Here is a 115,343-nt window from a genome sequence, read left to right on the forward strand (position 1 = left end):
AGAATTTAAAATAATATTCTTTTCCATCAGTGCTTTTATACAGGACATGGTACCTGTAAAAGTTGGGATGCAGATTTAACTTATTTATTTCAGATCGTATGCTTTGAGCTTTATCCTTTAAAGAAATTGTATCTGCATGACCGGGAATCCCATTAACAACAACAGTATAAGTTGTGGTATCTTTTGGATGCGTCATATTATATTTCGGTTCTCTCCACACATCCTTTGCCTGAGTATCTTTTTTAATCTTTTCGAATAATACTTTTTCATTGAGTGTCATCTCTCCATCACCAGGAGTTGTAAGCCATAAAACTATTAGAAATCCGTATCTGACCAGCAAAACAATAAAGATTACGAGGAATGTAAAAATGATCAATTTCTTTTTTTTCATCAGCTTGAGTTTAAGTTTTAATAATTTAAATTAAACAAAAATATACCCTTGATTATAATTCTGAATTGTTCGGAAAAAAATTTGAAATTAATTTTAGTAATATACTGTCACATTTTTATTCTTGGGGAATCTTTACGGTATGTCTTAATAATTTTACCATCACCACCATTTAAAACAAAGCCTTGGGTATATGGCTTTTCTACATTTTTTACTACCCATTCGATTGTATAAATATATATTTTCTGTTGATCGTCATAAGAACGTTTGAATGAACCAGACTTACTAAGATCACCATTATTTTTTTTACTGAAAAGAATTACATCATCAATAGAAAATGGGTAATTGATATCCTTATTTTCCTGACTTACTATCTTACCTTCAAGATATTTTTTCCAAATGCCTGTTTCGATATCATCAAAATATCTCTCATACTCTGTTAAAAAACCGTCCTTATTAAAAATATAAGAATCCGTAAATCCATCTGGGAATTTCTCACTATGTAAATATTCTATAACATATTTTGGATTATAATCTCCTCCAAAATGTTGATCATCCAACATGTAGTTTTGTTTTACTTCAACATTTTCTTTGGTTTTGTAACCTATATAATCAGGGTTTGCTTTTAGCTTCTTTTCGTACTCAGGAATATTAAATATTTTCACAGTCATCTTTTTTTCGTTAATTTTAGTAACTCCCTTTCCCGACTCTGTCAAATCTTGACTTTTTGAATTACAGGATAAAGTCAACATTATTATGCTGAAAAGATAGTAGTAAGCATTCATTATAATTGTTTTTTATTAAATCCCACTGCCATTTATTCGGTTCAGTTTTGTGAAGAAAAAATAAGATATTTTGTTGAGGTAGTGCCATTACTCTCTGTAATTTTTTCGGAAGATTACCAATGTTTGACAAATTTTGCTACTCCGCCTGATATTATTTAGAAAGTGATCAAATTGCCCTGAATTCAATTCCCTTTATTGAGAAAAATCTACTAACTTTTGAATATGCAAAAATACTTTGAAAAACAAATTTGGGAGTTATGTTTAACATAGTTTTTTAACATCACTAATTTATGACTAGAGATAACTGTGCAGTATCTTTTTATTAATTTTAATGAACTACAAAACTATTCTTGGTATCCCTTTTCGTTCCTGTTCTAAGATTTTACCATCAGCAGCGTCTAAAGTGTATATTTGTGTATGTGGATCTTTGTTATTACGGAGGTAGAGCTCCACGTTATAAACGTATTTTTTGTGCGTTTGACTGAAATTACGGGAAAACGTACCGCCACCTTTAATCGAATCCCTACCTTTTTTATTTGCAAATTCTATCACCTTCAGTAATGAAAAAGGATAATTTTCATCTTTATTAATCTCACTAATAATAAATCCATCTGTATCGTATTTTTTCCATACTCCATATTCAATTTCCGAGAAATGGAACTCAGTTTCTTTAATTTTTCCATCTTGATAAAAACTATAGAAAGTAATAAATCCATTTTTGTCTGTCTCTTTCTCTATATATGAATCTACGTACTTTTGTTCATAGGCTTTAAAATCGTACTCTTCTTTCAAAATATAATATTGTTCAACCTCTGTTTCATCACTCGCCCTGATAAAGCTTTGATAAGTAGGATTTTCAGATATTTGTTTTTCGTATTTCTTAATATCAAATTTTTTATCGCTGTAATTATCTCTCTTTTTCATTTGCTCTTTTTTTTCCAAACTGATAGTATTTGTTTGCCCATTTATGGTATTTTTCTCACACGACATTAATATGAAAATTACTGTAATCTTTATGGTAATATATTTTTTAAAATCTGCCATTGCCATCTGTATGTTTGTTTTGCTGTTATATTAGTCTCTAAGTCACTATAGTCCATTATATTATCTGTTTCAAATTGTTTGAAACCATATTTACTTTTTTCATCAAAAGTATGGTGAAGCCCCATAGCATGTAAAAGCTCATGCATTGCTGTGCTCTTGGCTAAATGAGCTGCTTCTGGTCTTTTTAAAGCAAATTTTTTCTGATCGAAGATGATAACGCTAGGTAAAACTGCAGATTTCAAAAATTTTTTGTCCGGAATATATTCTACCTGACCCAATAAAAATCCCTTTTCATTACATGAAAAATCTTCACAGATATCTGTGGAAAAAAATAGCCGAAATGAATCATCAAAAAATCCATTGTTTTTAGCACCATGCAAGTTTACTTTATCTCGTAGTTTTTTATTGAGTATATCATATGTATCAGTGTTTTGGAGAAAGTACTTTCCCAAATCAACTTTTGGATTAATGCTTATTGAACTATATTGAAAAGTTGGAATAATATAAGATTGTCGCAGAATTTTTTCTAAGAAATTCGTTTCTACAGATAAATTTGGTTTTTCCTTTCCTTTAATTATACTAACCAATGTAACTTTGATTTCCCGCTGATTGGATGTGCTATTTTTCACAACTATTAACTTTCCCACATCTTTTCCTTCTCCATTTTTATATGCTTTTATAATTATTTCCTGATCACTTATAAATTCATTCGTGCAGGTAATATCCAAACACTGATCTACCGTATGTTTACCTACAGATAAAGGAAGTGGCTTAAGTATTTTGACAGTAAAATAATCAGTATTATATTCTATCTCAAATTTTTCAGGCTCTTCTTCAATCTCTATTTTTAACTGTAACTTAGCTGTATAATTCGGCAGTAATGAAAGGTATGGAACAACGTAATAAAATGGATACCTCCCATTTTTCTTCCATGACACAATCATTTTCCTGAATTCTGATGTCACTAATCTGTCATATTCTGAAGTTTTATTATGAAAGGTGGGATTGCAGTAATCAAATCCATATTTCGTCTCTGGGTAGGTATAATTTCCCATGATATCTCGATACCATTTTTTATCACCAGCCTGCCCTGTATCACCTACCCTTATCCAATCAAAACCGTATTCGCCCTTCCAGTTGTTATGAGGTCTGAATTGTATCAGGCACTTAGCTGTGATTTCCCCTGCAGGGGGTTTGGATGGATTACCATCTTTCTTAATTAATGTTTCGCTTTTTTCAGAGTGATATTCATCAGAGTATTCGTTGATATCCGATTCGGAATAATAGGTAAAATCTTCTCCGATACTTTCGAATATCTTTCCCTGAACAATTCTTATTCTACTCATTAATTTTTCTTTAAAATTTGTGTTTTTTATTATATAATGCTTTTACCAGAAGGTAAATTGGAAATCCAAAAAAAATGATTTAAAAAGACTCGAAGAATAAGACAGTCAGTTTTTAAACTCCGTTTTTTTTGTCATTTTATTGTTTTTATAAATCAGAATATCCTGAAGTTTTTCAGTTCCGCTAATTCTATATCTTATTTTAGCTACCAAATCTTTTTCTGAACCTTCAATTCCGCCAAATTCATTTTCTTCTGCAGCCCTACGAATTTCATCAGCATATCCACCCACAGTTTTTTTCCTGTAGAAAAAACAGGTTACCTCTTTATTACCTGTACTTGATTGCTGTGAAAGATCAGCAAACGATTTCAACTGATTAGTAAGGTCTTCATCAGTTAGATTACTGTAATCTGAAATTTCAAAATATTTAAAATTAAATTCTGACCTCTGATTAAATTCAGAGTCTATAGATTGAATGTTGGCTTTTTCCATCGATGTCTTGCATTTAATAACTGTGAAAAATGTTATGATTAAAAAAAAATATTTCATTTTGATGTATTGAAATTAAACAAATCCCGAGATAGTACCTTTCATATCAATTTTTGTAATAAAAGGCTTGTAACCTTTAAAATGCTGAAGGACGAACCATGCAAAAAATATGTTGTTGTCGTACTTTTGAATATCAGGATAATCTAAACCAAAGTGATCCCAATAAATGTACTGAAGCTCCATCTGATAATGATTATTGGTTTTTGTATATTTTTTTATAAAAACCTGGTACGCCCACACATCATTAATTGTAATTCCTAAACCACTGAACTTATCACTAAATCTTGGACTGCTCACATTATCTTCCACCAGCATCTCATATAAAACACCTTTGCCGTCATCTTTGATCTCAAGACCGGAAATTTCACCTTGATTCTCCCGTAAATAATCGCGGATATTTGAGTGAATGGCAGCAATAAAATTTATAGAATTCTGGTGCGCAATAACTGCTTTTGTAAGATCTGTATGGGTAAAATCTGCCCCAGTGTTTTCCCGCATCCTTTCGACCATGAGTTCAGCAACGGTTTGAATTTTTCCCATTGAAAAATATCCTATATCTCCTTTAAATATGTTAAAAAGATCGCCTTCAGATTTTGCGTTATACTCTTTGATCTTATTGATTCTGAAATCGGCATCGCCGGATGCATTATCTTTTCTGGAGCTCCAGTCGAGCCATCCATCCTGTTTTTCCGTATTATATGTTTCATTGTACAGCTGTGTTCTGAGACGCTGATATCCTGCTTCATCACTCGTATAATCGTTAAAAAGCATATCAGTTGCTGTCCCGGAATTATCTCTGTTTCTGCCTTTTCTTCTCGATCCCTGTAAAATAAGAATAGGATAATTATACGTTTTTTCTTCCGGCTTCGGAGGAGTTTCAGGATTTCCTGCTTCGTGAATAGAAGCCGCAGAGTTTTCAGCATATTGCATCGCTGCATTTTCAGAAATACCCGACTTTGAAAAGTAGGAAAGTTCACCCGTGCTTTCGTGTATTTTCCCTTGCACAATCCTTGTACGGCTCATAATCTTTATATTTTAAACCTGCGATTTTTTATTAAATCCAAATGAGAATTAGGCTAAAAGCTCTTGCCTTTTTCTCCACTTCTGTTCTCAATACTGTTTTGAGCATGTTTCACAATTTTTCCATTACTGGAAGTTTCTATGCCACCTTCACTATTTACTACGGTTTTCCCTTTGGCAGTTTCGCTGTAAAGATCTCCCTGAATCATCTCCGTCAGTTTCCCTGTAATAAACATGCTTGTATCTCCCAACACAGAAGTCATTTTCATTGCCCCAACACTTTGGGTAGCATTCATTCCGATGCTTTGTGATCTGTTCATACCAATAGTATCAGACTGATCTCTACCAACAGTCGTAGTCATATTTTCTCCCACATTAATAAACATATTCTTACAGTTTAAAGTCATCGTTTCCGGAGCAGTAATGTTGATGTTGCTTCCGGTCGTATCCAGATGAATCTCATTGCCAGATTTATCGGTGATGATAATACTTTCGTCTTCTGTAAAAACTACTTTGTGACCACTTCTCGTCATAATAGATTTCACTCTGTTATCAGCAAATCCGCCTAAAGCTGTTCCGCCATGAAACATTCCACCCATCACAAAAGGCCGGTCTGGATGATTGTGAACGAAATTCACCATTACCTGATCGCCAACTTCCGGGATCGCAACGTAGCCCCGGTTTTGTGTAATCTGATCTGTACCTCCCGCATCAGGACTCATCATTCTTATGAAATTGGTAGTATCATTCATCTGCCAGTCAAATCTCACCTGCACTCTGCCCTGCCCTTCCGGATCGGTGTTTGAAATTACTGTAGCAATCTGTGGCTGAGCAATGGGAACTGTGAATTCGGGTTTTGGTAAGAAACCTGTATCTGCGGCAATACCCTGAAAACTTCCGCTGTAATGACCAATGGTATCAATATCGTGAGTCGTTTCAGTGATCATTATTTTGGTAAAATATGAGCTTTCGTTTGTATCAATTTTTCTCATCTGAATATCTGCAACACAGCCAGGATGAAGAAAAGGAACAGTGGTTTTCCCTGATACTGAAAAGACATTCACCGCCTCACTTCCTGACGTACTTCTTTGTGAATATTCCACATCAAGATTGGTGGATGCTTTAATTGGAGCTACCTGCAGCGAAGGTGTTTTAAAGATAGAATCGTTGTGCTGATATGCTGTTTTTGCCAAATCACCGACATGCTGAACGGGTGTTGCTCCCGAAGTTAATTTTTCGTTTTTACTGCTGTTGTAACCGTAGTATTGAGGTTTTGTATGCAGTGCTTTTAATTCTACTTCCACATCCTGAGCACTGCTTCCATAAATCAGTTTTACCGGAGCATTCTGCGGGGGAAGTTTACCGAAATGTAGGACTTCGCCATCGTAAAAAAACTGTTCGCCATACGCTTCTGCCATTCTTGCCAGATAGTTGTAATGACTCTCATTATATTGGCTGGTGTACACAATTTGTGAATAATCGTTGGTATCAATTCTTACATCAAATTTACTTTTGTCTAAACCCTGTTGAATGACTTCATCAGCTATAATCCCGATGCTTGCAGACTTTCCGCCTCCAAAACTTTGAATATGAGGTGCGCCATCCAGCAAAATCGTAGGGCTAAAACCTTTTAGTACAATATTTCCCAAACTCATTTGCTCCTGACTGAACGAAACTCCGGTAATTACGCCCACGAAAGTTCTTTCAGGACTGTTTTGAACATCTTTATAAGAAATAACGGCAGTTAATCTTTTTCCGAGAAACTCGTTGGCGTCTTCAAGAGTGTGGGTCTGTCTTCCTCCCAATGCGTCATGAGCTAAAGTAATTTTAAATTCATGATGACGGTTGGCACTTTGCTTCAGGCTGAAATGTTTGTAATATTTGATCACTTTACCCTCAATAACCAAAGAAAGTTTTACAAGACGGTTAATACCGGTATGTTGATGGGCAGCTATATTTTCAGCATTTTGGGACGGACGGAAACCGCTCCCGTTTCTGTTTTCCGGATTTGTAGTCATAATAATGTGATTGTGTGATAATAAAGATAATTATTTTTCAGCAACATTTAAAAATTATACACAGACAATTTTTAGTTTTTAAAAAATATTAACATAAATTTAAATCTTACAGACAAAAAAGACTGCCTTTTTTAAATATGACAGTCTTCGTTCCCTTAATAACTATAAAACTCTGATTTTTTTTTAAGCGGATGGCCAAAGACCTGTGTAAGCAGAATTACCATAATTGATTGACTCTGCACTCACTACGAAACTGATGTACATTGAGTTTTCATCTGTTCCGTCAAAATCTACTTCATGCTGAATAACGTAACCGTTTTCCCAGTTCAAAGTGATCAACGTACCTTCTTCGTGAGATTTGTTGAAAGTGATTTCACCCGTTGTCGGTTTATATTTACCGTTAAGTAATGACTCAAGGATGTCAGATTTTTCTGTAGCTTCTACAGTTACTCTGATTAATGCGTTGGAAGGGTCTGATGCTACTCTACCTGAAACATCAGTAGATCTTGATACGCTGTAATTCAGCTTTAATAATTTCTGTCCTTCGCCTCCATTGAATTTTAAGATTCCTCTTGAATTAAGTGCCATAATGTAAATTTTTTAAAAATTAATATTTTGTGATCTGTTGCTTTTGGTATTCCAAAGATAGAACCACATTTTTAAAAATTCATCCTAAAAATCAATTATCTCAGATTTTGTAGTAGTTCTACGATTTTGTGTAGTAGTTCTACGACTGGCGATTCAAAATTTAAAATTCAAGATTTAAGATTCGGGGTTCGGAGTTCGAGGTCCGGGATGCGGGATGCGGGACTCATAATTTATACTGTGGTAAAAAAATATATTTTTCAATTTTTATTGATTTGGATTAATTGAAAATAATTAACATCAAAAAAAGACTGTCAAATAAATTGACAGTCCTGCTTTTGTATACATTAATACTGAAAAGTTGGTTTGCTTAGCTTGACGGCCAAAGACCTTCGTAAGCTGAATTACCATAATTGATTTGCTCTGCGCTCACTACGAAACTGATGTACATCGAGTTTTCATCTGTAGCGTCAAAATCTACCTCATGTTGAATCACATAACCATTTTCCCAGTTTAAAGTAATTAAAGTTCCTTCTTCGTGAGATTTGTTGAAAGTAATTTCTCCGGTTGTCGGCTTGTACTTTCCGTTGAGCAGAGATTCCAGAATGTCGGATTTCTCTGTCGCTTCCACTGTAATTTTGATAATTGCGTTGGACGGATCTGAAGCTACTCTACCAGAAACATCCGTAGATCTGGAAACACTGTAGTTCAGTTTTAATAATTTCTGTCCCTCTCCTCCGTTGAATTTTAAGATTCCTCTTGAATTAAGTGCCATTTTGTAAATTTTTTTTAATTAAACTTTGTGGTTTTTTACATTTCGTATTTCAAAGATAGAATGTCTCAGAAAGATTTTCAAATAATTTGAAGGAAATCTGAAAAAGTGTAGTAATTCTACGATTTGATGTCGTAGAACTACGATTATTTTTGATGGTTGTTGGATGATTCTCTCACCGATCTGGCCAGAATCCTGTTCTTTTTCAAAAGATAATCAGGCATCAGATCTACAGGAAGTCTCAAAAAACCTTCACCATCTTCTTTCAACTGCTGTTCAAGTTCAGGATTCCATTCAATCAGTTGGGAGAATTCAATTTTTAATTCTTCTGCAATAATTTTAAGATTAAATCCTGCATTAATTTCAGTTTCTGTAAGTGAGGAAATTGTTTTTCCGCTTCCACTGCCATCCAGAAATACTTTTTTCATTCTGGAATTGTTGTAATCTGTGAGTACAGCATTCAGTTCTCCGGTTGCGAAACAGACATTCAGGTATTTTTTAACATGATTTACCGTTTCGGCCGGAAGGTATTTTGAAAAGACATGATACTGTGTAGATCCTGCATTTCGCATGGCTTTGGCGATATTTCCCTCACCACAGTTGTAGGCAGCAACCACCGTCACCCAATTATTGTACTTTCTGTACAGATCTGCGAGAGAAATGGCTGCTGTTTTTGTACTTCTGTAAAGATCCGTTCGTTGCTGCTCAGTAAGACCATATTGATTTGCATGAGCAGTCATAAACTGCCAAACACCGACCGCTCCGGCACTTGATGTAATATTTCGGTTAAAATTTGACTCAATGAGTGCAAGATTCCGCAAATGTTTGGGCAGACCTTTTTCCACCATAGAATATTCGATGAATTCTACAATTTCTTTATTGGAGCTGATGATATTCTGGTATTTTCTCACGCTGCTTTCGGAAGTATCCGAAGCATTTAAAAACTGTGAAAAACCCGGCTGTGAAAAGCCCGCAGTGAAAATTACAGTGAGCAAAATTTTAAATCCCGTCTTCATCGGATATGCTTTTTCAAAATAATTTAATTTACTGTCCAGACGGTTTGCTCTTCTTCAGGATTCCATTCTACATTGAGGGTTTGTCCTGCTTTAACTTCTTCTTTTACGATCATTTTTGAAATTGGCCTTGCCAGCTGTGACCTGATGATACCGGAAATCTGTCTTGCGCCGTATTTACTGCTGAAACCTCCTAAAGCCAGACCTTTCACAGCTTCGTCTGAAATTTTCAGGCTCATACCCAATCTGAATAAAGAATTGTGAAGTGATTTAAGCTGAATATTGAAAATTCTCTCCGCCATCGATTCTGTGATCGGCGCGAAAGGAATAATTTCTGTGATTCTTGCTAAAAATTCTGGTCTGAAGCGTCCTGAATTAGACATGATCTGCATGAGAGATTTTGATTCAGGAATTTTGCCTTCTTCAAACTGTTTCACGATTTCTTCACTGCCAATATTTGACGTAAATAAAATCAGGGCATTGCTGAAATCTCCTTCTTTTCCTAATTTATCATGCACTTTTCCTTCATCCATGATCTGCAGGAAAACATCAAAAACCGAGTGATGCGCTTTTTCAATTTCATCAAACAGAACTACGGTATAAGGTTGCTGTCTGATTTTATTCACTAACATTCCACCTTCTTCGTAACCAACGTAACCCGGAGGCGCACCGTAAAGTAATGCTGCAGAATGTTCTTCTTTAAATTCAGACATATCAAAACGGACCATTGCTTTTTCGTCGTTAAAAAGAAGTTCTGCCATAGACTTTGCCAACTCAGTTTTCCCCGTTCCTGTTGGACCTAAAAGGAAAAATGAACCAATTGGCTGCCCCGGTTTGTTTAATCCGCTTCGGTTTTCTACAATCGCATCCGAAAGAATTTTCAGTGCATGATCCTGACCAACAACTCTGTTCATCAGAAGACCTTCCATATTCAGAAGTTTTTCTTTTTCCTGCGCCTGAATTTTACCAATCGGAATACTGGTTTTTGCAGCCATTACCGCCGCGAGTTCAAGACGGCCAACTTTTTCTCTTTTTACCGCTGCATGTTCCAGAAGTTCTGCATACGTTTGCTCGATAATCTTCTGAATTTCTTCCACCGCCATAGAGTTGTCGATCTGAGGCTGTTCACTCAGAGAACCCCACAAAATCGGACTGATTTTATCTCTCAGTAAATTATAGTTCCAGATAAGTTCATCTGCTTTATCTTTATCATCAAGATATTCTTCGGTTAAAATCTCTTTATAAATCGTATTCCAGCTGTCGAGTTCTTTTTCTGAAAGTTCGTCAAGCATTTTGATGGCAGCCATCGTTCTGTCTAGAAGATCAATTGCAGCGTCGGGAAGTCTTTTTCCTTTTGAATAACGTTTTGCCAAACGCACGCACTCCGGAAGGGCCGTTTTTTCAACTTCAATCCCGTGGTGTTTTTTGTAGCCATCCAAGAGAACGTCAATCATTTTAACACAGGTTTTTTCATCCGGTTCCAAAACGGTTAAAACTTCAAACCTTCTGTTAAAGGCCTGTTCAGGCTCAATAATTTTTCTATATTCTTCCTGAGTGGTTGCTCCTATAACGGTAATTTCGCCTCTAGCAAGTTCAGGTTTCAGGATATTTCCGATATTTCCTATACTTCCTTTCGGATCGAGAAGTGAGTGGATTTCATCAATAAACAAAACTGCTTTTTCAATTTTCTTGCATTCGTTGATTACTTTTTTCAGACGGTCTTCAATTTCACCTTTATAGGACGTACCTGCCAGCAAAGCTCCGGTGTCCAGCTCCAAAAGTGTTGCATTTTTAAGCATTTCCGGAACATTTCCTTTGATAATTTCAGTTGCGAAACCTTCTACCAAAGCTGTTTTACCAACTCCGGGCTCACCAATGATGATTACATTAGGTTTGGTTCTTCTACAAAGAATTTCGACCAACATTCTGAGTTCTTTATCACGGCCGATAATGTTTTCAATTTCACCGTTTCTGGCCTGTGCAGTCCTGTCTACACAATAATTTTTAATGGATGGAAAATTACTATCTGAATGACTGCTGCCATTTAATAAAGAAGAAAAATCTCCGTTATCAATACTTTCGTAAGGCGTATCTTTTCTGTATAAATTAAAGATTTCATGCTCTCTCAAAGGAAGAGACTTTAATTGCTGAAGCGAAAATGATACTTCAGGTTTTACGATTGCTGTAAGTATGCAGATTGGAGAAATTTCATCAAGACCCAGTTTCAGTCTGATATCGTCGGCCTCATCCAAAAGACGGTCAACAGAATCACCTTCCTTTACTTCAGACGGGAGATGCGATGTTTTGGGATATTCTTCAAGACGCACGTCTGCCCATTCATAAAAATATCCGGGATCTTTATCAATGTTTTTTAAAAATTCATTCAGACCAATATCTTTGTGCATTAAAGCCTGCAGAATATGAGGCCCGTCGTAAGTTGCGTTGTAATTTTCTCTGGCGATAGACTGCGCAATATGAAACAATTGTTTTACAGTCTCGTTGGTAACAAGTACTCCCATTTATTTTCGAAATTAATATTTGTGACTTTAAAATTTGGTTGAACTAAAATAAGTTTTTTTCGCCAACCCATGAAATTTAATTGTAAATATTTCATTTAATTAATAATCCTACAATGCTGAAAATTTTTATATTTTTACTGTAACCAAAAAGCAAATTTTTATGCAGAACAATCAACAGCTTACCGAACTTCTTGCCCTGGATCTGGGAACTTCAATTATCAACAGACTTCCTTACGCGAAGGAGGTTTTTAAATGGCAGGACATTGATCTTCTTCCCCATTCTTCTGAAGATACGATGCTTTGCGAAATTTATGAAAGAAACGGAAGAAACTGGCGTACCACCAACAATAATCTGATCGGATATTTATTCTCTGGTGAACAGTTGGAAACGGTAAAAAATCAATTAAAAGAAGTGAAGAAATTTTCAGCGATGATCCCTGATTTTCAGTTTAATAAAGACAGTATGCTCGATTTCGGGCTTTCGCTGCCTTCCTTATTTAATATTGATGTAAAAGGTGATTTGAAAAACGCAAAAGATTTCACAATCAAAGTGAGTAATGTTACAAAATCCCGTATCACCAATATTGATGCTCCAGGAATAGAAATTTTAAAAAAATACTCTCAGTTTACACAGGATGAATCTAAAGCTTACCGAAAAAATGTGAAATTCAATTTCCTGAGCACCGCACTTTTCTATGCAGAAAGTGTAGAAATTAATCTGGAAAAGGAAAGTGGCGTACATCTTGACGTAAGCTTCAGCACCCAGAATGTGGAAGTTCAGACCAATGTAGATACCGAAACTAAAAAAAATTTTGTTTTAAGATACACAGGAAATCAGTCGCCTTTCGCTGCGAAATTTGTGAGAGGGAAAGATTTTGATATTTTATAAAGTAATTCTAAAAAACTGGACTTTACTGAACACAAAGCGCACAAAGTTTATCTTAATACATTCTGTTTTAAGGTTTACAAAGCCATTTCACTTGTAGAAGACCTCCAAGTTTTTAAATATAAAAAAACAGCAACCTAAATTTACGTTGCTGTTTTTTAGTTTATTTATTTAAAAGCATTGCTGCTTCTTTGGCAAAATAAGTAAAAATCATATCCGCGCCCGCTCTTTTGAAACAAGTAAGACTTTCGATGATGGTTTTATCATTATCCAGCCAGCCGTTTTGGGCAGCGGCTTTTACCATGGCGTATTCTCCGCTTACGTTGTAAACTGCGATGGGCAGATCAATGACCTCACGCACTTTTGCAACAATATCCAAATAAGGAAGTCCCGGTTTTATCATAATAATATCGGCACCTTCATCCACATCCTTGAAGACTTCGTTCATCGCTTCTCTGGAATTGTGGTAATCCATTTGATAGGTTTTTTTATCCTTTGGAATTTCGCCCATCTCTTTCGGAGCACTGTCTAACGCACTTCTGAACGGTCCGTAGAACGAACTGGCATATTTTGCAGCATAACTTAAAATTCCGACATCATGAAAGCCACTTTCTTCTAAAGCCTCTCTAATGGCGAGTACTCTGCCGTCCATCATATCACTCGGTGCAATAATATCTGCACCTGCTTCAGCATGTGAAACCGACATTCTCGCCAAAGCATCGTTGGTAGCATCGTTTACTATTTTTCCGTTTTCGATAATACCGTCGTGACCGTAGATGGAATAAGGATCCAAGGCTACATCAGGCATTACAATCATTTCGGGAACCGCATTTTTAATGGCTTTGATCGTGTTCTGCATCAAACCGTCTCTGTTCCATGCTTCTTTTCCGGTGTTGTCTTTCAGGTGATCGGAAACCTTCATATAAAGATTAACCGCTTTCACTCCAAGTGAATACAATTCTTTACATTCTTTCACCGTAAGATCTATGCTGCGTCTGAAAATCCCAGGCATTGAAGCGATCGGCTCCTCTCTGTTTTCTCCCTCCATTACAAAAACCGGCATTACAAAGTCATTTACCGAAAGATGGCTTTCCCTTACCAAACTGCGTACGGCTTCAGTAGATCTGAGTCTTCTGTTTCTTGAATATATCATTTTTTGGAATACTTTTTGAAATATTGATACAAATTTAATACTTCTGATGCAAAAAGATGTTGCACAGTAAAAAGTTATTTAATACTTTTGTTACTAGTTTATATGCAAAAATGCGTTTAATGAGAAAAATTTTACTTTTAATTATATTCACAGGCAGCTTTTTAGGGTTTTCAAATCAATTGAAAGCTCAGCTGAGAGAGCCTTCCTCCGTATCTCAAAAATCAGATGACGGGATATTAACCGCTTACCCAAATCCGGCAAAAGACTTTTTGATGGTGAAAGCAAAAGATGCTAACTTAAAGATCAAAAACGTTACATTTTATTCCATTATGGGAACGCAGGTGGCAAGTTATAACATTAACGCCAATAAAAGCGAAATTAATATAGGTAATCTAAGACCCGGTAAATACATGATCCGTTACATTCTGAGTGACAATACTCAAAAGGTCACGCAGATCGTGAAACAATAAATAACAGAATCCTGATAATCATCAGGATTTTTTTTTGCCCTTTATTCTGAGTTAATTATTCCGTAACTTTCGGGTTCAAATTTATTTATCTCTAAAAAATTCTCATGTTACAAGCTGAGCATATTATAAAGACCTACGATTCGGGAAAAAAAATTGCACTGGATGATTTCAGTATCTCGGTTCCGAAAGGCAGTATCTACGGACTACTCGGTCCCAACGGTGCAGGAAAAACATCATTTATCCGAATCATCAATCAGATTACCAAAGCAGATTCCGGCGACATTCATATTGATGGTGAGAAACTTAATCCTTCACACATCCGCAATATCGGATACATGCCTGAAGAACGCGGTCTGTATAAAAATATGAGCATCGGAGACCAGATTCTCTATTTTGGTGAACTGAAAGGGATGTCTAAAAACGATGCGCTTTCTGAAGCTAAAAAATGGTTTGAAAAACTTCACATTGACCAGTGGTGGAAGAAAAAACTGACAGAACTTTCAAAAGGGATGGCTCAGAAAATTCAGTTTGTGGTGACGGTTTTGCACAGACCCAATCTTTTGATTTTGGATGAACCATTTTCAGGTTTTGATCCTGTGAATGCAAATTTAATTAAAGATCAAATCATAGATTTAAAGAACAACGGAACCACTATAATTTTGTCAACGCACAGAATGGAAAGTGTTGAGGAAATGTGTGATTACGTGGCATTGATCAATAATTCAAAAAAAATTATTGACGGAAGAGTCTTTGAGGTTCGGGAAAAATTCAAGAAAAATATTTTTGCAGTAAAACTTTCTGAGGTGAATCAGAAAAATTTCAATTTATTTAAAGAAAAATTTGAAGTTTTAAACCTGAAAAATGAACACAGCCTCACAACCTTTGACATTAAAAATAACATTTCGCAAAACGAACTGATTAGCGAAGTTCTGAGAACGGGAAACATCAGGACTTTCGAGGAAAAAATTCCAAGTATGAATGAGGTATTTATCAGTGCAGTCTCGAATAATGGGTGATAATTGATAAATGATGATTGATAAACGATCAGAGATTAGACATCCAGCATCAAACTTCCAGCACCCAACCTTTTAATAAAAATCTATGAACAATATAATCTTAATAACCAAAAGAGAATTTCTGACTCAGGTGAAGAAAAAATCTTTTGTTGTACTTACACTTTTGGCTCCCATCCTACTTTTGGCATTTGGAGCAGTCATCGGGCTGATGTTTAAAGCCAATGAATCCCACACGAAAATTGAAGTGGTAGACAACAGCGGACTGTTTAAAAACGCATTAAAATCAGATGATAAAATTAATTACAATTTTATTACAGAAGCAGATCCGGCAAAGAAAGTTGAGTCTCTGAAGAAAAGTGAAGCAACTGACGGAATTTTGATTTTACCTCAGCTGAACGGTTCTGATTATGCCGGTTTCGAAAAAAACACCCAGCTGCTGCTCAACACAAAAATTGGTTTTGACACCAAAAAAATGATTGCTTCAGACATCAATGAAGTTCTCAAAAAAGAAAAAATAAAAAAACTCGGAATTCAGAATTCCCAACTGGAAGATTTGGATAAAAGATTTTCGCTTACCACCATCAATCTTACCAACGATGATAAAGAAGATTCTGACATGGCTTTCGGTGTAAAAAGCGTTCTCAGCATGCTTCTGATGTATGTTACATTCATGTTTATCATCATTTATGGCGTTCGCGTCATGCGAAGTGTTCTGGAAGAAAAAAACAACCGTGTGGTTGAAATTATTATTTCATCTGTAAAACCGTTTGAGCTGATGATGGGGAAAATTCTGGGTGTAACATTGGTTGCTCTTACCCAGTTTATCGTATGGATTACAATGTCTGTGATTGGAGCACTGGTTTTAAATACAGGCTTTTCATCCATTCAGAAAAATATTCCGGGAGCTGATGAGAAGATGGCTTCTAAATTTGATATCGTTGAGATGGGAACCCAAATTTCGCACAGTCTTCTGGAGCTGAATTTTCCTCTAATCATTTTCGTTTTTATTGTATTTTTTCTCTTAGGATATATGTTTTACAGTTCGATCTACGCAGCTGTTGGCTCAGCGGTAGATAATGAAACGGAAACACAGCAATTCACCATTTTTGCCATCCTTCCGTTGATGTTGGGGATGTACGGAAGCTTTTCGGTGATGAATAACCCTGACGGGCCTCTTGGTTTCTGGCTTTCGATTATACCGTTTACTTCGCCGGTTGCGATGATTGCGAGAATTCCGTTTGGAGTACCTGCTTGGCAGATTGCGCTTTCGATTTTCCTGCTTTTAGGGACCACTATTTTTATGATTTTTGTTGCCGGGAAGATTTACAGAGTCGGGATTTTGATGTACGGAAATAAGGCGAGTATGAAGGAAATCTGGAAGTGGATTAAAGAGTAATTTAGAGCAAAATTTCATTTATTTAAGATGAAAAACATTGATAAATTAAGTCTGGAAAATGCATATCGCCTGTTTGAAAGCGGTAACATTCTTTCTATTGAAGTTGGCTCTACAAAAGGGTTACAGCAGTTGCACCGGTAACTTTTTGAGAAGCTTTACCACTTTGCCGGAGAGATTCGTATTCATAATATTTCAAAGGGAGGTTTTCGTTTTGCGACAGCTTTGTATCTGAATGAAATTTTAGCTAAAATCGAATTGATGCCGGAAAATTCATTTGAAGAAATCATATCAAATATGTGGAAATGAACATTGCTCATCCTTTTATGGAAGGCAACGGAAGAACACTGCGCATTTGGCTGGATTTAATTTTAAAAAAGAATTTAAGAAAAGTGGTGAACTGGCAGTTCGTCGACAAAACTTTATATCTACAGGCAATGGAACGAAGCCCAATTAACGATTTGGAGTTGAGGACATTACTTTCTTTAAATTTAACTGAAGAAACTGAAAGTAAAGAAGTTTACTTTAAAGGAATTGAACAGTCATACTATTACGAGGGATACAGAAAAGAAGATGATGAATAGATTTCCATCAATAATTATATACAAACAAAACGCCCGGTTCTCAATGAAAACCGGGCGTTTTTTATTTTATTAAAAAAATACTATTTAAAGATATAACTTAAGCTGAGACTTAAAACCTGTTCAGATTTTTTCTTTGCAGAGTTTGGGTCGATCTTGCTCTCATCCAAATCCGGATAAGTGTTTGATAATCCGAAATCGTACTTCAGAGTAAGTTCTAACTGTCTTTTGTAGCTATAACCAATACCAGCACCCAATGCAAAATTAAAGGACTTTGCTCTCCCGAATCTGTCTGTACGGTAAATCTCTCTCGACTCGTCCGTTACTTTCTGATCGATCAAAAAGTTGAATCTAGGGCCAATTTGTCCGAAAAACTCAGATTCAGCTTCAGAAAAATATCCTTTAAATGAAACAGGTACGCTGATGTAATTGTTTGCATACATCGCGTTGTAGCCCTGCATACCTTTTGCATCCTTATCCTTCCCGGATTCTCCAGCACCGTAATAAACAACTTCCGGCTGAAGGAAAAACTGATTGGAGCTTCCCATCGGAATCAATGCCAAAACACCACCTTGGAAAGCAAATCTTCCACCTGAAGGATTGTGTGCATTTTTTACTCTGGAATTATTAACTCCTGCGGTGAGACCGAATCTTGTGTTTCTGAAATCGATCTGTGCGGAAGCCATAAGGGAAAAGGCTAAAGCTGATGCCAATAATATTTTTTTCATATGTAGTTTTAATTATTTTTAAAGGACATATGTTATCGCCATATCTTCACTGTGTTTGTATGCAATGTTTATCAATGGCGATTTCATATCAATTTGTTTTTATCCTAAAACTTTTGCGATGGTAACACCGATTTCGGCAGGAGAGTCTACAACGTTGATTCCGTTTTCTCTCATGATTTCCATTTTTGCCTGAGCTGTATCTTCTGCACCACCAACAATTGCACCTGCGTGACCCATTGTTCTTCCTTTAGGAGCAGTCTGACCAGCGATGAAACCTACAACCGGCTTAGTAGAACCACTTGCTTTGTACCATCTTGCAGCTTCAGCCTCAAGACCACCACCGATTTCTCCGATCATTACAACCGCTTCAGTTTCTGGGTCGTTGATGAATAATTCCAAAGCTTCTCTTGTAGTAGTACCGATAATTGGGTCACCACCGATTCCAATTGCTGTAGAAATTCCGTAACCAGCTTTTACAACCTGGTCAGCAGCTTCGTAAGTAAGTGTTCCTGATTTTGAAACGATCCCTACTTTACCCGCTTTGAAAACGAAACCTGGCATAATACCAATTTTAGCCTCATCAGAAGTGATGATACCAGGACAGTTTGGCCCGATCAATCTGCAGTCTTTGTCAGCGATATAAGATTTTACTTTCACCATATCAGCAACAGGAATACCTTCAGTAATACAAACGATTACTTTGATACCTGCTTCAGCAGCTTCCATGATTGCATCTGCAGCAAATGCAGGCGGTACGAAAATGATACTTACGTTTGCTCCAGCTTTCGCAACAGCATCAGCAACAGTATTGAAAACCGGTTTCCCTAAATGCTCGCTTCCTCCTTTCCCTGGAGTAACACCACCTACAACGTTGGTTCCATATTCAATCATTTGACCTGCGTGGAAAGTACCTTCGTTACCAGTAAATCCCTGTACAATTACTTTAGAATCTTTGTTTACTAAAATTGACATTTTATTGTTTTTTAAATTTATTTTCTTAATTTATTAATGCTCACAAATTTACTTATTTTTCTTTGATTTTAAAGAAAACCGAAGCATTTGTTTATTCAAGATTTCTCAATTTCACCTCTTTTTTCAGATAAGTTTTGTAATCTTCGGCAAACATTCCGATATAGGTACCTTTTTTGAGGTCACGGTTGACTCCTGTTTTGCCTAAAAGTACAGAGCCACTTTCGATATTATTTCCGGAAGCAATGCCTACCTGTCCCCACAGAGTTACCTCATCACCAATGATGCAGCAGCCAGCAATACCGACCTGAGAAGCAATCAGACATCTTTTTCCAATCACGGTATCGTGACCGATCTGGATTTGATTGTCTAAAACTGAACCTTCTCTAATAATCGTGGAATCTGTAACACCTCTGTCGATAGTGCATCCGTTTCCTATTTCTACATCGTTTTCAATTACAACATTTCCTACTGAGATTAAGCGGTCAAAATTTCCGTTGAGTTTTCTGTAATAAAATGCGTCACCACCCAAAACTGTGTTGGACTGGATGACAACATTATCACCAATCACCGTGCGGTCGCCAATGACTACATTTGGAAAAATAATTGTGTTTTTTCCAATGGTAATATTGTTTCCTAAAACTGCTGAAGGATGAATTTTTGTTCCGTCACCAATTTCCACATCATGCAGTGTTTCTGTGAAATTGTAGATTCTGGTAAAATGGGTGTTGATTTTATTAAAATCACCAAACGGATCGTCTGAGATTAACAGTGCTTTGCCTTCCGGACAGTCCACTTCTTTATCAATTAAAATAATGGTTGCGGCAGAATTTAAAGCTTTGTCGTAATATTTTGGATGGTTAACGAAAACAATTTCACCGGATTTTACTCTGTGGATTTCGTTGGTGCCAAAAACCTGGAAATCTTCGGAACCTACGAATTTTGCTCCAATAAGGTCAGCAATCGTTTTTAATTTTTGTGGCTGATGAAAGGTCATATTTTACTATTAATGATTTGCAAAGATATAAAGTTTTACATATTAAAAATTGAAGTCTTCCGGTTCACCACTAAGTTTTCTACCTAGTAAAATATCGTCAGCGTACATTTGACGTATATGGATGTCAAACGAAGAATCAGATTCTTCCTGATAGGTACTAATTCCTATTTCCTGAAGTTTTTTATTTGTATGATAAAGTTCTAAAGCTATTGGCAGATGTTCTGCTATTTTTTTAGCTCTATACTTATTTTCTGCAGAAATTAAGGCCATTCTAAAATCCTGATGAGCTTCTATCGGAATCAATTCATCTTTGATGTCACTGAGATAAGTAAAAGATTCCTGTGCTCTTTCATACTCCCATGAACCTTTGTGTTCGGTTGCTTCAACATATTCTCTTATCATGTTAAACATTTCCTTATTTTCAATCTGTCGGGCTAATTCCAGATGAACGGTTTTATCGTAATAATTCAAATACGGTTTATCAGCATCTGGCGGTGGCGTGTATGGTGGTGCCGGTGGACTGTTTTTGATCTTTTCAGCTCTTGCCAAATCACGGTACTGGCGCTCGAGCTGCCCCCGTAAATCCGGTAAAATGAGCAGAGCACCATTTCCGGTTCTGCTATTGTGAAATTCGTACCAACCTGGCAGATTCTTTCCTTCGTCCATTTGACCTACATCGACGCTTTGAACCCACTGTAATCCTGCCACTGACTTGAATAGTCGTTATAATACCATTCAAAGCTGCTGTCGTGTATGAGGTATTGACAGTACAAATCGATGTCATAAGAGCTGGGTTCTTCCAAGAAGTTGCAACTCATTACATTCTTCTCAAGTATTTTAAAATCATAGCAGATCTCTACTCCTTCAAATACCTCCTGTCCTGCTCTCCATCTGCATTGCGCGTCAAACAGTTTTTTCTGCTGAATCATAGCCAAATGCCTTGTTGCATAATAAATCCACTGATTTTGCCTGCTCTCGTTATGCTTTCTATAATAATCGGCATTTTGATAAGCCAACATTTTATTAAAAGCGTATTGCCTGTAAAGGTCTTTCCAGTCGGATTGTTTATAAGGCTCAAGAAAGGACTGAGTTTTGGGATTGTTTTCTACTTTTTCTTCCCAGAGTTTTCTCAAAGATTCGTAATCTTTTTTTTCGGTTTGATCTGACATTTGTGTATAAATTTTAAATTGAAACTATTTTTTTGATCTAACTCAAATGTAATTATATTTTGCAACGGAGAAAAATTTCAGCAACAGAACATGAAAAAAACGTAAACCAACTAAAAGAAATATAGAATTTATTAGACAGTAAAAGATTATGAATAGCAGACAGTTTTTTACTATGCTCTGTCGCAGCCCGACTTGAACGGAGCTCTTTTTGTAAGCGATGGAAAAATCTCAGGCACAAAAAAGCGGGAGTGGAAGGCGGAAATAGCTGCCCAATTCAAAAAAATGCTTTGAGACCAGCAAGTAAAAAAAAAGCTGAAAGTAATTGTACTTCCAGCTTTATAGTATTTTGAGATCGATTATTCTTTCACTCTTTCTAAGTAAGAACCGTCTTCTGTGCTTACTTTGATTTTGTCGCCAGCCTCGATGAACAGAGGAACCATTACTCTGGCACCCGTTTCAACGAATGCATTTTTCAGGGCGTTGGTCGCAGTGTTTCCTTTTACACCCGGATCTGCTTCCACTACTTCAAGATAAACTGACTGCGGTAATTCTGCAGAAAGTGGCGTTTCGTCTGCCTCCTTCAAAATGATGGTTACTTCTTCGCCTGCTTTCATCAGGTTTGAATTTTCAATCATTTCTTTGTTTAAGTATAACTGAGAAAAATCGTCGTTATTCATGAAGTGGAAACCATTCTCATCATCATAAAGATACTGGAATTTTCTTGTGATTACCTTTACTTCGTCGATTTTGTGACCTGCAGAAAAAGTGTTATCGATCACTTTGCCGTTGGTTACCGATTTTAGTTTTGTTCTTACGAAAGCAGGTCCTTTACCCGGTTTTACGTGAAGAAATTCGATTACTTTAAAAATATCATTGCTATATTCGATGCAAAGACCTTTTCTGATATCGTTACTTGTTGCCATTATAATTTTGTATGTAATTTTTTTTTATTTTGATTTGTAAACCGGAATACTTAAAACGGTTCGCCCTGCCCTGTCAATGGCATCAACCCTAGGTTTCGTTATCGTTCCTGAGGTCATCTGATCGATGTACTGACCATTCATCACTGTATTGAAATTGATGGTGTTTACATTGAGTTGATTTACGTTTTTCTTCATTTCGGATGAATTATGAAAATCCGTTTTTAAATTTGAATAAGATTTTTTTGAACTGACTAAAACTGAATTCACATTATTTACAGCAATTGAGTCTTTTGCCGACCAGTCTAAATTTCTTTTTTCCTGCCCGAAAGCAATTGCCGAAACACCTGTTAAAGTAAGAATTAAAGTTTTCATCATTGTCAAATTTAAATTATTCTTTTCCGGTTCCGTATCCTTTTACGATACCTCTCGGAGAATTCTGAATAAACTGTAGAATTTCATCTCGTTCAGCTGTAGGAAGCATTTCTTTTTCGATATGCGAAACTGCCTGTGAAACATTCATTTTCATCTGAAAAATGGCTCTGTAAATTTTCTGAATTTCGAAAATTTTGTCGTTGCTGAAACCTCTTCTTCTCAGTCCTACGGAATTGATTCCCGCGTAAGACATCGGCTCACGCGCTACTTTTACGTAAGGCGGAATATCTTTTCTTACCAAAGTACCTCCGGAAATCATCACATGTTTCCCGATTTTACCAAACTGATGTACCGCAGAAAGGCCGCCCATCACTGTATAATCACCAATTTCCACGTGGCCTGCGATTCCGCAGCCATTTACTATTATAACGTGATCACCGATTACGCAGTCGTGTGCGATATGCGAAGTTGCCATAATCAGACAGTTGGTTCCGATTTTTGTAAAACCTAAGGCTTTTGTTCCACGGTTTACCGTTACACATTCTCTGATGGTTGTTTCGTCACCGATAATGGTCTGAGTATCCTCACCGTCAAATTTCAGATCCTGAGGAATTGCTGAGATTACCGTACCGGGAAAAATTCTGCAGTTTTTTCCGATTCTTGCACCATCCATTATCGTAACGTTTGAACCGATCCAAGTGCCTTCACCGATTTCTACATCTCCGGCGATGGTGGTAAATGGTTCTATGGTTACATTTCTGCTGATTTTTGCACGTTTATCAACGGCTGCTAGCTGGTGAATCATTTAGTCAACTTTATTTTTAGCTACCTGAGCCATTAGTTCTGCTTCTACAGCTATCGTATCACCCACGTATCCGTAACCCTGCATATGTACGATACCTCTTCTTATCGGGGTTATCAATTCAATTTTGAAAACCAGAGTATCGCCAGGAATTACTTTTCTTTTGAATTTTACCTTATCTATTTTAATAAAATAAGTAGAATAATTTTCAGGATCCGGAACGCTTGCCAAGACAAGAATACCTCCGGTCTGCGCTAAAGCTTCCACCTGCAAAACGCCCGGCATTACCGGTTCTTTCGGGAAGTGACCTACGAAAAACGGCTCGTTGAAAGTTACGTTTTTCAATCCTACCACGTGCTTATCTGAAAGCTCAAGAACTTTGTCTATCAACAAAAACGGATAACGGTGAGGCATCAGTCTCATAATTCCGTTGATATCGAAAACCGGTGGTTTATTTAAGTCAAATTCGGGAACGTTTTTCTTTTTCTGAAGTTTCCACTGTCTGTTCAGCTTTTTTGCAAACTGAGTATTGACGTAGTGACCGGGTTTATTGGCAATAACTTTTCCTTTAATTTTAACACCCGTGAGAGCTAAGTCACCAATCACATCTAGTAATTTGTGTCTTGCAGCTTCGTTTGGATAGTTTAAAGTTAAATTATCTAAAATCCCGTTGGGTCTGATGGAAACGTTATCTTTTCCGAACGCTTTTTTCAGTTTTTCTGTAGTTTCAGGAGTAAGATCCTTGTCTACATATACGATAGCGTTTGAAATATCGCCACCTTTTATTAAACCGTGATCCAGAAGCATTTCTAATTCATGCAAAAAACTGAACGTTCTTGCAGATGAAATTTCTTCCTTAAATTCTGAAATATTTTTAAGCGTAGCATTTTGAGTTCCTAAAACTTTAGTACCAAAATCTACCATCGTTGTTACTTCGTAAGTATCTGAAGGAATAATCGTAATCTCAGAACCCGTCGCAGGATCGCTGTAGCTCAGAACTTCTTTTACCACAAGATATTCTCTGGCAACAGACTGTTCCACTACCCCAACACTTTCGACAGCTTCAACAAAAAACTTTGAAGAACCATCTAAAATTGGAGGCTCTGAAGCATTCATTTCCAGAATAGCATTGTCGACATCACAACCTACCAATGCGGCCAGAAGATGCTCGCAGGTGTTGATTTTTACGCCGAGTTTTTCAAGAGTAGTACCTCTTTCTGTTGCGATAACGTAATTTACGTCTGCTTCTACCTGCGGATGTCCCTCAAGATCTGTACGTACAAATACAAAACCAGTGTTTTCTTTTGCCGGTTTGATGGTAAGTTTTACTTCTTTACCAGTATGAAGACCTATTCCGGAAAGAGTAACCTCTTCCTGAAGGGTTTTTTGCATATCACTCATTAGTATGATCTTTTGAGTTATTCTCAAGATTATTTATTCGTTTTGCCAATTCGGGCAATTTTCTGAAATGTACGTAACTTCTTAGATAGTCGTTGTAGGCGATCGCCGGCGACCCGTAAATGGTTTCTTTGTCATTCACGCTTGAATTCACACCGCTTTGTGCCTGAATTTTCACCTGACTTCCAATTTTTATATGACCTACGATACCTACCTGGCCACCAATCTGATTCCAGTCACCGATTGTGGTAGAACCTGCAATCCCGGTTTGCGAAGCGATTACGTTGTTTGCACCGATTTTTACGTTGTGGGCAATCTGAATCAGATTATCGATTTTCGTTCCTCTGCCGATGGTTGTAGAACCAATTGTTGCTCTGTCTATACTGCAGTTTGAACCGATTTCTACGTTATCTTCAATAATCACATTTCCAAGCTGAGGAATTTTCTGGAAACCTTCAGGAGTGGGCTGAAAACCAAATCCATCACCGCCAATTACAGTATTGGAATGAATCACACAGTTATCGCCAATAATACAGTAATCGTAGATTCTTGCACCACTGTCGATTTTGCAGTTTTTACCTATTTTAACGCCCTTACCAATGTACACCTGAGGGTAAATCTGCGAACCTTCGCCTATTTTTGCCTTTTCAGAAACATAAGTGAATGCTCCGATATACACTTTCTCACCAATCACTGCAGTTTCGTGGATAGAAGAACCATCTTCAACGCCTTCTTTTCTGCCCTGCATTTCCTGATACAGATTCATTAAAACCTGAAAAGAAAGATAGGCATCTTTTACGGTAATAAGGGTTGGCTGGTAAGTTTTATCAGTAATAAGATGCTCAGAAACAATAATGACCGAACATTTTGAGTTGTCTAAGTAGGGAGAAAAACGGTCCTGAGCAATAAAAGATAAATGCCCGGATTCTCCGTTTTCAATAGGTGACACACCGGTAATAACCGCGCTCTCGTCACCGATGATTTTCCCGTCAATAAAACTTGCAATTTGCGAAGCTGTGAATTCCATATTCTGCAAAGATAAGAATTTCTGTAATTCACAAACAAAATTTGATTTTAGGATATTAAATTTTAATAATATTTAAGATAAACTCAGGAAATCTCCCTCGGAAAAGTAATAATGTAACGTGTTGTCTTTGTATTCAATAGCCCTGACAGCAACTGATCCTGCGACTGATCGAGACGAATTTTCTGTCCGTTTTTCTGAAGAAGATTAATCGGCTGTCTTTCAATATCATAAGACAAAAGTTTGCGCTTTATTTCATGTACCATTGCATCACCGTTATCAATTCCAAAAAAATCATTTGTCTTTTTTATTTTTTCATCAATAAAATCCGGATCAAACGGCTGAGTAGAAATAATCGTTTTAGGTAAGTTTCTCTGAATGATACATTTGCAGTAATAACTTAAAACAAAGTCTTCCGAATTCTGCCACAACTTCATCGCCTGAATCACATCATTATCATCAAGTTGTGTAAAGCGGAAAATATCTTCGTCGGTTGCCTCGCTTTTGCCTCTGTAAAGAAAATAGCTGAGATTTTCTGTCGCCGGAAGATTCATTCCCTGAGAAATCAGATGTTTTGCACGTTCCAGTACTTTCACAAGAAGAAATTCTGCCAGTGCTGAAGTTTTGTGGTAATACACCTGCCAGTACATAAACATCCTTGCAGTAAGAAAGTTTTCAATGGAGTAAATTCCTTTTGCATCGATCACCAGTTCGCCTTCTTCACAAACATTCATCATCGAAACAATTCTTTCTGCATTGATGTTACCTTCAGAAACTCCTGTGAAAAAGCTGTCTCTTTTGAGATAATCCAAACGGTCGACATCCAGTTGCGAGCTGATGAGCTGATTAAAAAACTTTCTGTGATACTTTCCCTGAAACATTTCCAAAGCAAGCGTTAATTCACCTTTAAACTCATCATTTAAACGGTTCATCAGCAGTAATGAAAGATTTTCGTGATGCCAGTCGTCCATCAGCATACTTTCCAAAGCGTGTGAAAACGGGCCGTGACCCACGTCATGCATTAAAATCGCCAGCATTGCGGCTTTTTCTTCTTCAACTGAAATAGAAATTCCTTTTTGCTTTAAAGTTTCCAAGGCAGTAAACATCAGATGCATTGCACCCAAAGCATGATGAAATCTTGTGTGTGTAGCTCCCGGAAATATTAAATTCAAAAGTCCGGTTTGCCCGATTCTTCTCAATCTCTGAAAATAAGGATGTTCTATAACATCAAAAAGAATTTCGTGGGGAATTTTTATAAAACCGTGAACGGGATCGTTGATGATTTTGAGCTTGTTGATGTTCATTTAGAAAGATGATTAATACTACAAAATTAGATAAATTTAGTTTAACAGATTTTTAATTTTTATTGGGAAAAACTTTTGAAAATGTAAATCTACTTTTGAGGAAATAAAAACTATTAATTGTAATGAAAAGATTTTTACTTCTTCTCGTGCTTGTTTTCGCAGGAACTCAAAAGAATTTTGCTCAGGAAAAACTCTCAGAAACTCAAAAACTGGAAGCTTTGGCGAAAGTCTGGGGATTTTTGAAATATTATCATCCGGAAGTGGCTAAAGGAAGTTTTGACTGGGATAATGAACTGATCGAAAAGATCAACGCAGCCGAAAAAGCAGGTGACAAAGCTCAATTCAGCAAAATGATTTCAGACTGGATTGACAGCCTGGGAAAAGTGGATGTCTGTAAAAAATGCAGCAAAAAAGATGATAAAAAATATTTCCTTAAAAATTTTGATTTAAGCTGGACAGATGACACCGGGGTTTTCGACCAAAAAGTTATAGAAAAGTTAAATTTTATCGAGGAAAACAGAAACCAGGGAGATAACCACTACATTACAGTTGGCAGAAGTTCGGTGGCAAATTATAAGAATGAAAATACTTCGAATCCAGAATTTATATCCAGGGGAAACACTTTGCTTGAACTTTTCAGATACTGGAATTTTGTAGAATATTTCTTTCCTTATAAATATCAAACCGACCAGAAATGGAGTGATGCTTTAACGGAAATGATTCCAAAATTTTCATCAGTAAAAAACACGCGGGAATTACACTTAAATGTTTTAGAACTTGTAACAAAAACAGATGACAGTCATTCTTATTTTTCAAGCAGGGAAACCAACTCTTTTTTCGGATTGAAAATGTTGCCGGTTCATTATAAATTTATTGACGGACAACTCATTATTGTTGAAATTGCCCGTGATTTTGATTCCCAAACACAGCTAAAGAAAAACGATATTATTTTAAAAATCAATAATAGGAAAGTTTCAGAGCTATTTGATCAGTCGAAAAAATATTTACCTGCATCCAACACATCTGTAAAGGAGCGGAATTTTGTTTATTATAAAATTCCTACCAGAAGCAATGATGAAAGTCTGAAAGTACAGATTTTAAGAGACGGTAAAACAATTGATCTTGATGAAAAAACATATCCTTTTAACGATATCCGTTTTTCTCAAAACAAAAATAAACAGGAGTGGAAAATGCTTTCTGACCAAACAGCCTATGTTGATATGGGAATTCTTGAAAAAGACAATGTAGACAAGATGTTTGCAGAAATTAAAGACAGCAAAGCCATTATTTTTGACATTAGAAATTATCCTAAGGGTACGATACCCAAAATATCATCCTATTTATTTCCTGAGAGATTAGATGCAGTATCATTTACCGCTGCCAACTTTAATTATCCGGGAAAATATGATTATATGCAGACTGAAAAGTATGGACATAACAATAATTCATATTATAAAGGAAAAATTGTCGTTTTAGTGAATGAAATCACACAAAGTCACGCAGAATACACAGCAATGATTCTAAACGCTTTAGAAAACACAACTATTGTAGGATCGCAGACATCCGGTGCAGACGGTAATGTAAATGAATTTGAAATTCTTGGAAACCCAACTCGTTTTTCCTGCCTGGGCACTTTTTATCCGGACGGAACAGAAACTCAGAGAATCGGTATTGTTCCTGATATAATCGCAAAACCCACAGTTGAAGGTATAAAAAATGATAAAGATGAAGTTATGGAACGGGCTTTAGAATTTATTGAGACCGGAAAATAAACTGAAAACTGGTATTTTCCGCTGTACTTATTTTATAAGAAATTGTGATAACTTTATGCAATTCTTAAGGATGTTTTGGCGTAATTTTGGGACTGATACCACAGTTCAAAAACTTTGAACTCTCAATTATAAACTTGAATTTTAAATATGTCAGATAAAATATTATGGATCGATGATGAAATAGATTTACTCAAACCTCATATCGTATTTTTAGAAAAAAAAGGCTACCAGGTGACGCCTGTAAACAATGTGAATGAGGCTTTGGAGCTGATGGATTCAGAGAAATTTGCACTAACGCTTATTGACGAAAATATGCCGGGAATTTCCGGTCTGGAAGCTATTCCTATGATCAAGCTGAAAGACAGCAGTCTGAAAATCGTAATGGTAACCAAAAGTGAGGAAGAACACATCATGGAAGAAGCCATCGGATCGCAGATTGCAGATTATATTCTGAAACCTGTGAATCCGAATCAGATTCTGCTTTCATTAAAGAAAAACCTTCAGGAAGATAATTTGGTTGAGCAAAAAACTATTCTTCAGTATCAGCAGGAATTCAGAAATCTTTCGCTTGAACTTTCTTACCTGAGAACGTATCAGGACTGGGCGGAATACTATAAGAAAATCGTGAACTGGGAACTTAAATTTGATAAAGTTGCCGACAACGAATTTGCTGATTTGCTACAGTCTCAAAAAGAAGAAGCCAATATTCAGTTCGCTAAATTTATCGAAAATAATTACGAAGACTGGTTGACCGACAACGAAAAACCGATGATGAGCCACACTTTATTTAAAGAAAAAGTGAAGCCTGAGGTTGAAAAAGAAAAAGTGCTTCTTCTGATGGTTGACAATTTGAGATATGACCAGTGGAAAGTAATTGAACCTTTGTTTACGAAGTTCTACAATAAAGTTTCAGAAGATTATTACTACAGCATTTTACCGACAGCGACTCAGTATGCGAGAAATTCTTTTTTTGCAGGTTTGATGCCTTCGGAAATTGAAAAAAGATTCCCTGATAAATGGTTTAATGATAATGAAGACGGTAATAAAAACGAGCACGAAAGAGAATTTCTGGAAGATCAGATGAAAAGAATTGGTTTGAGTTCAAAATCAATGAAATACCTGAAGATTTTGAATGCCGATTTTGAAAAGAAAATCTATGAAGATTTTAATCAGCATAAAAACAATGATCTTTTGGTGATTGTGTACAACTTTATTGATATTCTATCTCATGCAAAAACCGACAATCATATTGTGGATCAGTTAATCAGAGATGACAAAACTTTCAGATCTTTAACATACAACTGGTTTGAAAATTCATCTTTAATTAAAATAATCAAACTGGCTGCCGAAAGTGGGTTTAAACTGGTGATTACAACAGATCACGGAACGGTTTATGTGAAAAAACCAAGCAGAGTTGTAGGCGACAGGGAAACGTCAACCAACATCAGATACAAAACCGGAAAGAGCTTAACCTATGAAAACAGTGATGTCTGGGCAGTTACGAATCCTGAAAAACTGTTTTTACCTAAAGGAAATTTAAGTTCAAAATATATTTTCGCCAAGAATAATATCTTTTTAGCATATCCTAAAAATTACAATCACTTTGTGAACTATTACAAAGAAACCTATCAGCACGGAGGAATTTCTCTGGAAGAATGTATAATTCCAATCAGTATTCTGGAGCCGAAATAGCAGGTTGCAGATGGCTTTTGGCTGATTGCCTTTGGCTTGTATTCTTGCTCAGATTTTACTTAAGTTTAGAAAATTTAATAATTAAAAATATTCAGGTCGGGGTGGAAAATAAAATTTTTTCACCCCGACTTTTTTTTGTGGATGCTGAAAGGCAAAATCGTTTTCCTTTTGTATTTTTGGAAAAAGAAAAATTTTGAGATTAATTACATACAACGTCAACGGCATCAGAGCCGCATTTACAAAGGATTTTTTAGGCTGGCTGAAAACAGCTGATCCGGATATCGTCTGCATTCAGGAAAGCAAAGCCGGAAACGATCAGATTGATATTGAAAGCCTTGAGAAGATTGGCTATAAAAGCTTCTGGCATTCAGCGCAGAAAAAAGGTTACAGCGGCGTGGGAATCGCGTCTAAAACTCAACCGAAACACGTTGAATATGGTTGTGGAATTGAAAGTTATGACAATGAAGGCAGAGTGATAAGAGCCGATTTCGAAGATTTTTCTGTGATTTCAGTTTATGTTCCTTCCGCTTCAAATATTGAAAGGCTTGAATTTAAAATGCAGTTTTGCCACGATTTTCTAAGCTATATCAAAGAGCTTCGTAAAACTATTCCTAACCTCATTATTTCAGGTGATTTTAATATCTGTCATCACGCGATCGATATTCATAATCCGGTAGGTCTAAAGAACACTTCCGGCTTTCTGCCAATGGAAAGAGAATGGATGACGGATTTTATTAACGAGTGCGAACTGATTGACAGTTTCAGGCAATTTAACAGTGAGCCCGACAATTATACATGGTGGAGCTACCGACAGAACGCAAGAGCCAATAACAAAGGCTGGAGGCTGGATTATAATTTCGCTTCCTATCCTATGAAAGACAAACTTACCAGAGCCGTGATTTTAAAGGAAGCTGTGCATTCTGATCACTGCCCTGCGCTGTTAGAATTCAAGATTTAAAATTCAAGATTTAAGATTTAAGATTTAAGATTCAATATTTAAGGTTTAGATCTTAGATAATTAAACATGTCTCACAGACTATTTAATAAAAAAAGCCAGCTGAGTCAGCTGGCTTTACCATTTTTTTTATCAGTCTATTCTTCTTCGACTTCTACAACTTCATATTCAATTGGAATTCTGCCGCTGGCAAGATTTCCGATTTCATCAAAAGCTGCTTTAGAAAGGTCTAATGCTCTTGAAGAATGATAAGGACCTCTGTCGTTGATCTTTACAATTACTTCTTCTCCGTTGTTGAGATTGGTTACTTTTACCAAAGTTCCGAACGGAAGCGTTCTGTTTGCTGCGGTTAATTTGCTGTTATCAAATACTTCTCCGCTTGCTGTTTTTTTACCGTTAAATTTATCGTGGTAATACGACGCATAACTTGTTTTCTTTGCATCTGCAGTATTTTCCGTAAAAGAATAAACACCGAGAGCAGAAATCATCATTATGATTACAAGAATAAATCTTTTCATCATTTTGAAATTTTTTGGGTTAATGACTTGGCAAAAATAGAGTGCTGAAATAGAGTGACCTATTTTTTTTGTTAACGACTGTTAAAGAATATAAAATGAAAAGTTAAATTAGGTCAAAAATCAACTCTTGAGAACACCCGGAGCGAGATTGTTAAATTGAGTTAAAATTACGTTATAAATGTTAATTTAATTAACTAAGTATTGACAATAATATTGAATACTGGCGAATAATATCATTATTAATCAATGTTTTAAGCTTTTTTGACCGTAAAAAAAACCAACACTGAAAAGCATTGGTTTTGTATAATAAATTTTAATTTAATTCTAAACTAAATCTCCATAAAGGTCAAATTCTTCAGCTGAAGTAATCTTCACCTGAGCAAAATCCCCGATTGAAATGTATGTGTTTTCTGCAGAAACCAAAACGGTATTATCTACATCCGGTGAGTCAAATTCTGTTCTTCCCACGAAATAATTTCCTTCCTTACGGTCAAATACACATTTGAAAGTCATACCGATTTTCTCCTGATTTTTCTCCCATGAAATCTGCGACTGAAGTTCCATAATTTCTTCTACTCTCGCCTCCTTTACTTCCTGCGGAATATCATCTTCCAAAACATAAGCTCCTGTATTTTCTTCATGAGAATAAGTGAAACATCCTAAACGGTCGAATCTCTGCTCACGAACCCAGGATTTTAATTCCTGGAAAATTTCTTCTGTCTCACCAGGATAACCAACGATTAAAGTAGTTCTGATCGCCATATCCGGCACCTTTTCTCTGAATTTGTTTAAAAGTGCATTGGTTTTTTCGTGGCTTGTCCCTCTTTTCATCGATTTCAAAAGTTCTGAATTGATGTGCTGTAAAGGAATATCAATGTAATTACAAACCTTAGGTTCTTCTCTGATGATATCTAAAACATCTTCTGGGAAACCGCTTGGAAATGCATAGTGAAGTCTGATCCACTCAATTCCTTCTACTTTTACGAGCTCTTTTAGAAGTTCGCCTAAAGCTCTTTTTTTGTAAATATCTAAACCGTAGTAAGTAAGATCCTGAGCGATAAGGATTAATTCTTTCGTACCTTTTTTAGCTAATTTTGAAGCTTCCAAAACCAGTTTTTCAATAGGTGTTGAAACGTGCCCTCCTCTCATCAACGGAATTGCACAAAACGAACAAGGTCTGTCGCAACCTTCTGAAATTTTAAGATATGCGTAATGTTTTGGCGTTGTTGTTAATCTTTCTCCTACCAGTTCATGCTTGTAATCAGCTCCCAAATGCTTTAGTAAAATCGGAAGATCTCTTGTGCCGAAATACTGGTCAACATCAGGAATTTCTCTGATCAGATCCGGTTTATATCTTTCTGAAAGACAACCTGTAACAAAAACTTTTTCTACCTCACCACGGTTTTTCGCATCTACATATTCAAGAATAGTGTTGATGGATTCTTCTTTGGCGTTATCGATGAAACCACAGGTATTGATCACCACAATGTCTCCACGGTCTTCATGTACCACTTCCTTTCCGTTTGCCTTAAGCTGACTCATCAGAACCTCCGAATCGTAAACATTCTTGGAACACCCGAGAGTTACTACATTGATTTTTTTCTTACCTGTTGATTTTGTACGCATCTTTCTATTTTTCAGGGTGCAAAGATACAAAATTATAAAAAGCCTGAGCCATAAAAAGAAAACCACCTTAAAAAGATGGTTTTGAATATTTTATAAAAAATAATATTTAATAATTTTTTTCACTGAATAACGGTGCAGTTTTGTCTTTCTCAGAAAGCACAGCTTCTTCAGTAGAAATTTTCCAGTCGATATTCAGTTCCGGATCGTCAAATTTTACGGCTCCTTCCGATTCTTTACTGTAAAAATTATCACATTTATAAGAGAAAACTGCTGTTTCGCTTAAAACTGAAAATCCGTGACCAAAACCTCTCGGAACATATAACTGTAATTTATTTTCTGCCGTAAGCTCAATTCCGAACCATTTCCCAAATGTTGGAGAATCTTCTCTCAAATCCACTGCAACATCCCACACTTTTCCTTCAAGACAGGAAACCAGTTTTGCCTGTGCGTGCTCGCCTTTCTGCAGGTGCAGACCTCTCAAGACTCCGTATGAAGATTTAGAAATATTATCCTGTACAAAGTGCCCGTTCATTCCTGTAAGCTCTTCAAATTTAGCCTCATTATATTTTTCAAAAAAATAACCGCGGTCATCTTCAAAAATGGTGGGTTCAATGATGTAACAATCTTTAAGAGGCGTTTCTTTTATCTTCATTATGTTTATTTTAATGGCTGTTTAGTGTAAAAACAACTTTTATGGTTTTAAAAAATATTAAAAAATCTAATTTTAAATTGTAATTTTTGATGTAGTAGAGATCGTATTCAAGTTTTTTGAGATTTTCCTTTGGTGTTGCTTTTGGTAAATGCACCTGTGCCCAACCGCTGATTCCCGGTTTTACAAGATGTCTGAGATCAAAATAGGCATTATCTTTAACAGATTCTATCACAAATTTTTCCCTTTCCGGTCTTGGTCCGATGAGGCTCATGGATCCGTTGAGTACATTAAAGATCTGGGGAAGCTCATCAATTTTGGTTTTGCGGAGAAATTTTCCTACTCTTAAAAGACGATGGTCATTTTTTGTAGTAAAATTGCCGTCATGAAGTTTTGTCATCGTTCTCAGTTTAAAAATCTTGAACGGAACTGAATTTTTCCCGATGCGGACCTGTGAAAAAAACACATTTCCAGGGGAGGTTACAAAAATCAACAGTGCTCCAAAAGCAATAAGCGGTAAAGTGACCGGCAGTAAAAGAAGACTGACGATAATATCGAAAACGCGCTTAAAAAAAATATCTTCTTCATTAAGACCTATGCTGAAAACATTATCTGCAAGATATTCATTCGAAGAAAATTTAACCAATGGAATCCGTTTGCTGACGACTTCATAGAAATTCTGTGCATCATAAATCTTTACTCCTTTTATTTTTGATTCGATGATTTCGTTGGTCACTTTTTCGGAGATATGATTAACGTTGGTGGTGTCAATAATCACATTTTTGATTTTTAGTTTAACGATATAATCTGAAATGCTTCTGGTTTCAACACTGGTATCAAAAAAAATCACCTTATTGTCCTTCAGAAAATCTGTTTCTTTCATAATTTTGTAAGAAATATCGCTGACGTTTACTATAAGATATCTTTTTGGAAAGTTGGTTAACTTAGAAACTTTCATTTTTTTGCTATAACAGAATACAATTCTTTATATTTATTATACATTACATCTACATGGAACCGGTCTTCAAATAATCTCCTTGAGTGTTTTGCAAATTTGTCATAAATATTTTGATTATTCAGCATAAAAGTAATGGTTTTTTGCATTTTGTGCAAATCCTCATTTGCTGCGAGAGCTCCATTGCCGTCTATCAGTTCAGAAATTCCACCTACATCTGATGCAATGATTGGTTTTGAAAAGCATAATGCTTCAATAAGTGACATAGGAAGTCCCTCATAATTAGAAAATAACACCGCAACATCAGCATCTTTATAATATGTGAAAGCATCTTTTTTCTCCCCCAAAAGAATTACGTTTTTCGGAATATTTTTTTCTTCGGTTTTATTTCCAATCCACGCAAAGAGAAGATTTTCATTTAAAAATTGATTTGCCAATGAGCAGAAAACATCAAATCTTTTTGGCGGAGCAAGTCTTGATATAGATAATACGACTTTTGTATCCGCATTTTGTCTGTAATCTGCAAAAAGATCTTCAGCATCATCAAAATCTTTCCTGGCAAAATCCTGTATTCCGTTTTGAATGACGTGAATATTTTCAGTAATTCCTTCGGCTTTCAGGTTTTCAAGATCATAATTGCTGACCCCCACAATGGCTCTGCATCTCGCCTTTAAAATTTTTTCTAAAGGAAGAAACTTTCTGTAGCGGACTCTGATCGAATCGAAACCATGAATAGTATAGATAATTTTTGATGCAGGAAAAATAAGCCTTCCCAGAATACCGATTTTTGAGGAATGAAGATGAATAACATCCGGCCTGAACTTTTTGTAAACATTATTAAGTTCTTTTAAAACGATGAAATCTGCTAATCCTAATGAATGTCGTAAACTTTTAATTTTAATCTGATGAACCTTAGGATGAAGCACATCCCACATTTCACCATGTTCTGAAGAAGCAACAAAAACCTCATCGCCATCCTGCACAGATTTACCTGCAAGATTGATGACGACAGATTGCGCGCCTCCCAATTCGGCTAAAGTGATGACATGCAGAATTTTCATTCGGAAATCAATTTTACGTTTTCGATGTTTTTAACCTTCGTTTCAAAGTCTTTTTTCTTCTGCAAATGATCAATTACAATTCCTGAAAACTCGATTTTTATGCTGTGTCTGTTGGGTGTAAACCAATATGGTACTTGATTTTGCCTCCAGTCAGCATTTTTTATTTTAATTAAACCCTGAGCGTCGTGAGGTAAGTCCTCGGTATTTAACGAGGTAAGTAAACCGTGTCTTGACCCTTCGTCAGTATGCTTGTCGATAGTGATATCGACTTTTTTAATATTGGAAGCGTTCTGTCTGTTGAATTCGTTTAAATTAATGGCAATTCCGGCAACCTGATTGTGAAAAGTATATATGTTTTTAAGCAAGATATTATTCACAATATCTTTTTCCCAGCTTGGTTCAATATCGATTCCACACTGTGGATCGTGACCGTATGTATTCGAAATAAGAATATTTTTTAGGACAACGTTTTTTGCTGAAGTTACAGAAATCCCGTTTCGTCTCGCTTTATTAATCCAACCGCCGTCTACAACCACATTTTCAGAAAAGCCACCATCTTCTGAACCAATGAAAATACCGTCACCAAAAGTGTCTGAGATTTTGGCATTACTTATTGTTACATTTTTTGAATTGAGAACGGCAATTCCGGCAGACCATTGGCCTGTCTGAGATTTTGTTTTGGAATATCTGTTTCCGACAATTACAGCATTTACAATCTCTACATTTTGAGCATTGTAAATTTTCACCACATCAGAAAATCGTCCATTTGCAAATCCAACCGATTGTATTGACGAATTTTTCCTGAATATGATTTTTTTATCTGAACCGATTTTTAAACCTTTAGAATTAATAAAAATTTTAAAATCAGGAAGAAAAATTACTTTATTAGCGTCAATTATTTTCTGAACTACAGCAGTATGATCTTTAGAATTTTTGAACTTCCTGTCAGCAGGAAAAAGGTTTTTTATTTTGCTGATATTTGGATTTGAAGTTTTTAGATACTGACCAACAAGCGAAACCGGAATTTCTGTCACCTTGAATTCCTGTGCTTTTACATTTAAACTCAAGATAAATAATCCTGTAACAAAAACAAGGTTCAGACAAAATCTACTTTTCATTATTTATAAATTTAGTAAAATGCTCTCCGTTAAGTTTAATTTGATTCCTGTTTTGAATTAAAACATGTTCTTTTCCAACAATATAATATATCCAATAAATAAAGCTCGCAATAAAATAACGTAAACAAAACCTGACGTAACGGCTTGAAAATAAGTTTTTCTTTAAAAGATAAAAAACACCGCCAAAACCCTGAAAATATTTTTTATAATATTGGTTTCCAAGTTCTCTGTAAAAAAACAGGGGCTCCCCCATCGTTTTAAAAACCGAAAAATCCTTTGTGCGCATCCATAAATCTGCATCTTCAATCCTTAAAGCTTTTTCGTCATAAGGATTTGCTTTGAACCATGCCGTTTTCCCCATGATGGTGGGATGAATAAATGTTACATATTCTCCAAGAAAATCATTTGGAAGACTGTACCGCTTCCCTACCACTTCGTCATCTTCATTAATGGAATATAGATTAGTTCCTAAAACATCGATTTCCGGATGATTAATAAGCGTTGACAGCTGCTTTTCGATTCTTTGCGGATGCATGATATCATCACTGTCCATCCTGGCAAGATATTTTGTCTCTACATTCTGAGCAACAGTATTCAGTCTTGAAGATAAGGCTAAATTTTTACCGTCTGAAAATATTTTCACCCTTTTGTCGTCCGAAAACTGTTGGGCAATTTCCATGGATGAATCAGTAGATCCATCATCTACAATCCACAGTTCAAAATCCTGATAAGTTTGTGAAAGAACTGATGCTATTGCTTTTGCCAAAAATTTTTCAGCATTATAGACAGGTATTGCTACAGTAACTTCTGCCATTATTCTGCACTGTTATAAATTGAAAAAAACGTAAATATAAAAATCAAAAACGCAAGTGTTCCCAAGCTGTATTTCGCCGATTTATTAACGGTAAAAAGCGGAGAAAGTAAGAAAGGAATTGTAATCCACGACATCACTCCCCACCGGTCTGAAAACGGAATCTGAAACATAAGAAAAAATATCGCACTCATTACCATGTAATACTTTAACAGAATTTCATAGCTTTCATTCTCATATTGTAAAATTTTGGCATTGATGAAAGAAAATATTCCTAAAAATATGGTGTTGAAAATTGCAAATTGGGTTTTAAAACCCACTTCGTAGCCAAGGCCATTTTCATTGTTGATATAAAAATCTGCCCGTTGACTGTCTATTAAAAAGAAATAACTCAGCAACGGACCGAAGGATAGTACACTTCCACCCACAGCTGAAACTGTTAAAATCAGAAAATACAGAATATAATAGTATTTGATTTTAAGTTTTTTTAATAAAACAACCAATCCGAAAATCAGTAGAATTACGACGGTTGTAATATGAAAAAACACTCCCAATACCAAAGGGATTATCCAATTCCAGTGTTTAGAGGGATTTTTAAAATAGAGACTCACCGCCAAAAGGAAAAACGCCAGCGAAACCCCTTGTCTCACAATGTTGACTCCCAAACTTTCAAAGAAATAAAAACTTATAAAACTGAAACTGACCAAAAACACATTCAAAGTAATTTTTTTGGAAAGAATTAAAATTGACGCCAAAATTAAACCGTTAAACAGAAGACTGACGATTAAAAGAAAAATACGGTAATTATCTGTAAAGCTACTTACTAAAAGAATGAGAGAATCATACAGAATCTGAAAACCAAAATCTAATTTATTATGGTATTCAAACTGATATTTTACCAAAACCGTATCTGTTCCCACCTCATCATCTCTAAAACCAAAAAGAAAAGTGACAGCCAAAAACAGAGCGAAAGAAAGAAAAACTGAGTAAGAGTTATAATGCTTTTTCTTAAGATCAACGTACATGGAGAAGATGATTGCCACGACAGCAAAAATCACATAAATGGCATAAAAATTTAATTTGAATTCCTCCATTAGACATTAGGATCAGCGAACTCAGTAAAAATTAAGATTTACTGAACCATGATTTCATTTTACCAAAAAATCCTTGATCTACATCTTGATTGTAGCCATATCCTTTCTGATTTCCGTAGCCAAAATTCTGGGCTTTTACATCATTCAGAACGATATTTACTTTATTAAGTTTCTTTTCAGCAGCGGTATGATCTGCATATTCTATAAAACTCTTTTCAGTTTTTTCTGAACGCATAATGTATAAACTTACATCTGCCAGTTTTGCAATGATGTAGGTATCTGTTACCGGCATTAAAGGTGCAGAATCGATCAGTATATAATCGTACAGTTCTTTTGCATTTTCAAGCAACACTTTATATCGGCCATTATCTAATAACTCAACCGGATTTGGCGGAATAATTCCCGAATAAATAAAATCACAATACTCATTCATTTGGCTTGGATGAATGATATCCTTAATATCAGTTACCGTTCCGTAAAGGAATTCTGTGAGCCCTTTAGCAGATTTCATTTCAGGCCTGTATCTCTGAAGCTGTGGATTTCTGATATCTGAACCGATCAGCAGAACTTTTCTTCCTTTCTTCGCCAGACTTAAAGCCAGGTTCATAGAAACCAAAGTTTTCCCTTCGCCTTTCACACTGGAAGTGATCAGAATAACGTGATTTTTCTTTTCAAGTGGTAATTGCAGATTGATATTTGTTGCTAAAATTCTGAATGATTCAGCCAATGCGGAAACATCATTCTGCTGGATAAGATTATTCTTTTGAGATTTAAGATGTGGAATTTCTGCCACGACCGGTAGTGAAGTGTGTTTTTCGACACTTTTCTTATCTGAAATTCTTGTGTTAAAAAACAGCCTCAGGAAAATGATTAAAAAAGGAATTCCCAAACCTAAAAATACGGCTGCACCCAAAGCAATCAGTTTTTTAGGAGCCACTGGCTTTTTATTTTTGTAAGCAACATCTAAAACCCTGGCTTTATTGGATGACATCGCGAGCATGATGGCTGTTTCTTCCCTTTTTTTCAGCAAAACAAGATAAAGTTCTTCTTTAATCTGCTGTTGTCTTTCAATATTCCTGAACAAACGTTCCTGAGCAGGAACTTTTCTCATCCCCGTATTCGTTTTTCCCTCAAGCGAAGAAATACTGTTGATCATCGATTGAATGCTTGATCTGTTCTTATCCAGACTTTCTTTGATTGCAGTTCTCTGTTTTTTAATTTCGTCATTCAGAGTTTTTACCATCGGATGTTCTGAGGTTGAATTTTCTAAAAGTCTGTTTCGCTGTAAAACTAACTGATTGTATGCAGAGATATTGCTGGAAGATTCAGCATCCTTTTCACTTCCTAACTGTGTAGTCGGAAGAATTTCTGTAGAAGCTTTACTATTGATGTAACCTGAATACATATTATTGATTTCCAACTGAGTGTAGAGCTCCAGTTTCTTCTTTTCAGCTTCAGCATTGGTCTGCAATTCCAAGCCGGCCTGAGTACGGATATCAACAAGATCGTTGGCGGTTTTAAAATCCTGTTTCTGCTTTTCAACATCTCCCAACTCACGTGAAATAAGTGTAACACGATCGTCAATAAACTGTTTTGTTTTTTCGGATTCAGTATTTTTTTCGTCAATAGCTTCCAGATTATATTGCGCAACTAATGTGTTTAAAATGTCTTTAGCTTTAGCGATATTTGGGTATTTAACTGAAAGATCAATTACTGTTGCATCTTTATTACTCAGTTTTACTTTTAGAAGTTCCTGAAGATCATCAATCAAACTTACCTTGTCGGTATAAGTAAAAAAGAGCTCATTTGCATTAAGTTTTTTGGTGTGTAAAGGATTAAAACTGTCGTTTTTGAGAAACATGACATTCGCATACGGAAGGCTTACAGTTTTATTGAACTGAGTTTTGACGGGAGCTGAAAACTCTTCTGAATTAAGCGTAATTTCATTGCCTTTAATGCTGATATCAATTTTCTCTTTCGGAAGTTCAGAAAAAGGTTTTTCATTGATCACCTGAATTTTAATGGGCGATTCTGCTTTATATAATTCTACTTTATGAAATTCTCCTTTAGTATATACGGGACATTGCAATGGCAATTCGTCAACGAGCTGACCAAGCAGTTTTTTAGAAGCCAAAACTTCCATCTCATTTTCTACAGTATTTGAGTTGAAACCTGTTAAACCTGCCAAACCTTCCATTCCGGGAATAGCATCAGCCGGATTACCGGATTTCTTAGCATCTTTAATTAAGATTTTGGTGGTGACTTCATACTGAGGTGCCGTAGTTTTAATATACACTATTGCCAACAAAATCATCAAGACTACGCCAGTAACAAACCAATACCATTTTCTGCGGTAAGGCTTCAAAATTTCCTGCAGAGAGTCTTCTTTATTAAATTCAGTCTTCAAATTTTACCCTTTTATTTTCGGTCAACGAATATAGAGATTTTGGCACGAATATGAAAACCGGAGGCTCATCAAATGCCGAAATATTACAAAAACCACATTAGTTTTAATACTTTAATAAAAAATATTAAAATATTGACACAAAAACTCAATAGAATTATTTTATTTCTGATTAAGGATTGCTGTTAAACTGTAGTAAATTTTTAAGAAATCACTCTACGTAGAAAAATCATTTACCGAATACAGTCTTTCTGAATATTAAAATCATCACGAGAAAACTGAGAAGGTAAGTGATAAAAAAGGCTATTGAACTTCCTTTTAATCCAATTTTATGAATAAAAGCCAAACTTAAAAAAACATATAAAACCGGAAATAAAATTTCTATAATAATATAACCTTTAGTCATCACCTTCGAAATCATTAGATAAGAAAAAACCAACGACAGAACTTTAAAAAAATCTCCAGCCAGTTGCCAGAAAAATAAACTTTCCATGCTTGAAAAATCTTTGGTATAAAGAATTTCTATGATGTAGAATCTTGTGAAATAAATGCCAGCACACATTGCCAGAAACAATGGAGCCAGAAATTTTAATCCTTCTAAAATTTCTTTTCTAATATCACTTTTACCATTTAAAGATGAAAGTTTTGGGAGAAAATAAGTTCCTAAAGTTATATTAATCATCAGAAGATAACCATCGGAAATCCGGATTAAACCCTGCCATATTCCCGCACTGTTGAGATCAATTTCTTTGGTAATGAAATTTCTGATGATGATCTGAGCCAAAGGCATTGCTGATGAACTCACCACCGCCATTACTGTAAAATGACTCAGGTTTTTTATGGTTTTAAAATCTGGTTTAAAAATTGATCTGCTGATGTTTTTAAAAATCCTTTTCCAGACCAAAAGTACCGCAACAAAAAACACAGCAAACTGTGTGATGACCAAAGCATACAAAGCACCTGAAATGTTGTAATAATAAATAAGCAAAATCGTCAGAAGCAGAGTGATTACACTGCTGATTCCGTTGATGATGGTGAATTTTCTGATATAACCCAACCCGTTAAGAAAGGCTAAAAGGATCGTGTTTAATGAGTAAAAAACAATACCTCCACCCAAAAGATAAATCACCGAAACATATTCCGTGCTGTGAAAAATACTTCTGCTCCAGTGTTCAGCGAAAATAACAAGCCCTAAAAAAACCAATGCCGAACAAACCAAAGACACAAAAACTGAAGTATCATACAGAATTTTGGATTTCCTTCTGTCGTTTTTAAATTCTGCGGTGTATTTTACAATTCCTGAAGTGACAGATCCATTTGCCAGACTCAGTACAACTGCCATAAAATTGGTCAGTGAACCCACCAAAGCAACACCAGCCGGTCCGGAAAAAGAGGAAATGACTTTTGTTGCAACAAATCCTGCCGAAATTTTTACGAATGCCGTGATGCCCGAAAAAACTGTTGTACTCAGAAGTTTCATATGCAGATTCTATTGTTTGTAACGGTCATCCCGCATGGTCGGGACAGATTATAATATCGCCAGATCATCATTGGTATTTGCTGATTTTTTTGCCATGGCGATTTCATACTTATTTTCCGGATTTAAGATTAAAGAAAATTCCAAATGCTTTTAAAATAAGTTTGAGATCGTTTTTTAAAGAAAGATTTTTGTAATATTCCAGATTCATTTTCACTTTATCCGGAAAAAGAACTTTATCATTGTATTCCAATGGATTTTTCTGACGGGAGAGAATTTGATCTTCATTTTTATATTTAAATCCTGCTTCGCTGATGAGACCCGGTTTTAAATTTAAAACTTCACGGTCATCGCCTTCCAATGTATCGTAATATCCTTTGATATCTGGTCTTGGACCAATAAAAGACATTTCGCCTTTTAAAATATTAAACAATTGTGGAAGTTCATCCAGCTTGGTTCTCCGCATCCATTTTCCGAAAGAAGATTTCTGATGCGTGACAGAATGATAGGTTTTAAATTTAAACACCGTAAACATATTCCCGAATCTCCCTACTCTTTCCTGAGTGAAAATCCCCGGAAAACCGGTATCTGCTGATGCCAGAATAAAAAGTACGAAAAAAAGCGGAAGAAAAACTACTGCGGCTACGAAAGAGATTCCGTAATCCATCACCGACTTCCAGACCGGATATTTTTTCACAAAGATGTTCTTATCGGGCAAAGATAACAAATTCTGTCATTGCGAGGAACGAAGCAATCCGTTTAGATTATTTCGCTATTTCCAACAGATTGCTTCGCTTTGCTCGCAATAACTTTGACAGAAGCTTTGCATTCAGGTTTTTGCTCACTTAAAAAATTTTCAATACTTTAGCCCTATGAAAATAAACGCACAAAACTATTATTACTCTTCTGAAAAGGTTTTCGGATAAGGATTTTGTGCTTCAGAAATAAGTAAAAACCCCGTCCGAAAGACGGGGTCTTTTGTTTTAAATAAATAAAATATGAAGATCAGCATTATAGGCGTAGGATTGATTGGAGGATCGATTGCTTTAAAATTAAAACAGAAAAACACCGCCGATTTCATTTACGGAATCGACAGCAATATAGATAATCTTGAAGATGCTTTACAGTTAAACATCATCAACGAAAAAGCGGATTTCAAAACCGGAATTGAGTCTGCAGACCTCATCATAATTGCCGTTCCTGTGGATTCAGCAGTCAAAATTCTGCCTCAGGTTTTAGATTTGATTTCAGATCATCAGACGGTGATGGATGTGGGTTCCACAAAATCAGGCATTGCAAAATCGGTCGAGAATCATCCTAAAAGATCGCGGTTTGTGGCCTTTCACCCGATGTGGGGAACAGAAAATCACGGCCCGAAATCCGCAGTTGCCGCAAGTTTTTCAGGTAAAGCCGGTGTGATCTGTGACCGCGAAAAATCTGCAAAAGATGCACTTGAACTGGTAGAATCTGTTGTTCTGGACTTGGATATGCACATCATCCACATGTCTGCAGAAGATCACGACATTCATACGGCTTACATTTCTCATATTTCTCACATTACTTCTTATGCTTTGGCAAACACAGTTTTGGAAAAGGAAAAGGAGGAAGAAACTATTTTCCAGTTGGCGAGTTCAGGGTTCTCCAGCACGGTTCGTCTGGCAAAATCCCATCCCGAAATGTGGGTTCCCATTTTTAAACAAAATAAAGAAAACGTTTTGGATGCTTTGAATGAACATATTTCTCAACTCAGGAAATTCAAATCTGCTCTAGAGAAAGATAACTTTGAATTTTTGGAAGAACTGATTGTGAATGCAAACAAAATTCGCGGAATTCTTGATAAGTAAAAAGATGCATATGTATCACTCAAAACGTCCGTATCTTTTTACTAAAACGTCCGTATGTTTTGCGCAAAACATACGGACGTTTTTTTTAGAACTTCAGCTGATTTATGTTAACACTCAGGAACATTAACCGCAATCGCCAATCCACCTTCAGAAGTTTCCTTAAAACGGTCGTTCATCGACAACGCAGTTTCCCACATCGTTTGAATAACCTGATCTAAACTTACCTTGGCTTTTGTAGGATCACTTTCCAAAGCAATATTCGCTGCAGTGATGGCTTTTATAGCGCCCATCGTATTTCTTTCAATACATGGAATCTGCACCAAACCTCTGATTGGGTCACAGGTTAAACCTAAATGATGCTCCATCGCAATTTCTGCTGCCATCAGGACCTGACCGACGCTTCCACCAAGAATTTCCGTTAAACCAGCCGCAGCCATTGCTGAAGAAACTCCGACTTCTGCCTGACAACCGCCCATCGCCGCAGAAATGGTCGCATTCTTTTTAAACAAAGTTCCGATTTCACCTGCTACCAGAATAAATCTTGCAATATCATCTTCAGTTTTAGCTTCCGTGAAGGCTTGCGAGTACATCAAAACTGCAGGAATTACGCCACTCGCGCCATTCGTGGGTGCAGTGATGATTCTTCCGAAACTTGCATTTTCCTCATTGACAGCAAGCGCAAAACAGGAAATCCATTTGTTGATATTGGTAAAATTTTCTTCGGCGTCAACAACCTGCTGAAACCATTCGTCGATATTTCTGTATACCTTCTCGCCCAAAAGTTTGCGGTTGATTCCTGCTGCACGGCGCGTCACATTCAGACCTCCGGGAAGAATTCCTTCTTTGTTGACACCTTTGTAGACGCATTCCTTAATGTTTTTCCAGATATTTAAAGCTTCGGCACGGGTTTCTTCCTGACTCCTCCAGCTTTCTTCATTGATTAAAATTAAATCTGAAATTTTATCAAATCCTAAATGTTCACAATATTTTACAATATCCGAAGACTTGTGACAAGGATACAATGTGCGTACACACTGCTTCTCGATAGAATTTTTCTCCTGACTCATGATAAAACCACCACCCACAGAATAAAAATCCTGCATCAGTTCGGTGCCGTCTTCGAAAATTGCCCTGAAAATCATTCCGTTGGGATGATAATCGAGTGATTTAGACATATTTAAAACCAAATGATGTCCGTAAATGAAAGGAATTTCTTTTTCACCACCCAGATTAATGATTTGAGATTCTTTGATTCTGTTGACTATCTCATCAATCTTCGTAGTGTCTATGGTTTTAAAATCTTCACCATTTAAACCCAACATCCCGGCAATATCGGTTCCGTGGCCGATTCCTGTTTTGGCGAGTGATCCGAAAAATTCGAGAAAAACTTCTTTTACTTCGGCTACTGATCTTTCACGGTTTAAAATTCTGATAAACGCTGCAGCAGCATTCCAGGGACCCATTGTATGCGAGCTGGAAGGTCCGATTCCCACTTTAATTATTTCAAATACAGATATTGACTCCATATATTTTTTTCAGTTTCATGAAAAGCAAATATACATTGAAAATATTTTAGATGGGAAGGAATTTGAGGTTAAGGTTGAGGCTGAGATTGAGGCTAAGGTTAAGGTTAAGATAGAATCAAAAAAACAGCGGTCGGAAAAGACCACTGTTGAAGTTATATACCAAAAAAATTTACCATTTTAAACTCTCACCATGCTGAGAACGGTCAAGACCCATTTCTTCTGATTCTTCTTTCACCCGGAGTGTAATCATCCGGTTTGTGATTTTATACAAAAGCAAAGACCCGAAAAATGTGAAGACTGAAACTAAAAGCAAGGCGATCATGTGATGGGCAAAAACACCTATTCCACCATGCAGGAGGCTTGCATTTTCACCATGTGCAAAAATGGCGGTGAGAATCATTCCCATAATTCCGCCAACACCGTGGCAGGCAAAAACATCGAGTGTATCATCAATTCTCTTCAAAGCCTTCCAGTTGACCATGAGATTTGAAACGATTGCTGAAATAAAACCTATGAAAATACTTTCCTGAATAGATACAAATCCACATCCCGGAGTAATGGCTACCAAACCAACCACTGCACCGATACACGCTCCCAAAGCGGAAACTGGCCGACAGTTTAAACGGTCAAAGAAGATATACGTCATCATCGCAGAAGCTGATGCGATTGTAGTAGTTCCGAAAGCCACAGCCGCCGTTGCATTAGCAGATAAAGCCGAACCCGCATTAAAACCAAACCATCCAAACCACAACATTCCTGTTCCTAAGATCACATAAGGAATATTGGAAGGTTCATGATGAGGATTCTTACGGTTCCCCAAAACGATCGCTCCAGCAAGAGCAGCAAAACCGGCACTCATGTGAACGACTGTGCCGCCGGCAAAATCTTTAACTCCGAAGAATTTATTTAAAAGTCCTTCCGGATGCCAAACCATGTGACACAACGGAGTGTAAATCAAAAGACTGAACAGAATCATAAAAAGCAGATACGAAATAAACCGAACCCTTTCGGCAAACGAGCCGGTAATTAAAGCCGGTGTGATGACCGCAAATTTCATCTGAAACAGCGCAAAAAGAACAAATGGAATCGTGGAAGCCATATCCTTGTGCGGATAAAGACTTACGTTGTTGAAAAACATATACGTAAAAGGATTTCCGATGATGCCATAATGTTCACCGTCTATCTCAAAACCGATGGAGTCACCAAATGACAGCGAAAAACCAACGACTATCCAAAGAATTGAAATTACACCCAGAGAAATAAAACTCTGCAGCATCGTGGAAATCACATTTTTTTTGCCAACCATACCGCCGTAGAAAAAGGAAAGCCCAGGTGTCATTAAAAGTACCAGACCTGCAGCAGCGAGAATCCATGCAACATCAGAACCGACCACTGCGGATTCACCTAAAAAATCTCCGGTATTGGGAGCTGTGAAATCAGGACGCCAGAATAGTCCTCCGACTGCAATGAGTGAAATAATAATGAAGGAAACAATCCATTTCAAACCAACTTTCATATCTATTATAATTTTACCCCTACAAAAATATAGATAATAAAATTAAAATAATATTCTTTTTAAAGATAACCCCTAAAATTTTAGCATCGGATCTTAAATAAATATAATTTGTAAAAGTTGAGACACCTCTTTATGCCGTGTTGCAGGAAAAAGATGCGTTCCGCCTTTGATAACATAATCCGGTTTTGAATTTTTGATTGGAAAAACGATATCTCTGTCACCTAAAATCTGAACAACATTGCTCTCATGCTCAAATTTCCACTCTGTGATGCGCTGCATAGACCATTTAAGATAGTAGGGATCTGTAAATCTGAAATACTGTAGAACTTTTGGATTTTTAGGATCAAAGAACTTTCTGAAAACAGCATACGTTTCAAGGGTTTTCATATTAAAAAAACCTACAGGAAGATATTTCGGAATTCTGGTCAACTGTCCTATTTTTATCAGCCTTGATTTTTCCTTGTCTGATTTAATACTTCCCAGAATTACTGTTTTTAAAGCCGGCTTGAGTCTGTTGATTTCCTGTACCATAATTCCGCCGAAAGAATATCCCAGAAGATAAAACGGTTCGTTATCATCTACTTTTTCGGCCATCCGTTTTACATATTCACCAAAATCTTCATCTTGCTCAGGAACCAGCCAATCTATAAAAACAACTTTATGCTGTGCAGGAAAAACCAGTTTCTCCAACACCTTATAATCTGCTCCGAGACCACTTACAACATAGATTTTCATACGTGGATTGTATTTATCAGCTAAAATAAAAAAAGGACGGCTTAATCTAAGCTGTCCTTTTTAATTTATAAGAATTTTAACCTTTTATCTCGGTCTTTCATTGTCTACTTTCACTGTTGAAAGCTTAAACTGAATTTCCATCTCGTCCCTGATAAAATGATCTTTCAGAGAAGTCTGATAGAAAATTTTAAAATCTTTTCTGTTCAAAGCAAATTTTGAAGATTCAATTTCTACCGTAAACTGAGTAACGTGCGCATTTGCCGGGAAAGATATCGTTTTTCTGATTCCTTTGATGGTGATGTCGCCCACAATTGTAGAATTGAATTCTGCATTCGCAAGAGGAATAATTTTCTTCAAATGAAATTTCGCAGTGGGGAATTTTTTCACTTCAAAAAAGTTGGTTCCTTTAAGCTCATTTGTCAGTTTCACCTGATCCGGACCCGAAAGATCTGCCACTACGAGGCTTCTCATATCGATAACAAACTCACCGTCTACCAAAACTGTTTTATCGAAATTAAATTTTCCACTTTTCAGCTTCAGACTTCCAAAATGAGTTGTAGGTGCAGTTTTCACTACTTTGCTTCCCCACCATAAGATCTCAGAAGTGACAACTTTAGAAATTTTATCTCCTTTTTTCTGAGCAAAAACAAACGACATGCTGGCACACATCATAGCAAACAATAATAATCTTTTCATTCTTTTTTATTTACAATTCAACAAAAATAAAAAAAAGCACAGAACTTCTGCACTTTTCTCAATATTTTTTTAGATTAAATTACTTCGCACTTACTTTTACTGTCATATCAATTTCGTCATTGATAACGGAGTCTTTCATACCCGACTGATAAACGACATCAAATTTCTGTCTGTCGAAAGAAAATTTGTTTGATTCAATCGTAACTACACCATTTGCACTGGTAATTTTTGCAGGGAAAGAAATAGCATTGGTTTTACCTTTCACAGTAAGATTTCCGCCGACCACTGAAGGGTAAGCTGCGTCATTATTTTTCTTCACGGAAGTGATTTTAAAGCTCGCAGTCGGAAATTTTTCAACCTCAAAGAAGTCGCCGTTCTTTAAATGCCCGTTCAGTTTAGTCTGTCCTTCACCTGAAAGATCAGTTGCGTTGATGGATGTCATATCCAAAACGAAATTTCCTCCCACTACCTGATTTCCTTTCATCACGATGTCTCCTGATTTTACTTTAACCGTTCCGTCGTGCGAACTTGATTTAGATTTTACAACTTTATAGCCCCACCAGTGAACATCTGAAGATACCACTTTTTTAGACTGTCCGAAAGCAAGACCACTTGCCAAAACCGCAAGGAAGAATATTTTTTTCATGTTTAAATTTTAATAATTATTTAATGCTGCAAATGTAAACAAGAGGTTTGACTTTCAGACTTACCATACGGTAAGTTATTGCAGATTTTTAATATGAATATTATCATAAAAAACTCCGGCGCGATGCCGGAGTTTATATTTTAATCCTGATGATAAGCGGTGTAAAGCGCAACACCATTGATGCTCGTACTGTTTGACTTCACGAGATAAATCGGGATATTCCGAAGCATGGCTTCCATTTTATCACTGATTTTAAATTTCTCGTAGAATTTGTCTTTATCAATATAGTTGCTGATCACCTGAGGAATATCTCCTGCGATTATTAAACCTCCGGTAGCTTTTAATTTTAATGTTAAACTGTTTGATTCTCTCGCCAAAAATTCTAGGAAAGTATCCAAAGCGATCTTGCAGATCATTATATCTTCTTCTGTTGCAGCTTTATAAAGCACTTCAACGAAGTCGCCTTCATTTAACCTTTCGGAAAGTCCTTCCGGCTCCGGATGTCTTTTTACGTCTCTCAAAAATCTGTAGATATTGAACAGACCTGCTTTAGACAAAACGTTTTCCCAGCTAACGATTCCGTAAAGATTATTTAAAAACTGATAAAACTCCACTTCAATTGTGGTACGTGGAGAGAATTCTGAGTGACCTCCTTCTGTTGCGAAAGGTCTTAAATACTTTCCGTCGAAGAAATAACCAGCCTCACCCAATCCGTTTCCAGGAGCGATAACGGCTACGTTTCCATTTTCTAGATGACCGCCTGAACGGATATCTTCAAGCTCAGAATCTTCGAGTAGACCGATGCCATAAGCAGCTGCTTCCTGGTCATTAAGCATACAAACTTCCTTAAATCCGAATTCGTTTTTAAATTCTTCCACATCAAGACTCCAGCCTAATCTTTCGGGATTACTTTTCCCGTTCAGTACAGGTCCCGGCACAGAAATTCCGAAACGGTCTATTTCTGTCAACGAATTTTCTGTAAAAAAATCCTGTACAATCGCATTGAGTGCAGGATAGTCTTTTGTAATGTATTTTTTCTGAATTTTAATATCTAAGCCTTCATGTCCCGAAACGTAGTAAGCAAGTACCGTTTCATCCTCACGAAGATTGGCTCCCAATATAGTCAAATTCTCATTTCTGGTATTTTTTACTCCCGGCAGATAGAGGGGAAATTTCGGATTTAAGTTCATAATCACAAATTTTAGTAAATATAATAATTGTTTTGGTATTTCTAAAAGGATAAAAGAAAACCTTTTCAAAATTAAGAAAAGGCTTGTCTTTTAAATAGTTATTATCTGTAAATTAGTTCCCCAGTGGTATGTTGTAAGAAAATCCTGCTCCGATGCTTCCTACATTATAATCCTGTCCTGCAACATTTCCGTCGTTTCCGGTGAATACTTTCTGATATTGAAGGAAGAAATTCCAGTCTCTGTTGTGGTACCCGATTTCAGGTTTTAAATAGAAACCTCCGTCTGGTCTTACTGCCAAAGAATTGGTTGCAACATTATCATCACCTACCAAAAATCCGTAACCAAGGTCAGCTCCAAAGTAGAAACCAGTCTGTTTAGGATAAATTCTGATCAGTGCAGCCACAGGTACTACTCCAACATCGTTATTATTGTATCCGTTATTTTCTTTTCCGAAATAATGTGTATATCCAGTTGCGATACCCAGACCAAATCCAGGTGTAATTAAATTCTGGTAAGCAACATCTACTCCAACAGCCATAGAAGTATTGTCCTGTGGAACAGCAACACCTACAGTAGCTCCCACTTTAATCATGTTATTCATTGCCTTATCCTGTGCAGTTACCAATCCGGCAGTCAGTACAGTTGCAGCGATCAGTGTTTGTTTCAACGTTTTCATAATAATGAATTTTTAAATTTTACTGGTGGTAAACTGTAAAAACTGTGCCAAAGAGAATTTCTTAATGTGAGAAGGTCTGTTTAAGGCTGAAAAACGGATGACTATCAATTGTTTAAAAAATTAAAATTTCTTTGCTATCTCCTGATGAAATGTTGAATCTAAAATATTAAAATAAAAACTTTAACCTTCCCTAACACATTGATGGTACAAATTTTTCTGCTTAAATACAGTCTCTTTTAAATCCGTAAATACTTATGAGTGATTTAAATTTCATCAATAATAAACATCTTCTGTGGCGGGCAGGCTTCGGCATTGGAATTTCTCAGGTTGCCGAAATACGGAAACTGAAACGCAAAGATTTACTCAAGGAGCTTTTCACTGAAGATCATTCTGAGACTATTGAATATACCACAGCAGATATTGAGCCTGTGGATTACGAAGCTTCAAAAGCAACCGCCGAAATGAGAAATCAGATTCAGAAGGTTAATCAGAAGCAAAACCAGGAACTCAATTTGAATTTTCTTCAAAAAATGGTCAGTTCAAAGGCTCAGCTGCAGGAGAAAATGGCGTTTTTCTGGCATGGGCATTTCGCAACGAGAATCAACAATCCAAAATTTAATAAACATCAGCTGAACATTATCAGAAAAAATGCATTGGGTAATTTCAAAGATCTGCTTTTTGAGGTGAGCAAATCTCCGGCAATGCTGAACTTTCTGAACAATCAGCAAAACAAAAAAGGCCATCCCAACGAAAATTTCGCCCGCGAAGTCATGGAACTTTTCACCATGGGAATTGGAAATTACACCGAAACCGACATCCGTGAGGCCGCAAGAGCTTTTACAGGCTGGGGTTACGATAAACCTGGAAATTTTGTAGAAAGACCAAAACAGCATGACGACGGCACAAAAACTTTCCTCGGGAAAACAGGAAATTTTACCGGAGACGACGTTTTAAATATTATTTTAGAACAGAAAGCCACAGCCAGGTTTATCACCGCCAAAATCTACAAATTCTTCGTGAATGAAAAAGCAGATCAGAATATCATCACCGGCCTGAGCGAAAATTTTTATCTGTCCGGATACGACATCAAAAAGCTGATGACAGAAATTTTCAGCAGCGACTGGTTTTATGACCAAAAAAATATCGGCAACAGAATAAAATCTCCCACCGAACTGATGGTTGGAATGATGCGAATACTTCCGATGAGCATTCAGAATCCTGAAAATCTTGTGGTTTATCAAAAACTTTTGGGGCAAACGCTTTTATCACCACCAAATGTTTCAGGCTGGCCAAGCGGAAAATCATGGATTGACAGTTCGACCCTGATGCTGAGACTGCAGATTCCACAAATATGGTCCGGACTGAGGCCATTGGACTTGTCACCCAAAGAAGATGACGATGTAGAAATGGGTATGAAATCACGGGAAGCCTTGAAGAAATCCTTCAAAAACCCCAATATCACCATTGACTGGGAAAAAGTTGAAAAAGTTTTCAGTAAAAAAGACTGTGAAGATTTTCTACTGTCAAAACCGGATCAGATGAATATGAATGCTGTACAGAATTTTTCAGACAAAAGCATTAAAATAAATATCATCAACCTGATGTCAACTCCGGAATATCAATTAATGTAGGGTGTTGGATGATGGATGATGGGTGAAAGAAAAACCTCAACCTCAACCTCAACCTCAACCTCAACCTTAACCTTAACCTTAACCTAAATAAAAAAGTCATGATCATAAAAAGAAGAGAATTTTTAAAGATAAGTTCATTGGCAGCCGCTTCGCTGCTGATGCCTAGTTTTCTGAAATCGATGACTTTGGATCATGCTTTGAATCCGGGTCAGAAAATACTCATCGTACTTCAGTTCACGGGCGGAAACGATGGTTTAAATACGGTAATTCCTACAAGAAACGATATTTACTTTAAAGAAAGAGGTGACATTTCCATTAAAGATTCTCTGGCTTTAAATGACGAAACAGGCATCAATCCGGCACTTTCTTATTTCAAAGAACTTCATGACAACGGTGAACTTTCGGTGTTAAACAATGTCGGCTATCCGGATCCCAACAAATCGCATTTCAGAAGCATGGATATCTGGCATTCTGCAAGTAAAAGCGATGAATTTCTGGAAACCGGCTGGCTCGGCAGATTTCTGGATGAGGAATGTTACAGTTGCGATCACCCCACTCAGGCTCTGGAAGTGGATGACATGCTGAGTTTAGCCCTGAAAGGCGACAACAACAAGGCTTTTGCCTTCAAAGATCCAAAAAGATTATACCAGACGAGTCAGGAAAAATATTTTAAATCACTGTACGACGACCATCATCACGATGATGAAACAGTTTCGTATTTGTACCAGACTTTGGGCTCGACCATCAACAATGCAGAATATATTTTTGAGAAAAGCAAAGCCAAAAAGACTGACCAGACTTATCCCAATTCTCAGCTGGGCAAAGATTTCCGTACGGTGGCTTCTTTGATTAAATCCGACATCAATACTCAGGTGTATTACCTGTCGATAGGCAGTTTCGATACGCATGTGAATCAAAATGAAAGACAGCAGAAACTTTTCGGTGAAATTAACGAAGCCGTAAAATCTTTCGTTGCCGACATGAAAGCCAACGGAAAATTCAATGATATCTTATTGATGACTTTTTCAGAATTTGGACGCAGAGTTTCTCAGAATGCAAGCAAAGGCACCGATCACGGAACTGCAAATCAAATGTTTTTTATCAGCGGAGGATTAAAAAAGAAAGGAATTTTAAATCCGCTACCCGATCTTCAGAATCTGAACGAAGGCGATTTAATTTATACCGAAGACTTCAGGAAAGTTTACGCGACTGTTTTAAAAAACTGGCTGCAGGCAGATTCCTCAAAAGTTCTGGGCTGGAAAAATGGTATTTATGACTTTATTTAAAATGAAAAAAGACTGCGAAATGCAGTCTCTTAATTTTTAACTGTGCCCAATCGGCTCCGGTGTTTGCGGTCTTGGCTTAGAGGCAGTTTTCTGATCTATTTTCTCCGACACTTTTTTAATGATAAATTCTATTACGATCGGTACCACAAGGGCAAGAGCGGCTTTTAAGATTCTTGATTTCATATTGTTTGATTTTCTTTAGCATTACAATTTCTTTGCCACTATTCTTCTTACCGATGCAAATCTCGTGAATGCTGTTTACAATTTTCAATAGCTTATCTTTGCAGCAAATATCTATTTATGTCATTTGAATCTCTGGGATTATCACACAACATCATTAAATCTGTAAACAAACTTGGTTACCTCAAGCCGTTTCCAATTCAGGAACAGGCTATACCGGTCATTTTGCAGGGAAAAGATTTAATGGGAATTGCCCAGACCGGTTCAGGAAAAACCGCATGTTTTGTAATGCCTGTATTGGAAAAATTACAGAATGAAGACGTAAAAAAAGACAGAAATATTCAGGTTTTAATATTGGTTCCGACGCGTGAACTCGCCATTCAGATTGATGAAGTTTTCAGGGCATTTACAGAAAATCTGAAACGTGAAGTCCGCACCATGGCAGTTTACGGCGGTGTTTCCATCAATCCGCAAATGAAAGGTATGTTTGGAGTGGAAGTTCTTATCGCAACGCCGGGACGTTTGCTGGACTTAATTGACCACAATGCACTGAGCATTTCCAGTATTAAACATTTAATCATCGACGAAGCCGACAAAATGTTTCAGCTCGGATTTGGTGAGGAGATGAATAAACTTTTCGCCTTAATGCCTGTTGCAAAACAAACCACTCTGTTTTCAGCGACTTTAAATGATAAAGTTGAAGAAATGAAAGAGCGGTTATCTGCCAATCTGGTATTGATAGAAATTAAAAAAGAGGAAGTTGAAATTGAAAACATCGAGCAGCTCGCTTATCACGTTGCTCCCGAAAACAAAGGTCCTTTCCTGCGTTACTTAATTAAAGAAAAAAAGGTTGAAAAAGCTCTGATTTTCGTTTCTTCCACAAGATCTGCTGATAATCTGGTTGAGAAACTGAAGAAAAATAAAATAAAAGCCGTTGCCATCCACAGTCAGAAATCTCAGGGTGCCAGACGGAATAATCTTGAGGAATTTAAAGTGAACGGAGCTCAGATTCTTGTGGCCACAGATTTGATCGGACGTGGAATTCACATCGAATCACTTCCCTGCGTCATCAATTACGAATTACCAAGATCACCTCTGGATTACATTCACCGCATCGGAAGAACTGGTCGTGCCGGTGAAAAAGGAACAGCCATCAACATTCTTACGGATGATGAACTCCAGCACTTCAGAGTGATCCAGAAAAAAATGGGCAAAAAAGTAACGTTACAGAGAACAGAAGGTATCGACCTCCACGGATATTAAAAACTATTCCGCTGTTTCGTCTGGATTCGAATGGTAGTTTTTATAAGCTTTGCTGATGCTTTTGGAAATTCTCTGTTTTAGTTTTCGGGGTGCCAGCACAGTCAGAAACTCTCCCATTCCCAGAATCATTCTTTCCAGTTCAAAATTCAGCTGTACACAGATTTTAAAAGTTGTACCGTTTTCGTCTTCACTCACAATCTCCTGAGAATGATGAAACGGTTTGGTTTTTACGTAAGGTGCATGCTCTGAAGTCACCACAAAAATCACGTTCTGACCCCGCTGATTAGGAGAAACTGTTGCCCCGATAATTTCAGAAAAATACTGGTCTGCATCAAGATCAATGTCGTGGTACTCAATTTTGTCTTCAACTATAATTTCTTCCATCCTGTCGAGCGCGAGATTCATCAGTTTCTGTTTGTGCCAGCACACCAAAAACCAACGGTTGTTATATTCCTTCAGCAACTGTGGGTGAACAACATAATAATTGGATTCTCTGGCCCTGAAACTTTTATAACAGATTTTTAAAACCTTTTTATTTAAAATACTTTCATACAGAATGTCTATGTGCTCCAAACCCTTCAGATTTTCGTTTTTATCTAAATGAATAATCGATTTCTGACTGGTTGAATGAATAGAATCCTCAAGTTTCTGAATCACCCCATTCATCTCCTTAAACATCGAAAAATCCTTAAACTGCTTTAAAATCTGCACCGCGTTATTCATCGCCTTGAGATCATTTTCATTCACAGAAATCTGATGAATACTGTAATCCTGGTCGCTGTACCGGTAATATTTCCTCTCATAAACTTCGATCGGCGCTTCATACCCAAATTTTTCACTCCGCATATTCTGCAAATCGAGCTGCACCGTCCGTTTACTCACAAAAGATTCTTTCCCTTCAAACTCAAACAGAGCTTCAGAACATTCGTCCATGAGATCTTCTAACCTATATTTTTTATACTTATTCTTCAGACATTTATCTAAAGTTTTGTAACGGATAAGAGCGTTTTTATTGGATGACATGGTGTGAGGTTAAGGTTAAGGTTAAGGCTGAGGTTTAGGTTGAGGTTGAGGTTGGTTGAGGCTGAAAATAGATTTGAATTAAGGCTGAAATTAAAATGATAATCAAGTTTAAAATTTAGATTAAAATAAAAGGCGTGACAATTCCCCTCCACTGGAAATCGAGGAACGAGATTCGCCGAATCATTTTAAAAATAAAAAATATTGAGGCATTGGTGGCGAAAAATCTTTGATTTTTTGACGGGGTGGTTACACGCGAATCATTCCACAAAATTATTCCTACACCATCCACTATTCCCACTCTTCCCCCGTAATCGTCTTGAAAAAAACATCCGTAGGATACGTTTCACCTTCATACACAAAGCTTTTCAAAAATGGATTTATTTCTACGGCATAATATGTAGAGCCATCCGGATAAATTCTGAACCTGATTTTCAAAACTTCTCCGTCAATCTCTTCAATATCATCAAGATTAAAAATCGTAGTTACAGGAATAATTTCCTCACCTGTCAATGCGTTTTCCAGTCCGAAACCGTTAATCCATAATGACATTCTGAATTCATTTAAATCTGTAATGAGTTTAAAGTTCCCATTACAAACCATTTTTTCTTTTCTGTATTGCATTGATAAAGTTTTAACAGATTAAAGCATTTAGTTGATTGAAATTTATTGAAAGTTGGTGGTGACAAGAACAACTGCTACAAGCAAAAGGTGAATTAAAAAAACACAATATTTCGTGATATGACTTGTAAAACGATCCAATATAAAACCATAAAAAGGAAAATGTAAAATGCTTAAAATAAAAAATGGAAAAGTAATAGACTGTTGAAAAATTGTTCCAGCCATTCCAAAAGGAAATAAAACTATTGCAGGAGAATAATATCCATGTCCGCCACCCATTAAAAAAAATACAAGTAAAAGCAATATGGGGGTGAGAATACTTAAAATGATGGTCCATTTATATCTTTTCATTCTACTTTCTCTCCAACGCCTTCCCTTCAAAAGAAATCCCATCCCAGCCGTACTCAATAAAGTTCCTGATGTTCTGATGATCCGTTCCTTCAGGGTTTTTCAAAACATCTTCCCGGTAAAAAGCGCCGAAAAGCGAAAGCGTATCTTCCTTCGGCAAATCATTCAGCTTTGCAAAACTGAATACTTTACACGAACCATTATTCTGCCCTGCCTCATTCACCGTATTTCCATTCGTAAATTTTGTCGGCGTAAAATCATAATGCTCATCAATAAAAGCAATCACATCATTAAACTGAATCTCCTCCGCTGATTTTTCTAACTGTTCGAATAACATATTTTTTATTTTTTAATATTATAATTAGTGAAACTTACAAATTTATTTTTAACACATTAGAATCCTGAAGTTAAATACTTTGAAAATATTTTAGACCACATCAGAAAAAAAATCAAAGATTTTTTTAAAACTGAAATGGTCTTATATAGTTATCATAGTAAATTAACAATTTCAACCAAAAAAATTTATGACTGAACTTCTTCACATTCTTCGAAGCAAAAACACTTTTCCAATCTTTTTGCTCTTATCAACATTTCTAATTACACCTTATAAAAACACACCGCAAAACTTTTGTGACTTTTGTGGTAATAAAATTATCAAAAAATCTTCGATTTTTAAAAACTCATGTGCTCTAAAAATATCCTCAATCATTTAAACTAAAAACTCATGTGACTGATGTGTTAAAACTTTCGTGGTTAGAACATTTCAAAAATAATCAAAATAAATTTCACCTACGCAAAAACATTGCGCAATAACCCAATTACTTTGCACTATCAAATAACAAACACATGAACACATTCAACATCATCAACGGAAACCACCTAATCGAATTAGGTTTCAGACCATCAAAATGGTTCAACGAAGCCATCCAACATATTAATGAAAACCAACTCGCTGAAGACGAGATGAAAATATATCTTGAACAGTTCAGAGCTCCGGATCCGATTCCTCTGCATGCTGAGCCGAAAGATTTTATCATCAACATCCGTCCGGAACATGAGAATGAAACCGACAATGTAGAAAAAGTCATCAACACGATGAAAGTGCTGATGAAAACGCCTACCCTAATTAGCGGAGCCATTATGCCCGATGCCTGCCCGACAGGTCCTGAAGGACATATTCCCGTTGGCGGAGTGGTCGTAGCAAAAAATGCCATTCATCCCGGATTTCACTCTGCAGATATCTGTTGTTCGGTGATGCTGACCGACTTTGGAAAGGCTGATCCCAAAGAAGTTTTAGACGCCGCCCATTCAATAACGCATTTCGGATACGGCGGAAGACCACGAGGCGAACAGATGCCTATGTCTCAGGAACTGATGGATGCTTTCAGAGAAAACTTCTTCTTAAATGACGAAAGACTCATCAGCATTGCCCGTTCGCACATGGGAACTCAGGGCGACGGAAACCATTTCCTTTTTGTAGGAACGTCCAAAAACACCGGAAACACAATGATGGTCACCCATCACGGTTCAAGAGCTCCCGGCGCCGCGCTGTACGATAAAGGGATGAAAGTAGCCAACCGTTTCAGAATGGAAATCTCCCCTGAAACCTTGAAAGAAAACGCATGGATTCCCTACGAAACCGAAGAAGGACAATCCTACTGGGAAGCATTGCAGCTGATCAGAGCATGGACGAAAGAAAACCACGAAGCCATTCACAATGCCGTGTTGGAGAAACTGAATACCGAAAAACAAAACAGATACTGGAACGAACATAACTTCGTATTCAAAGACGGAGATTTATTTTACCACGCAAAAGGAGCGACGCCTCTGGACGATAAATTTATGCCCGACATCACAGGACCAAGACTGATCCCGCTGAATATGGCAGAGCCTGTTTTGATCGTTCAGGGAAAAACCAATGAGAGAAACTTAGGTTTTGCACCCCACGGCGCCGGAAGAAATTTCAGCAGAACCCAGCATAAAAAATCACTGGCCCACAAAACCATTGAAGAAGTTTTCGCTGAAGAAACCGCAGGTTTAGACATTCGTTTCTTCACCAACGACATCGACATCTCCGAGTTGCCAACCGCCTACAAAAGTGCCAAAAACGTAAGAGCCCAGATTGAAGAATACGGCCTGTGCGAAGTGCTGGATGAAGTGATGCCTTACGGATGTATTATGGCAGGTGATGTGCAGAAGAATGCGCCATGGAAGAGAAAGAAGAAGTTTAGAAAAGCTTAGGTTTTTGCTCAATATCTTATTTTAAAAATCTTCACAAAGTTTGTCATTCCGTAGGAATCTAAGCAAATATTTAATTTTTTGTGCGGCAATTCCTACGGAACGATAATTATAAAATTTAAATTAAAACACAGCAAAGAGAAAAACTTATCATTGATATTTTAATTCGTGTTAAAAATAAATTTCTAAATTTACTTTCAAACAAAAAAACACGGATATGAATTTTGACGATAAGTTTACCAAAGATTTCGAAGAAAAATTCCAGAAAAACCTTCAGACCATAAGAGGGACTTCTCCTGAATCTTTTGAAATGATAAAACAAAACCTGCAGGTTGTTTTTGAATTTTTAGAAGATTTTAAAAACAAGCCAGATAAAACACCCGAAGATTTTGAACAGTTGGCTGCTATAACTTCCAGACTAAAACCTCTCCTTCAGAATTTTGTAGATATGGAGCTTATTTTAGGAGAAAGTTTAAACAGGCAATCCATCGCTTATTATGAGCATATAAAAAAACTGGCGAAAGAAGGAGATAAAGAAGCTGAGAAAATTTATCTTGATCTGAAAACTTATATTGAGAAATTTGATTGTAATTGATCGTAAAAGTAAATTTACCCGCAAAAAATTCTCTCTGTCCAGATTCCAATACAAAGAAAATCAGAAAAACTTTAGTTAAAATCAGGAACAAACTTTAATCTTAGCTCCAGCAAAATTTGTTGAAGCTTTTTTTTAATTTTCTCAAAATAAATTATCGATGCTGAGACTTTTAGTTAAATTGTTTTATTAGTATTGCATGAAGTGAATTAAATTATTACTAAACGAGAACTATATCGTTAGTTACAGAATTAATAAGTACAAATTAATATATTTGAGCAAAGAAAAATATAATGGTCATATCTTTAGAATCAAAAAAAGAAATTTTCAATCTAATTGTAAATAGTGAAACTGATTTTCTTGGAGATTCGCACGAAGATTTTCAGTTTCTAAAAGAAATTTGGGACATTAGAAATATGCCATCAGAGGATAATAGATTTACAAATGCAGAACGAGATATATGGCAACACATTATAAATAACTCTGATTGGGATTTAGATTATTTATTTACCGAAAGGTTGAAACTTTACGAGAACGATAATGTATTTATAAAGTTTATAGAAACTGCTATTTCACCGACTTTTAGAACAGACGAAGATGATATTTTTTTATACGTTTTACAAATCAATGAGATTTTAATTAGGGATAAATTACAATTATCAATTTCTGACTATAACAAAATAGGAGTTCCAATTTATAAAGTTTTTAATAAGGAAGATGTTGAAAATATACCAATTGATATAAAAAAAAATAATATATTATTTTTTGTATTTAAAAGTAATGAAGATGGTAGATATTTGATGGAAACACATGGTGAATATTTTTTTCTGAGAGAATACAAATGGGATGACTTTGGTAATAGAACTTCATTTTATCTTTATTATGTAAAAGATAAGAATTCTACCATGATTGGTGAGATTAAAATCATGACTAAAGATTCTTACGATACTCTTGAAGTCATACCTCAAAGTTTTTATTCCTTGGATTCTCAATTTTGTTCATTGGGGCAAAAAGACAGTTTTTACTATAATTTGAAAGATATTTTTCCTGATAACTTTGAGGATATTCTTTTCGCTTTAGCAGATTGTGCTTTCTTTAGTGATAAGTTAGAGGATTTTGATGAACATAATCGCTTTAAAAAATCTTTGGTAAGATTTGATTATGCAGAAAGAACATTAAGATTAATAAAGTATGAGTTAAATGGCTATGATTTGAAAAATTTATTTTCTTTTGAATATAAGTATACTCCAAAGTATTCTAAAGATTTTGTAAATATTAAATTTGATTTTAATGACGATAGCTTATTAGCAAATAGAATTTATGCTATTATCGGAAAAAACGGTACTGGAAAAACACAACTTTTAAATTCTTTACCTATCAATATTTCTGAAAATAATGTTGATTATTTTGCTCCCAGAGTCCCGATATTTAGTAAGATGATCACAGTGTCCTACAGTATTTTTGATAGATTTAAAATTCCTAGAAAGACTACCAAGTTTAATTATTTATATTGTGGTTTAAAAAATAGCAAAGGTGACTTTATAACAGAAAGAGGTTTGGTATTAAGGTTTCATCATACATGGAAAAAAATTGAATCTAGTGAAAGAATTAATAAATGGAGAGCCATACTTTTAAATTTCATTGAATCTGAAATTGTAGATGAATTTTTAATTAGAAGAGAAACAATTACATCTTATAATAATTTGTACAAAGTCGATATAGAAGGTTTTAACAAAATCAAAGATAGACTAAGTTCAGGCCAAAATATTCTACTGTACATTATTACAGAAATAACTGCAAATATTAGATTTGATTCCTTAATTCTTTACGACGAGCCCGAAACTCATTTACATCCAAATGCTATATCACAATTAATAAATACAATTTACGAATTAGTGGACGAGTTCAAATCATATTGCATTATAGGAACTCACTCGCCATTAATAATTCAAGAATTACTATCTAAAAATGTTTATGTGATTGAAAGAAATGGTAATATTCCAAACGTTAGAAGAATTGGAATAGAGTCTTTTGGCGAAAATTTAACAACTTTGACAGATGATGTTTTTGGTAATAGAGAAATTGAAAAGCAATATAAAAAGATAATTGATGAACAAATCCTTTATGGAAATGATTTTGACAAAATAGTTTCAATGCTACAATTTGATGAAGTTCCATTGAGTTTAAATACTAGATTATACATAAAAAGTAAAATAAAAAATAAAAATTGAAAAACTTAAATCATTCTAAAAAAGATTGTCTAGATTTTCATAAAGCTGTTGTAAGCAGTAAAAACGTAACTAAATTAGACCCTACACTAAAAAATCGTTTATTATCATTAGAAAATGATATTGAATTACTTTACAATAATTTTAAAATAAAATTTGACACTAATTGTTTAGAAAAAACTGTTTCTAATTCATTTCCAGAAAATAACAAAAACGATTTATTAAGCTTGTATAATTATAAAAGTAAATTAATACAAGAATTAAAATTAGAAATAACCACAACTGAAACTAATAGGATAATTAATACTTGCCAAAACTGTACGTTAAGTGAAATTAATTCATTTGACCATATTTTACCGAAAGAAGAGTTTAGTGAATTCGTTGTTAATCCATTAAATTTATTTCCAAGCTGCACTATATGCAACAGTTATAAAGGAAAAATTTGGAACCAAAATGGGAATAAAATTTATTTAAATTTGTATTTGGATAATTTACCACACCTTCAATATCTATTCGTTGATATCGAGTATGAGAAAAATACTTTTGGTTTAAAATTTTATTTAGAAAATAAATTTGGAATAGAAGATAGGCTTTTTTCCTTAATTGAAAGTCACTACGAAAGGCTTCATCTATTGAAGCGTTTTTCTGATAATGGCGATAAAGTTATTTCTCCTTTAAGAAATCAAATTAAACCATATTTGAAGCTCTTAGATCTTAATGAGATAAAATCGATGTCAATTGAAACCTCAAATTTGAATAGGACCGTTTTTGGATTTAATTATTGGGAATCTATTTTGGAATTAAGTCTTATTAATAATTCTGATTTCATTAATTCTCTCTGATACAAATTACATCGAACCCCGCTGGCGCGAGCGTCCCGCTCGTGCCCACTCAAACAAATCAAAACCCTGACTCACCGTCAGGGTTTCATTATTATTTAACATAATCAATGAAATATAAAAATATTTTACACCAATATTCCATAAATTCAAAATAATTTTTATATTTGAAATCTAATCAAAAAACACAGATATTATGTCAAGCACTTCAGAAGTGGGGCACGCTAAAAATGTAGCGAACCTGCAAAAAATCACCCAACAAGTTTCTACCTACAGCCTTTACAATCCTCCCGTTGACAACATTTCGGTTGCCAGTCTTCAGGCTTTGTACACCGCTGCCAATGCAAAATTAACTGAGGTTGGTGACAAAAAAAACGCCAACAAAAACGCCATTGTTGCGCGTCAGTCGGCTTTTGAAGATTTAAAATCTACCTGTACAAGAATCATGAATCTCCTTGAGATTTTAGGCTTACCACAAGGCACATTGGATCAGGCAAAATCTTTAAACCGTTCCATTCAGGGCAGTTCAAAGAAAACCACTACTCCACCCGAGGACGGCAAAGAAGCTCCCAAATCATCATCCACTTCCCGCCAGTCTTTTACCCAGCAGGAAGACAACTTCGGACTCCTTGTTCAGTTATTGGGAACCATCCCAAACTACACGCCCAATGAGGAAGATTTAAAATTAGCCAACCTCACCACCTACCACCAGTCGCTGGAAAGTGCCACAGAAACCGTCGATCAGACCGAAGCTCAGCTCAATACCAAAATGATAGATAGAGACAAAATCCTGTATGACGAAGAAGCCGGTCTTTACACTCTTGCCATGAACGTGAAAAAATATGTGAAAAGCCTCTACGGTGCCACATCACCCGAGTACACTACCGTTTCGGCAATAGAATTTAAAACCAGAAAATAATGTTTTTTTTAAAAGTGAATATTAACGGTGCCACGTTAATATTCTAGACATGTGAAGTTACATTCCCGCAATGTAACTTCATTTTTTTTTGATGTACTGAGGTAGTGGCGGGATATAGAATAATTTACTTTCAAAGTAAAAAATATATTCTCATGATGTCGGATCATATTTTTTCAATGTTGAACAGTATTTTTGTTTCGTCAAATCATATTTTTGCTTTGGCAGATAATATTCTTTCCCTGGCAAACAATAATCTTTCTTTGGCTAACTATATTCTTGCATTGGCAAACAATAATCTTTCTTTGACAAACTATGTTCTTGCATTGTCGAATCATATTTTTGCTTTGGCGAAATATATTCTTACGATTTCGTCTTATATTCTTGTGATGTCAGCCTGCAAACTTTCAATCTAAAATTAAAATCTTGCTTCCCAAAACTATATTCTTGCTTCCCAAAAGAATATTGATACACCCGAAAAACACAGTGGTGTAATCGTGGCTAATACTATTATGACAAAGCGGCGGCTTCTATTAATCCCACAAAAAAAGAGCTTCAAAACTGAAGCTCTTTCTGTATGATAAATTGAAAGATTATTTCACGATTTTAATATCGATAGCTGAAAAACCTTTTGGCGATCTCTCTTTTTCGTAAGAAACTTTATTTCCTTTTTTCAAAATCTCGGTCGCGTTGTTGGAGTGGAAGAAAACATTTTCTTTAGAACGGTCTTCGGTAATAAAACCGTAACCTTTCTCGCTGAAAAACGTTACAATTCCTGTCTTTCTAAGTTCCTCCTCCTCTATCGGAGCTGCCCCCAGCTGAATATCATCAAGACTGATCTCGATTTTTTCTCTGTTTTCAGGTGGTACAGAAGTAAGCTGACCGTTTTCGTCAACATACATCAACATATCGTCAAGAGTTTTCCCCTTGTCATTATTGTCCTTGCGGTCTTCACGACGAAGTGCTTTCTCTTTTAATTTTGCCTGTTTTTTCTTAAAGTTTTCTTTTTTTGAAAAAGAATCTGCCATATATATTTTTAAATTTATTTGTTACGAATGAGTTAAAGATAGAATTTTTTTCCGGATTCTATCGGGTTTCCGGCTAAATACTTTTCAGATTGCGTCAAAAAGGTATTTTACTGATTTCAGTAATGATAAAAGATGGCCTGCATCAATATTTTTTGGAATAAACCGGCATCTGAAATGTGAAACTGAGAAGAAAAAATAAATGTCACGCGCTTTTCTGTAGCAAAAGCTGAACACATTTTATTAATTACTTTGCAAATATACAACAAATATTACTGGAAATTACGTCAGAAATAACTTTTTAATTTTCAATTACTTATCATGCAGATTTGAAAAATCTATAATTACCGGTGATTATTTCTGAAATGACAGTCAGTTTTCCATTCTGTCAAGTACATAAAGATTCAGTGAAATAATTTAATTACCTTTAACTCTGAATATTTTTAAATTAAAATAAGCCATGGGAAAAATCATTTTTACAATACTTCTTTTCAGCCTTTCCACAGTAAGTGCGCAGACTATTGAATCGTCAAGCCGAAATACAACAGGTTATATCAAACGTGACGGAACAATCGAAAGCAGCAGCCGTTCGACGTTAGGTTACATTAAAAATGACGGTACCATTGAAAACAGCAGCCGAAGCACGATCGGATACATTAAAAGTGACGGAACTATCGAAAATAAAAACCGCTCGACTGTTGGCTACGTTAAAAAAGACGGGACGGTGGAAAATAGCAGTCACTCTACCATTGGGTATATCAAAGACGATGGAACCGTAGAAAACAGCAGCCGCAGCACCATTGGCTATGCAAAAGGCATCAGAAAAGAATGGGCAGCAGTGGCGTTTTTCTTTTTTAACTTTGATTAATCATCCGTTTCCTGGAAAAACTTCTTCTCGTTAAAAGCTTCAAGGTTTTTGAAGCAGGATAGCGCGGATTTGCAATCACGATAGCGCGGATCCGATAGGCGGATTTGCAATCCGTGCTTAATATTACACAAAAAAACCACCGAAATCCGGTGGTTTATTATTTATAAGATTATTAATCTTGTGGTTCGTTCAAAGGCTTGTGCTCGCCCGGCTGATCTCTTCCTTCAGGATTTAATTTTCCTTCCGGTCTTGCAGGTCTCTCAGATCTGTTTTGACCTTCCGGTCTTGGAGCTCTCTGCTCACCTTCTTTTTTCTCCGGTCTTGGTGGTCTTGGCAATAAAACTTTTCTGGAAAGTTTCATTTTTTTACGGTCGTCGTAACCCATAAATTTCACCTCAACCTGATCTCCCTCATTGTAAGGAACTTTATCAAGTCTTGCCCACTCGATTTCAGAGATGTGAAGAAGACCTTCAGTACCTTTAGCAATCGCTACGAATGCTCCGAAATCCATTACTTTCACAACTCTTCCCTGGTAAACTTCACCTACAACAGGCACAAAAGTAATCTCGTTGATTTTTGCAATCGCCTCGTTGATTTTCTCTCTGCTCACACCAGAAATTTCGATTCTACCGATCTCGCCAACTTCTTCAATTGCGATCACAGTATCTGTATCTTTCTGCATTTGCTGAATGATTTTTCCTCCAGGTCCGATTACAGCACCGATGAAATCTTTAGAAATTTCCATCATCACCATTTTCGGAGCGTGAGGTTTCACGTCTTCTCTTGGTGCAGAAATCGTTTCATTTAATTTATCAAGAATATGTAATCTTCCGTCTCTTGCCTGTAGAAGGGCTTTCTCCATGATCTCCATTGATAATCCTTGAACTTTGATGTCCATTTGGCAAGCCGTGATTCCGTCTGCTGTTCCTGTTACTTTAAAATCCATATCTCCCAAGTGATCTTCATCACCCAAGATATCAGAAAGCACAGTATATTTACCTGACTTTACATCAGTTACCAATCCCATTGCAATACCTGAAACCGGCTTCTTGATCTGAACACCCGCATCCATCAATGCTAAAGTTCCTGCACAGACAGTCGCCATAGAAGATGAACCGTTGGATTCTAAAATATCAGAAACGATACGGATTGTATAAGGATTTTCTTCCGGGATCATGTTTGCCAAAGCTCTCTGAGCTAAGTTTCCGTGCCCCACTTCTCTTCTTGAAGTTCCTCTCAAAGGACGAGCTTCACCAGTTGAGAACGGCGGGAAGTTATAATGAAGGAAGAATCTCTCGTCATAGTTTACCATTACGCTGTCTACCATGTTTGCATCTTTTACTGAGCCTAAAGTTACAGCCGTTAAAGACTGAGTTTCACCTCTTGTAAAGATTGCAGAACCGTGAGCTCCCGGTAAATAATCGATTTCAGACCAGATCGGACGAATAGTCTGAGGATCACGACCGTCAAGACGGATTTTATCATTGATAATCATCTGACGCATCGCTTCTTTTTCCACATCGTGGAAATATACTTTAGCGAAAGGAGTTACTCTTTCAAGCTCTTCAGCATGTTCTACATACTGAGCTAAAAATTCAGCCAAAACAGCTTTGAATTTCTCACCTCTCTCCTCTTTTCCGGAAGGAATTTTTGCTACTTCGTATACTTTATCGTATGTTTCTTTCCACACTTTCTCACGGATTGCTTCGTCGTGATTTTCGTGGCTATATTCTCTTTTTGGGAATGATTTGCCTACTTTTTCAGCTAATCTTTCCTGAGCTTCAACCTGTTTTTTGATTTCTTCGTGAGCAAAAGTAATCGCTTCAAGCATTTCTGCTTCTGTGATCTCTTTCATCTCTCCTTCCACCATTACGATAGAATCTTTGGTTGCACCAACCATGATGTCAAGGTCAGCCAGTTTAAGATCTTCATAATTAGGATTAATTGCCAGTTTCCCGTCGATTCTTACTACTCTTACTTCAGACATCGGTCCGTTGAAAGGAATATCGGTAATTGCAATCGCTGCAGACGCTGCCAAACCTGCTAAATCATCAGGAATTGACTGTCCGTCATAAGAAATTAATGAAATCATTACCTGTACTTCCGCATGGAAATCTTCAGGGAATAATGGTCTTAAAACTCTGTCCACCAAACGCATTGTCAGAATTTCCTGATCAGATGGTCTCGCTTCTCTTCTGAAAAAGTTACCGGGGATTTTTCCACCTGCGTAGAATTTTTCTCTGTAATCTACTGTTAATGGTAAGAAATCTACACCATCTTTTGCTTCTTTGCTGGCTACAACAGTTGCTAAAAGCATTGTTCCGCCGATTTTTACTACAACAGAACCGTCAGCCTGTTTTGCCAGTTTTCCTGTTTCTAAAGTGATCTCTCTGCCGTCTGCAAGAATGATCGTTTCTCTAATTGCTTGAGGTATACTCATAAATTGTTTTGTGTTGCACTCCGTATTGAGTGCTTTAATTATTATATTTCGTCTAAAATGTGGTGCAAATTTAAGGTATTATTTGTTATAATATCCTATTTTATAGATTTAAGGAGTAAATTGTAGATTTTAAACATTTAAATCGTAAACATCAGCATTACTTTCTGTTTTTGTTTTTGATAATGGTGTAGCCCAGTCTCCATTCAAGAAAATCTGCCACGTGGAAATTGTAGGCTCTGATACCGAAAGAGGCGAAAAGGCGGTCTGTAATCTGATATTGAAGTGCAATTTTCTGGAAGATGATGTTGTTGTCATATCTCCGCGTTGTTTTAAATGGATACACTCCGGCCCCGACTGTCACATAAAGTTTCCCAATCATCAGACGGTAAGTCGGAACGACGCTCACAAGCAGTCTGTCATGCGAAAACCTCTTTTTTCTGTACAGCGTACTGTCTACCACATAGCCCTGATAATTGTATTCTCCGTCATAATTTACTCCCACACCCAATCCGTAGGCAGACTTGTCTGAGTACTGATGCATGTACAAAAGGTCGGCACCATAAACATTGTATTCATAACCATCGTACAGTTTAATATCGTCACGGTTGTCGCCCTGATAAAAAGTATCTTTTCTTCCTCCAAACACTGAAAATTCCAGAGTGTTGTGTTTTTCTGAAGGCTGGTAGATGGTATCTGACTGAATAGGTTTAATTCTCTCCGGATAATAAATGAGACTTAACTGTCCCGAAGCCATATTTAAACCTTTATTTGGCACTTTGGTAGAACCGTTGGATAAGTGATTATATTTTACATTTAAACCCAGATCAAAATGCTCACCTATTTCATAATAAAGTCCTGTACTTGCACTGATATACATATTGGTTTCAGCACCTATCGAGATATTGTAGTACTGCCTGTCAAAATCATGCACATTTGAATTAAAAGAAATCCCGAAATTCACACCGTACATCCATTTCAGTTTATTCCACTGGTTTATTTTGGCGTTGTAAATTCCGTAAATTCCGTAAGGACTGCCCATATCTCTGCCTTTTAAAAAATCAAGAGCAAAAACTCCGAAACCTATTTGCGGGTAATTGTAGAGCTTCTCCCAATCTCTGCTGCCATCAGTCTGTTTCAGAAACTGAAAGTTGTATCCTGTGTACGCTTTGTGTCTGTAAAAATTCAGAGATTCGTTGGTTGGAATAATTCCCCCATACTCTGTTCCTGCTGAGAATGCCCATCTGCGGGGTTTTATGCTGTCGTTTTCCTGTGAATACAGAAATGTATTTGAAAGCATTAGAATTAAGAAAATATAAAATCTGCGAACCACGGGCATTTTATTTTAGAAAGTGACAAATTTAACGATTAGGTTTTAATTAAATTACAAATCAGGTTTAGTTTTGAAACTAAATCCATAAAAAAAGCAACCTCTTTCGAAGTTGCTTCTTTATTTTTGGAAATCGGATAGATTATTTTCTTAAACCAAGTTCAGCAATAATTGCTCTGTATCTTGTGATATCTTTTTTCTTAAGATAATCTAATAAGCTTTTTCTCTTACCTACTAATTTCACCAAAGATCTTTCAGTATTGAAATCGTGACGATTTGCCTTCAAATGCTGAGATAAGTGGTTGATTCTGAAAGTAAATAGAGCTACCTGTCCTTCAGCGCTTCCTGTGTCTGTTGCAGATTTACCGTGCTTTGCGAAAATTTCTGCTTTTTTTTCTGTTGTTAAGTACATTCCAATATTGTTTAATGATTATTATGTAACGGGTGCAAAAGTACAACAATTTTCTGAATCAGAAAACTGTAAAACATTATTTTAGTATCAACCTGGCGGAAACTTTATTAAAATTATCAAAAAAATAAGTCTTATCTCATTAAAAGACAGTATTTTTGCATGTATAAATGAGAAAAGAATTATTATTTACCCTGATCCTGATTTTTGCCCTGAAAACCAACACAATTTCAGCACAGAAACATCATGATATTCAAAACATTCTCTACTTCAATCCTGAGGTGGAACCTGATGTTGAAGAGATCAAGGAACCGACAAATCTTGCCTTTTTCAGTGCCGTTTCAGATCATATCAGCACGCATAAGAAAAGAAAAATGCTGAAAACTGAAATTCAGCTGTCTTTTGAAAACGCCGATCCGAAGACCATTTCAGATTACGCCGTAAACAATGATGCCGATTTTGTAACGGTTTCTAAAGTTAAATACTTCAAAGTAGGCTTAGGAAAATACGTATTTTCGAATCAGGTGGTTGTGAGCATGAAACTTTTCGATAAGAGCGGAAATCTCATTACAGAATCTTCCTACGATACCTACAGAAAAAATATGCGGATGCTGGGTTCAGCAGAAAATTCCATTAAAATAGGAACTGCCGGAGCTCTGAAAAACATTTTCAAAAACCTGCGGAAACTGAAACCGACTACAGACAACGACATCTAAAGTTTAATAAATCCTTAAATTTAGGCGGTTCTTCGTATAGTTTTAAAATTTGATTTATTTTTGCATAGCTAAAATTTCTATCTTGAATCAATCTGACGAACTTATCTTCAACCCTGCCGACATTGCCGAAACACTCAGCGAATTACCCGCTGACGAAAGACTGTTGGCATTTCTGAAAGTTCCGAAAGAATACAAAGCTGACGTTTTCTCGCATCTTGACCCTGATTTTCAGGAAGAAACCATCCGAAGCATCACAAGTGCCGAGGTTTCTGAAATCCTGAATGCGATGACTCCGGATGACAGAACTTCCCTGTTTGAAGATTTTCCGGATGAACTTATCAAATATTCCATCAATCATCTTAATCCTCAGGAAAGAAGAATTGCACTGAAACTTTTGGGTTACGATTCTGATTCCATCGCCCGTCTGATGACGCCTTACTACATCCAGATCCGAAAAGAATGGACGATAAAAAGATGTCTTCAGCAGATTAAAAAAGTAGGAAGCAAGGTAGAAACGATGAATTACCTTTACGTAGTTGACGAAAGAAACCGACTGATTGACGATATTGCTCTGGGAAGTCTGCTTTTAGAGGAAGAAGAAACTCTCATTTCAGAAATTACAGATAATCATTTCGTCGCAATTACAACAACAACTTCAAAAGAAGATGCAGTTCAGTATTTTGAAAAATACGACCGTGCTGCACTTCCCATCGTTACTGAAGCAGGAGTTTTGGTAGGAATTGTTACGATTGACGATATCTTAGATCAGATTGAATCTCAGAATACAGAAGATATTCAGAAATTCGGGGGTGTAGACGCGTTGGATGATCCTTATATTCAGACGCACTGGTGGGAAATGATTAAAAAAAGAGGTCTCTGGCTGATTGTACTTTTCTTCTTACAGTTGATTACCGCATCAGTAATGGGTTTTTATGAAAATGAAATTGAAAAAGCTGTCGTTTTAGCCCTGTTTATTCCTTTGATTATTTCCAGTGGCGGAAATTCAGGATCGCAGGCAGCAACGCTGATCATCCGTGCTATGGCTTTACAGGAAATTACGATAAAAGACTGGTGGATCGTAATGAAAAAAGAGCTTCTTACCGGAATTATTCTGGGAACTTTTCTCGGAGTGATCGGGTTTTTCAGAATTATGATCTGGCACGAACTTGGCTGGTTTGATTATGGAGATTACTGGTTTTTCATCGGCATCAGCGCAGGGATTTCTCTGGCGATGATTGTACTTTGGGGAACAATTTCCGGTTCTATGGTTCCGTTTATCCTTAAAAAATTCGATCTTGATCCTGCAACCTCATCTGCACCATTCGTGGCAACACTGGTCGATGTAACCGGACTGATTATCTATTTTACAATTGCCGCAATGTTTTTAACCGGAAAACTTTTGTAATTTTAGACACCATCTAAAATTATTCAATGAAAGTAGTTTCTCTCGTACCCTCAATTACTGAGGCTTTATTCGATTTAGGTTTAACGGAAAATGAAATCGTCGGAAGGACAAAATTCTGCATTCACCCAAGAGAAAAAGTGAAAAATGTAGAAATCATCGGTGGGACAAAAAATCTTAATCTGGAGAAAATTAAAAGTTTACAACCTGATATTATTCTTGCCAATAAGGAAGAGAATGTGAAAGAACAGGTTGAGGATCTCATGAAAGATTTTAAAGTGATGGTGACCAATGTTGAAAATATCGAAGACAATTATTACCTTCTGAAAACCCTTGGAAACCTTTTTAATAAAGAAGAAAAAGCACAACAGTATAATCTGAAAATTTATGACGTTCTTCAAAATTCAAAAATAAATTCTCCTGTAAAAGCGGCATATCTGATCTGGAAAAATCCTTACATGACGGTTGGCTCAGATACTTTTATTGATAAAGTTTTACAAGAAATCGGTTTTAAAAATTTATTTGAAGACCGAAAACGTTATCCTGAAATTCAAGTTGAAGATCTGGCTGGTGCCGATGTTATTATGCTCTCGTCGGAGCCTTTTCCGTTTAAAGAAAAGCATATTCTGGAATTGAAAGAGATTTATCCTAACAAGAAAATCATGATTGTAGATGGCGAGGCATTTTCATGGTATGGGACGCATATTGCGAAGTGTGAGGATTATTTTAAAGAGTTGGTTTCGGAATTTCATTAAAATATTTTCGGTTATAGAATTTAAATGTGAGTTCGCCCTTTCAGGGCTTATGATTACTTTATCTGATTATTCATAGGGCTTCACCCTATGCTATTGTTTTCGCCCTTTAAAGGCTTTTTAAATAACAAAGCATTTAATTATTTTCAAATAAATAATTCCAACAAAAGTTTCATTTATACTTTGGCTAAAGTTCGGTATTCTACAAAAAATGAAAGCGGACTAAAGTCAGCTCCTGTTAATAAAAAAACTCAGACCGAAATCTGAGTTTTATGTTTTAAAATTTAAATAAGATTACAGAATCCTGGAAACTTCATTACAAAGCCATTCCAATAATTCTAAATCTTCTTTTGTAAAAGGATCAATCGTATGGGAATCGATATCTATCTGACCAATATTTTCGCCGTTTTTAAAGATCGGAACAACGATTTCAGCTTTTGTATCGATGGAGCAGCTCAGATAGTTGTCCTGCAAATGCACGTCGGGAACGATGAAAGTTTCATTGGAAACTGCTACCTGTCCGCAAATTCCTTTTCCGTAAGGAATGATGATGTGATCTGTTTCTGCTCCCACGTAAGGACCAAGTTTCAACTCATCTTTATCTCCGTTTTTGAAGTAAAAACCCGTCCAATTGAAGTAGGAAATTTCCTGATCCAACAGGTGGCAAACCTTTTCAAGTTTCTCTTCTGTATTATGTTTCGGACTTTCAAGAATAGACGAAAGTCTCTTTTTTAATTCTGACATTATTTTATATTTTACGAGAATTGTTTCAGTGAAAGTTCTTTTTTGTAGCCAAACATGCTTCGTTCTTTAATCATATCTGCCACGCCTTCAGGGATCTGATCTTCCCAGCCGGCAATATTGCATGTAATCTTTCTGAGAATTTCTCTTGAATAAATCTCCAGGAATTCAGGGTTGAAGTTTTCAATATCTACAATTCTGTCATTGGTTTTGAAATATTTGTAAAGTTCCTTCAGATTATCACCCACTTTCAGTGTTGTAGAATTAAGAAGCTCCTGCGTTTCAGGATCTTTGTAAGGATAAAGATATACCCGCATTCCGTTTCTGAAGAATTTACCGAATGCCTCAAGAATTCCTCCAGAAAGATTTTTGTAGTATTTCTCGTCAAATACCATCAACAGGTTGTTTACACCCATTGCAACACCGATATCGCCGGTAGTGTAAGCGGAGAAGTAATCGATAAGTCTGTAGTATTCTGAGAAATTTGAAATAATAACCGTGTAACCCAATTTTCCTAAAACATCCACTCTGTCGAGGAAATCTCTTTCGTCGATATCTCCGTCTGCACGCAGGTTTGAGATGGTAATTTCAATGAAAATTTCGGTCTGCTCCTGAGTACACTGAGAATCTTTCATAAACATTTCGATACCGCTTTCCAGCATGTCGATGTTAACCTTAGTTACAGGTCTGAAACTTCCTCTTACCGCAAAAATATTTTTCTTGTACAGAAGATCTGCGGGAAGCATATTGTTGCCTTCAGAATTGAAAACTACAGCGTCGGTCATTCCGTTTTTCACGAGTTGCAGTGACATCAGACGGTTGTCTACATAATCGAAAACAGGTCCGCTGAAATCTATCATATCGATTTCAAGATTGTCTTTTGCTATATCGTCGTAGAGAGACTCAATTAAATTTCTCGGATTATCTGAATATTTGTAAGCTCCGTAGATTAAGTTAACACCTAAATTACCAAGCGTTTCCTGCTGTAAAGTAGCGTCATTTTCTTTGAATTTAACGTGAATCACGATCTCATTGTACTGAGCATCCACTTCACTCTGAAAACGGATTCCTACCCAGCCGTGGCCTTTTAAAGTTTTGTCAAAATTAATCGTCGTAACGGTGTTGGCGTAAGAAAAATACTTTCTGTTGGGATGATTTTCCCGCGAGATACGTTCTTCTATCAATGCCACCTCATACCTGAGCATTTTGCGCAGACGGTTTTGGGTAACATATCTGTTTTTAACCTCTTTACCATAAATGGCATCACTGAAATCTTTATCGTAGGCTGACATGGCCTTTGCGATGGTAGACGACGCTCCTCCTGCTCTGAAAAAATGCCGAACGGTCTCCTGCCCTGCTCCAATTTCTGCGAAAGTACCATAAATAGTAGGATCTAGATTTATTGTCAATGCTTTTTGCTTGGGCGTAAGTTTCTGATACATTAGGACGTGTAATTTTTTCGTAAATTTACCAAAATTAAACCAACCTCGAAAGAAAATGAAGTTGAAATTTTTAGGCACCGGAACCTCACAGGGCGTTCCCGTTATTGGATGCGAATGCGAGGTTTGTAAGTCTGCCAATCCAAAAGATACACGATTCAGGTCTTCAGTGATGATTACCTCGGATGAAGGAAAAAAAATCCTCATCGACTGTGGCCCCGATTTCCGGCAGCAAATGCTTCTGAATAATGAGGGACATATTGACATCGTACTGATTACCCACGAACACAACGACCATGTGATCGGACTTGATGATATGAGACCTTTGATTTTCAAAACCGGAAAAAACATGCCTGTTTACTGCCTTGAAAGGGTCGGAAATGAGGTGAGAAACAGATTTCCGTATGCCTTTGCAGACGTAAGATATCCCGGAGCTCCGGCTTTTGACCTGCACTCTATTACCAACCGGAAATTTACTTTTGAAGATACAGAAATCGATCCTGTTGCAGTGAATCATCATACACTACCGATTTTAGGTTTTAAATTTAAGAAACTGGCTTACATCACCGATGCGAGCTCGATTACCGATAAAGAAAAACTGAAGGATCTGGATGTACTGATTGTAAACTGCATCCGTAAATTCGATCCGCATCCTGCCCATTTTATTTTGCCTGATGTGATCAGACTGCAGGAAGAGTTTAAACCAAAAAAAATATTTCTGACCCATATCAGCCATCATTTTGGATTATATGATATTGAAGAAGAACAACTTCCGGCCGGAATGCATCTTGCCTACGACGGTATGGAAATAAATTTCTAAAATTTTATTTAAAATAATTTTTGAGTTTTAATAAAACTTTCTATATTTGCACACCGATTTACAGCAATGTAACACCAGCCCAGGTGGCGGAATTGGTAGACGCGCTGGTCTCAAACACCAGTTCTTAGGAGTACCGGTTCGATCCCGGTCCTGGGTACAGAAACCACTGATTATCAGTGGTTTTTTTTGTTTTTTCACTATATCTCATTCAAAACTTTTATATTTCTACTATCAGTTCCTTATCAAAACCATTATATTTTTCAGTAACGTAACCATGCGGATTACAGATGACTTCGGTTTCTCCTATTTTATATCTTGAAGGTGTGTGAATGTGGCCGTGAATCCAAAACAGCGGCTGATGCAGTTCAATAAAATCTTCTAAGTTGGAAGCGTAGGCAGACGTGACAGGATCAGTTTTGAAATGTTCAGGAACTGATTGGAGACTCGGCGCGTGATGTGTGACAACAATGTTTTTCAGTCCTTTTGAAGTTTCCAGACTTTCTTTTAGCCAGTGTTTTGAGATTTGATGTATTTTAAATGTATCAATACTTCTCATCTTCGAATAAGAGGGATCAAGTCTGATTAATTTATAATCATTCATTTCAGTCTGACAAAGACTTCCGTAAGCCATAGGACTTCCAAAAATAGAGAAGTCTGTCCATAAAGTTGCGCCATGAAATCTTACATCTTCAATATCCATAAAAGAATCTTCGAGCACAAACACATTAGAATTTTAAGCAGCTGCTTTGATTTTATTTAAAGTTTTCGGATATGATCCTTTGTAATATTCGTGATTTCCTAAAATATAAATTACAGGTTTACCGGGAATTTTGGTTTTAATCCATTCAATTCCTTTTGTTCCTAAATTGATATCTCCTGCCAGCACAACTACATCTGCATTATCAAAAGATAAATCAGTAAAACCAAATTCCTGATGTAAATCACTGATGATTTGAATTTTCATGATTTAAAAATAATTTAATTTAAACTAAAAACTGCAAACAGATTTGATTTAAAAAAATAAAAATCTAAAAATCAAGCGTTTAAATTCGAATATTTAAAAAGTCTACTAGAAAAGTAGACTAATAGAAATATATGTTTTATATTTGCATCCGTAATCAGGTTTAACAATGAAAATGAAGACAAGATTCAGATACAATTCAATGAAGAAGATGCGCATCAATTATATGATGATGCAGTGCTGTATGCCTTTGTACAGGAATTTTAGTGGATGAGCTTAAACTTTTATTATGACATTTTATAAAGGCTTTACCACGTTGTAGAGCCTTTTTTATTTGCAAAAACCAATCAACAAAAACAATATGAAAACAACTGATTTTAAAAACAAATGGCTTGTTCCCATAGCATTTGTCAACATTTACATCATCTGGGGAATCACGTTCCTCGCCATTTCATTCGGATTAAACGGATTTCCACCCTTTATTCTTTCGGGACTGAGATTTTTCGCTGCCGGAATTTTATTGATTGGCTATTTAGTGGCGAAAGGAGAAAAAGCCGATTCATTAAAAAACTGGGGTAAAAATGCCGTAACCGGAATTCTGATTCTCACCGGAGGAACAGGGCTCGTTGCTTGGGGCGAACAATACGTCACAGCCTCTGAAGCCGCCATTACCATTGCAACAGGACCATTCTGGTTTATCGCCATTGATAAAAAGAACTGGAGCTATTATTTCTCAGATAAATTTATACCGATCGGACTGATATTGGGATTTGTAGGACTTATTTTATTCTTAAACGGAAGCGTCAACTCACACACTGAAAATGTAAATTCATCACTTCGAATTACGGCTTTTATTGTTTTGGCTTTGAGCTCTGTTGCGTGGGTTTTGGGATCTTTATATTCCAAGAAAAATCCAGCAGATCATTCAACTTTTATGAATATTTCTCAACAGTTAATCGTGGCTGGTCTGGCTGCTTTTGCAGTTGCTTTTTTCAGAAATGAATGGACTGGGTTTTCTGCAACATCAGTTCCTACATCGGCTTGGCTGGGTCTGCTATTTCTGATTTTCTTCGGATCCATTATCGCCTATATTTCATACATCTGGCTTTTGTCGGTAAAACCTGCAGCCATCGTGAGTACACACACATATATTAATCCAATCGTCACCGTGATTGCAGGATTTATCATTGCCAATCAGACAATTAATGGAAACCAACTGTACGGATTGGTCATCATACTAACCGGAGTTTTACTGACCAATGTCACCAAATATTTTAAACTTTCAAAACGGTCAAAAGCTAAAATCAGAAGAATTGCGAGACATTTCGGAAGAATCAGCAGACCTTATCAACCCATGTAATTTTAAAAATCAAAAATGATTGAAATTAAAAATATATCCAAAACTTTCCATCAGAAGAAACAGTCTTTTAAAGCTTTGGAAAACGTAAATCTCAGTATTGAAAAAGGTGATATCGTCGGCATTATTGGATTTTCGGGAGCCGGAAAAAGTACTTTAATCAGAACAGTTAACCTTTTGGAGAGACCGGATGAGGGACAGATCATTATCAACGGTACCGACTTCACCCAATTAAGTTCAAAACACTTGGCAAAGGAGCGTAAAAAGATCGGGATGATTTTTCAGCATTTTAATCTGCTTTCGTCAAGAACTGTTTTTGAAAATATTGCGCTTCCATTGGAGCTTGATAATTTTAGTAAAGAAAAAATCCGTGATAAAGTCAACGAACTTTTAAAAATTGTCGGGCTGGAAGACAAAGCGAACGACTATCCGAAAAGCTTATCTGGCGGACAAAAACAAAGGGTTGCGATTGCCAGAGCTTTGGCCAATGATCCTTACCTACTGCTCTGCGACGAAGCAACCAGCGCGCTGGATCCCGCAACAACGCAATCTATTCTGCAGCTACTGAGAGACATCAACCATCGTCTTGGAATCACCATTTTACTGATCACCCACGAAATGGAAGTCATCAAAGCGATCTGCAACCACGTTGCTGTTATCGATAAAGGACATTTAGCAATTAAAGGAACTCTGAGTGAAATTATATCCAACAGAGAAAATCCTATCATCAAACAATTTTTAAACTCGGGAGTTATGACTATACCACAGGAACTCAGCAAAAAACTACAGAAAGAGCCGCAAGACGGACTTTTTCCGCTGGTTGAAATCGAATTAAATGAAAAAATAAGCGTTGAAGAACTGCTTTCAATTATTTACGATCAATATAAAATCCCCTATAAACTTCTGAAAGCTGACGTGGAATATCTGGGCGATTCCAACTTTGGAAAACTCCTATTGCATCTGAAAGGTGAAGGTGAGGAAAATCAGAAAGCCATTTATTATTTTAATCAGAATAACATTCAAAATACTTTAAAAGGATATGCTTAGTGACTCTGTAATTTCGCTTCTATCAAAAGGAGTCTGGGAAACCGTTTACATGACTTTTGTTTCAGGATTTTTCGGTTTTGTGCTCGGTCTTCCGGTGGGAATTCTGCTTTTCGTTACCCGAAAAGGACAGCTGTTGGAAAATACCATTTACAACAGAATTCTGTCGGTTTTGGTAAATATTTTCAGATCAATTCCTTTTATTATTCTGATTGTGTGGATGATTCCTTTCACAAGATCAATCGTCGGAACTTCCATCGGAATGAACGCTGCACTGGTTCCATTAAGTATCGGAGCAGCTCCGTTTATTGCAAGATTGGTAGAAAACAGTCTTCTTGAAATTCCAAATGGACTGATTGAAACTACGAGGGCTTTGGGAGCAACACCGTTTCAGATTATCAGAAAAGTTTTGTTGCCTGAAGCTTTGCCTTCACTCATTAATAATGCAACGATTACTTTAATCACACTGGTAGGCTATTCCGCAATGGGTGGAGCTGTCGGAGCCGGTGGATTGGGACAGATTGGCTATCAGTACGGATATATCGGTTACGATGCTTTAATAATGAATCTCGTGCTTGGATTGCTCGTCGCTTTGGTGTTTATCATTCAGTTTTCGGGAGACCGATTGGCGAAGAGGGTTGATCATAGATGAGTTGGAGAGTTGGAGAGTTTGAGAGTTTGAGGGTTTGAGGGTTTGAGTCTTGATGGTAAAACTCAGAGGCGCAAGATTTTTTTATCCTGTATAAAGTTTTAAGGTACAAAGATTTTATTAGAGATAAAATTGATTGATAATAAAATAGTGAAAGTGCTTTCTCATTACTTCCGTCTCCCTCTCCCATCTTCCATCTCCCATCTCCCTCTTCCATCTTCCATCTTCCAGCACCCATCATCCCTCACCCAACATTTAAAAAAAAATAATTTACAATGAAAAAAATAAAAATTCTAAGTTTAGCAGCAGGACTGCTTTTGTTCGGAGCGTGTAACTCTCCAAAAAAAGACGACCCTAATTTCATCAAAGTAGGAATCACTTCCGGACCGGAACAGCAGATTGCGGAAACTGCAAAAAAAGTGGCGAAAGAAAAATACAATCTTGAAGTGGAACTGGTTTCATTCAATGATTACGTAGTTCCGAATGAAGCGCTGAACAATGGCGATATCGATGCCAATGCTTTTCAGCACGTTCCTTATCTTGATGAACAGTCGAAACAGCGCGGTTATAAATTAGCGGTGATTGGAAACACGTTTGTTTACCCTATTGTTGCATATTCAAAAAAGATAAAAAGCATCAGTGAACTTCAAAACGGAAACACAATCGTTATTCCTAATGATCCAACCAACGGCGGACGTTCTCTGCTTTTATTACAGAAAAACGGTTTATTAAAATTAAAAGATGGTATCGGATTACTGCCAAAAGTTACCGACATCGCTGAAAATCCAAAGCAGCTAAAAATTTTAGAAATTGAAGCACCCCAGCTTCCGAGGGTTTTGGATGACAAAGAAGTTGTGATTGCGGTTATCAACAATAATTTTGCAGCTCAGGCAGGGTTGGATGCCGATAAAAACGGAATTTTTAAAGAAGATAAGGATTCACCTTACATGAATGTCGTTGTTTCAAGAGAAGACAATAAAAATACGGACAAAGTGAAGAATTTCCTCAAAGCCTATCAGTCGAAAGAGGTGGAAGACAAAGCTAAAGAAATCTTTAAAGGTGGCGCTGTGAAGGGATGGAAATGATTGAGTGAATGGTCAATTGTGAATTGTGAATTGTGAATTGCGAATTTACAAAAACAAAAAACCGCTTTCGTAAAAAAGCGGTTTTTGTATTTTTAAAAAAAAATCCTTAGAATAATTCTTTTCTGATGATGTTCTGACTTCTTTCAGGACCTACAGAAACAAGATAAACATTGATTCCCAGATACTTTTCGATAAACTCGATGTATTTCTGAGCTGTATCCGGAAGTTCGTCGTAGCTTCTCACTTTCGTCAAATCTTCATTCCAACCCGGTAAATCCTGATAAATTGGCTCGTAGTTGTATAATTTTTCTGTTGATGAAGTAAAATAATCGATGATTTTTCCGTCTTCAGTTTTGTAATGCGTAACGATTTTCAGGTTTTCAATTCCTGTAAGAACGTCTAATTTAGTGATTACCAAATTATTGATTCCGTTAATCATACAGGCGTGCTTCAAAGAAACAAGGTCTAACCAACCTGTTCTTCTTGGTCTTCCTGTAGTCGCTCCGAATTCACCGCCAATCTGTCTGATGCTTTCACCCAACTCATTGTCCAGTTCAGAAGGGAAAGGTCCGTTTCCTACTCTTGTGCAATATGCTTTGGCAACACCAATCAAATTCTGAAGTGAAGTTGGCGGAACACCCGCTCCTGTACAAACTCCCCCGGTTGACGGAGAAGATGAAGTTACGTACGGATACGTTCCGAAGTCGATATCCAACATCAAAGCCTGAGCACCTTCAAACAATACGTTTTTACCGTCTCTGATGGCTTCGTTTAATTCCAGTTCAGTATCAACGATTCTGTCCTGAAGCTGTTTTCCGATTTCCAGATATTCGTTGTAGATTTCTTCAACGTCTAAAGTCGGTTTGTCGTAATATTTTTCGAAAAGAGAATTCTTTATTTTTAAGTTTTTCTCGATTTTGTCTCTTAAAATTTCAGGATTCAGAAGGTCGATCATTCTGATTCCTACTCTTGCGATTTTATCTTCGTAGCAAGGTCCGATTCCCTTTTTGGTGGTACCGATCTGCGTTCCTCCGTGCTCTTCCTCACGGTAAGTATCCAAAAGAATGTGGTAAGGCATGATGACATGCGCTCTTCTGCTGATGAAAATGTGATCAGTTCTCAGGCCTTTGCTTTCGATCTGATTCACCTCCTTAATGAAAGATTTAGGATTTACCACTACACCGTTGGCAATGATACACTTCCCTTTGCACTGAAGAACTCCCGATGGAAGAAGGTGCAAAACAAATTTTTCATCGCCTACATAAACTGTGTGACCAGCATTGTCGCCCCCCTGGAAACGAACAACGTAATCAGATTTTGCCGATAAAACATCCGTGATTTTTCCTTTACCTTCATCTCCATACTGAAGACCTACAACTACGTAAGTTGACATATTTTACTTTTATTTTAGATTCATGCAAAATTACTTTTAAAAAATTGGGTGGGCAAATTTGCGGTGGATTTTATTTTTGGGTGGGTGGAAATCATGTGTGTTCTCAAACTTAATTAATTGAATAATATCTTCATTAAATAAATTTTGAGTATATACCAATAATTGGTATATTTGATTAAAAATTATTAATGGCAAAAAACACATCAATATTATTAGGCGATTATTTTGACAATTTTATCAGTCAACAGATTAAATCTGGAAAGTTTTCTTCCGCCAGCGAAGTGGTGAGAACAGCATTAAGAATGTTTGAGTACGAAGAATCTAAAAAATCTGAATTAGTTAACGAATTAAAAAAAGGTGAAAAATCTGGATTTGTAGAAAATTTTGACCGTAAAGATTTTTTAAAAAAAATGCATCAAAAACATTCTGCTGAATAATGAAATACAGAATAAGCACAGAAGCATCAATCGATTTAGAAAAAATTTGGCTGTACACTTTTGAGACTTGGTCAACTGAACAAGCTGATTATTATTTTGATTTGATTATGAATGAAATTGAATACTTATCTGAAAATCCAAAATCAGGTAAAGATTACAGTAACATCAGAAAAGGATATTTCAGATCAAGAGTAAAATCACATTTTATATTTTACAGAATCAATATTAAAAATGAAGAAATTGAAATCATTAGGATTCTTCATCAGCAAATGGATATTTCGTCGAGATTGGATGAATAAAACTAAAACCTAACGGGTTTTATAAACCCGTTAGGTTTGCGACTCTTAATTCTCAATCAAAAAAACCTTACTCATCACATTAATCTCTTCCAAAAAAACTTCATCATGCGAAATCACCACCAAAGTCCCATGATAATCCTTAATAGAATTCGTCAGGATTTCCACATTTTGAAGGTCTAAATTATTCGTAGGTTCATCGAGAATAATTATATCAGGAGCTTTATTGCTGATGGAAAGTCCGCAAAGCAGAAGTCGCAGCCTTTCTCCTCCGCTCAAGACATCACACTTTTTGTCCCAATTTTCTTTTCCGAATAAAAATCTTGACAGTAAAGTTCTCACTTCAGATTCCGGCATTGCATTGTCGTTGAACTGTTGGGCAAAATCATAAACCGTCGCATTTCTGTCAATCAGAGAATATTCCTGATCTATATAAATAGTCTGAAAATCTGTTTTAGAAATTTTCCCGACAGAAGGTTGCAAATCTCCCAACAAGAGCCTGATCAAAGTGGTTTTCCCAGAACCGTTCGAACCTTTAATCAAAATTCTGTCACCACTTCGGAATTCAAAATTGAGATTTTCTTTCCAAAGATTTTCTTCATCATATTTAAAATTAATTTCCTCCGCCGAAATCAAAATTTTTCCCGAATGCAGATTGGAATCATTAAAATTTACTTTCATCTGATCCGCATTTCTCACCGACGAACGCAAATCCCGCAAGTCACCCGAAATATCATTAATTTTCTCGGCATGAATTGATTTTAATTTTGAAGAATTTTTCTCAGCATTATTCCGCAGCGTGTTCATCATAATTCTCGCCACACCCGATTTTTCCTGCTTTCCTTTTCCCCGTGCATCAAGCTTTTGCTTTCGTTCCAGTGTTTCCCTTTCCTTTTCTCTGGCTTTTTTCAGTGCCCGTTCTTTCGAATGAATATCATTTTGGAGCGCTTCATTTTCGATTTCTTTCTGTTCGGCATAAAAATCATAAGTTCCACCGTATGTCGAAATTCCCTGATTGCTCAGTTCAAATATCGTATCTACTAAATTCAGCAAGGCTCGGTCATGACTTACAATCACAACTGTTGAATTGGTTTTTTCGATAAAATCGTACAGCAAATTCCGTCCTTCCAAATCGAGATGATTGGTCGGTTCGTCGAGTAAAATAATTTCAGGCTGATTGATTTGAATTCCGGCAAGAAAAACCTTTGTTTTCTGTCCGCCACTCAGACTTTCCAAGGTTTGATTTAAATCTAAATTTTCTAATTTCCAATGCTGTAAAGCAATCTGACATCGTTCTTCAATGTCCCAGTCGTCATTTAAAATTTCAAAATAAATTTCATCCACTTCGCCACTCGTGATTTTTTGAAGAGCTTCTAATTTTTTGTCAATTTTTAGACATTGCGCAATCGTCAGGTCATTAAAATTTCCAAACATCTGCGGAACATAAAAAAAATCTCCCTGAATATTGATGTTCCCTTCCAAAGGTTCAATTTCATGAGCCATGATTTTCAGCAAAGTCGATTTTCCCGTGCCGTTGCTGCCGACCAAAGCAGATTTTGAGTGAGTAGGCATCGTTAAGTTAATAGAATTGAAAAGCAGATTTCCCGCAGGAAACCCAAAGGATATATGGTGTAGAAAAAGCATAATTTCTTTATTTAATTAAGGTTGAACTTCAATAACTTTTATGTTACTGTTGATTAAATCTGAAAGAAATTAAATTCTACATGTCTGAGGTTTTGGGGTTTGTGAGTTGCAAAGATAAAGATTTTTATTTTTTGAAGCTGATTCCCGCTTTCCGTTACAATCTTTTTTTTCAAAAAAGGATTTTCTCTTCAATCGGGGCTAAAGATTTTGTCGGGATTTAAATTGAACACTTCTTATCACCACTGCAAATGATTACCTATTGATGTCATCCCGTCAGATCCAGATACAAACTTTCCCTACTCTATCTTAAAACTTTGTTTATATCCCTACGGGATGACAGGTGGTGTGGAAAATATTGTGGTCATACTGAAGAAAATAAATTTTATTACTCTCCTTCTTTACATTCAGAATGACAGGAATTGTATTATTTATGAAAATATTCGTGATAATTTGTGTTTAAATTATTTCAGAATACAGTTTTCACAACCTTATTATTAAATCAGCAATAAAAACACCAAAACATTTTCATCAAAAATCCGTAACTTTGCCGCCTACTAAAAATTTTATGGAAAGTATTCAAGTTCACGACAAAACTTTTGTGCCTTATTTAGAGGATGCCGAGATTCAGGAGATTGTAAAAGCTACCGCTCTGAAAATTTATGAAGATTATAAGGATGAAGTTCCTGTTTTCATTGGTGTTTTGAATGGCGTAATCATGTTTTTTTCTGATCTTTTAAAACATTATCCGGGAGAATGCGAAATTGCATTTATCCAGATGAGCTCGTACGCAGGTACAGAATCTACCGGAATCGTTTACCAGAAAATGGAGCTGACGAAAGACGTTAAAGACCGTCACATCATCTTAGTAGAAGATATTGTAGACACAGGAAACACAGTTGAAAGTTTATTTAAGTATTTCAACGAAACACAACGTCCGAAGTCTGTAAAAATCGCTTCATTCCTTTTAAAGCCTGAAGTGTATAAGAAAGATTTCAAACTTGATTATATCGGAAAAGAAATTCCTAACAAATTTGTTTTGGGTTACGGCCTTGATTATGATGAATTGGGAAGAAATTTACCCAACTTATATCAACTGGCTGACGGACAAATCAACCATTAACGGCTGTTGGCTTTTAGCAGATAGCTTTTAGCCTTAATTTAGAAAAATAGAAAGAAATAAATTTTAATAATAACTAAAAATAGCTGAAAGCAAAAAGCAAACCGCCAAAAGCCAATTGCCAGCTGCCAACAGCAAAACCACATTATGATAAACATTGTTCTGTTTGGCCCTCCGGGAAGTGGAAAAGGTACACAAGCTCAAAACTTAATCGAAAAATTCAATTTAAAGCAAATCTCAACGGGTGATCTTTTCAGATTCAATATGAAAAATGATACCGAACTTGGGAAACTGGCTAAATCGTACATCGATAAAGGAGAATTGGTTCCGGATCAGGTAACAACAGATATGCTGATTGACGAGATCAGAAAACCGACCGATGCTTCAGGATTTATTTTCGACGGTTATCCAAGAACTGCAGTTCAGACAGAAGCTTTGGAAAAGATTGTAAAAGAAGAACTGAATGATGAGATCGATATATGTCTTTCTCTGGTTGTGGCAGACGATATTTTACTGGAAAGACTTTTGAAAAGAGGCGAAACCAGCGGAAGAACCGACGACAGCAATGCAGAAATCATCGGAAGCAGAATCAAAGAATATTACGCAAAAACTGCAGAAGTTGCAGAATTATATAAGCAGCAGGGCAAATACGTTGAGATCAACGGTGTAGGAGAAATCAGTGAGATCTCTGAAATGCTTTTTGCTGAAGTAGAAAAAATAAAATAATAATTTGAGATTTGAAGTTTGAGATTCGAGATTGAATTTCAAACTTCAAATTTTCAATTTCAAATTGAAGCATGAGCAATTTTGTAGATTACGTAAAAATCCATTGTAAAAGCGGTCACGGTGGTGCAGGTTCTGCCCATCTCCGCCGTGAAAAATATATTCCCAAAGGTGGTCCTGACGGTGGTGACGGAGGTCGCGGCGGTCACGTGATCATGAGAGGAAATGCACACGAATGGACTTTACTTCCGCTTCGTTATACGCGTCACGTAAAAGCGGAGCGCGGACAGAACGGAGCCAAAAACCAGCTCACAGGAGCCTTCGGAGAAGATGTTTACATCGATGTTCCCATTGGAACCATTGCTAAAAACGAAGATGGTGAAGTTGTAGGGGAAATCCTGGAAGACGGTCAGGAAATCATCCTGATGGAAGGCGGAAAAGGTGGACGGGGAAATGAATTTTTCAAATCTTCTACCAACCAGACACCCCGTTTTGCCCAGCCGGGAATGGACGGACAGGAAGGATACATCGTTTTCGAACTTAAAATCCTTGCCGATGTTGGTTTGGTAGGTTTCCCAAATGCCGGAAAATCTACACTTTTGGCCTCTGTTTCTGCTGCAAAACCGAAAATTGCCAATTACGCTTTCACCACATTGACTCCCAACTTAGGAATTGTAGATTACAGAAATTACAAGTCTTTTGTGATGGCTGATATTCCGGGAATTATTGAAGGTGCCGCAGAAGGTAAAGGTTTAGGACACAGATTCCTGAGACATATCGAAAGAAATTCTATCTTACTGTTTTTGATTCCTGCAGATTCTGAACAGCATTTTCAGGAGTTTAAAATTCTTGAAAATGAACTGAAGGAATACAATCCTGAACTTTTAGATAAAGATTTCATCATTTCTGTTTCAAAAGCAGATCTCTTGGATGATGAACTGAGAAAAGAAATTTCAGCAGAATTTCCCGAAAACAGGCAACCTCTGTTTTTCTCGGGTGTCACCGGTGAAGGCCTCATCGAACTGAAGGATGCCATCTGGAAACAACTTCACGGATAAAATAATAATTGTGCTGTAAATTCTCTTTACAGCACAATTTCTTTAAAGGATCTCCGTTAGATTTAAAATTAAACTAAAAAAAATGACTAAGAATTTTTTTTTGACCTTATCGGTCACAATTTCGGGACTTATGAGTGCTCAGGAATCAGCATCAACACCGGATTTCGACAAAAAATTTAAATTTGGAGTGAAAGCGGGTTATTCGTTATCAAACATGAAAATATTCGATGACAAACTCGATTCCAAGTCTTATTTCTATGCAGGATTTGTTGCGGAAAAACCAGTTTCATCAAACGTAAGCATTCAGGCTGAAGCTTTGTACACACAGATTGGTGGTACAGATTCTCTTCCTCTCGTACAGCTCGTCGGCAACGAAATCGTTGAGATGGGAAACGTAGATTTTAATTATCAATTTACTCAGATTCAGATTCCAGTTTCGGTTAAATATTATTTTGTCCCGAGATTTTCAGCTTCGGCAGGAATGAATTTTGGCATTAATCTTTCTGAAAAAATGAAAACCGATGTAATTGTAAACGGTACAGATTCTCAGGATCTGGTTGACTATAAAACGCTGAATCTTTTCCCTTTTTTAGGTGCAGAGTATAAAATAACTGATCAGTTTTTTATTGACGCAAGATACAGTTTCAACTTTTTTGATACTCACAGGAAAGGTTTTGAAACAAAAATTGGTTTTCTGCAGGCCGGTGTAGGTTACAGATTTAATTAAAATATTGAAAAGAGAAGCTGAAAAGTTTCTCTTTTATTTTTTGCAGACAATTACCACTTCATTTTTTGAAAAACCCTGATAGATATCTTCTTCAAAAATCTGAACATTGGTTTTGAAACCTGCACCATTTAATCGTTTTTCAAGTCCCGAAACTGAATAAATTCTTACGTGATCGTCCTGTCCGAAATACTTTAACCTGTCCTGAGGCGTTGTTTTACTGTAATCTTCATAGATTTCTCCATTTTTAAAAGGCGTTTGAATGAGAATGTGACCGTCTTTTTTCAAGACTCTGTACAGTTCTTTCATTGCAATTTCATCTTTTACAATATGCTCTAAAATATGATAGCAGACAATCAGATCAAAAGTGTTTTCTTTCACGTCTATTTTTGTGATGTCAAAACGGTAGTCAGACAAAAATTCATTTTCAAAATCAGTTGGAAAATAAGAAATATCTTTTCTTTTTTTCCATTTTTTGTACAGCATTCTTGAAGGTGAAAAATCAAGAAAAGCAGAATTTGGTTTTAAATAATGAGTTTCCAGAAGAAGATTAAGTCTTCTTGTTCTTGGTAAGCTTCCGCAAACCGGACAGATTAAATCACCATTTTCCAGTTTTACAAATTGTTTCAAATTCGTCTGGCAGATATTACAAATGTGATTTTCCCCCTGATAAAAAGGTTTTAATAATTTCCGAAACTGATCTTCATTTTTAATCAGAATTTCTTTGGGAATAATATTTTTAACAATTGATTTAAGAAAATTGTACATACTGCTTTTATCAGACTTCAAAATAACAAAAATTTAGAGAAAAACTGGTGGCTTTACATTCAAAATTCTTTCAGATATTTCATTGGAATACTTATTGTACAACCCGACACAACATTTAAAAATTATTGAACCGCCAAAAGTTGATTGATAACAAAAATCAATATTCATGGGCGTTTACATATCATTTATTACTAAAATTAAAAACTTAAATATGAAATATTTTTTGGCAATCTTAGCCTCCGTCCTTCTGTTCTCATGTGCTTCGCAAAAAACAGGTTCAAAATATTCTCAGATCGAATACGAGGCCGGACCGTGCTTTGGCTCTTGTCCGATGTTTAAAATCACTATAAATCCTGACAGAACTGCGGTTTTTGAAGCCGAACATTTTAATTTTTCCAAAGGTTTCAACAAAAGCGACTTTGACAAACCGAGAGAAGGAACTTTTAAAGGAACCATCAAAGAAGAAGACTATAAAAAACTGACCGCCTTAATCGATGGTCTGAATGTGAAGTCAATGAATGATAAATACGGTAGCAGAAATATTACTGACATGGCAACCTCTTATTTAAGAATTAAATTTGCTGACGGAACTTCAAAAGAAGTTGAAGACTACGGCAAAAAAGGAACAGAAAAACTGGTAGAAGTTTACAAATTTTTTGAAGACCTGAGAACTAATCAGGACTGGAAAAAAGTAGAATAATTGTCTTAAAATAATTTAAACTATCTTTGCAGTATATTTCGCGGCATTCTCAGCCAAATAGTAAATGATTTTACTTAAAAACTCTGTTAAAAATCCTTTAGCAGATCTGCTTAAAAATGATGAAGTATACTGCTTCGACCGCATTATTTTAATACGCAATAAATATTTTGTTATTCACAGACTTAAAACTCATTAAGCCCATTCTGGATGCGCTTCAAAATGAAGGTTACGAAAAACCAACCCCTATTCAGGAACAAGCGATTCCTTCTATTTTAGAACACAGAGATGTTCTTGGTACAGCACAGACAGGAACTGGCAAAACTGCAGCATTTGCCATCCCAATTCTACAGAATCTTACAGAAAGAAAAGGCCCTAAAAACAATCACATAAAAGCATTAATCCTGACGCCAACGAGAGAACTGGCAATTCAGATCGAGGAAAGTTTCAATGCTTACGGCAGAAATTTACCTTTAAGAAAGCTCGTAGTTTTTGGAGGTGTAAAACAGGGAAGTCAGGAGCAGGCCTTGAGAAGAGGTGTTGATATCCTGGTTGCCACACCCGGAAGATTACTTGATTTTATCGCACAGGGAATTATTTCTCTTAAGAATCTTGAAATTTTTGTTTTGGATGAAGCCGACAGAATGCTCGACATGGGTTTTGTACATGATGTAAAAAGAATTATTAAACTTTTACCTCAAAAAAGACAGACGCTGTTTTTCTCGGCAACAATGCCGACGGAAATTCAGAAACTTGCAGATTCTATTCTGAATACACCAATCAAAGTTTCAGTAACACCGATTTCTTCCACTGCGGAAACCATTAAGCAGTCTGTTTATTTCGTTGATAAAGATAAAAAGCTGGATCTGCTTTCACATATTCTTCAGGACAATATCAAAGAATCTGTTTTGGTTTTCTCAAGAACCAAGCACGGAGCCGACAAAATTGCAAGAAAGTTACAGGCTTCGAATATCACAGCAGAAGCTATTCACGGAAATAAATCGCAAAACGCAAGGCAGAATGCTTTAAGTAATTTTAAATCAGGTAAAACACGTGTTTTGGTAGCTACAGACATTGCTGCAAGAGGAATTGATATTGACGAACTGAAATATGTGATCAACTTCGAACTTTCTGATGTGGCAGAAACTTACGTTCACAGAATTGGTAGAACAGGCCGTGCAGGAGCAGAAGGAAGTTCGCTTTCATTTGTGGACGGTTTAGATTTATTGAATTTAAAGGATACCGAAAAATTAATTGGAATGAAAATTCCGGTAGTAAAAGATCATCCTTTCCATACCGATAATCTGGTGATCGAAAAAAGAGATTCCAACAACAAGCCTTTCACGCCAAGACCGAAAGCTGCTGCAGGTCAGCAGAAATCGGATCACAGCAAAAAGCCTAAGAATAAAAGTAATTTTTTCAGAAAGAAATAAAAGCAAAGCCTTCCGTTTGGAAGGCTTAATTTTTATATAATGCTAAGCTTTAAAAATTCTCTTCGCATTCTCACTTGTAATTCTGTCGATTTCCGCGAAGTCGACTCCATAAATATCGACGAGTTTACCGGCAACAAGATCAAGATATGAACTCTCATTTCTTTTGCCTCTGAATGGAACGGGTGCGAGATAAGGTGAATCTGTTTCCAGAACTATTTTGTCTAATGGAATTTCATTCAAAAACTGATCAATCTTCCCGTTTTTAAAGGTCACTACTCCACCGATTCCTAAAATGAAATTTAAATCTAAAGCATGTTTTGCCTGCTCAAGATTTCCTGAGAAACAATGGAAAATTCCACGAAGCTTTGGATGTTTTTTCCGATCTAAAACTTCAAACGTTTCATCGAAACTTTCTCTCGTGTGGATTACAATTGGCAAATCTTTTTCAATTGCCCAATCGATCTGCTGCTCAAAAGCTTTCACCTGAATATCCAAAGTAGATTTGTCCCAGTACAGATCAATCCCAATTTCTCCGATGGCCGGAAAATGTCTCTGATCTAGATAATTCTTAACAATTTCCAGTTCGTTTTCCCAGGATTCAGGTTTAACATAACAAGGATGTAAACCCATCATTGAATAAATACGGTCAGGATATTCACTTTCCAGCTGAAGCATTTTACCGTGCGATTCTGAGTCGATTGCAGGAAGATAAAATTCTGTAATTCCTTTATCTACAGCTCTATCGATGGCTTCTTTTCTGTCTTCATCAAATTCTTCTGCGTATAAATGCGTATGTGTATCAATCATTATTTTAAAAAATTTAAAAGATCTTCATAAGGATTTTTGAGATTCAGAAGCATTCCGAAAGCCGGTTCTGTCTTGATTCCTTTTTTCTTAAGATCTATTATTTTCTGTTTAAATTCTTCTCCTTTTTCAGTCAGTATTTTATGTTCTGCAAGCATATGGAGGTAGGCGTTTTGCTGAGTTGCCGGCCTGTTCTGTCCGAAAATTTCGATTGGGAATTCTTCTATTATTAAATTACAGACAACCGATTTAGTTTCGTTAATTACAAGGGTTTCAATATTCAAATCAAATTCAGAAAATGTCTGATTTAAAAAGCTTTTAAACTCAAGCTGATCTTTAACCTCACAAATAATATCCAAATCACTTTCCTCAATATCAATCGCAATTGGAATTGTTCCTGCTAAAACAGGTGAATATTCCTGAAGTTTTTCAAAGATTTCATATTGATAAAGAATCTGAAAAGCTCTTTTCTGTTTTTTATTTCCTACTTTTAAATAATCAAGTTTAGCAAAGTCAATCATTTAATTTTAAATTTTAGACCTTAAATCCTGAATATTTTATGTTTCACTTTCAATCTCTGAACTTCAATTTTCTGATTCAGCTTTTCTTTAAATTCAATGTACTTCGGATCTTTCTCGTCATCCGTCCGATGTTCCAGAGCCTGATTGATTTTAAAATTTTCTTTGATAAAATCTTTCGTTTCATCAGAAAAATAAGCATTTCCAAACTTGTCGAAAATGTAATTGACCGCCTGCGAATTAGGATGTATCAAATCATCTTTATAAAATCTGTAATCGCGCAAATCGTCCATTAAAATCTCGTAAACCGGAAGGTAATGGCAGTTTTCAAACTGAGAAATGACTTCATGAACCGCTGTAATCAGTTTAGACTTACTCAACTGGTTTTCAGTCATTCCGTCTTTAGTGTGACGAACGGGGGAAACCGTGAACAAAATCTGCAGATTTTCCGGACAAATATCTTTTAAATTGATAACCGTGTCGTAAATTGAATCTGTCAGTTCCTGATGCGTCAAAAGTCTTTTCTCAAAGAATTTCTGAGGAATTTTGTGACAGTTCGCAACCAATTTTTTCTTGGGCTCAAATTCGTAGATAAACGACGTTCCGTAAGTGATAATGACCCAGTTTGATTCCTGCAGAAACTGATTTCCTTCAGTCAATTTTGTGTTGATCTTATCCAAAGTCTGATGAATAAACCTCGTGTCAAAACTTGTGTGGTGATCAAGGGAAATAAATTCGTCGTGATAGGTAATCAGTTCATCTTCATGATAAAATTCAGAATCATGAAGTCTTTTCACAGCATTATTAATCGAAAATGGGTTGAAAACCGTCCCGAACGGATTGTTGACCGTCTGAAGCTGACCTTTCTGAAATAAATCAGACATTTCCGACGCAAAACAGGAACCTATTGAAAATGTTTTATCTTCAATTTCTATTTTGTTTTCAGATTCTGCGATGTTTACTTCAGTACGGAATTTCATTTAAGTCAATTTGAAAATGAGTTCATTTGATAATTTGAAAATGAAAATTTAGTCGCTGACAATTTTCAAATTGATACATTATCAAAATTTCAAATTAAGATTCTCTTCTTAAAAGATAGTTAGCCAGTTCTGCGAAAGGCTTTTTTTTCTCATCGTCGATATCGATTTTCTGAAGGAAACTTTGACCTATTTCGTTGTGTTTTTCGATCAGTCTTAAAGCTTTTTCATCTACTCCTGTGCGTCGGAAGATCTTTTCTACGCCGTAAACTTTATCGATATTATCTGTTTTCTTTGAGTACCAGAAATCAAGTTCTTTAAGTTCAGCCTCTGTGGCGTATTCTCTTGCCAAAAGATAAAGAACTGTTTTTTTGTTTTCGTAAATATCTCCTGCGTGCTTCTTACCAAACTGTGCCTGATCTCCGAATACATCCAGATAATCATCCATGATCTGGAAAGCGATACCGATGTGTTTTCCAAAGTTGAAAATTGCTTTTGCATCCTTAAAATTGGCTTTTGCTATCATTGCCCCAATCTCGAAAGATGAAGCGCTTAGAACACCGGTTTTGTAGGTAATCATTCTGATGTAATCATCGAAGGTTACGTCTTCTTTTGTTTCAAAATTGATGTCGTATTGCTGACCTTCGCAAAGCAGCAATCCTGTATGGGTGAAAATTCGGATACAGGCTTTAAAGATTTCAGGTTCAAGGTCTTCAAAAAACTTGTAGGCTTTCAGCATGAGCCCGTCTCCTGAAAGAATTCCGGTATTGATCCCGTGAAGGGTATGAATGGTTGGCTTATTTCTTCTTAAAGGTGCTTCATCCATAATATCATCATGAATCAGCGTAAAATTATGGAAAAACTCGATGGCCAGAGCCGGTTTAATTGCCTCTTTCATGTCACCGCCAAAGAGATCGCAGGCCATCAGCACCATGATCGGGCGAAGACGCTTTCCGCCGTGGGAAATGATGTAATTCATCGGGTCGTAAAGCTCTGCCGGCTTGTCTTTGAAAGTATATTTGGTAATGGCATCAGCAACAATCTGTTGGTAGGTGTCTAAGAATTCCATAAAATGTAAATAGTTTGAACAAAAATACAATTTTCCGAGGGGTTTTGAAATAAAAAATCTCCATCAAAAGATGAAGATGAGATATTAATTATTATATGTGCAGATTAATCTAAGAATACATTATAATTTTTAAAATTATTATTAACAACCTGCGGATCAATTTTTATCCTGTCACCCATATACACTTTTGTAACACCGGCAGGATCCTTCAAAAACTCTTTTCTTTTATTCACAAAAGTCTCTTTTGTGGTAGGAATATGATTTTTAGGCAAATCAGCCTTTGTATTTCCTTTTTTTAAACCATTTAGTAAGAAGTGAAAAAGCATTTTCTCATCGTACACCTCAATAACCAAACCTGGCAGTCCCTTGAATCGATATGGCCCATCACTAAGTGGTATTGACTTTGTAAACCATGCCTCAAATTTTCTTCCATTAATGAGACAGTACGCATTTTGGCAATCAAACTCACCAATTTTCTTTTTATTACTTCCTAACTGCCACTCTAATTTAGTTACAGGAAAACTAAAGGTTGCATTAATGACTTTGTCGTAAACAGTAATATTTCCTTTTTCTTTATCAAAATATACTGATTGATTGACTTTGCTTTTAGGTAACACACTGTAATCAATCACCATATTTCCTTTCTGTATATTACTTAAAATAGTAGAATCATTTTTCATTTTTGTATAGCTACAGAATAAAGATTCCTTAGGATTTGTAAGTAGTACAGTATCCTCGGTATTAATTTTATTTATGTTAGTTGAGTCTGTATGATAGCTATAATTGTAATAGTATGCTATATCGGAGTTAATGCTTTGTGCATTAATAAAATTAGTAATAAAAACTAAAAATAGTATAATTTCTTTTTTCATGAACATATATTATAAAAACCCATCACATTGAAGTGATGGATCTACATTTTCTATAGTGCACAAGTTAAATAATCTGCAGCAGCATCGCTCATTAAACATTTAATTCCCCAATCTAAATCCCAAGAAATAAAGGTTACTAATCCACATGATGTTTTTATTGGTATATTGGCAAACCACTTCTTTACTACTTTGGTAGGTTTAATAACCTATATGTTATTAGCACTCATTAATCCAGCAACGCCTAAGGCTGCTACTAAAAATAATTTTTTTATTTAAGAAATTTTGTTTAAACTTTTTGCGCATTTAGTTTCAACTATTCAAAGAAATGAAAAAAAAAGACATGTACAAAATTTCAATCACTTTTCTTTGACAAATTAATTATTTTAAATAAACAAAAAAACTTTGCCCAAATGAGCAAAGTTCAAATTTACAGTTAAAATCTTTTACGTTAAATAAGTAACCAAAAGATAGGTGATTCCTGCAACAATCGCAGAAATAGGAATCGTTAAAACCCATGCCCAAAGAAGGCTTACGGTAATCCCCCAACGTACTGCTGATATCCTTTTTGTTAAACCTACTCCGATAATTGAACCGGTGATAGTATGTGTAGTCGAAACAGGAATACCGAAATGGTCTGTTAAAAATAATGTAATTGCACCTGCCGTTTCTGCACTTACACCTTCCAGAGAGGTTACTTTTGTAATTTTGGTTCCCATTGTTTTGATGATCTTCCATCCTCCGCTCATGGTTCCCAATGCAATTGCTACGAAAGAAACCAGAGGTACCCAAAGATAATCTTTGGCAAAGTGGTCAAAACGGTCTGCAGAAGCTATATTTATATACTCAGGATCTATAAGAATCTGAACGTGATAATAAATAACAGCCGCACCAATGATTCCCATTACTTTCTGAGCGTCATTCAAACCATGTCCTAAACTGAACAGAGCTGAAGAAACCAACTGCAGTCTTTTAAAAGATTTGTCAGCTTTGTAAGGATTTGATCTTTTATAAAGGTGTACGATAATTAAAGTAATGATAATAGAGATGATCATACCAATTACCGGAGCAAGGAAAATAAATAAGAAAATTGGGATTACTTTGCTGAATTTCACAACATCCTGGCTCACGACTTTGGAAAAAGTCTGCTTCAGAGTGTCGATCATGCCTAAATCAGGCGTTGCAGCTACTACTTCGCGGTAATCCATCAGGAAAGCATGCATTAAGGCTGCTCCCAAAAAGCCGCCGATCAAAGTATGGGAAGATGATGACGGAATACCGAACCACCATGTTAAAAGGTTCCACGCAATGGCGGCGATAAGACCTGAGAAAATTACTTCAAGCGTAATAAAATTCTCGTTAACAGTCTTGGCAATTGTATTACCGATTTTAAATTCACCAATAATATAAGCAGCGATAAAGAAGGCCGCAAAATTCCAGAGTGCTGCCCAGAGTACTGCCTGAAAAGGAGTTAAAACTTTTGTAGAAACAATAGTGGCAATAGAATTGGCTGCATCATGAAAACCGTTGATGTAATCGAAGATAAGCGCCAAAGCAATGATCACTGTAAGTAAAATAGGAAATTCCATCTTTCAGATCTCTTGTTTAAGCGTATTTAATCATGATGTTTTCAATCGTATTGGCTACATCTTCAGCTTTATCGGTTACGATTTCAAGATAGTTCAATACAGAAGAAACTTTGATGATATTGATGGCATCATTGGTTTCAAATAAATCAACCATAGAGTTTGAAAGCAGATCATCAGCAATATTCTCAATAGAATTTACTTTGATACATGCTTCTTTCACCTGCTCCATATTTTTGAATCCTTTAAGGTTCTTCATTGCATTCTGAATTTCGATACATGCTTTGTGAATCAGTAAAGAGAAATCTGAATAAGCCTTCATCTCAGGAGACTTATAAAGGAAAATATATTTTGTAGAAGCATAGATGTAATCTGCGATATCATCAAGACCTGTAGCAAGGGTGTGAATATCTTCTCTATCGAAAGGAGTAATGAAGTTTTTCCCCAGTTCCACAAAAATCTCGTGAGTCAACTCATCGTTTTTGTGCTCGTAGTCGCTCATTTTTTTCAACATGGTATCGTCGTTTACGTCAAAATCTTTGATCCCGTTATTGAACTCTTCAGACATAGCCACAAGGTTGTCGGTTACTTTTTCAAAAAGTACGAAGAAGATTTTATCTTTTGGTTGAAAAGCGTGGAAAATATTACCAATTCCCATTGTAAAGTATTTATTATAATTCGTGTGCAAATTTCTAAAAAAAGCTTCTTAACAAAAAGCATCCAGCGTTAATTTTTGTTCATATTGGAATAAACTTTTTAACAATCGAAATTACAGCTAAATATGATTACCTATATCACTAAACAAACCTTACAAGTTGCTATTTTTCAATGATTTAAATAAAAAAAGCCAGCGAAAATGCCGGCTTAAATTATATGGTATGAATAAGATTAGTTAGCTTCTTCAGCTCTCATATCTTTTCCTTTAAACTTCATGGACTGGATATTTCCCAAAAGCTCACCTTTAAAAGATTTTTCAACCTCGAAGAATGAGAATTTTTCAAGGATCTCGATGTTACCGATTTCAGCTCTTTTGTTACCTTTACTTGAAGTAGCTTTGTTGATAATTTCAAGGACATCAATTTTCTTCAACTGGTCTTTTTTACCTAAATTAAAGAAAAATCTTGTCATATTTTCGTCACGCTGTCTTGGTTTTCCGCCACGGTCGCCTCTTCTTCCATCACGGTCATCTCTTGGCCCTCTGTCGCGGTCTCTTCCTCTGTCTCTGTCTCTTCTATCGCCTCTTCCTCCTCTGTCATCATCTCTTGTACTCATTTTCTGCTCCAGAATATCCTGCTTGTCTTTATAATAAAGCGCAAGATCTTTTAACTGGAACTGAAGCAATTTGTGCACAAGTTCTTCTTTTGAAAATTCAGATAGGTCAGGAATTAAAGAATCATCAAATTCGAAGAAATCTTCGTGTACTTCCAAAAGGTTTTCGAAAACACCAGCTACCTGAGCTTTTACGATATCTTCACCTGTAGGAATTCTTGATTCAGTAATATCAATTTTGGTAACCGATTTTATCTGCTTCAGTTTTCTGCTTTCCTCAGGTTTAATCAAAGAAATAGAAATACCGTCTTTTCCTGCTCTACCTGTTCTTCCACTTCTGTGAACAAATACTTCCGGATCATCCGGCAAAGAGTAGTGTACAACGTGCGTAAGTGAATTCACATCCAAACCTCTCGCTGCCACATCTGTTGCTACCAGAATATCAATGTTTTTCAGTCTGAATTTCTTCATTACTGTATCTCTCTGCGCCTGAGAAAGATCACCGTGAAGAGCATCAGCTGCATAACCGTTCTGCATTAAGAAATCGGCAACTTCCTGAGTTTCCATTCTTGTACGGCAGAAAATAATTGAATATTGATTAGGGTTTGAATCGATTAATCTTTTCAAAGCCTCCTTTTTCTGACGGTAACCGGCTACATAATATTCGTGCTTGATGTTCTTCTTAACTTCGTTAATAGAACCTACAGAAATTCTGTGTGGTTTGGTCAGATAATTTTTAGAAATTCTCTCAACTTCCTTGCTCATTGTTGCTGAGAAAAGGAAAGTCTGTTTTGTTTCAGGAGTTTCGCTCAAAATTGTTTCCAATTCGTCTTTGAAACCCATTGAAAGCATTTCATCTGCTTCGTCTAAAACCAACCAGTGAATTGCTGAAAAGTCTAATGCTTTTCTATTGATAAGGTCGATTACTCTTCCCGGAGTTCCCACAATGATCTGTGGTTTGTCCTTTAGAGATCTCATCTGATCCATAATACTGCTTCCCCCGTAAACCGCTGTAGATTTAATGTTCGGCATGTACTTCGTGTAGTTTTTTATGTCTTTAGCAATCTGAAGACATAATTCCCGTGTCGGACAAAGCACCAAAAATTGGATTTTGCGACTCGTATCGTCAATCATATCCAAAATCGGAAGCGAAAACGCTGCTGTTTTGCCTGTCCCTGTCTGCGCAAGTGCGATCAAATCGCGAATATCTGAAAGAATGAAAGGGATAGTCTGTTTTTGGATTTCTGTCGGGCTTTCGTAACCCAGTTCGCCAATTGCCTTAAGTAAATCAGGTCTTAAATTGGACTCCGTAAATAAATTCATTAAATAATATAAAATTTTTGCAAAGGTACAATTATTATTTGGATAATCTCGCAACGTATATTACAGAATCAATAATTTAACATCTTAAATTTGATTCATTTTTTAAAATAATCAAAAAAAATCATCCTTTTTATTCAAAATTTTAAAAATATCATGCCCTCGCAGCAATTTAGGACATTCTTTGTTTTAACAGTTAATTTTTATTAATACTTCAAAAATTCATTCTACAATAGATTTAAATTGATTAAATTTGGTTTAAAATCAATCATCGAATGTCTGCAACAATATCAAAAAATACTTTAAATTTTCTACAGAATCTCATTCAAAACAATAACCGTGAGTGGTTTACGGAGAATAAAAAACAATATACCGATTCTCAGGAAAATATGATTTTATTCATAGAAGATCTTATAGCAGAAATGGGTGTTTTTGATGAAGACATTTTAAAGACAGATGCCAAAAAGACGCTTTTCCGAATTTACCGCGACGTACGTTTCTCGAAAGACAAATCTCCCTATAAAACCAATATGGGAGCATCTTTAGGAATGGGAAAAGGCAGCCAGAAAGCAGGCTACTATCTTCATGTGGAACCTGGCAAATCTTTTCTTGCTTCCGGAATTTACATGCCGGACTCTGCAGCTTTAAAAACCATCCGCAAAGAAATTTCGCTGTATTCTGAAGATTTCCTGAAAGTTGTTAGTCAGAAAAATTTCAAAAAACTTTTTAAAGAGCTTGACCAGGACGACCAACTAAAGAAAATTCCGCAGGGCTTTGAAAAAGAAGATCCTATGGCCGAATATTTAAAACTGAAAAATTTTATTGTGGTCTATCCATTAAAAGACGAAGATATCATCCATAATGATGCTGCAAAAAAATTCTCTGAAATCTTTGAAGCAGCAAAACCGCTGAATGATTTTTTAAATTCCGCAATATTAAATTCTACAAATTAGACAATAGACACATTGCTCTGAAAATGAACACATTACAATAAGTGCGATTTAATTAAAATTTAACATTTTTCACTACCTTTGCTGGTCATAAAAAAGAAAAACTAATGTCTTTATACCAGCAGCTCGCAGAAAATTTACAGTTTATCAGCCCCGCTTTCTATAAACAGAGGTATTTTAAAAATCTGGAAAACCTTACCAAAGAAAACTTTTCGGCGAGAAATGTAGAACCGGAATTGGTTTGGATAAAAGATTATTTACGGAACGATGCGGTAATTTTCGACATTGGCGCCAACGTAGGCACCTTTCTCTATCAGTTTGAAAACAAACTGAAACATCAGAATATTTTCGCTTTTGAACCCAATAAGAAGCTGAACGTAAGGCTGAAAAGACTTTTCCCGTCGATGAACATTTCTTCTGTGGCACTTTCTGATGAAAACACAACCGCTCAGTTTAAAGTTCCGATTATTAAAGGAAAAATGGTCGCTTCGAGAGGAACTTTAAATACTTCCTACAGAGAAAAAGACGAAGAAAATTCTTATACAGAAACAGTTGAAGTTGTAAAACTGGACGACTGGATAAACTCTGTAAAACTTCCGAAAATTGATTTTATTAAAATTGATGTAGAAGGAAATGAAATGAAAACCCTTCTTGGAGGAAAAAATACCATTCAAAAATACAAACCGGTTTTGATGGTTGAGATGGAACAGCGACATCACGAAACACCCATCTGGAACGAGATATCAGAAGTCGAAAGCTGGGGTTTTGAAGCAAAATACCTCAACAGAAAAACCTTTGAAACAGAAAAACTGACCGAAGAAATTCTGATCAAAAACACAGGCGACGAAAAAAATAAAACCAACTACATCAACAATATCATTTTCCTTCCTAAAAACTTTTAAAAACTGAGTATGAGTGTAGTTGCAAGGCAGGGATTTAAGTATTCTGTAATTGGTTATGTCGCGACATTGATCGGGATGTTTTCTATTTTTATTTTCACCAATAATCTGATTTTTTACGGAAAATTACGGTACATCATGTCTGCGGCAGAAATGCTGGTTCCGTTTGTGGTGTTGGGAATTTCGTATTCTAATGTGAAATTTTTCGGTAAAGCGCAGGAAGAAGGTAAAAATCAAAATATGCTGTCACTTTCTCTCGCGTTGATTTGCATTAATTTCATCATTTTTCTTATTATTTTTTTTCTCATCCCTTACTTTTTCCCTCACTTTGCCGAAATGAAGATCTGGGAAAGTAAAAAATATATACTCCCATTAGTACTCACACTCTCGCTTTGTGCCGTTCTCAACAGATATATTTCTAATTATAAAAGGATTGTTGTTTCCAATATTTTCGATAATCTTTTACCGAAATTGGCTAATTTAGGTTCGTTCTGTCTGTTTTTTTATTTTCAGTTTTCAGAACAGATTGCATTGGCATTTTTCTTCGGGATGTTTGCTCTAATGCTTTCGGGATACATTTATTACACCAACAAACTCGAGAAGGTACAGCTTGATTTCAGCAGAGACTATTTCAAGAAGGATAATTTTTACAGAGAATTTGCGGCTTACAGTTTTTTTGGATTTCTCGGAACGTTTGGGAATCACATGGCGATCAACAATTATATGATTGGCGAATTTATTGGTGAAGAAGAAATTGCTGTGTACAGCATTCTGCTTGCTTTAATCTCGCTGATTTCCATTCCGCAACTGGGACTATTCAATATTTCTGCACCCATTATCAGAAAAAATCTGGCTGACGGCGATATGGAAGAACTTGACAGATTTCATAAGAAAACTTCGCTTACCATCTACTTTTTGGGAGCAGTTCTGTTCGGCTGCATCATGGTTGGATTTCCGTATTTGACTCACTTTATGCCTAAAAAAGGAGATTTACTGAGGATGTATGAGCCTGTGATCTGGATTTGGGGATCTGCAGTTTTACTGGATCTGGCAACGGGTTTTAACGGAAATATTATTTCGCTTTCAAAATATTACAAGTTCAACATCATCGTTATGCTTTTACTGGCAGGTTTGACGATTGGATTGAACTGGTACTTTATCAACAACACTGATTTATCTCTGATTGGAATTGCTTTGTCTACGGCGATCTCTGTGACGCTTTATAATATGATAAAAGTGATTTTTAATTATTTTGTGTTTAAAGTTTCTCCTTTTTCTATAGAAATGATTTTCGTGTCGATTATCTGTACTTTGGCAATTACTGTTGCGATTGTTTTGCCTGTTTTTGAGAATAATTTCATCAATTTGATTTATAAACCGGCGGTTGTTTTATTGCTGATCTTTGTAGGAAATCATTTCACAAAAATATTTCCTGTTGAAGATTATATCAATATGAAATTTATTAAAAGCATTTTGAAATTTAAGTAAGATCGACCAGAAGATTTTCTAAATTTTTGAGAACAGCTTTTTTATTAAATGCCTTCTGAAAGTCGTATTTAAAGTTTTTCAAATCATAGAACTGCTGAATTACATCTTCTTTTTCCTGAACGATAAAATCCATTTTTGAAGAATATTTTTTTGGGAAGACAGCTATTTTTCCAAACTTGATGGCGTCGCCAATATTTCCGGTCATTTTGGTTTTACCGTAGATTTCTTTTTGGCTGAAAAATTCTGTTTTCTGCTGAATCGGACACCATAAAACATCAGCCTTTGTCATCCACATTTCAAATTTTTTCTGCGAAATTCTTTCTGTAAAATATCTTAAATCAAATTTCTCCGAAACTTTCCTGATGTTCTCAAGCTCATCTCCTTTTGCCTTTCCTAAAAATACAAATTCAATATCTGCAGCTGACTTTGATTTTTGAATAACATTTAAAACATGCCTGTAATCACGTCTTTTCTGGGAAACTCCACCTGGAATGACAACCGTTATTTTTTCGTTTTCATCCTGAATAAATTCTTTGGTGTAAAAAAGAGGTAAAAACTGATATTCAGATGAAGAAAAACTGTTATCCAAAACAAGTTGAGATGCGTTCTGATAAACTTTCGCTGAATTCATTAACCCTTCCTTCAACAGCAATTTTAACCGGTAACCAATATCTTCTTTGATAATATTCTGAATTAAAACCAATTTTGAAGCTTTGGGAAAATTCAGATTGTGAACGATTACAGCAGTCTTATATTGCTGGGTAACGCTTAAAAATGTATTGAAATACCGGTGAACCGTTCCAATAATTATTAAATCATATTTCTTCGATTTCAGCTGGCTTAAAATTACCGACTGATCCGATAGAAAGATGTTTTCAGAATTTTGCGGAATCTGATTTTTGATTTTTTCTGAAAAATAATAATCGACAAAAAATTCTTTGGAATCTTTCATTAAATCCAAAAAATCGGCAGCAATTTCTGCGTGGGTGTCGATTTCGATGTAGGCGATATTTTTCAAACTGTTGATATTCTAAGTTTTGGCTGAAGCCAATGAAATATTCTTTTTATTTAAAAACTGACTGAAGCCCGCTCCTATTGAATTATATTTTAAACCATTTCTTTTTAAACATATCCCAGCGCTGCTGATTGATTACTTTCTGTTCATCTTTTGAAATCTTCAGTTCCAGATTTTGAGATTTACATTTTTCATACGAACTGATAATTTGAAATAAAAAATATGGTGATTTAATCTTTACAGCCTCTTTAGCTGCAGCAACGTACGTCAGAAATCGGTTTAAACCTAAAAAATAAAAATATCTTCCATAATAATCTGCTGGTTTTATGGTATAATCTGCGCCTTTTACTTTGATTAATTTCACATGTAATTCAGGAATTACAACTTCTTTCCATCCTGAATTCTGCAATAAAATAGCATCAATATTATCCCAACCCAAAGTCTCACGCAAACCACCCATTTGCAGAAAAGATTCCTTTCGGTAAGCCTTCATTGGGCCTCGGACATGGCGTTTATTTGAATTTCCTTCGTACAACCAGTCACCGTTTTTCTCTACATACAAAAGTCCACCAACCAAACCATAGTCAGAGTTTTTGACAAAAGCATCAGCAACGGTCTGAAGATAATTTCCCTCTAAAATAATATCAGAATCAAACTTACAGATGATATCATATTCATCTAAATTCTGAGTTCCCAAACCTTTTCTAAATGCTGCAACGACTTTCGAACCTGGCTGATGAGCTGACTTCTGGAGATTAATGGTTTCAAATCGGGAATCCTTATCAGTATATTTCCTGATGACCTCTGAAGTTCCGTCAGTAGAACCGTCATTGACCACAACGACTTTAAAATCCTTTAAACTCTGTTGCTGTAAAGAATCTAAAGTAAACGGTAAATTGTTTTCCTCGTTGTGTGCAGGAATGATGATTAGAAATTTCAAAATGAAAATTTAGTTTTCAAATTTAGTTTAAATCCATTAAAAAACCTTCTAATCATCTTTAAAAAGAGTGAAAAGAAGGTTGATTTTTTTTGATTCTGTTATTTAAATCAAATATTATTTTGTCGGATACTTTTGTATTAAAGCCTGTAATATTGCCCAAGTTTCAGCATCCATAATTCCGTCGTAATTCTGCGGTCTGAAGTGATACTGAAAAGCTTCAATGGTTCTTTTGGTGGCATCATCCCACTTTTCGGAAAGGTCAATTCCGTAGCCGAACTTCTGAAGACTGGTTTTTACTAAAAACACAAATGAAGGATCGTTGTATTTTGTTGTAAAATCAGTTACTGCAAGAGTATAAAAATTCTGTTTCACTGCTTCGTCGTACCACATCCCGATCTGATATTCATCGTACAGTTTTTTCCATGGAAACAGAGGTCCCGGATCCTGTTTTCTGGTTGGGGCAATATCAGAATGTGCCAAAACATTGGTTGGCGGAATTTGATACCTGTCAACAATATCTTTTGCCAACGCAGCCACTTTTTTTACCTGTTCATCGCTGTACGGAAGGAAAGTTTTCTTTCCTGTTGCATCAGCAGTATATCCTACGTTAACAATTTCGATACCTATGGAATTATCATTTAGGTTTTTATCTGATCTCCAGGTACTGATGCCTGCATGATAAGCTCTTTTATTTTCGTCAACCAACTGATAAATTTCGTTATCACCAAGATTATTGACAAGGTAATGTGCACTCACCGACTTTTGTGTAAGAGCTGTAAGCGACCTGCTATCATCTAATGCTGTATAATGCAGAATCAAAAACCTCTGTCTGAAATTTTGCCCCATTGACGGAAAATATGTCTTCACAACTTTATAACCCTGAGGCTTAGCAGAAACGATCGAACCGTAACTTGTGGTATTGTCATTATTAGCAATATTGGCAATATTTTCTCTGTAGAATTCTACTCCGTTTTCAGTTTTTACCTGAGGTCTTCTGGCTGCTTCGCTGTCGTTATCGCCTGCAGTTTTGTTTGTGGTAGAAGCAATTTTGGGTCTGTAAGTTGCAGCAACTGTTTTTTTCTTCGCAGCACAGGAAAAAATTAAAGTACTTAATCCGATGATATATAATGTTTTACGCATCTGTGGGTTTTTATAGTCTATTATGAGGGTAAAAATACACATTTTTTTTGTTAAAAATATTTGCTTGGTAATGAAAACTACTCTATATTTGCACTCGCAATAACGGAATAGAGATCTTCAAAATATAAGATAAAGGAGAGTTGCCTGAGAGGCCGAAAGGACATGTTTGCTAAACATGCGTACTGGAAACGGTACCAAGGGTTCGAATCCCTTACTCTCCGCTTTTTATCTTTCTCGGGGCGTAGCGTAGTCCGGTCATCGCGCCTGGTTTGGGACCAGGAGGTCGCAGGTTCGAATCCTGCCGCCCCGACAGTTTTAGATAATTTTTACAAAATTACAAATGGGTGCGTAGCTCAGCTGGATAGAGCATCTGCCTTCTAAGCAGACGGTCAAAGGTTCGAATCCTTTCGCGCTCACTAAAAAACTCACAATTTTTTGTGAGTTTTTTTTGTTTAAAGACTGTTTCAAACATCCATCACTTCCAAACCTGGAATTCCTTTATCCTGAACATATCTTCGAAAATAATATCTTCTGTTCTGATTACAGACTTTTCTGATTGTTTTGAATGTAAAATCAAACATATTTTTTTATACCGTAGTTCCGTTTGCATTGACTGGTTTAGACAAATCCCAATTACTAACTGCAATCTGTTCCAAAAAGCATTTTGTTCTGTAATTGGTTTTCCGCAAAAGCTGTTTCGAGTGATTTGTTAGCCATTCATGCCTTGCCTCGGTATATTTTTTAATCCATTTTTTCTCGTCACCACCGTTTACCGGAACATTTTCTGCAAATTTTTCTCTGATAAACGCCGGCACACTTCCCGAATGAATGTAGCTGTCATAAATGACCAGCAGACTCAAAGCTTTTGTAAATTTATTCTTTTCAAAGAAATGAAAAGCCGGCTGATAATAAAGAACGTCAAAAAAGTCGTCCTGAGATTTTCTCATCACCGGATCCTGCTTCGCCGCTTTTTTCAATAAATTTTTAAATGCAGCTTCATCCACTAAAGGCGTTTTGCCAATTTTCGGGAGGTAGATTTTAAATTCTCCTGCAAACGCCCCCTTATTGGCGATGTATTTTTCAATAAGCGCTTTCAGATTTCCCTGTTCGGTTGTCTGGCTGCGTCCGTAGGTGATCTGTCTGGAGCCGTTTTTTCCGTCGGGATAGGTTGCGATAAGGTCATATTTCCCTTCTTTCGTTCCCGTTTCAAATACATTGATAATCTGTATTATTTTGCTTTTTTGTGAAGATGAAATCATATTTTTAAATTTAAATTAAACCAGCCAATTATTTAAACTGAAAACATCAAGATAAGATTTTCTGAAATTTCTCACCCTTTTGTAAACACCGTCGCCGTTGCTTGACCCGTCATTGTTGGTATTTCCTTCAATGGTTATGAACGTATCTCCAACCACATCAACAATGACCGCAGTATGAATCCAGTCATTCTGTGATTTTCTGACCAATAAGACATCTCCCTTTTTTGCCAGAGCCGGATTGATTCTTATCTTTTCGTTTCTGATCAGTACACCCTTATGAATTCCATGTGTTCCTACGGTATCGCAACTGTAACTCAGCGGCATCATTTCAGTAAAATTTCTACCATGCAAAGATGTTGCCTGATCGAGAACTGCCTGTACAAAACCCATGCACCAAAGCCAGTCTGAGCCTTCATTTCCGCCCATGTAACTTCTTACCCAAGGTCCACAGTTGGTTTTCTGCTTGATGACCAGCTCAAACGGAAAACATTTCAGATGATTATGAGCAACTTCTGAAATCGTATCTCTTAAATTTCCTTTTTTCGCAACGGATTCAAATGAGTTTTTGAGATTTGAAGTAAGTTTTGCAAACAGAGAAGCTGTCACAATACCATCTGCCGGCACGCCAAGAAATTTCTGATAATTTTTGACTGCCACTTCCGTCGCCGGACCATAATCTCCGTCTATTCCCGTCATTGTACCGATGCCGCGGTGCTGTCTTTCCTGAAGGCAAAGCCATGACTGGATTTTTTCGACATCTGATTTTTTGTTGGCTAAACCTTTTTTCACGGCAGCGGCACTGAGGATTAATTCTTTTTGATAGTTGGTTTTTTTCATGATGATTTTGTTTTATGATGTTAGTTTTTTAGTAATTCCAGTGACAGAATAGGAGTCGTTCCATCCACGGGGTTTTAATGGTAGAAATTGACCAAGGAATTTGATTCAGAAGAATGTCGAAACCCTTTTTCTCGATCCAGATTTCTGGATTTTTATTTTTAAATTCAATTTTCCCATTCCTCTTCAGGAAAGTTTCACGAAACGCATCAATGGATGAATCTTTCATAAAACTCCAGTGTTGAATAACTGCACGTAGAAGATCTTCACACGCTTCCTTTTCATAAGCATTTAAACGCATATTTGCAGGGATGACCTCATCTGACTGCAATCCGCAGAGTATTTTGTTTAAAACCATTTTATTCTCATCAAAACTCTCATCTCCAAAAACTAAAAAATGCATCAATAAAACAGCTTTATGAGTGTCTTTTCCAGATTTCCAATCATTTTTTTCTGTGAGATTGAGTTGGTCAAACAAGGGAATGAAAAATGGATGAAGTATGGTGAGACCTGTGTTTTCTATATCAATAAATCTGTTATTCTCCATTTGATTTGTAAATATTCGATATTTTTCTGTTGAGATTTTAGATTGTTTCTCCAATTATTAATGGAAATTATATACCTCTCGCTTAATTTAAATCTGACTTTAAAAATTCTGAATGCTCAACTCTTTTGAAAGTCCAATGTCTTTTTGTAGATTGATTTAAAAATCCCTTCTTACCAAGGATGAATCTTTTTCAATAATATATTACAGGTGACAATTTCTCTGACCCCATATCTTAAATATTAAACGTAAACTCAGTAAGCTTTTGAAATCATTAATTTTATAACATTCATAAACTCATTAAAGCTTTTTGTCGGATATCAAGTAACGTTTTCATGATCTCTGCTGTGTCTGTTTAAGCTCAAAAATGATAAACTCTGCAGGTCTTGACGGGGCATAGCCAACTCTGATAATCATCCTGCCTTCCAAAATATCCTGCGCAGACATGGTTTCATTCAGACCTACTGAAACGAAAAACGCATATTCAGGTTTAATGCCTGCAAAAGCTCCTTCATTCCATAATGTCGTCAGATAATTTTCGATCATTACTTTTAGTTTTATCCATGTCTGGGCAACATTGGGTTCAAAAACAAACTGCATACAGGCTTTTTTCAAAGACTCTTGAAGCGTGATGGCTAGTCTGCGATAGTTGATGTACCGCCAGTCATTACTGTTTCCCGCAAGTGTTCGTCCACCCCAGACTATAATTCCCCTACCTGTAAATTTCCGGATGGCATTAATGGATTTTCCGGTCTCATGGATATTCATCTCTCTCTGATCTCTGTCCTTAATATCATCAGTAAGCCCAACGACACTGTTGATACTTATATTCGCCGGAGCTTTCCACACTCCCCTCGTTGCGTCTGTATTTGCATATATCCCAGCAATGGCACCTGATGGCGGAACAGTGTTCACAGATTGATTCAGCTTATCAATCACTAACGGGTATATCGGCAACTGAGAAATCAAATCATTTTCAATTTTTAATTCGTATTCCAATGACTTCTGAAGTTGTGTATTGATTGTATTGACAATCATGGTGTGCAGTTCTTCGAGTTCGCTTTCTATTTTCCCGTAATCTGCGGTATCGTCTTCTCCGATGGGATTTGATGTAAGCTTTTTAGCATACATATTTACTGCAGAGGCTGAGAAATCTGTTGCCGGAGTATTCTTCCACTCAGCATCATTGAATGTACTGTCCAAAGTGGCATCCATTACAGGATTATATATAATTCCGCTTAAAGAGTCGAATTTCGTTTCAAAATCGAAGAGATTCTGAGCGAGAGGCCTGAGGCTTTTTTTAACATTATCAGAAATAAAATTAGCAAAATCTGAATTTGCTGAGGCATATGGGTTTTTAAAAATTCCCAGCAAATTCCAGCATTTTAAAACATAAGCATTCACGTCTCCCTCGTTTGCTGCTGCAGTTGCGGGTTTGACCTTATCAGTATTTAAAGCTTCCCATACTGCTTCAAGCGCACTGATATCTCTATGTAATGCTTCAAAATTATTGATAATGATGCTTGACGTCGGATACAACATTTTAAAATCTATTCCACTGCCCTGAATATTGGAAAATCTAAAATTTTTCGGCACACCTGAAATAAGATTCGGATAATAAGCTGCCCCATACTTCAGCGAAGAATTACCTATAGCTTCTCTGAAATCTTCGAGATCTTTTATCTTACCATCTTTTTGGATGACATCCATGATGACAAAACGATCCATCAGGTTTTCACATTGCTGTAAAGCCTGTTTCTGAATATTACCAAGACTGGTTTTGGGGTTAGAGCTTTCTACATTTACAGCATCAGGAAACAGGATTAAAGTAGGCTCATCAAAATTTTCCAGCAGCTGGATTCCTTTTTTAGGCGAGTTACCATAAAAATCACTTTCTGCAATCGTATTTACTGTCGCACCGTTTTTGTATTTTCCTACAGAAACGATGTAGCAGATACTACCTCCATTTTCATAAAAAAGTTTCAAACTATTATACAGCTGAAATTTGCTTTCTTCTGCTTGGGACTGATCAGTAGGCATTCCATTAGCATCCAGAACCACACTGATACTTTTAGGGGCTGGGGCACCCCCAAAGGTCTGCTCAAACTCTACAAAAGATTTAATTCTTGTCGGAATTGCCGGACCTTTTTCTGTATATCCTAAAAAAGCAGGTATCGCAGTAGTGAGTTGAGCTACAGAAGATGGGAATGTGTTAATCTCACTGATGTAGACTCCCGGTGTTTTGATAGGAATTGGATTCATGGCAGATTATTGTAAATTGTTTTTTCTGTTTTCTCCAAAATTCTCCCGACTAGATTTCTCCGCCGTGATTATTTTTATCATTTTCCAATAGATCAATCCTTACTCTAGTAATCACTTTTTCGTCAGAAACTACAGATTCCTGTACCATATGAAATCTCATTTTATATAGCATGGAAGGCATATATTTGGAGCCGAGATAAGACCACATCTGATTCAGCTGCTCTATACCTAAACTTACACTTTCCATGGTAACTCTTTGATAGTTCTTTTTTTGAGTTTCACTTTTCTGAGTAAAACTTTCTTCAGTAATAAGTTCGGTATTGTCATTTTTATAAAAGAATGAATTATTCTGCTGAAAAAAGACTAAAATTTTGTTGAGTTTGTCTATTCCGTCGAGATATGTGTTCATGGATTTATTATAAGACGCAAACAATAACGATAAGATGAAATACTGGTTTGGATTATATCCTGAAATCTGATCCTGATTGTCATTTTTAAGGTAAAACGACTGATTTTTCATCGTGTGGTCTTCTTCTATATTGACAATTGAAAGAATAACAGGCGAAGCGGTTTCAAAAAATTCGTCAACATCGTTCAATGCTGAAATATTTACAGTTTCAATCACAGCGCCGATGGGATCTACCAGTTTGCATAGTGATTCTATCAATGTTCGGAGATTCATGGTGTAGTTTTATGAAGTAAAGTTACTCATTTTCCGATAGATACAATCCGTAATATCACTATTTCTCTACCGTATTTTCCCCAACACTTATTTTGTTCAGCATTAATCTCCAGTGAAAACACATTAGCAGAAAGGCTTTTAAAAGAAAATAGTTAATTCAAAAATTTTATATATGTGCCATTAAATACACTACAAAAACTACATAATTATTATATTTTAAAATTGCGTTAGGGAAACATTTTAGATAAATTTCAGCTAGATCAAAATAATGAAAAGGTACTAAATTTACTTTTTTAAAAATTAATTTAAAATTATTTGCCATTTTATTTTCAAATTAGAAATAATCTTCTATCTTTGCACCCACAAAAAACAAGGTAATTCCTGTTTCAGATGACCTTTAATCGGGGCGTAGCGTAGTCCGGTCATCGCGCCTGGTTTGGGACCAGGAGGTCGCAGGTTCGAATCCTGCCGCCCCGACAGTTTTAGATAATTTTCACAAAATTACAAATGGGTGCGTAGCTCAGCTGGATAGAGCATCTGCCTTCTAAGCAGACGGTCAAAGGTTCGAATCCTTTCGCGCTCACTGTAGAGAGATCAGAAATGATTTCTCTTTTTTTTTGGGAAAAATCGGCGAAAGCACGGCTGGATCAAGTATCCCCATTTCAATGAGGCAGTCAAATGGCCGAATCCTTTCGCTGTAAGGAAAATTTATCTAAAGACGTAAGAAAACATTATACCTCCCCTGGTGGGAATTATTTCCCCGCTTTTATTCCAGTTTTCAGCAGTTTCATATCTCGTTCCCGTGTCTGCAAAATATCCGTGGTAAAAACCCTGTATTGATCCTATTCCCACAAAAGCTTCCAGATTTAATCTTTCGGAAATTTTAAATTTGTATCCGGCATCAATTCCAAAAACCAACGCAAAGCCCCGCTGATATAGGCTCGTAATTCTGGGAGTACCATCTGCGTTAAACATATAATCTCCATTTTCATTTACTATTTGTTTTTTGTTCCAGTAGTTCCATTTCTGCAGATCAAAAACTCCTCCTGAAAAGTATCCGCCTACGAACCATTTTGTGTGTCCTCCACCAAAATAGTATCTTGCTTCGGCTGTTCCCAAATAAATTTGAAGGTGACGCCCTGTAATGGATTTCCACGGCGAAACAAACACTTCACCCTGTAGTGCAAAATGATCTGATACCGGCTTTTCTACAGCAACATTCAGTATTGTTAAGGGAGCGAAGAGTGCATTTACTTTCACTTCTGTCTGTGCATTTCCCAGGGTATAAACTAGAAGTAAAAATGCGAGTGACAAGGTTTTTCTTTGAAATAAATAATACTTTTTGTACGTAAAGGCAAAAACAAACTTCATTATAAAAACATTAAGTTCTGTCTGTAACAAAAGATGAACCATCTATAGACCAAAATAGCAGGACTACCCACGATTTTTATATTACTGACAATTAATTTTATCCGAATACCCGCAAAACAACTTCTGCGATTCTTCTTCTGTCACCATCCGAAAGATTTGAACCCGACGGCAAGCATAAACCATTGTTAAATAACTGCTCAGCTACATTACCACCGTAATACGGTTTATCAGCAAATACAGGCTGCAAATGCATTGGCTTCCACAGAGGTCTTGACTCTATATTATCTTCTGCAAATGCCATTCGAAGGTCTTCACACGTTTTACCAGAAATTTTCCCATCAACTACTATCGCAGACAGCCAGTGATTTGAATAAAAGAAATCTGACGGTTCCGAAAAAACAGTTATACCTTCAATATTTTTGAATATATCAACGTAGAAATCGTGCATCTTTCTCCTCGCCTGTACCCGATCTTTCAGAACCTCCATCTGACCACGTCCGATTCCTGCAACAATATTACTCATTCTGTAGTTGTAGCCTATCTGTGAATGCTGGTAATGCGGTGCGTGGTCACGAGCCTGAGTTGAAAGAAAAACTGCTTTTTCTTTATCTTCCGGAGAATGACAGACCAAAGCCCCCCCACCGGAAGTAGTGATGATTTTATTACCGTTAAAAGATAAAATTCCGAATCGGCCAAAAGTGCCGCATTTCTGGCCTTTGTAATTTGAGCCTAAGGCTTCAGCTGCGTCCTCAATTACAGCAATGTCGTATTTATTGGCAACTTCTATGATTTCATCCATTTTCGCAGGCATTCCGTACAAATGTACAACGATGATAGCTTTTGGTTTTTTACCTTTTGCAATTCTGTCCTGAATTGCT

Annotated in this window: 112 protein-coding genes, 6 tRNA genes and 1 pseudogene (2 of these 119 running past the window's edge); 44 read left to right on the plus strand and 75 right to left on the minus strand. The window is 36.2% G+C overall.

What is annotated here, in order from left to right; genetic code table 11:
- From ASG21_RS14590 to ASG21_RS14640, 11 genes are all read right to left on the minus strand, one after another.
- Positions 1 to 391 carry the 5' portion of a hypothetical protein gene (locus ASG21_RS14590; RefSeq protein ID WP_056081636.1) on the minus strand. The gene continues 8 nt to the left of window position 1, outside the view, so the window shows 391 of its 399 coding nt (coding positions 1-391); the start codon lies at positions 389 to 391; the stop codon falls past the left edge of the window.
- A 107-nt stretch (positions 392 to 498) separates the two neighbouring features.
- The gene (locus ASG21_RS14595) at positions 499 to 1,173 is read right to left on the minus strand and encodes a hypothetical protein (protein ID WP_128414310.1); all 675 of its coding nucleotides are present in this window, start codon (positions 1,171 to 1,173) and stop codon (positions 499 to 501) included.
- Positions 1,174 to 1,509: 336 nt separating this feature from the next.
- Positions 1,510 to 2,223 carry a hypothetical protein gene (locus ASG21_RS14600; RefSeq protein ID WP_056081642.1) on the minus strand — a complete coding sequence of 238 codons (714 nt, stop codon included), beginning with the start codon at positions 2,221 to 2,223 and terminating at the stop codon, positions 1,510 to 1,512.
- Positions 2,187 to 3,563: a hypothetical protein gene (locus ASG21_RS14605; protein WP_056081645.1), complete on the minus strand. Its 1,377-nt coding sequence runs from the start codon at positions 3,561 to 3,563 to the stop codon at positions 2,187 to 2,189. Before ASG21_RS14605 ends, ASG21_RS14600 begins: the two co-directional genes overlap by 37 nt.
- 105 nt (positions 3,564 to 3,668) lie before the next feature.
- Positions 3,669 to 4,052, minus strand: a complete 384-nt coding sequence (locus tag ASG21_RS14610; protein ID WP_056081648.1) for a hypothetical protein — start codon at positions 4,050 to 4,052, stop codon at positions 3,669 to 3,671.
- 72 nt (positions 4,053 to 4,124) lie between these two features.
- A complete protein-coding gene (locus ASG21_RS14615) occupies positions 4,125 to 5,132 on the minus strand; it encodes a DUF3289 family protein (RefSeq protein ID WP_056081651.1) in 1,008 nt (335 codons plus the stop codon).
- 53 nt (positions 5,133 to 5,185) lie between these two features.
- Entirely contained in the window at positions 5,186 to 7,147 is a 1,962-nt protein-coding gene (locus ASG21_RS14620) for a phage baseplate assembly protein V (RefSeq protein WP_056081653.1), read from the minus strand.
- Positions 7,148 to 7,330: 183 nt separating this feature from the next.
- Complete coding sequence (gene tssD / locus ASG21_RS14625) at positions 7,331 to 7,735, minus strand: type VI secretion system tube protein TssD (protein WP_056081656.1); 405 nt, start codon at positions 7,733 to 7,735, stop codon at positions 7,331 to 7,333.
- 367 nt (positions 7,736 to 8,102) lie between these two features.
- On the minus strand, positions 8,103 to 8,507 hold the full coding sequence (gene tssD, locus ASG21_RS14630) for a type VI secretion system tube protein TssD (RefSeq protein WP_056081657.1): 405 nt from the start codon (positions 8,505 to 8,507) through the stop codon (positions 8,103 to 8,105).
- Between the two features lie 143 nt (positions 8,508 to 8,650).
- A complete protein-coding gene (locus tag ASG21_RS14635; RefSeq protein ID WP_056081664.1) occupies positions 8,651 to 9,520 on the minus strand; it encodes a lytic transglycosylase domain-containing protein in 870 nt (289 codons plus the stop codon).
- A 23-nt stretch (positions 9,521 to 9,543) separates the two neighbouring features.
- Positions 9,544 to 12,036, minus strand: a complete 2,493-nt coding sequence (locus tag ASG21_RS14640) for an ATP-dependent Clp protease ATP-binding subunit (RefSeq protein WP_056081668.1) — start codon at positions 12,034 to 12,036, stop codon at positions 9,544 to 9,546.
- Between the two features lie 160 nt (positions 12,037 to 12,196).
- Here ASG21_RS14640 and ASG21_RS14645 point away from each other — a divergent pair, with 160 nt between their 5' ends.
- The gene (locus ASG21_RS14645; RefSeq protein WP_056081673.1) at positions 12,197 to 12,925 is read left to right on the plus strand and encodes a hypothetical protein; all 729 of its coding nucleotides are present in this window, start codon (positions 12,197 to 12,199) and stop codon (positions 12,923 to 12,925) included.
- 160 nt (positions 12,926 to 13,085) lie between these two features.
- Here ASG21_RS14645 and hemB read toward each other — a convergent pair whose 3' ends face one another.
- Positions 13,086 to 14,075: a porphobilinogen synthase gene (hemB, locus tag ASG21_RS14650; RefSeq protein ID WP_056081677.1), complete on the minus strand. Its 990-nt coding sequence runs from the start codon at positions 14,073 to 14,075 to the stop codon at positions 13,086 to 13,088.
- Positions 14,076 to 14,194: 119 nt separating this feature from the next.
- Between hemB and ASG21_RS14655 the strand changes: the two genes are divergently transcribed.
- The 4 genes and pseudogenes from ASG21_RS14655 (at position 14,195) to ASG21_RS14670 (ending at position 17,538) form a co-directional block, all read left to right on the plus strand.
- Positions 14,195 to 14,545, plus strand: coding sequence for a T9SS type A sorting domain-containing protein (locus ASG21_RS14655; protein ID WP_056081681.1), 351 nt, complete (start codon positions 14,195 to 14,197; stop codon positions 14,543 to 14,545).
- A gap of 104 nt (positions 14,546 to 14,649) precedes the next feature.
- Complete coding sequence (locus ASG21_RS14660) at positions 14,650 to 15,561, plus strand: ATP-binding cassette domain-containing protein (RefSeq protein ID WP_056081685.1); 912 nt, start codon at positions 14,650 to 14,652, stop codon at positions 15,559 to 15,561.
- A gap of 85 nt (positions 15,562 to 15,646) precedes the next feature.
- Complete coding sequence (locus ASG21_RS14665; protein WP_056081689.1) at positions 15,647 to 16,957, plus strand: ABC transporter permease; 1,311 nt, start codon at positions 15,647 to 15,649, stop codon at positions 16,955 to 16,957.
- Positions 16,958 to 16,984: 27 nt separating this feature from the next.
- Positions 16,985 to 17,538 (plus strand): annotated as a pseudogene (locus ASG21_RS14670) (Fic family protein).
- Positions 17,539 to 17,618: 80 nt separating this feature from the next.
- On the opposite strand, the gene ASG21_RS14675 reads toward ASG21_RS14670, so the two are convergent.
- The 11 genes from ASG21_RS14675 to ASG21_RS14725 form a co-directional block, all read right to left on the minus strand.
- Complete coding sequence (locus tag ASG21_RS14675; RefSeq protein WP_056081693.1) at positions 17,619 to 18,263, minus strand: porin family protein; 645 nt, start codon at positions 18,261 to 18,263, stop codon at positions 17,619 to 17,621.
- 99 nt (positions 18,264 to 18,362) lie between these two features.
- Complete coding sequence (gene sucD, locus ASG21_RS14680; RefSeq protein WP_056081696.1) at positions 18,363 to 19,235, minus strand: succinate--CoA ligase subunit alpha; 873 nt, start codon at positions 19,233 to 19,235, stop codon at positions 18,363 to 18,365.
- 91 nt (positions 19,236 to 19,326) lie between these two features.
- A complete protein-coding gene (locus tag ASG21_RS14685) occupies positions 19,327 to 20,229 on the minus strand; it encodes an LpxD N-terminal domain-containing protein (RefSeq protein WP_056081701.1) in 903 nt (300 codons plus the stop codon).
- 42 nt (positions 20,230 to 20,271) lie between these two features.
- Positions 20,272 to 20,937 carry a hypothetical protein gene (locus ASG21_RS14690; RefSeq protein WP_128414312.1) on the minus strand — a complete coding sequence of 222 codons (666 nt, stop codon included), beginning with the start codon at positions 20,935 to 20,937 and terminating at the stop codon, positions 20,272 to 20,274.
- On the minus strand, positions 20,901 to 21,398 hold the full coding sequence (locus tag ASG21_RS14695) for a hypothetical protein (RefSeq protein WP_056081708.1): 498 nt from the start codon (positions 21,396 to 21,398) through the stop codon (positions 20,901 to 20,903). Before ASG21_RS14695 ends, ASG21_RS14690 begins: the two co-directional genes overlap by 37 nt.
- Before the next feature lie 356 nt (positions 21,399 to 21,754).
- Entirely contained in the window at positions 21,755 to 22,321 is a 567-nt protein-coding gene (gene efp, locus ASG21_RS14700) for an elongation factor P (protein WP_056081712.1), read from the minus strand.
- A gap of 24 nt (positions 22,322 to 22,345) precedes the next feature.
- Positions 22,346 to 22,696, minus strand: coding sequence for a hypothetical protein (locus ASG21_RS14705; protein ID WP_056081715.1), 351 nt, complete (start codon positions 22,694 to 22,696; stop codon positions 22,346 to 22,348).
- A gap of 13 nt (positions 22,697 to 22,709) precedes the next feature.
- Positions 22,710 to 23,498, minus strand: a complete 789-nt coding sequence (gene lpxA, locus ASG21_RS14710) for an acyl-ACP--UDP-N-acetylglucosamine O-acyltransferase (RefSeq protein WP_056081717.1) — start codon at positions 23,496 to 23,498, stop codon at positions 22,710 to 22,712.
- Complete coding sequence (locus ASG21_RS14715) at positions 23,499 to 24,896, minus strand: bifunctional UDP-3-O-[3-hydroxymyristoyl] N-acetylglucosamine deacetylase/3-hydroxyacyl-ACP dehydratase (protein ID WP_056081720.1); 1,398 nt, start codon at positions 24,894 to 24,896, stop codon at positions 23,499 to 23,501.
- A complete protein-coding gene (lpxD, locus tag ASG21_RS14720) occupies positions 24,889 to 25,920 on the minus strand; it encodes a UDP-3-O-(3-hydroxymyristoyl)glucosamine N-acyltransferase (protein ID WP_056081724.1) in 1,032 nt (343 codons plus the stop codon). Before lpxD ends, ASG21_RS14715 begins: the two co-directional genes overlap by 8 nt.
- Positions 25,921 to 26,003: 83 nt before the next feature.
- Positions 26,004 to 27,221, minus strand: coding sequence for an HD domain-containing protein (locus tag ASG21_RS14725; RefSeq protein ID WP_056081727.1), 1,218 nt, complete (start codon positions 27,219 to 27,221; stop codon positions 26,004 to 26,006).
- Between the two features lie 122 nt (positions 27,222 to 27,343).
- On the opposite strand from ASG21_RS14725, the gene ASG21_RS14730 reads away from it, so the two are divergent.
- The 3 genes from ASG21_RS14730 to ASG21_RS14745 all read left to right on the plus strand — a co-directional run bounded on the left by ASG21_RS14730 (position 27,344) and on the right by ASG21_RS14745 (position 31,643).
- Positions 27,344 to 28,993 (plus strand): S41 family peptidase, encoded by a 1,650-nt coding sequence (locus ASG21_RS14730; protein WP_056081730.1) that lies wholly within the window; start codon positions 27,344 to 27,346, stop codon positions 28,991 to 28,993.
- Positions 28,994 to 29,140: 147 nt separating this feature from the next.
- The gene (locus tag ASG21_RS14735) at positions 29,141 to 30,685 is read left to right on the plus strand and encodes a bifunctional response regulator/alkaline phosphatase family protein (protein WP_056081733.1); all 1,545 of its coding nucleotides are present in this window, start codon (positions 29,141 to 29,143) and stop codon (positions 30,683 to 30,685) included.
- Positions 30,686 to 30,878: 193 nt separating this feature from the next.
- The gene (locus tag ASG21_RS14745; RefSeq protein WP_056081739.1) at positions 30,879 to 31,643 is read left to right on the plus strand and encodes an exodeoxyribonuclease III; all 765 of its coding nucleotides are present in this window, start codon (positions 30,879 to 30,881) and stop codon (positions 31,641 to 31,643) included.
- 134 nt (positions 31,644 to 31,777) lie between these two features.
- On the opposite strand, the gene ASG21_RS14750 is transcribed toward ASG21_RS14745, so the two are convergent.
- The 11 genes from ASG21_RS14750 to ASG21_RS14800 all read right to left on the minus strand — a co-directional run bounded on the left by ASG21_RS14750 (position 31,778) and on the right by ASG21_RS14800 (position 44,050).
- Entirely contained in the window at positions 31,778 to 32,161 is a 384-nt protein-coding gene (locus ASG21_RS14750; RefSeq protein WP_056081742.1) for a septal ring lytic transglycosylase RlpA family protein, read from the minus strand.
- A gap of 321 nt (positions 32,162 to 32,482) precedes the next feature.
- On the minus strand, positions 32,483 to 33,784 hold the full coding sequence (gene rimO / locus ASG21_RS14755; protein WP_056081745.1) for a 30S ribosomal protein S12 methylthiotransferase RimO: 1,302 nt from the start codon (positions 33,782 to 33,784) through the stop codon (positions 32,483 to 32,485).
- Between the two features lie 106 nt (positions 33,785 to 33,890).
- On the minus strand, positions 33,891 to 34,436 hold the full coding sequence (gene rfbC / locus ASG21_RS14760; protein WP_056081747.1) for a dTDP-4-dehydrorhamnose 3,5-epimerase: 546 nt from the start codon (positions 34,434 to 34,436) through the stop codon (positions 33,891 to 33,893).
- 10 nt (positions 34,437 to 34,446) lie between these two features.
- Positions 34,447 to 35,391 (minus strand): sugar transferase, encoded by a 945-nt coding sequence (locus ASG21_RS14765; protein ID WP_056081752.1) that lies wholly within the window; start codon positions 35,389 to 35,391, stop codon positions 34,447 to 34,449.
- Positions 35,388 to 36,449, minus strand: a complete 1,062-nt coding sequence (locus ASG21_RS14770; protein WP_056081755.1) for a glycosyltransferase — start codon at positions 36,447 to 36,449, stop codon at positions 35,388 to 35,390. Before ASG21_RS14770 ends, ASG21_RS14765 begins: the two co-directional genes overlap by 4 nt.
- Positions 36,446 to 37,567 carry a right-handed parallel beta-helix repeat-containing protein gene (locus ASG21_RS14775; protein WP_056081758.1) on the minus strand — a complete coding sequence of 374 codons (1,122 nt, stop codon included), beginning with the start codon at positions 37,565 to 37,567 and terminating at the stop codon, positions 36,446 to 36,448. The genes ASG21_RS14770 and ASG21_RS14775 overlap by 4 nt, the downstream gene beginning before the upstream one ends.
- Positions 37,557 to 38,381, minus strand: a complete 825-nt coding sequence (locus ASG21_RS14780; protein WP_056081761.1) for a glycosyltransferase family 2 protein — start codon at positions 38,379 to 38,381, stop codon at positions 37,557 to 37,559. The genes ASG21_RS14775 and ASG21_RS14780 overlap by 11 nt, the downstream gene beginning before the upstream one ends.
- Positions 38,381 to 39,472 (minus strand): EpsG family protein, encoded by a 1,092-nt coding sequence (locus ASG21_RS14785; protein WP_056081764.1) that lies wholly within the window; start codon positions 39,470 to 39,472, stop codon positions 38,381 to 38,383. The genes ASG21_RS14780 and ASG21_RS14785 overlap by 1 nt, the downstream gene beginning before the upstream one ends.
- Positions 39,473 to 39,503: 31 nt before the next feature.
- A complete protein-coding gene (locus ASG21_RS14790; protein WP_056081766.1) occupies positions 39,504 to 41,879 on the minus strand; it encodes a polysaccharide biosynthesis tyrosine autokinase in 2,376 nt (791 codons plus the stop codon).
- Positions 41,880 to 42,105: 226 nt separating this feature from the next.
- Entirely contained in the window at positions 42,106 to 43,356 is a 1,251-nt protein-coding gene (locus ASG21_RS14795) for an O-antigen translocase (protein WP_056081769.1), read from the minus strand.
- Positions 43,357 to 43,465: 109 nt separating this feature from the next.
- The gene (locus tag ASG21_RS14800) at positions 43,466 to 44,050 is read right to left on the minus strand and encodes a sugar transferase (protein ID WP_241773504.1); all 585 of its coding nucleotides are present in this window, start codon (positions 44,048 to 44,050) and stop codon (positions 43,466 to 43,468) included.
- A 301-nt stretch (positions 44,051 to 44,351) separates the two neighbouring features.
- On the opposite strand from ASG21_RS14800, the gene ASG21_RS14805 reads away from it, so the two are divergent.
- Complete coding sequence (locus ASG21_RS14805; RefSeq protein WP_056081772.1) at positions 44,352 to 45,197, plus strand: prephenate dehydrogenase; 846 nt, start codon at positions 44,352 to 44,354, stop codon at positions 45,195 to 45,197.
- Between the two features lie 107 nt (positions 45,198 to 45,304).
- On the opposite strand, the gene ASG21_RS14810 is transcribed toward ASG21_RS14805, so the two are convergent.
- From ASG21_RS14810 to ASG21_RS14840, 7 genes are all read right to left on the minus strand, one after another.
- A complete protein-coding gene (locus tag ASG21_RS14810) occupies positions 45,305 to 46,723 on the minus strand; it encodes an L-serine ammonia-lyase (protein ID WP_056081775.1) in 1,419 nt (472 codons plus the stop codon).
- Between the two features lie 169 nt (positions 46,724 to 46,892).
- Positions 46,893 to 48,239, minus strand: coding sequence for an ammonium transporter (locus tag ASG21_RS14815; RefSeq protein ID WP_056081778.1), 1,347 nt, complete (start codon positions 48,237 to 48,239; stop codon positions 46,893 to 46,895).
- Positions 48,240 to 48,332: 93 nt separating this feature from the next.
- Positions 48,333 to 48,974: an alpha/beta hydrolase gene (locus ASG21_RS14820; RefSeq protein ID WP_056081781.1), complete on the minus strand. Its 642-nt coding sequence runs from the start codon at positions 48,972 to 48,974 to the stop codon at positions 48,333 to 48,335.
- Between the two features lie 84 nt (positions 48,975 to 49,058).
- On the minus strand, positions 49,059 to 49,670 hold the full coding sequence (locus ASG21_RS14825; RefSeq protein ID WP_056081784.1) for a YceI family protein: 612 nt from the start codon (positions 49,668 to 49,670) through the stop codon (positions 49,059 to 49,061).
- A 79-nt stretch (positions 49,671 to 49,749) separates the two neighbouring features.
- A complete protein-coding gene (locus ASG21_RS14830; RefSeq protein WP_056081787.1) occupies positions 49,750 to 50,316 on the minus strand; it encodes a YceI family protein in 567 nt (188 codons plus the stop codon).
- Positions 50,317 to 50,456: 140 nt separating this feature from the next.
- Complete coding sequence (locus ASG21_RS14835) at positions 50,457 to 51,506, minus strand: glucokinase (RefSeq protein WP_056081790.1); 1,050 nt, start codon at positions 51,504 to 51,506, stop codon at positions 50,457 to 50,459.
- A 112-nt stretch (positions 51,507 to 51,618) separates the two neighbouring features.
- Positions 51,619 to 52,182, minus strand: coding sequence for a hypothetical protein (locus ASG21_RS14840; RefSeq protein ID WP_056081794.1), 564 nt, complete (start codon positions 52,180 to 52,182; stop codon positions 51,619 to 51,621).
- A gap of 254 nt (positions 52,183 to 52,436) precedes the next feature.
- On the opposite strand from ASG21_RS14840, the gene ASG21_RS14845 reads away from it, so the two are divergent.
- Positions 52,437 to 53,813 (plus strand): DUF1800 domain-containing protein, encoded by a 1,377-nt coding sequence (locus tag ASG21_RS14845; RefSeq protein ID WP_056081799.1) that lies wholly within the window; start codon positions 52,437 to 52,439, stop codon positions 53,811 to 53,813.
- A gap of 98 nt (positions 53,814 to 53,911) precedes the next feature.
- Positions 53,912 to 55,099: a DUF1501 domain-containing protein gene (locus tag ASG21_RS14850; RefSeq protein WP_056081802.1), complete on the plus strand. Its 1,188-nt coding sequence runs from the start codon at positions 53,912 to 53,914 to the stop codon at positions 55,097 to 55,099.
- Positions 55,100 to 55,135: 36 nt separating this feature from the next.
- On the opposite strand, the gene ASG21_RS20350 is transcribed toward ASG21_RS14850, so the two are convergent.
- A complete protein-coding gene (locus ASG21_RS20350) occupies positions 55,136 to 55,282 on the minus strand; it encodes a hypothetical protein (protein WP_185113732.1) in 147 nt (48 codons plus the stop codon).
- A gap of 117 nt (positions 55,283 to 55,399) precedes the next feature.
- On the opposite strand from ASG21_RS20350, the gene ASG21_RS14855 reads away from it, so the two are divergent.
- Positions 55,400 to 56,542 (plus strand): DEAD/DEAH box helicase, encoded by a 1,143-nt coding sequence (locus tag ASG21_RS14855; RefSeq protein WP_056081805.1) that lies wholly within the window; start codon positions 55,400 to 55,402, stop codon positions 56,540 to 56,542.
- Positions 56,543 to 56,545: 3 nt separating this feature from the next.
- On the opposite strand, the gene ASG21_RS14860 is transcribed toward ASG21_RS14855, so the two are convergent.
- From ASG21_RS14860 to ASG21_RS14875, 4 genes are all read right to left on the minus strand, one after another.
- Complete coding sequence (locus ASG21_RS14860) at positions 56,546 to 57,565, minus strand: WYL domain-containing protein (RefSeq protein ID WP_056081808.1); 1,020 nt, start codon at positions 57,563 to 57,565, stop codon at positions 56,546 to 56,548.
- Between the two features lie 288 nt (positions 57,566 to 57,853).
- Positions 57,854 to 58,186, minus strand: coding sequence for a hypothetical protein (locus ASG21_RS14865; protein WP_056081811.1), 333 nt, complete (start codon positions 58,184 to 58,186; stop codon positions 57,854 to 57,856).
- A 42-nt stretch (positions 58,187 to 58,228) separates the two neighbouring features.
- Positions 58,229 to 58,534: a hypothetical protein gene (locus ASG21_RS14870; protein WP_056081814.1), complete on the minus strand. Its 306-nt coding sequence runs from the start codon at positions 58,532 to 58,534 to the stop codon at positions 58,229 to 58,231.
- A 1-nt stretch (position 58,535) separates the two neighbouring features.
- Positions 58,536 to 58,868 carry a HopJ type III effector protein gene (locus ASG21_RS14875; RefSeq protein ID WP_056081819.1) on the minus strand — a complete coding sequence of 111 codons (333 nt, stop codon included), beginning with the start codon at positions 58,866 to 58,868 and terminating at the stop codon, positions 58,536 to 58,538.
- 509 nt (positions 58,869 to 59,377) lie between these two features.
- Between ASG21_RS14875 and ASG21_RS14880 the strand changes: the two genes are divergently transcribed.
- The 6 genes from ASG21_RS14880 (at position 59,378) to ASG21_RS14905 (ending at position 65,760) form a co-directional block, all read left to right on the plus strand.
- A complete protein-coding gene (locus ASG21_RS14880; RefSeq protein WP_056081822.1) occupies positions 59,378 to 60,772 on the plus strand; it encodes an RtcB family protein in 1,395 nt (464 codons plus the stop codon).
- Between the two features lie 214 nt (positions 60,773 to 60,986).
- Positions 60,987 to 61,364, plus strand: a complete 378-nt coding sequence (locus tag ASG21_RS14885; protein ID WP_056081825.1) for a hypothetical protein — start codon at positions 60,987 to 60,989, stop codon at positions 61,362 to 61,364.
- 290 nt (positions 61,365 to 61,654) lie between these two features.
- Positions 61,655 to 63,592, plus strand: coding sequence for an AAA family ATPase (locus tag ASG21_RS14890; RefSeq protein ID WP_056081828.1), 1,938 nt, complete (start codon positions 61,655 to 61,657; stop codon positions 63,590 to 63,592).
- Positions 63,589 to 64,431, plus strand: coding sequence for a hypothetical protein (locus tag ASG21_RS14895; protein ID WP_056081834.1), 843 nt, complete (start codon positions 63,589 to 63,591; stop codon positions 64,429 to 64,431). The genes ASG21_RS14890 and ASG21_RS14895 overlap by 4 nt, the downstream gene beginning before the upstream one ends.
- 193 nt (positions 64,432 to 64,624) lie before the next feature.
- On the plus strand, positions 64,625 to 65,347 hold the full coding sequence (locus ASG21_RS14900) for a hypothetical protein (RefSeq protein WP_056081837.1): 723 nt from the start codon (positions 64,625 to 64,627) through the stop codon (positions 65,345 to 65,347).
- Between the two features lie 152 nt (positions 65,348 to 65,499).
- Complete coding sequence (locus ASG21_RS14905) at positions 65,500 to 65,760, plus strand: hypothetical protein (protein ID WP_128414313.1); 261 nt, start codon at positions 65,500 to 65,502, stop codon at positions 65,758 to 65,760.
- Between the two features lie 177 nt (positions 65,761 to 65,937).
- On the opposite strand, the gene ASG21_RS14910 is transcribed toward ASG21_RS14905, so the two are convergent.
- Positions 65,938 to 66,372, minus strand: a complete 435-nt coding sequence (locus ASG21_RS14910; RefSeq protein WP_056081845.1) for a cold shock domain-containing protein — start codon at positions 66,370 to 66,372, stop codon at positions 65,938 to 65,940.
- Positions 66,373 to 66,829: 457 nt separating this feature from the next.
- On the opposite strand from ASG21_RS14910, the gene ASG21_RS14915 reads away from it, so the two are divergent.
- Positions 66,830 to 67,237, plus strand: coding sequence for a 5-fold beta-flower protein (locus ASG21_RS14915; RefSeq protein ID WP_056081850.1), 408 nt, complete (start codon positions 66,830 to 66,832; stop codon positions 67,235 to 67,237).
- A 172-nt stretch (positions 67,238 to 67,409) separates the two neighbouring features.
- Here the strand turns inward: ASG21_RS14915 and ASG21_RS14920 are convergent, their stop codons facing one another.
- The 3 genes from ASG21_RS14920 to rpsO all read right to left on the minus strand — a co-directional run bounded on the left by ASG21_RS14920 (position 67,410) and on the right by rpsO (position 71,416).
- Complete coding sequence (locus tag ASG21_RS14920; protein WP_056081854.1) at positions 67,410 to 69,677, minus strand: polyribonucleotide nucleotidyltransferase; 2,268 nt, start codon at positions 69,675 to 69,677, stop codon at positions 67,410 to 67,412.
- A gap of 157 nt (positions 69,678 to 69,834) precedes the next feature.
- Positions 69,835 to 70,974: an acyloxyacyl hydrolase gene (locus ASG21_RS14925; RefSeq protein WP_056081858.1), complete on the minus strand. Its 1,140-nt coding sequence runs from the start codon at positions 70,972 to 70,974 to the stop codon at positions 69,835 to 69,837.
- A gap of 172 nt (positions 70,975 to 71,146) precedes the next feature.
- On the minus strand, positions 71,147 to 71,416 hold the full coding sequence (gene rpsO / locus ASG21_RS14930; protein WP_056081861.1) for a 30S ribosomal protein S15: 270 nt from the start codon (positions 71,414 to 71,416) through the stop codon (positions 71,147 to 71,149).
- A 167-nt stretch (positions 71,417 to 71,583) separates the two neighbouring features.
- On the opposite strand from rpsO, the gene ASG21_RS14935 reads away from it, so the two are divergent.
- The 3 genes from ASG21_RS14935 to ASG21_RS14945 all read left to right on the plus strand — a co-directional run bounded on the left by ASG21_RS14935 (position 71,584) and on the right by ASG21_RS14945 (position 74,286).
- Positions 71,584 to 72,129 (plus strand): hypothetical protein, encoded by a 546-nt coding sequence (locus tag ASG21_RS14935; protein WP_056081863.1) that lies wholly within the window; start codon positions 71,584 to 71,586, stop codon positions 72,127 to 72,129.
- Between the two features lie 82 nt (positions 72,130 to 72,211).
- Complete coding sequence (gene mgtE, locus ASG21_RS14940) at positions 72,212 to 73,534, plus strand: magnesium transporter (RefSeq protein ID WP_056081866.1); 1,323 nt, start codon at positions 72,212 to 72,214, stop codon at positions 73,532 to 73,534.
- A gap of 26 nt (positions 73,535 to 73,560) precedes the next feature.
- Complete coding sequence (locus ASG21_RS14945) at positions 73,561 to 74,286, plus strand: helical backbone metal receptor (RefSeq protein ID WP_056081869.1); 726 nt, start codon at positions 73,561 to 73,563, stop codon at positions 74,284 to 74,286.
- A 291-nt stretch (positions 74,287 to 74,577) separates the two neighbouring features.
- Here the strand turns inward: ASG21_RS14945 and ASG21_RS14950 are convergent, their stop codons facing one another.
- Entirely contained in the window at positions 74,578 to 75,027 is a 450-nt protein-coding gene (locus tag ASG21_RS14950; RefSeq protein WP_056081872.1) for a GAF domain-containing protein, read from the minus strand.
- An 11-nt stretch (positions 75,028 to 75,038) separates the two neighbouring features.
- Positions 75,039 to 76,466 (minus strand): hypothetical protein, encoded by a 1,428-nt coding sequence (locus tag ASG21_RS14955; protein WP_056081874.1) that lies wholly within the window; start codon positions 76,464 to 76,466, stop codon positions 75,039 to 75,041.
- A 55-nt stretch (positions 76,467 to 76,521) separates the two neighbouring features.
- Here ASG21_RS14955 and ASG21_RS14960 point away from each other — a divergent pair, with 55 nt between their 5' ends.
- Positions 76,522 to 77,283 carry an MBL fold metallo-hydrolase gene (locus ASG21_RS14960; RefSeq protein WP_056081878.1) on the plus strand — a complete coding sequence of 254 codons (762 nt, stop codon included), beginning with the start codon at positions 76,522 to 76,524 and terminating at the stop codon, positions 77,281 to 77,283.
- A 77-nt stretch (positions 77,284 to 77,360) separates the two neighbouring features.
- Positions 77,361 to 77,440: transfer RNA gene (locus ASG21_RS14965), tRNA-Leu, on the plus strand.
- A 60-nt stretch (positions 77,441 to 77,500) separates the two neighbouring features.
- Here the strand turns inward: ASG21_RS14965 and ASG21_RS14970 are convergent.
- Together ASG21_RS14970 and ASG21_RS20445 are read right to left on the minus strand one after the other, a co-directional pair.
- On the minus strand, positions 77,501 to 78,007 hold the full coding sequence (locus ASG21_RS14970; RefSeq protein WP_199767881.1) for a metallophosphoesterase: 507 nt from the start codon (positions 78,005 to 78,007) through the stop codon (positions 77,501 to 77,503).
- Positions 78,008 to 78,016: 9 nt separating this feature from the next.
- Positions 78,017 to 78,247 (minus strand): metallophosphoesterase, encoded by a 231-nt coding sequence (locus ASG21_RS20445; RefSeq protein ID WP_199767882.1) that lies wholly within the window; start codon positions 78,245 to 78,247, stop codon positions 78,017 to 78,019.
- A 358-nt stretch (positions 78,248 to 78,605) separates the two neighbouring features.
- Here ASG21_RS20445 and ASG21_RS14975 point away from each other — a divergent pair, with 358 nt between their 5' ends.
- The 4 genes from ASG21_RS14975 (at position 78,606) to metQ (ending at position 82,379) form a co-directional block, all read left to right on the plus strand.
- The gene (locus ASG21_RS14975) at positions 78,606 to 79,604 is read left to right on the plus strand and encodes an EamA family transporter (protein WP_056081881.1); all 999 of its coding nucleotides are present in this window, start codon (positions 78,606 to 78,608) and stop codon (positions 79,602 to 79,604) included.
- A 15-nt stretch (positions 79,605 to 79,619) separates the two neighbouring features.
- A complete protein-coding gene (locus tag ASG21_RS14980) occupies positions 79,620 to 80,648 on the plus strand; it encodes an ATP-binding cassette domain-containing protein (RefSeq protein ID WP_056081884.1) in 1,029 nt (342 codons plus the stop codon).
- Positions 80,641 to 81,297, plus strand: a complete 657-nt coding sequence (gene metI, locus ASG21_RS14985) for a methionine ABC transporter permease MetI (protein WP_056081886.1) — start codon at positions 80,641 to 80,643, stop codon at positions 81,295 to 81,297. Before ASG21_RS14980 ends, metI begins: the two co-directional genes overlap by 8 nt.
- Before the next feature lie 272 nt (positions 81,298 to 81,569).
- Positions 81,570 to 82,379: a methionine ABC transporter substrate-binding lipoprotein MetQ gene (metQ, locus tag ASG21_RS14990; protein WP_056081890.1), complete on the plus strand. Its 810-nt coding sequence runs from the start codon at positions 81,570 to 81,572 to the stop codon at positions 82,377 to 82,379.
- A 106-nt stretch (positions 82,380 to 82,485) separates the two neighbouring features.
- Here the strand turns inward: metQ and ASG21_RS14995 are convergent, their stop codons facing one another.
- Complete coding sequence (locus ASG21_RS14995; protein WP_056081891.1) at positions 82,486 to 83,772, minus strand: adenylosuccinate synthase; 1,287 nt, start codon at positions 83,770 to 83,772, stop codon at positions 82,486 to 82,488.
- A 188-nt stretch (positions 83,773 to 83,960) separates the two neighbouring features.
- Here ASG21_RS14995 and ASG21_RS15000 point away from each other — a divergent pair, with 188 nt between their 5' ends.
- Together ASG21_RS15000 and ASG21_RS15005 are read left to right on the plus strand one after the other, a co-directional pair.
- Complete coding sequence (locus ASG21_RS15000; protein ID WP_056081894.1) at positions 83,961 to 84,209, plus strand: type II toxin-antitoxin system ParD family antitoxin; 249 nt, start codon at positions 83,961 to 83,963, stop codon at positions 84,207 to 84,209.
- A complete protein-coding gene (locus ASG21_RS15005; RefSeq protein WP_056081897.1) occupies positions 84,209 to 84,508 on the plus strand; it encodes a type II toxin-antitoxin system RelE/ParE family toxin in 300 nt (99 codons plus the stop codon). Before ASG21_RS15000 ends, ASG21_RS15005 begins: the two co-directional genes overlap by 1 nt.
- Before the next feature lie 45 nt (positions 84,509 to 84,553).
- On the opposite strand, the gene abc-f is transcribed toward ASG21_RS15005, so the two are convergent.
- Positions 84,554 to 86,149 (minus strand): ribosomal protection-like ABC-F family protein, encoded by a 1,596-nt coding sequence (gene abc-f, locus ASG21_RS15010; protein WP_056081901.1) that lies wholly within the window; start codon positions 86,147 to 86,149, stop codon positions 84,554 to 84,556.
- Positions 86,150 to 86,714: 565 nt separating this feature from the next.
- On the opposite strand from abc-f, the gene hpt reads away from it, so the two are divergent.
- The 4 genes from hpt (at position 86,715) to ASG21_RS15030 (ending at position 89,774) form a co-directional block, all read left to right on the plus strand.
- Complete coding sequence (gene hpt / locus ASG21_RS15015; protein WP_056081904.1) at positions 86,715 to 87,269, plus strand: hypoxanthine phosphoribosyltransferase; 555 nt, start codon at positions 86,715 to 86,717, stop codon at positions 87,267 to 87,269.
- Between the two features lie 144 nt (positions 87,270 to 87,413).
- Positions 87,414 to 87,992, plus strand: coding sequence for an adenylate kinase (locus ASG21_RS15020; RefSeq protein WP_056081906.1), 579 nt, complete (start codon positions 87,414 to 87,416; stop codon positions 87,990 to 87,992).
- A gap of 71 nt (positions 87,993 to 88,063) precedes the next feature.
- The gene (gene obgE / locus ASG21_RS15025) at positions 88,064 to 89,047 is read left to right on the plus strand and encodes a GTPase ObgE (RefSeq protein ID WP_056081910.1); all 984 of its coding nucleotides are present in this window, start codon (positions 88,064 to 88,066) and stop codon (positions 89,045 to 89,047) included.
- An 82-nt stretch (positions 89,048 to 89,129) separates the two neighbouring features.
- On the plus strand, positions 89,130 to 89,774 hold the full coding sequence (locus tag ASG21_RS15030; protein ID WP_056081913.1) for a porin family protein: 645 nt from the start codon (positions 89,130 to 89,132) through the stop codon (positions 89,772 to 89,774).
- Positions 89,775 to 89,807: 33 nt separating this feature from the next.
- On the opposite strand, the gene ASG21_RS15035 is transcribed toward ASG21_RS15030, so the two are convergent.
- Positions 89,808 to 90,539, minus strand: coding sequence for a class I SAM-dependent methyltransferase (locus ASG21_RS15035; protein WP_056081916.1), 732 nt, complete (start codon positions 90,537 to 90,539; stop codon positions 89,808 to 89,810).
- Between the two features lie 211 nt (positions 90,540 to 90,750).
- On the opposite strand from ASG21_RS15035, the gene ASG21_RS15040 reads away from it, so the two are divergent.
- Both ASG21_RS15040 and ASG21_RS15045 read left to right on the plus strand, forming a co-directional pair.
- A complete protein-coding gene (locus tag ASG21_RS15040) occupies positions 90,751 to 91,239 on the plus strand; it encodes a DUF6438 domain-containing protein (protein ID WP_056081918.1) in 489 nt (162 codons plus the stop codon).
- 167 nt (positions 91,240 to 91,406) lie between these two features.
- Positions 91,407 to 92,669 carry a DEAD/DEAH box helicase gene (locus ASG21_RS15045; RefSeq protein WP_056081921.1) on the plus strand — a complete coding sequence of 421 codons (1,263 nt, stop codon included), beginning with the start codon at positions 91,407 to 91,409 and terminating at the stop codon, positions 92,667 to 92,669.
- A 42-nt stretch (positions 92,670 to 92,711) separates the two neighbouring features.
- On the opposite strand, the gene ASG21_RS15050 is transcribed toward ASG21_RS15045, so the two are convergent.
- The 8 genes from ASG21_RS15050 to ASG21_RS15085 all read right to left on the minus strand — a co-directional run bounded on the left by ASG21_RS15050 (position 92,712) and on the right by ASG21_RS15085 (position 101,084).
- Positions 92,712 to 93,476, minus strand: a complete 765-nt coding sequence (locus ASG21_RS15050; protein WP_056081923.1) for a TatD family hydrolase — start codon at positions 93,474 to 93,476, stop codon at positions 92,712 to 92,714.
- Entirely contained in the window at positions 93,476 to 93,994 is a 519-nt protein-coding gene (locus ASG21_RS15055) for a DUF4269 domain-containing protein (RefSeq protein WP_056081926.1), read from the minus strand. Before ASG21_RS15055 ends, ASG21_RS15050 begins: the two co-directional genes overlap by 1 nt.
- Positions 93,995 to 94,014: 20 nt before the next feature.
- The gene (locus ASG21_RS15060; protein ID WP_056081929.1) at positions 94,015 to 94,971 is read right to left on the minus strand and encodes a GSCFA domain-containing protein; all 957 of its coding nucleotides are present in this window, start codon (positions 94,969 to 94,971) and stop codon (positions 94,015 to 94,017) included.
- A gap of 94 nt (positions 94,972 to 95,065) precedes the next feature.
- Positions 95,066 to 96,037 (minus strand): polyprenyl synthetase family protein, encoded by a 972-nt coding sequence (locus ASG21_RS15065; RefSeq protein ID WP_056081932.1) that lies wholly within the window; start codon positions 96,035 to 96,037, stop codon positions 95,066 to 95,068.
- 104 nt (positions 96,038 to 96,141) lie between these two features.
- A complete protein-coding gene (locus ASG21_RS15070; RefSeq protein ID WP_056081936.1) occupies positions 96,142 to 96,909 on the minus strand; it encodes a GLPGLI family protein in 768 nt (255 codons plus the stop codon).
- Positions 96,910 to 97,352: 443 nt separating this feature from the next.
- On the minus strand, positions 97,353 to 98,495 hold the full coding sequence (locus tag ASG21_RS15075) for an inorganic phosphate transporter (RefSeq protein ID WP_056081938.1): 1,143 nt from the start codon (positions 98,493 to 98,495) through the stop codon (positions 97,353 to 97,355).
- Between the two features lie 16 nt (positions 98,496 to 98,511).
- The gene (locus ASG21_RS15080; RefSeq protein WP_056081940.1) at positions 98,512 to 99,150 is read right to left on the minus strand and encodes a DUF47 family protein; all 639 of its coding nucleotides are present in this window, start codon (positions 99,148 to 99,150) and stop codon (positions 98,512 to 98,514) included.
- A gap of 230 nt (positions 99,151 to 99,380) precedes the next feature.
- Positions 99,381 to 101,084 (minus strand): DEAD/DEAH box helicase, encoded by a 1,704-nt coding sequence (locus tag ASG21_RS15085; protein ID WP_056081943.1) that lies wholly within the window; start codon positions 101,082 to 101,084, stop codon positions 99,381 to 99,383.
- A gap of 272 nt (positions 101,085 to 101,356) precedes the next feature.
- Between ASG21_RS15085 and ASG21_RS15090 the strand changes: the two genes are divergently transcribed.
- The 3 genes from ASG21_RS15090 to ASG21_RS15100 all read left to right on the plus strand — a co-directional run bounded on the left by ASG21_RS15090 (position 101,357) and on the right by ASG21_RS15100 (position 104,418).
- A complete protein-coding gene (locus tag ASG21_RS15090; protein WP_056081946.1) occupies positions 101,357 to 102,034 on the plus strand; it encodes a DUF2461 domain-containing protein in 678 nt (225 codons plus the stop codon).
- Between the two features lie 104 nt (positions 102,035 to 102,138).
- The gene (locus tag ASG21_RS15095; RefSeq protein ID WP_056081950.1) at positions 102,139 to 102,933 is read left to right on the plus strand and encodes an FkbM family methyltransferase; all 795 of its coding nucleotides are present in this window, start codon (positions 102,139 to 102,141) and stop codon (positions 102,931 to 102,933) included.
- Between the two features lie 9 nt (positions 102,934 to 102,942).
- Complete coding sequence (locus ASG21_RS15100) at positions 102,943 to 104,418, plus strand: hypothetical protein (protein ID WP_056081953.1); 1,476 nt, start codon at positions 102,943 to 102,945, stop codon at positions 104,416 to 104,418.
- On the opposite strand, the gene ASG21_RS15105 is transcribed toward ASG21_RS15100, so the two are convergent.
- From ASG21_RS15105 to ASG21_RS15115, 3 genes are all read right to left on the minus strand, one after another.
- Entirely contained in the window at positions 104,411 to 105,436 is a 1,026-nt protein-coding gene (locus tag ASG21_RS15105) for a hypothetical protein (protein ID WP_056081956.1), read from the minus strand. The genes ASG21_RS15100 and ASG21_RS15105 overlap by 8 nt on opposite strands.
- 82 nt (positions 105,437 to 105,518) lie before the next feature.
- Complete coding sequence (locus tag ASG21_RS15110) at positions 105,519 to 106,373, minus strand: glycosyltransferase family 2 protein (protein WP_056081959.1); 855 nt, start codon at positions 106,371 to 106,373, stop codon at positions 105,519 to 105,521.
- Positions 106,374 to 106,487: 114 nt separating this feature from the next.
- The gene (locus ASG21_RS15115; RefSeq protein ID WP_056081963.1) at positions 106,488 to 107,513 is read right to left on the minus strand and encodes an N-acetylmuramoyl-L-alanine amidase; all 1,026 of its coding nucleotides are present in this window, start codon (positions 107,511 to 107,513) and stop codon (positions 106,488 to 106,490) included.
- 134 nt (positions 107,514 to 107,647) lie between these two features.
- Between ASG21_RS15115 and ASG21_RS15120 the strand changes: the two genes are divergently transcribed.
- From ASG21_RS15120 to ASG21_RS15130, 3 genes are all read left to right on the plus strand, one after another.
- Positions 107,648 to 107,734: transfer RNA gene (locus tag ASG21_RS15120), tRNA-Ser, on the plus strand.
- Between the two features lie 14 nt (positions 107,735 to 107,748).
- Positions 107,749 to 107,823: transfer RNA gene (locus tag ASG21_RS15125), tRNA-Pro, on the plus strand.
- Between the two features lie 32 nt (positions 107,824 to 107,855).
- Positions 107,856 to 107,929: transfer RNA gene (locus tag ASG21_RS15130), tRNA-Arg, on the plus strand.
- A gap of 171 nt (positions 107,930 to 108,100) precedes the next feature.
- Here the strand turns inward: ASG21_RS15130 and ASG21_RS15135 are convergent.
- From ASG21_RS15135 to ASG21_RS15155, 5 genes are all read right to left on the minus strand, one after another.
- Positions 108,101 to 108,772 carry a chitosanase gene (locus tag ASG21_RS15135; protein WP_056081967.1) on the minus strand — a complete coding sequence of 224 codons (672 nt, stop codon included), beginning with the start codon at positions 108,770 to 108,772 and terminating at the stop codon, positions 108,101 to 108,103.
- Positions 108,773 to 108,787: 15 nt separating this feature from the next.
- Positions 108,788 to 109,609: a peptidoglycan-binding domain-containing protein gene (locus ASG21_RS15140; protein WP_056081971.1), complete on the minus strand. Its 822-nt coding sequence runs from the start codon at positions 109,607 to 109,609 to the stop codon at positions 108,788 to 108,790.
- A 28-nt stretch (positions 109,610 to 109,637) separates the two neighbouring features.
- The gene (locus tag ASG21_RS15145) at positions 109,638 to 110,153 is read right to left on the minus strand and encodes a contractile injection system tape measure protein (RefSeq protein ID WP_056081974.1); all 516 of its coding nucleotides are present in this window, start codon (positions 110,151 to 110,153) and stop codon (positions 109,638 to 109,640) included.
- Between the two features lie 330 nt (positions 110,154 to 110,483).
- The gene (locus tag ASG21_RS15150; RefSeq protein ID WP_056081977.1) at positions 110,484 to 112,412 is read right to left on the minus strand and encodes a phage tail sheath C-terminal domain-containing protein; all 1,929 of its coding nucleotides are present in this window, start codon (positions 112,410 to 112,412) and stop codon (positions 110,484 to 110,486) included.
- A 49-nt stretch (positions 112,413 to 112,461) separates the two neighbouring features.
- Positions 112,462 to 113,094 (minus strand): Pvc16 family protein, encoded by a 633-nt coding sequence (locus ASG21_RS15155; RefSeq protein WP_056081981.1) that lies wholly within the window; start codon positions 113,092 to 113,094, stop codon positions 112,462 to 112,464.
- 402 nt (positions 113,095 to 113,496) lie between these two features.
- Here ASG21_RS15155 and ASG21_RS15160 point away from each other — a divergent pair.
- Positions 113,497 to 113,571, plus strand: a tRNA-Pro gene (locus ASG21_RS15160).
- A 32-nt stretch (positions 113,572 to 113,603) separates the two neighbouring features.
- A tRNA-Arg gene (locus tag ASG21_RS15165) sits at positions 113,604 to 113,677 on the plus strand.
- Between the two features lie 125 nt (positions 113,678 to 113,802).
- On the opposite strand, the gene ASG21_RS15170 is transcribed toward ASG21_RS15165, so the two are convergent.
- A complete protein-coding gene (locus ASG21_RS15170) occupies positions 113,803 to 114,465 on the minus strand; it encodes a DUF3575 domain-containing protein (protein ID WP_056081984.1) in 663 nt (220 codons plus the stop codon).
- A gap of 97 nt (positions 114,466 to 114,562) precedes the next feature.
- On the minus strand, positions 114,563 to 115,343 hold the 3' portion of the coding sequence (locus ASG21_RS15175) for an aminotransferase class I/II-fold pyridoxal phosphate-dependent enzyme (RefSeq protein ID WP_056081986.1). Its footprint extends 353 nt past the window's final position; only the last 781 of its 1,134 coding nucleotides appear in the window; its start codon lies off the right edge, out of view; the stop codon is at positions 114,563 to 114,565.

Source organism: Chryseobacterium sp. Leaf394 (genome assembly GCF_001424105.1).
GTDB lineage: Bacteria > Bacteroidota > Bacteroidia > Flavobacteriales > Weeksellaceae > Chryseobacterium.

Excerpts from the sequence above, each read along its gene's own strand:
- ASG21_RS15065 (WP_056081932.1), bottom strand. The coding sequence starts at position 96,037 with ATGGAATTCTTAGACACCTACCAACAGATTGTTGCTGATGCCATTACC.
- ASG21_RS14980 (WP_056081884.1), top strand. The coding sequence starts at position 79,620 with ATGATTGAAATTAAAAATATATCCAAAACTTTCCATCAGAAGAAACAG.
- tssD (WP_056081656.1), bottom strand. The coding sequence starts at position 7,735 with ATGGCACTTAATTCAAGAGGAATCTTAAAATTCAATGGAGGCGAAGGA.
- ASG21_RS14850 (WP_056081802.1), top strand. The coding sequence starts at position 53,912 with ATGATCATAAAAAGAAGAGAATTTTTAAAGATAAGTTCATTGGCAGCC.
- ASG21_RS14595 (WP_128414310.1), bottom strand. The coding sequence starts at position 1,173 with ATGAATGCTTACTACTATCTTTTCAGCATAATAATGTTGACTTTATCC.
- ASG21_RS14865 (WP_056081811.1), bottom strand. The coding sequence starts at position 58,186 with ATGCAATACAGAAAAGAAAAAATGGTTTGTAATGGGAACTTTAAACTC.
- rimO (WP_056081745.1), bottom strand. The coding sequence starts at position 33,784 with ATGCGTACAAAATCAACAGGTAAGAAAAAAATCAATGTAGTAACTCTC.
- ASG21_RS14640 (WP_056081668.1), bottom strand. The coding sequence starts at position 12,036 with ATGGGAGTACTTGTTACCAACGAGACTGTAAAACAATTGTTTCATATT.
- sucD (WP_056081696.1), bottom strand. The coding sequence starts at position 19,235 with ATGTCAATTTTAGTAAACAAAGATTCTAAAGTAATTGTACAGGGATTT.
- ASG21_RS14685 (WP_056081701.1), bottom strand. The coding sequence starts at position 20,229 with ATGACCTTTCATCAGCCACAAAAATTAAAAACGATTGCTGACCTTATT.
- ASG21_RS15005 (WP_056081897.1), top strand. The coding sequence starts at position 84,209 with ATGAAATACAGAATAAGCACAGAAGCATCAATCGATTTAGAAAAAATT.
- ASG21_RS14910 (WP_056081845.1), bottom strand. The coding sequence starts at position 66,372 with ATGGCAGATTCTTTTTCAAAAAAAGAAAACTTTAAGAAAAAACAGGCA.
- ASG21_RS14955 (WP_056081874.1), bottom strand. The coding sequence starts at position 76,466 with ATGTATCAGAAACTTACGCCCAAGCAAAAAGCATTGACAATAAATCTA.
- ASG21_RS14875 (WP_056081819.1), bottom strand. The coding sequence starts at position 58,868 with ATGTTATTCGAACAGTTAGAAAAATCAGCGGAGGAGATTCAGTTTAAT.
- ASG21_RS14735 (WP_056081733.1), top strand. The coding sequence starts at position 29,141 with ATGTCAGATAAAATATTATGGATCGATGATGAAATAGATTTACTCAAA.
- hpt (WP_056081904.1), top strand. The coding sequence starts at position 86,715 with ATGGAAAGTATTCAAGTTCACGACAAAACTTTTGTGCCTTATTTAGAG.
- ASG21_RS14765 (WP_056081752.1), bottom strand. The coding sequence starts at position 35,391 with ATGAAAGTTTCTAAGTTAACCAACTTTCCAAAAAGATATCTTATAGTA.
- ASG21_RS14795 (WP_056081769.1), bottom strand. The coding sequence starts at position 43,356 with ATGAAACTTCTGAGTACAACAGTTTTTTCGGGCATCACGGCATTCGTA.
- ASG21_RS14610 (WP_056081648.1), bottom strand. The coding sequence starts at position 4,052 with ATGGAAAAAGCCAACATTCAATCTATAGACTCTGAATTTAATCAGAGG.
- ASG21_RS20350 (WP_185113732.1), bottom strand. The coding sequence starts at position 55,282 with ATGAAATCAAGAATCTTAAAAGCCGCTCTTGCCCTTGTGGTACCGATC.
- ASG21_RS14705 (WP_056081715.1), bottom strand. The coding sequence starts at position 22,696 with ATGATGAAAACTTTAATTCTTACTTTAACAGGTGTTTCGGCAATTGCT.
- ASG21_RS14775 (WP_056081758.1), bottom strand. The coding sequence starts at position 37,567 with ATGAAAAGTAGATTTTGTCTGAACCTTGTTTTTGTTACAGGATTATTT.
- ASG21_RS15020 (WP_056081906.1), top strand. The coding sequence starts at position 87,414 with ATGATAAACATTGTTCTGTTTGGCCCTCCGGGAAGTGGAAAAGGTACA.
- ASG21_RS14915 (WP_056081850.1), top strand. The coding sequence starts at position 66,830 with ATGGGAAAAATCATTTTTACAATACTTCTTTTCAGCCTTTCCACAGTA.
- ASG21_RS14695 (WP_056081708.1), bottom strand. The coding sequence starts at position 21,398 with ATGTCAGATCAAACCGAAAAAAAAGATTACGAATCTTTGAGAAAACTC.
- ASG21_RS14845 (WP_056081799.1), top strand. The coding sequence starts at position 52,437 with ATGAGTGATTTAAATTTCATCAATAATAAACATCTTCTGTGGCGGGCA.
- ASG21_RS14605 (WP_056081645.1), bottom strand. The coding sequence starts at position 3,563 with ATGAGTAGAATAAGAATTGTTCAGGGAAAGATATTCGAAAGTATCGGA.
- ASG21_RS14815 (WP_056081778.1), bottom strand. The coding sequence starts at position 48,239 with ATGAAAGTTGGTTTGAAATGGATTGTTTCCTTCATTATTATTTCACTC.
- ASG21_RS14820 (WP_056081781.1), bottom strand. The coding sequence starts at position 48,974 with ATGAAAATCTATGTTGTAAGTGGTCTCGGAGCAGATTATAAGGTGTTG.
- ASG21_RS14715 (WP_056081720.1), bottom strand. The coding sequence starts at position 24,896 with ATGAGTGATATGCAAAAAACCCTTCAGGAAGAGGTTACTCTTTCCGGA.
- ASG21_RS14835 (WP_056081790.1), bottom strand. The coding sequence starts at position 51,506 with ATGAACTTAAATCCGAAATTTCCCCTCTATCTGCCGGGAGTAAAAAAT.
- abc-f (WP_056081901.1), bottom strand. The coding sequence starts at position 86,149 with ATGCTTTTTCTACACCATATATCCTTTGGGTTTCCTGCGGGAAATCTG.
- metQ (WP_056081890.1), top strand. The coding sequence starts at position 81,570 with ATGAAAAAAATAAAAATTCTAAGTTTAGCAGCAGGACTGCTTTTGTTC.
- ASG21_RS14785 (WP_056081764.1), bottom strand. The coding sequence starts at position 39,472 with ATGGAGGAATTCAAATTAAATTTTTATGCCATTTATGTGATTTTTGCT.
- ASG21_RS15030 (WP_056081913.1), top strand. The coding sequence starts at position 89,130 with ATGACTAAGAATTTTTTTTTGACCTTATCGGTCACAATTTCGGGACTT.
- ASG21_RS15155 (WP_056081981.1), bottom strand. The coding sequence starts at position 113,094 with ATGAATCTCCGAACATTGATAGAATCACTATGCAAACTGGTAGATCCC.
- ASG21_RS14730 (WP_056081730.1), top strand. The coding sequence starts at position 27,344 with ATGAAAAGATTTTTACTTCTTCTCGTGCTTGTTTTCGCAGGAACTCAA.
- ASG21_RS14890 (WP_056081828.1), top strand. The coding sequence starts at position 61,655 with ATGGTCATATCTTTAGAATCAAAAAAAGAAATTTTCAATCTAATTGTA.
- ASG21_RS14960 (WP_056081878.1), top strand. The coding sequence starts at position 76,522 with ATGAAGTTGAAATTTTTAGGCACCGGAACCTCACAGGGCGTTCCCGTT.
- ASG21_RS14950 (WP_056081872.1), bottom strand. The coding sequence starts at position 75,027 with ATGTCAGAATTAAAAAAGAGACTTTCGTCTATTCTTGAAAGTCCGAAA.
- ASG21_RS14805 (WP_056081772.1), top strand. The coding sequence starts at position 44,352 with ATGAAGATCAGCATTATAGGCGTAGGATTGATTGGAGGATCGATTGCT.
- ASG21_RS15135 (WP_056081967.1), bottom strand. The coding sequence starts at position 108,772 with ATGATTTCATCTTCACAAAAAAGCAAAATAATACAGATTATCAATGTA.
- ASG21_RS14600 (WP_056081642.1), bottom strand. The coding sequence starts at position 2,223 with ATGGCAATGGCAGATTTTAAAAAATATATTACCATAAAGATTACAGTA.
- ASG21_RS14660 (WP_056081685.1), top strand. The coding sequence starts at position 14,650 with ATGTTACAAGCTGAGCATATTATAAAGACCTACGATTCGGGAAAAAAA.
- ASG21_RS15055 (WP_056081926.1), bottom strand. The coding sequence starts at position 93,994 with ATGATTGACTTTGCTAAACTTGATTATTTAAAAGTAGGAAATAAAAAA.
- ASG21_RS15090 (WP_056081946.1), top strand. The coding sequence starts at position 101,357 with ATGTCTGCAACAATATCAAAAAATACTTTAAATTTTCTACAGAATCTC.
- rfbC (WP_056081747.1), bottom strand. The coding sequence starts at position 34,436 with ATGAAGATAAAAGAAACGCCTCTTAAAGATTGTTACATCATTGAACCC.
- ASG21_RS14885 (WP_056081825.1), top strand. The coding sequence starts at position 60,987 with ATGAATTTTGACGATAAGTTTACCAAAGATTTCGAAGAAAAATTCCAG.
- ASG21_RS15150 (WP_056081977.1), bottom strand. The coding sequence starts at position 112,412 with ATGAATCCAATTCCTATCAAAACACCGGGAGTCTACATCAGTGAGATT.
- ASG21_RS15095 (WP_056081950.1), top strand. The coding sequence starts at position 102,139 with ATGTCTTTATACCAGCAGCTCGCAGAAAATTTACAGTTTATCAGCCCC.
- ASG21_RS14925 (WP_056081858.1), bottom strand. The coding sequence starts at position 70,974 with ATGCTTTCAAATACATTTCTGTATTCACAGGAAAACGACAGCATAAAA.
- hemB (WP_056081677.1), bottom strand. The coding sequence starts at position 14,075 with ATGATATATTCAAGAAACAGAAGACTCAGATCTACTGAAGCCGTACGC.
- lpxA (WP_056081717.1), bottom strand. The coding sequence starts at position 23,498 with ATGATTCACCAGCTAGCAGCCGTTGATAAACGTGCAAAAATCAGCAGA.
- ASG21_RS15115 (WP_056081963.1), bottom strand. The coding sequence starts at position 107,513 with ATGCGTAAAACATTATATATCATCGGATTAAGTACTTTAATTTTTTCC.
- ASG21_RS14830 (WP_056081787.1), bottom strand. The coding sequence starts at position 50,316 with ATGAAAAAAATATTCTTCCTTGCGGTTTTGGCAAGTGGTCTTGCTTTC.
- ASG21_RS15140 (WP_056081971.1), bottom strand. The coding sequence starts at position 109,609 with ATGAAAAAAACCAACTATCAAAAAGAATTAATCCTCAGTGCCGCTGCC.
- ASG21_RS15075 (WP_056081938.1), bottom strand. The coding sequence starts at position 98,495 with ATGGAATTTCCTATTTTACTTACAGTGATCATTGCTTTGGCGCTTATC.
- ASG21_RS14665 (WP_056081689.1), top strand. The coding sequence starts at position 15,647 with ATGAACAATATAATCTTAATAACCAAAAGAGAATTTCTGACTCAGGTG.
- metI (WP_056081886.1), top strand. The coding sequence starts at position 80,641 with ATGCTTAGTGACTCTGTAATTTCGCTTCTATCAAAAGGAGTCTGGGAA.
- ASG21_RS14615 (WP_056081651.1), bottom strand. The coding sequence starts at position 5,132 with ATGAGCCGTACAAGGATTGTGCAAGGGAAAATACACGAAAGCACGGGT.
- ASG21_RS15070 (WP_056081936.1), bottom strand. The coding sequence starts at position 96,909 with ATGAAAAAAGAAATTATACTATTTTTAGTTTTTATTACTAATTTTATT.
- ASG21_RS14620 (WP_056081653.1), bottom strand. The coding sequence starts at position 7,147 with ATGACTACAAATCCGGAAAACAGAAACGGGAGCGGTTTCCGTCCGTCC.
- ASG21_RS14855 (WP_056081805.1), top strand. The coding sequence starts at position 55,400 with ATGTCATTTGAATCTCTGGGATTATCACACAACATCATTAAATCTGTA.
- ASG21_RS15145 (WP_056081974.1), bottom strand. The coding sequence starts at position 110,153 with ATGGAGAATAACAGATTTATTGATATAGAAAACACAGGTCTCACCATA.
- ASG21_RS14880 (WP_056081822.1), top strand. The coding sequence starts at position 59,378 with ATGAACACATTCAACATCATCAACGGAAACCACCTAATCGAATTAGGT.
- ASG21_RS14675 (WP_056081693.1), bottom strand. The coding sequence starts at position 18,263 with ATGAAAAAAATATTATTGGCATCAGCTTTAGCCTTTTCCCTTATGGCT.
- ASG21_RS14635 (WP_056081664.1), bottom strand. The coding sequence starts at position 9,520 with ATGAAGACGGGATTTAAAATTTTGCTCACTGTAATTTTCACTGCGGGC.
- rpsO (WP_056081861.1), bottom strand. The coding sequence starts at position 71,416 with ATGTACTTAACAACAGAAAAAAAAGCAGAAATTTTCGCAAAGCACGGT.
- ASG21_RS20445 (WP_199767882.1), bottom strand. The coding sequence starts at position 78,247 with ATGAAAATTCAAATCATCAGTGATTTACATCAGGAATTTGGTTTTACT.
- ASG21_RS14655 (WP_056081681.1), top strand. The coding sequence starts at position 14,195 with ATGAGAAAAATTTTACTTTTAATTATATTCACAGGCAGCTTTTTAGGG.
- ASG21_RS14945 (WP_056081869.1), top strand. The coding sequence starts at position 73,561 with ATGAAAGTAGTTTCTCTCGTACCCTCAATTACTGAGGCTTTATTCGAT.
- ASG21_RS15170 (WP_056081984.1), bottom strand. The coding sequence starts at position 114,465 with ATGAAGTTTGTTTTTGCCTTTACGTACAAAAAGTATTATTTATTTCAA.
- ASG21_RS14645 (WP_056081673.1), top strand. The coding sequence starts at position 12,197 with ATGCAGAACAATCAACAGCTTACCGAACTTCTTGCCCTGGATCTGGGA.
- ASG21_RS14750 (WP_056081742.1), bottom strand. The coding sequence starts at position 32,161 with ATGATGAAAAGATTTATTCTTGTAATCATAATGATGATTTCTGCTCTC.
- ASG21_RS14900 (WP_056081837.1), top strand. The coding sequence starts at position 64,625 with ATGTCAAGCACTTCAGAAGTGGGGCACGCTAAAAATGTAGCGAACCTG.
- tssD (WP_056081657.1), bottom strand. The coding sequence starts at position 8,507 with ATGGCACTTAATTCAAGAGGAATCTTAAAATTCAACGGAGGAGAGGGA.
- efp (WP_056081712.1), bottom strand. The coding sequence starts at position 22,321 with ATGGCAACAAGTAACGATATCAGAAAAGGTCTTTGCATCGAATATAGC.
- ASG21_RS15040 (WP_056081918.1), top strand. The coding sequence starts at position 90,751 with ATGAAATATTTTTTGGCAATCTTAGCCTCCGTCCTTCTGTTCTCATGT.
- ASG21_RS14825 (WP_056081784.1), bottom strand. The coding sequence starts at position 49,670 with ATGAAAAGATTATTATTGTTTGCTATGATGTGTGCCAGCATGTCGTTT.
- ASG21_RS15085 (WP_056081943.1), bottom strand. The coding sequence starts at position 101,084 with ATGAATTTATTTACGGAGTCCAATTTAAGACCTGATTTACTTAAGGCA.
- ASG21_RS15080 (WP_056081940.1), bottom strand. The coding sequence starts at position 99,150 with ATGGGAATTGGTAATATTTTCCACGCTTTTCAACCAAAAGATAAAATC.
- ASG21_RS14870 (WP_056081814.1), bottom strand. The coding sequence starts at position 58,534 with ATGAAAAGATATAAATGGACCATCATTTTAAGTATTCTCACCCCCATA.
- ASG21_RS14860 (WP_056081808.1), bottom strand. The coding sequence starts at position 57,565 with ATGTCATCCAATAAAAACGCTCTTATCCGTTACAAAACTTTAGATAAA.
- ASG21_RS14725 (WP_056081727.1), bottom strand. The coding sequence starts at position 27,221 with ATGAACATCAACAAGCTCAAAATCATCAACGATCCCGTTCACGGTTTT.
- ASG21_RS15035 (WP_056081916.1), bottom strand. The coding sequence starts at position 90,539 with ATGTACAATTTTCTTAAATCAATTGTTAAAAATATTATTCCCAAAGAA.
- ASG21_RS14780 (WP_056081761.1), bottom strand. The coding sequence starts at position 38,381 with ATGGCAGAAGTTACTGTAGCAATACCTGTCTATAATGCTGAAAAATTT.
- obgE (WP_056081910.1), top strand. The coding sequence starts at position 88,064 with ATGAGCAATTTTGTAGATTACGTAAAAATCCATTGTAAAAGCGGTCAC.
- ASG21_RS14770 (WP_056081755.1), bottom strand. The coding sequence starts at position 36,449 with ATGAAAATTCTGCATGTCATCACTTTAGCCGAATTGGGAGGCGCGCAA.
- lpxD (WP_056081724.1), bottom strand. The coding sequence starts at position 25,920 with ATGGAATTCACAGCTTCGCAAATTGCAAGTTTTATTGACGGGAAAATC.
- ASG21_RS14810 (WP_056081775.1), bottom strand. The coding sequence starts at position 46,723 with ATGGAGTCAATATCTGTATTTGAAATAATTAAAGTGGGAATCGGACCT.
- ASG21_RS14995 (WP_056081891.1), bottom strand. The coding sequence starts at position 83,772 with ATGTCAACTTACGTAGTTGTAGGTCTTCAGTATGGAGATGAAGGTAAA.
- ASG21_RS15060 (WP_056081929.1), bottom strand. The coding sequence starts at position 94,971 with ATGAAATTCCGTACTGAAGTAAACATCGCAGAATCTGAAAACAAAATA.
- ASG21_RS14920 (WP_056081854.1), bottom strand. The coding sequence starts at position 69,677 with ATGAGTATACCTCAAGCAATTAGAGAAACGATCATTCTTGCAGACGGC.
- ASG21_RS15000 (WP_056081894.1), top strand. The coding sequence starts at position 83,961 with ATGGCAAAAAACACATCAATATTATTAGGCGATTATTTTGACAATTTT.
- ASG21_RS15100 (WP_056081953.1), top strand. The coding sequence starts at position 102,943 with ATGAGTGTAGTTGCAAGGCAGGGATTTAAGTATTCTGTAATTGGTTAT.
- ASG21_RS14905 (WP_128414313.1), top strand. The coding sequence starts at position 65,500 with ATGATGTCGGATCATATTTTTTCAATGTTGAACAGTATTTTTGTTTCG.
- ASG21_RS14935 (WP_056081863.1), top strand. The coding sequence starts at position 71,584 with ATGAGAAAAGAATTATTATTTACCCTGATCCTGATTTTTGCCCTGAAA.
- ASG21_RS15050 (WP_056081923.1), bottom strand. The coding sequence starts at position 93,476 with ATGATTGATACACATACGCATTTATACGCAGAAGAATTTGATGAAGAC.
- ASG21_RS14975 (WP_056081881.1), top strand. The coding sequence starts at position 78,606 with ATGAAAACAACTGATTTTAAAAACAAATGGCTTGTTCCCATAGCATTT.
- ASG21_RS14840 (WP_056081794.1), bottom strand. The coding sequence starts at position 52,182 with ATGAAAACGTTGAAACAAACACTGATCGCTGCAACTGTACTGACTGCC.